Consider the following 114,568-nt stretch of genomic DNA (forward strand, 5'->3'; position numbering starts at 1 on the left):
ACCGGCCCCTCGATCAGCGGATGGTGCCCCGCGACGAAGATCAGGTGATCCCTGGGCGCCGCGGCGATGATCGCCAGCGCGCGGCGCAGCGATCCGCTGCTCACCTTCCCCTTCGACCAGTTCCAGCGCCACTGCGCGCGCGCGGTCGTCTTCAGCGGGACGACGGTGATTCCCGCCACGTCCAGCGGCCGCTCGATCATCCGCTCTACCGCGGCATAGCGCGAATAGGGCGAGAACAGGCGCCGGATCGGGTCCCAGTAATAGGGAATGTCGTGGTTCCCGACTTCCAGCGTCACCGGCACGCCGAGCGCCGAAAGCCACGCGCCGCCGTCCTCGAACTCCGATTTGGTGGCCCGCATCGTCAGGTCGCCGGTCATGATGACCGCATCGGGCTTTTCCGCCGCCACCCGCTCGCTGAACCATGCGATCGCGGCCGGATCTTCCGCCCCGAAATGGACGTCGCTTACGTGGAACAGCTTGGTCATGCGCCCTCCAGAGCGCAGGATCGCGCACGGTTCAACCGCCAACGCGCGCGCGGCCGGTCGGCTGCATCCCTTGACGCACAGGTCGAGGTTGCGCTTCTTGGCGCGCATGACGCTCACCGGCCCCACTTCGCACGCCTTCATCTCGCAGCGGCTGCGGCTGCACTACGCCGACTGGGGCAATGCGGGCGCGCCGCCGCTGCTGCTGGTACACGGCGGGCGCGATCATTGCCGCAGCTGGGACTGGGTGGCGGAGCGGCTGCGCGACCGCTTCCACGTCATCGCCCCCGATCTGCGCGGTCACGGCGACAGCCAATGGTCGCCCGACGGCACCTACGACACGCACGGCTTCGTCTACGACCTCGCGCAGCTGGTACATCAGCTGGACGCCGGGCCGGTCACGATCGTCGCCCATTCGCTCGGCGGCAACGTGTCGCTGCGCTATACCGGCCTCTTTCCCGAAACGGTGGCGAAGCTGGTCGCGATCGAGGGGCTCGGCCCCAGCCCCAGGGTGCTGGCCGAGCGCGCGCAGACGCCGTTCGCCGACCGCTGGCGCAAGTGGATCGCGGACAAGCGCGCCGCCGCCGGCCGCCTGCCCCGGCGCTACGCCACGTTCGAGGATGCGCTGACGCGGATGCAGGCGGAGAACGCCTATCTGACCGACGAGCAGGCACGCCACCTGACCATCCACGGCATGAACCGCAACGAGGACGGAACGTGGAGCTGGAAGTTCGACAATCACCTCAACGTCTGGCCCTTCACCGACATCCCGCAGGCGGACATCGAGCAATTGTGGCAGGCGATCACCTGCCCCACGCTGCTGCTGTACGGCGCCGACAGCTGGGCCTCCAATCCGGAGAAGGACGGCCGCATCGTCCACTTCTCCCATGCGCGCGTGGTGGAGTTCGAGAATGCGGGCCACTGGCTCCATCACGATCAGTTCGATCGCTTCATGACCGAACTCGACGCGTTTCTCTGAACGCCCGTCCGCGGCGGGAATGCGAAGCCGCCCCTATTTCCCACGGAGGCCGGACCGTTGCGAAATGTGCACCGTGCTCCTGCGTAGGCAGGAGCCCAGGGTTGCGCGTCCCACACAGCGTTGTTTTGCCTGGCCCTGGGCTCCTGCCTGCGCAATAGCACGGCGTGGATGCGGGGCCTGTTGCAGCGGTCCGCCTTCGCCGGCGAACAGCTAAAGCCTCCCGGCGCGCTCACTCCACCAGCCGCGCCTCAACCTTGCCGCGCCACGCATCGTCCGCGCCCAGCACGTCGCGCGCATAATCGGCCACGCTGCCGTGGCGCGCGCGGATCGCCGCCATGGCGGTGTTCAGATAGGCCGCCTCGACCGACATCAGCGTCACGATCGCCTCGTCGCTCATCGCCGCACCGTAGCGGTCGCGGATTCCCGCCGCCGCCGATTCGATGCGCGCCTCGCGGTTGCCCGCCGTGTTGGTCAGCAGATAGTCGGCCATGATGTCGTCCGGGTGGACGCCCAGCAGGTCGTGGACCAGCGCGACCGCCAGCCCGGTGCGATCCTTCCCCGCCAGACAATGGACCAGGCTCGCCCCCTCCCCGTCGGCCAGCGCGGCAATATAGAGGCGCAGGCTCTTCACCAGCACGGGGCGGAACGGCATGTTCTCGTACAGCCGCGTCATCGCCGCGCGCGCCTCCTCCCCGGTCGCGATGCCCGCGCCCGCCTCCTCGTGCGGAGCCAGTTCGATCCCCGCGGTCTCGCCGGGCGCGAACAGTACCTCGGCGCCGAACTCCGGATGCCGCGCGCAGGGCATCGCCGCGCGCTCCGCATCGCCGCGCAGATCGACGATCGTGCGCAGATTCAGCGCATGGATCCGGTCGAGATCCTGCGCCCCGGCGCCCGCATGCTGCCCGGATCGGAACAACAGCCCGCGCTTCAGCGTCCCGGCCGCGACGCGATAGCCGCCATAGTCGCGAAAATTGTGCACGCCCTCCAGCGGTTGCACCCGGCCCTCGTCCGCGCGATCGAGTACGGTCATCGCCATCTCCCTGGTTTCGCGCCGCGCCGTGCCACGCAATACGCGCACGAACCATGACTTTTTGCGCATCGCGGCGTGGCAGGCCCCTTCCGCCGGACCCATATCGCGTGCCATCCATTCATCGCAGCGCAGGGTTCGATACGCCAAGCGCAGGATCGAGTGGCACCAGAGGGAGCATGATCGCGTGATCGTTTCGGGGGTTAGGGCACGGAATCGCGGATGGCGCGCGGCCATCGTGGCCGGACTGGCGGCGACGTCCGCCGCCGTGGTGGCACAAACCCCGCCCCAGGGCATGCCGCAACCCGTCCCCACCGTCACCCCGCCGCCGCCACCGCTGGCGGTCGCGCCCCCCGCCACGCCGCTACCCACGCTTTCCGATGCGCAGGCGCGCCAACTCGCGAAGCTGATCGCCGCGGACGAGGTGAAGCAGGGGTTGCGCGTCGGCACCCCGCCCGACCTGTCGACCCGCGATCACGCGGCATTGGTGCGTACCGCGCTCGACCATGCCCGCGCGGTGCGCACGGGACGGCTGATGCCGGAGGATTTCCAGAAGGACTGGGGCATCCGGCCGCGCGCCTACGACCCGCTTCCCGCCTTTGCCGATGCGGTCGCGCGCGACCGGCTCGACGCCTGGATCGCCTCGCTCCCGCCGCCTTATGTCGGCTATGACACGCTGGTGGAGGGGCTGGAGCGCTATCGCGTCATCGCCGCCGCGGGTGGCTGGCCGATGCTGACCGGCACCGTCAACTACGGCGAGCGCGGTGCGGCCGTCGCGCGCCTGCGCGAGCGGCTGGCGGTCGAGGACCCGCAGGTCGCGCGCACCGGCGACCGCTTCGACGATGGCCTGCTGGAGGCGGTGCGCCGCGCGCAGCGCCGCTATGGCCTCAACCCCGCCGGGCAGGTCGGCGCGCAGACGCTCGCCGCGCTCAACGTGCCCGTCGAGCGCCGCATCCGTCAGATCATGGCCAATATGGAGCGCTGGCGCTGGCTGCCGCCGGAGCTCGATCCGCGCCGCGTTCAGGTCAATATCGCCGCGGCGGTGCTGACCGTGTTCGACGGCGACACCCCCACCATGTCGATGAAGTCGGTGACCGGGCGCCCCGGCAACGAGACCCCGATGCTCATCAGCCGCATCAACAGCATCGTCATCAACCCGCCGTGGAACGTGCCGACGTCGATCGCGACCAAGGAACTGTGGCCCAAGGAACGCGCCAGCCCGGGCTATCTGAAGCGCAACGGCTTTCGCGTGATCGACAATGGCGACGGCAGCAAGCGGCTCCAGCAATCCTCGGAGAAGAGCGCGCTGGGGCGGTTCAAGTTCGACTTCCCCAACGATTTCGCTGTCTATCTGCACGACACGCCCGCGCAGTCCGGCTTCTCGCGCTTCGACCGCCTGTCGAGCCACGGCTGCGTCCGGCTGGAAAAGCCCGCCGAACTGGCCAAGCTGCTGATGCGCACCACCCCCGACTGGCAGCCGCCGCAGATCGACGCCGCGGTCGATGCCGGCAAGACCGTGCGCGCGAAGATGGCCGATCCGGTCAGCGTCTATCTGCTTTACTGGACCGCGTTCGCGAACCAGAAGGGCGAGGTCGGCTTCCGCGAGGATCCCTATACCTGGGACGCGAGGCTGGCATCGTTGGTCGAACGGCGCTCCGCGACGCAGGCGCTGGCGGCGAAGTGAAAGGACGCAAGATCGTGAAGACGTTTCCCGCCCGCGGGCTGCTGCTGGCCGCCGCCATCGCCACGGCCACGCTGGCCGCCTGCTCGCGCTCGCAACCCGACGAGGCGGTCGAGACCAATGTCGAGATGCCGGCGGAAGCCGCCAACGCCCTTCCCGCCGAGCCCGCGCCGCTGCCCGAACCCTCGCCGGTCGAAAATGTGACGCAGAACGTCGTCGACCTCCCGCCCGAGGAAGCCCCCGCCCCCGACGAGCAGGTGCTCGACGACGCCTCGATCACCGGCATGACCGCCCGCGCGCAGCGCGACGGCGTGGATGACGAGGCGCCCGCGAAGCAGAAGTGATCTTACCCGTTGACGGCCACGGCCCCGCCATGGCAGGGCCGTGCCGCACGCGAGATGCGGGTGTAGCTCAATGGTAGAGCAGAAGCTTCCCAAGCTTACGACGAGGGTTCGATTCCCTTCACCCGCTCCATGGTTTTCCGCCATTTTCTGACCATTGCGGAAAATGGCTGCGGTGCGATTGCGGTGAGACTGCATGTTTCACGCCCCCTCGCCCCGCACGCACCACCATCAGCCGACCGGCGTGGTGCGGCTGTCGATCAAGGCGCGTGCCTCGGCCGATCCGGCCGCAACGGTCGTCTTGCCCGCCTGGATGGCGTCGGCGATCGCGAGCAGCCGACCGCTGATGACGGTGCCGGTCTCCGCCTCCTCCGGGATCGCGATGCCGCCCCTGGTGTCGGCGATGCGGGTCCAGTCCGCACGAACCGCGGCCCAATAGCCCTTGGTCTTCGCCCAGTAATCCTCGGCGGCCTTCACGTCATAGCCGTCGAACCGCTCATAGGTGTTGAGCACCGACTCCTGAACGATCGGCTCCGGTTTGCCGTCCTTCAGCGCCATCTTGGTATTGTCCTGCCAGTGGATCCAGCCGGTCGGCGTCGGCTGGTGTCGGTTGATAGACAAATAGCGGTCATAGACCGGGTGGCGCACCGCATCGCGGCGTGCCAGCGGGCGCCACGTCCAGTTCGACCGCCAGCGGCGGACGCCCGCCTGCGTCTCGAACTGGCCCCAGCCGGCATAGCGCGGGCTGTCGTCGACCTGATACACGGTCTGCGACCAGCGCCCGGCGCGCATCCGCTCGGGCACCGCCTCCCACACCCACTTGCCCTGTCCCGCATAGACCAGCACGCGCGCGGGCTGATAATCCCAGTCCTGACGCCAATGCTTGATGACATGGGTTTTGCCGTCATGCTCGACGACGAGCAGGTGCTGGAGCGCGATGTGATCGGGCGTGTCCTCAATCACTCGCACCACCTCGTTCCCGCCAGAGATCTTGCGCTCCAGCGGCGTATAGCCGGCCACCCAGGGCGTCGTCTCCTGCATGTCGAAGTGCACCTTATAGTTGCCTGCCATCGCCAGGATCTCGGCACGGTCAGCGGCTTTGGCCGCCAGCGCCTCGGCGGCGGTCTGCTTGACCGGACCGTCGGCCAGCGCGGGCACGGGCAGCAGCGCGAGCGCCGCGACGATCAGTATCGAAGAGTTCTTCATGATGTCTGTCCTGTCAGAAGCGAAAGGTGAGCGAGGCGCTGGCGTTGCGCCCCGGCTGGGTGAAGGCGACCGGGGGCACATCGGCCGCGCCGGCCGGCAAGGGTCGCGGCACCGACAGGCCGCGCACGTCGGACCACCAGGCATAGGTGGCGTTGGTCAGGTTGAAGACGCCTGCGCGCAACGTCAGCGCATCGGTCAGCCGGGCGAAGACGGTGGCGTCGAGGATGGTGAAGGCGTCGGGCCGGAAACAGGTGCTGGCACACAGGCCGTTCGTGTCCTGGGCCGCCTTGCGCGCGCTGTGCGTCATGATGAGCTGTCCACCGAAGCGGCCGGCGCCGGGCTCGCGCCAACCCACGCCCATCACCAGCTTGAGCGGATCGACCGTCGACAGCGGCTTGGCCGTGCCGTCGGGCGCGATCTGGTCGCCCTCGGCATAGGAAATGGCGAGCTGTCCGGTCAGGCCGTTTCCCGCGCGCGCATCCAGGCGCGCCTCGGCACCCTTCACCTTGGCGCGGTCCAGATTGATGAACTGGTACACGGCCGGATTGGTCGGGGTGAAGGCGCCGCTCACCACCTCCTGGCTGATGAAGTCGCGATAATCGGCGCGGAAGACGCTGGCCGACAGGTCGACCGCTTCGCTGTTCAGGCGCAGGCCCGCCTCGATCGCCTCGCTGGTTTCGGGCCGCAGGTTCGGGTTGGGGGCCGAGGTATAGCCGAAGGCGAGGTTCGAGAAGAACTGGTTGATCTGCCCCGGCTCCGGCGCGCGGAAGCCGCGGGCATAGCTGGCGAACAGCCGCACGGTCGGGGCGAGCGCGAGCACCGCGCCGACGCGCGGGCTGACCCGGTCGGCAGACTGGCTCGCCCCGGCGAACCCGGGGAGCAGCGGATCGCGCTCGGGTGACAGGCGGTACCAGTCGTAGCGCAGCGCCGGGTGAAGCGTCAGCGGACCGAGCCCGATCTCATCGCCTAGGAACCCGCCGGCCAGGGTGAAGTCGGTGCTGGGAAACGCGCGTGTCGGGAACGTCTCGCCCGCAGGCGGCACCGTGCCGTCGCGCAATCCCCGCTGGCGCAGGACGCTGACGTCCGCGCCCGTGACCAGCCGATGGGTGATCCCGCCGGTCGTGAAGCCCAGCCGCACCTCGCCCGAGCCGCCATAGACCCGGTTCTCCAGCGTGTTGAGCCGGGTGCGGTCGGCCAACGTGCGGCGATCCTCGGCGCTGAACTGGCGGTTCGCGGCGTCCTGAACATAGACCGCCGCCCGCGCAAACTGGACGATACCAATGCCGTCATAGGTCCAGTCGAGCGCGCCGCGCCAGCGCTTGCCGGTATCGCGCGCCTGCGATCCCGCCACGCTGGCGTTGATGCCGGTCAGCACGTCGGTTGCCAGCCGGTTGTCGAGATATTCGCCGGTGGCGCGCAGACGCTGGCCGGGCGCGACGTCCCAGACCAGCTTGCCCATCAACGCGTTGGCCTGTCCGTCCTGCGGATTGGGCGCGGTGCGGGTGACGCCGGTGCCCTCGACATCGCCCTTGTTCTTCAGCTCGGAAAAGTCACGGCGGGTATAGGCCAGCATCGCCGACACCGCGCCCGTTCGTCCCGCCACCACCGCCGACTGGGTGAACTCGTCGTCGGCCGAATTATACTGCGTCCGCAGCGACCCGCCGAAGGACTTCGCCCCGAGAATATCGGCCGGATCGCTGGTCGTGAAACTGACCGCGCCCGCCAGTCCGTCACTGCCGTACAGCGCCGAAGCGGGTCCGCGCAGGAATTCGACCGACCTGATGAGCCCGATGTCGACGTAATCACCGCGTCCGACATCCTGCGCTCCGAAACTAAAGCCGTAAGGCACGCGTACGCCGTCGACCTGGATCAGCACGCGGTTGCCGCCGATGCCCCGCACGACGAACCCCTCGTTGCCGGCGCGCCCCGTCACGCCCTGCGCCGCGCCGAAACGCGCCGGGGCACGACGAACGCTGATCCCCGGCTCGAAGCGGACCAGGTCCTTGATGTCGGTCGCCAGCTCCTCGGCGATCTCGTCCGCGTCCTTGACCGAGACGGTGACCGGCGCGTCCTGCGCCTCGATCGGCGCGCGTGTTGCGGTAACGACGATGTCCCGCGCCTCCGCCGGCGCGTCGCCCGGCGCGGCGGGCTCCGATAACGCGATCATCGCCGCGAGCGTCAGCAACATGCAACCCCCATTCATTAATGATTCGCAGTCGCATTAAGAGACAAAAGCCCGATCTGCAACGTCAAATGCTAGTGACTCGCATTAGTCTATGGAAATGTCGTGCGCCACCGTGCGCACATTCGACGGCGAGAGGCTCAATCGGAATTGGCAATTCTGCGACGCCGCGTTAAGGAACGGCTCGAAAGCCGTTGCGGCTTTCGATGATCGCGCCGGTGCCCCGCGAGGGGCTTGAATGGGAATGCGGTGCGGGGGACCTCCCCCAAATCCGCGGCTGTCCCTGCAACTGTGAGCGGTGAGCGAAGGCGTCATGCTCCGCATCGGAGCGGCCACTGGGAGAGCATCTGCGGATGCCCCCTGGGAAGGCGACACCCCAGCTTTGACCCGCAAGCCAGGAGACCTGCCGGCGATATGGTCGCTCTTGCTTCGGTCCAGGGGATGGCCGCGGCACGGTTCTCCGTCTGAGCGACGAACCTGTGTGGCGGGGGCCGCATCGGTGCGTGGTGCGGAGGGCTATCGGCGCCCCGCCGGGCTCGCGCCGTGCGACATGTCGGTCCCTGCCGGTCGTTGCACGCGCCGGGGGAAACGTATGTCCGATCTGTCCAAGGTGCCCGTCACCATCGTCACCGGCTTTCTGGGCGCGGGGAAGACGACGCTCATCAGCCATCTGATCCGCCAGGCCGGCGGCCGCCGGCTGGCGGTCGTCGTCAACGAATTCGGGACGCTGGGGGTCGATGGCGACATCCTGAAGGGCTGCGCGATCCCCGATTGCCCGGCGGAGAACATCGTCGAGCTCGCCAACGGCTGCATCTGCTGCACCGTCGCCGATGACTTCATTCCGACCGTGGAGACGCTGCTGGCGCTCGATCCGCGTCCCGACCACATCCTGATCGAAACGTCGGGGCTCGCGCTGCCCAAGCCGTTGCTGAAGGCGTTCGACTGGCCCGCGATCCGATCGCGCATCACCGTCGACGGCGTGATCGCGCTGGCCGATGCGGAGGCGGTGGCGGCGGGTCGCTTCGCCCCCGACGTGACCGCGCTGGACGCGCAGCGCGCGGCCGATCCCGGCATCGACCACGAAACCCCGCTGTCGGAGGTGTTCGAGGACCAGCTCGCCTGCGCGGACATGGTGCTGCTGACCAAATGCGACCTCGCCGGGACCGACGGCATCGCGGCTGCCCGGGGGGTGATCGCGGCGGAAACACCGCGCGCGCTGCCGGTGATCGAGCTGACCGATGGCGTGATCGACCCCAACGTCGTGCTCGGCATCGGCGCGGCGGCAGAGGACGACATCGCCGCGCGCCCCTCGCACCACGATGGCGAGGACGATCACGAACACGACGATTTCGACAGCATCGTCATCGACCTGGGCGAGATCGCGGTGCCCGACGACCTCGCCGCCCGGATCGAGGCACTGGGCCGAACCGGCGACGTCCTGCGCGTGAAGGGCTATGCCGCGGTCGCGGGCAAGCCGATGCGGTTGCTGGTGCAGGCGGTCGGCGCGCGCGTGCGCACCCATTACGACCGCGCCTGGAGGGCGGGGGAGCCGCGCGCCACCCGGCTGGTGGTGATCGCCGAGCGTGACCGGCTGAACGCCGCGGTGGTACGGACCGCGCTGCACGGCTGAGCGCGCGATGCACGTCGTATTCCGCGAGACCCGCGGGCTGGAGGAGAGCGCGTCGCCCCGGGACCTGGGGCAGGACGCCGCCGACCTGGTGGTTCTGTCGTTCTCCGACAGCGACCTGGCGGCGTTCGCCGCCGGGTGGCGCGAGGCCGTGCCGGGCGCGGACGCGGGGGCGCTGCCGAGCCTGCGAGTCGCCAACCTGTCCGACCTGACCCACCCCCTGTCGGTCGATACCTATGTCGAGCGCACCCTGTCGGGTGCGCGCGGCATCCTGATCCGGCTGATCGGCGGTGCGGGCTATTGGAGCTACGGGCTGCAACAGGTGGAGGCGCTCGCCCGTCGCCGGGGTATCGCGCTGGCGGTGATCCCGGCGGACGGACGCCCCGACGAGCGGCTCGACGCGGCGTCCACCGTGGCGGTGCATACGCTGCGGAGACTGGCCGAATGGTGCGACCTCGGCGGCGCGGCGGCGATGCGCGCGGCGCTGACCGGCGTCGCGAGGGCGGCGGGCTATGACGTGGCGCCGTTCGCCGCCACCCGCGCGCTCGCCCCGGTCGGCGGCTGGCAGGCGGAGGCGGGCATCGCCTGCCCGGCCGCCGTCGCGCTTGTGGCGGCGCGGCCGCTTGTCCTGATCGTCTTCTACCGTTCCTATGTGACCGCCGCGGATTGCCATCCGGTCGCGGCCCTGCAGCGCGGGTTCGAGGCGCGTGGTTATGACGTGCTGGCGCTGTTCGCCCCCTCGTTGAAGGACGCGCAGGCCGCGGGCTGGCTGCGGCGCTGGGTGACGGCGCTGGCCCCGGTGGCGATCGTCAACGCCACCGCCTTCTCGGCGCGCGACGCCGCCGACGACACCCCGCTCGACATCGCGGGCGTGCCGGTATTCCAGGTCGCGCTCGCCACCGCCGACCGGGCGGCATGGGCCGGTGCGCCGCGCGGCCTGTCACCCGCCGATCTCGCGATGCACGTCGTCCTGCCGGAGGTCGACGGGCGCGTCTTCGCCGGCGTGGTCAGTTTCAAGGACGCCGACGAGCGCGACCCCGCGCTGCAATTCTCCCCCCGCGTCCACCGCGCCGACCCGGCGCGCATCGCCGCGACCGTCGCCCGCATCGACGGGTGGATCGCGCTCGCCCGCACGCCGGCGCCGGCGAGACGACTGGCGATCGTCCTGTCCACCTATCCCTGCAAGACGCAGCAGATGGCGCATGCGGTCGGCCTCGACGCCTTCGCCTCGCTGGCGGCCATCGTCGACGATCTGCGCGCGGCGGGTTATGCGCTTCCCCCCTGCCCCGCCGATCTTCCGGCGTTGCTGGCCAGGCGGACGCTCGAATGGCCCGTCGCGAACTATCGCGCCGCCGTGCAGCGACTGCCCGCTGCGCTGCGGGCCGATCTGGCCGCCGCCTGGGGTGAGCCTGAGGACGATCCCGCCGTCGCCGACGGCCGCTTCCGCTTCACCGCGATCGCCCTCGGCGACGGCATCGTCGCGCTGCAACCCGAGCGGGGCCGCCCCGCCGCGCGTAGCGACGACTATCACGACCTCTCCCGCTGCCCCCGCCACGCCTATGTCGCCTTCTACCTGTGGCTGCGTGACGAGCGGGACGCCCACGCGCTGGTCCACATCGGCGCGCACGGCACGCTCGAATGGCTGCCGGGCAAGGCGGTGGCGCTGTCCGACGCCTGCTGGCCGGAGGCGCTGACCGGCGCGCTCCCGGTCGTCTACCCCTTCATCGTCAACGATCCGGGCGAGGCCGCGCAGGCGAAGCGCCGCATCGGTGCCGTCACGATCGGCCACGTTCCTCCGCCGCTGGAGCGGACGGGCGCCGGTGCCGGGCTGGGACGGCTGGAGGCGCTGCTCGACGAGTTTTCCAGCGCCGACGGGCTCGATCCTCCGCGGCGGCGGCGGCTTCGCGACGACATCCGCGACGAGGCCCGCGCGCTGGGGCTGGAGGCGGCGCTGAACCTCGATCGCGCGCCGTCCGATACGGAGGCGATCACCCGCATCGACACCTTCGTCTGCGACGTGAAGGACAGCCGCTTCGGCGACGGGCTGCACGTGTTCGGGCGGGGCGAGCACGGCGCCGCGGAGAGTGCGGGCCTGCTGGCCGCACTGGACGGGAGGCGCGTGCCCGCGGGCCCGTCCGGCTCGCCGTGGCGCGGACGGCGCGACGTGCTGCCGACCGGGCGCAACCTGTTCACGACCGACCCGCGCGCGGTGCCGTCCCGCTCGGCGCATCGGCAGGGCATGGCGCTCGCCGAGGAACTGATCCGCCGCCACTTGCAGGATCACGGCGACTATCCGCGCGGGCTGGTGGTCGACCTGTGGGGATCGGCGACGATGCGCACCGCGGGCGAGGAATTCGCGATGGCGCTCCACCTGCTCGGCGCGGAGCCGGTGTGGGACATGGGGTCGGAGCGCGTCACCGGGGTCGAGATCCTGCCGCTGATGCGGCTCGACCGCCCGCGCATCGACGTGACGCTGCGCGTATCCGGGCTGTTCCGCGACGCCTTTCCGCTGCTGGGCACGATGTTCGGACAGGCGATACGCGCACTCGCCGCGCGCGACGAGCCTGCCGATCTGAACCCGTTCGTCGGCCGGCCGGTCACGCCGCGCGTCTTCGGCCCCGCGCCGGGCCGCTACGGCGTCGGACTGGGCGATGCCGCCGACACCTATACCGCCGCGGCACGGCGCGCCGCGGGCGAGGCATGGCTCGCCGCCTCCGCCTATGTCCTCGACGCGCCGGTCGAACGGGCCGACCCGGCTGCCCTGCGTGCCCGCGTCGCGAGCGCCGACGCCTTCGTTCACGTGCAGGACCTGCCCGAGACCGACCTGCTGCTCGCCGCCGATTACGCCGCGCACGAGGGCGGATTCGCCGCAGCGCGCGCGCTGACCGGAGGCACCGCGAGCGCCTATCACCTCGACGCCGCCGACCCGGAGCGCCTGCGCGCGCGGACCTTGGGCGAGGAGATCGCGCGCGTGGTGCGGGCCCGCGCCGCGCACCCCGGCTGGATCGCGGGAATGATGCGGCACGGCTTTCGCGGCGCGGCGGAGATGGCGGCGACGCTCGACCATCTCGGCACGTTCGCGCACCTCGCCGATGCGGTGAGCCCGGAAACGTTCGACCTGTATTTCGACGCCACCTTGGGGTCCGAAGACGTTCGCGCCTTCCTCGCCGCCACCAATCCGCCGGCGCTGGCGGCGATGGAGGCGCGCTTCGCCGCCCTGCATGCCGCGGGGCTGTGGCGGACGCGGCGCAATTCGATCCTGTCGCGACTGGACGGTGCGGTATGAGCATTATCCGCGGCTGGTGCCCGACCGCATGGCGACCGATGACGGCGGACGACGGCCTGCTGGTGCGCGTGCGACCGCGGATGGGACGGCTCGACCGCGACGCGATGCTGGCGCTGTGCGAGCTGGCCATCGCGCAGGGCAACGGCCAGATCGACGTGACCAACCGCGCCAACCTGCAGATCCGGGGGGTGAGCGAGGGCGGCTGGCAGATGCTGATCGCCGCGCTGGTCGCGCTCGGCCTGGTCGATCCCGACCCGGCGCGCGAAGCCCGCCGCATGACCCTCGCTGCACCCTGCTGGAGGCCGGGCGACGACACGTACCGGATCGCGACGGAGCTCGACCGCCGCCTTGGCGAGCTGCCCGCGCTGCCCGGCAAGTTCGGGTTCGCGATCGATGCCGGCCCCGCGCCGATGCTCGCCGAGGCGCCCGGCGATCTTCGGGTCGAGCGGACCGCGGCGGGCCGGCTGCTGCTGCGCGCGGACGGACGCGCGACCGGGGTCCTGCTCACGCCCGGCCACGAGGTCGACGCGCTGATCGCGCTCGCAAAATGGTTCGTCGTAAGCGGCGGCAGCGCGGCGAAGCGGATGGCCCGCCACGCCGCGCCCCTACCGGATTGGGCAAAGGGGACCGAACGTCCCGCGCCGGCGGGGCCGCTAGCGGAGATGCCCGGTACATCATGGCCGCTCGCCTTCGGGCGGATCGACGCCCCCTCCTTCCACGCGATGCTGCGCCGCTCGACCCCCACCGGGGTCCGCACGACCCCGTGGCGGGCGCTGCTGATCGAGGGCGATCACGACCTCCCCGTGCCCGACGCGCCCGTTGCCGCCGACGCCTGCGTCGGCGCGCCCGCCTGCCCGCAAGCGAGCGTCGCGACGCGCGCGCTGGCGCTGCGGCTCGCGCCCTTCGTCGCTGGCCGGCTCCACGTCTCGGGCTGCGCCAAGGGCTGCGCACGCGCCGCACCGGCGGCGGTTGTGCTCACCGGGCGCGAGGGGCGCTACGACCTCGCCTTCGACGCATGCGCCGGGGCCACGCCCGCGCGCGCCGCGCTCGACCCCGCTGCCGTCCTCCAGCATTTCGGAGCCTCCTGATGCCTTATGTCTATGAGACGGACGGCGCCGCCATCTACCGCCAGTCCTTCGCCACCATCCGCGCCGAGGCCGATCTCGCCCGCTTCGACGCCGCTGAGGAAATCGTCGCGGTCCGCATGATCCACGCCGCGGGCCTCGTCGAGCTGGCTGCGCACATCCGCTTCTCGCCCGGCGTCGTCACCGTCGCGCGTGCCGCGCTGGAGGCGGGCGCGCCCATCCTGTGCGACGCGCGCATGGTGTCGGAGGGGATCACCCGCGCCCGCCTGCCCGCGGACAACCCGGTGATCTGCACCCTGGGCGCCCCGGAGACGCCGGCGCTGGCACGCGCGATCGGAACCACCCGCTCCGCCGCCGCGCTGGAGCTATGGCGTCCTCATCTGGCCGGCGCCCTGGTCGCGATCGGCAACGCGCCGACCGCGCTGTTCCACCTGCTCGACATGCTCGCCGATCCCGCCTGCCCGCGCCCGGCGGCGATCATCGGCTGCCCGGTCGGCTTCGTCGGGGCGATGGAATCGAAGGCGGCGTTGTGGGCCGAGCAGCCCGTCCCCTGCATCGTGGTCGCGGGTCGCCCGGGCGGCAGCGCGATCACCGTGGCCGCGATCAACGCGCTGGCGAGCCGCGCCGAATGACGACCGGCACCATCCACGGCGTCGGCCTGGGCCCGGGCGCGCAGGATCTGATGAGCGTGCGCGCGGACCGGCTGGTGCGCGGCGCGCGCCACATCGCCTTCTTCCGCAAGGCGGGGCGCGCCGGCCATGCGCGCCGCATCGTCGACGGGATGCTCCACCCCGACGCGACCGAGTTCGCGATGGAATATCCGGTCACCACCGAAATCCCCGTCGACGATCCGCGCTACAACGAGCGGCTCGGCGCCTTCTACGCCGATTGTGCGCATCACCTGCGCGCGCTGGCGCACCGCGGGGAGGACGTGGTCGTGCTCTGCGAGGGCGACCCCTTCTTCTACGGATCCTTCATGCACCTCCACAGCCGGTTGAGCGGGGACGTGCGCGTCGCGGTCGTGCCCGGCATCACCGGCATGTCGGGTGCATGGACCGCCAGCGGCAGCCCGATCACCTGGGGCGACGACGTGCTGACCGTCCTGACCGCCACCCTGCCCGAACGCGATCTCGCGCGGCGCATCGCCGATACCGACGCGCTGGTGGTGATGAAGATCGGGCGCCACCTGCCCAAGCTGCGCCGCGCGGTCGCGGCCGCCGGGCGTGTGGCGGATGCGTGGCTGATCGAACATGCCGCCATGCCGCAGCAGCGCGTCACCCGGCTGGCCGAGGCGGATGCGGTCGCTCCCTATTTCGCGATCCTGCTCATCTACGGCCAGGGGCGTCGCCCGTGAGCGGCTGGATCGCGATCGCCGGGCTCGGTCCGGGGGACGAGGCGCTGGTGACGCCGGAGGTCGGTGCCGCGCTGGCGGCGGCGACCGATGTCGTCGGCTACATCCCCTATGTCGCGCGCGTCGCGCCACGCGCGGGGCTGACGCTGCACCCCTCCGACAATCGTGTCGAGATGGACCGCGCCGCGCTGGCGCTCGAGCTCGCCGGTGCGGGGCACCGCGTGGTCGTCGTATCGTCGGGCGACCCCGGCGTGTTCGCGATGGCGGCGGCGGTGTTCGAGGCGATCGAACGCGGACCCGCGCGATGGGCGACGCTGGACGTCCGGGTGCTCCCCGGCATCACCGCGATGCTCGCCGCCGCCGCGCGGGCGGGCGCACCGCTGGGGCACGATTTCTGCGCCATCAACCTGTCCGACAATCTGAAGCCGCAGGCGATCATCGAGCGCCGCGTCCGGCTGGCGGCGGAGGCGGATTTCGCCATCGCCTTCTACAATCCGCGCTCTAGGGCGCGCCCCGACGGTCTGGCCGCCGCGCTGGCGATCCTGCGCGACACCTGCGCGGACCGGCGCCCGGTGCTGTTCGCCCGTGCCGTGTCGACGCCGGACGAGCGATTGCGCGTCGTGCCGCTGCCCGATGCGCGTGCGGACATGGCGGACATGCGGACGATCGTCATCGTCGGCTCCAGCCGCACCCGGACGATCCCGGGCACGCGCTTCCTCTACACGCCGCGGTCCGCGGCATGACCCAGCCAGCGCAGCACCGCCGCCACGTCATGCAGCTCGATCCGCTCGGGGACCGGCGGCCGGTCGATCATCAGCACCGGCACGCCCAGCGTGCGCGCCGCGACCAGCTTCGCCTGCGCACCGAGGCCCCCGGCATTCTTGCAGACCAGCAGGTCGCTGCGATGCGCGCGCATCAGCGCGATGTCGCCGTCCACCGTGAACGGTCCGCGATCGACGATCAGGTCGTGCGCGGGCAACGCCACCGCCGCGCGCGGGGGATCGACGAAGCGCAGGAGGTAATGGTGCTGCGGCTGCGCGGCGAAGGCATCGACATGCATCCGCCCCAGCGCCAGCATCACCCGGCGCGGCGCCCCGGTCAGCGCCGCCACCGCGGCAGGGATGTCGGCGGCGCGCGTCCATCGGTCGCCTGCCTCCGCGACCCAGCCGGGCCGGGTGAACGCGACATGCGGAACGCCCGCCGCCATCGCCGCCGCGACGGCGTGTGCGCTCATCTGCGCCGCGAAGGGATGCGTCGCATCGACCAGATGCGTCACCTTCGCTGCGCGCAGCCAGGCGACGAGGCCTTCCACGCCGCCGAAACCGCCCACCCGCACCGCCACGGGCTGCGGCTTCGGGGTCGCCACGCGCCCCGCATAGCTCAGCGTCGCCTCGACGCCCGCCTCCGCCAGCGCGGCCGCCAGCGCACTCGCCTCGGTCGTGCCACCCAGGATCAGGACATGGGTCATGGTTGAAGGCGGCACCCATCCGTGGCTGACGATCGTCGGGATCGGCGAGGATGGACCGGACGGCCTGTCCGCGGCAAGCCGCGTCGCGATCGCGCGCGCCGACTGGCTGACCGGCGCGGCGCGCCATCTGGCGTTGCTGCCCGATGGCGGCGGCGAGCGCGCGCCATGGCCGGTGCCCTTCGCCGATGGGATCGCCCCGCTGCTCGCGCGGCGCGGTCGCCGCGTGGTGATGCTGGTGTCGGGCGATCCGTTCTGGTTCGGCGCAGGATCGGTCGTCGCACGCCACCTGTCGCCGGACGAGTGGGTCGCGCATCCCGCCCCCTCCACCTTCGCGCTGGTGGCGGCCCGGCTCGGCTGGGCGATCGAGGAGACGCGCTGCCTCGGCCTGCACGCCGCCCCGCTCGCGCGGTTACGTCCGCATCTGGCCCCGGGCCGGCGCATCGTCGCGACCCTGCGCGACGGCGCGGCGGTGAAGGCGCTGGCGACCCATCTGACCGACGAGGGCTTCGGCGACAGCATGCTCCACGTCTGCGAGGCGATGGGCGGCCCGCGCGAACGCATACGCCACGTCCACGCCGGCGCTTATGCCGTCGACGATGCTCGGCATCCGGTCGCCGTCGCCATCGCCGTCGCGGGCGCCGGCCCCGTCCTTCCCGCCGCCGCAGGTCTCCCCGACGAATGGTTCGCGCACGATGGGCAGATCACCAGGCGGCCCGTGCGCGCCCTGACCCTGTCCTCGCTCGCGCCACGTCCGGGCGAGACGTTGTGGGACATCGGCGCGGGATCCGGGTCGATCGGCATCGAATGGCTGCTGGCCGACCCCGCCAACCGCGCGCTGGCGTTCGAGGCCGACCCCGTCCGCGCCGCGCGCGCGCGCGCCAACGCCGCCAGCCTCGGCGTCGAGCGTCTTCGGGTGATCGACGGCCGCGCGCCCGACGCGCTCGCCGGCCACCCGCCGCCGGACGCGATCTTCATCGGCGGGGGGCTGTCGGATGCGCTCCTGCGCTGGCTGTGGCAGCACCTTCCCGCCGGCACGCGACTGGTCGCCAACGCCGTCACGCTCGAATCCGAGGCGCTGGCGATGCAATGGCAGGCCGTGAAGGGCGGCGACCTGCTGCGGATCGATCTGTCGACCGTCACGCCGATCGGTACGCGTCGCGGCTGGCGCGCGCATTTCCCGGTGGTGCAGTGGAGCGTGACGCTGTGATCGTCGCCGGCTTCGGCTTTCGCAGCGGCGCGACCGCGGAGTCGCTCCAGGCCGCGCTGATCCTGGCGCAGGCCGGCCGACCGGACGTCGCCGCCCTCGCCGCCCCGGCCGACAAGATCGCCCCGCTCGGCATCCTGGGCGAGCGGCTCGGGCTCCCCGTCCTGCCGATCGCCCCCGCCGCGCTCCGCGACGCCACGACCGCGACCCGCTCCGCCGCCAGCCTCGCCGCGCGGGACACGGGCAGCGTGGCGGAGGCCGCCGCGCTCGCCGGCGCCGGCGCCGGCACAGGAGGGGGCGCACGCCTGATCGCCTACCGCCGCATCTCCCCCGACCGGATGGCGACCTGCGCCATCGCCGAAGGATCGACCCCATGACAATCCACTTCATCGGCGCCGGCCCCGGCGCACCCGACCTGCTGACGCTGCGCGGGCGCGACCGGATCGCCGCTTCGCCGGTATGCCTCTATGCCGGATCGCTGGTGCCGAGGGCGCTGCTCGACCATTGCCCGCCGGGCGCGCGGATCGTGAATACCGCGCCGATGGCGCTCGACGCGATCCTGGAGGAGATCGCGACCGCGCACGACGCCGGGCACGACGTGGCGCGGCTGCATTCGGGCGACCTGTCGATCTGGTCCGCGATGGGCGAGCAGATGCGGCGGCTGCGGGCGCTCGGCATCCCCTTCACCATCACCCCCGGCGTCCCCGCCTTCGCCGCCGCCGCCGCCGCGCTGGAGGCGGAGCTGACGCTGCCCGGCCTCACCCAGTCCGTCGTGCTGACCCGCACGCCGGGCCGCGCCAGCACGATGCCCGCCGCCGAACGGCTGACCACCTTCGCCGCCACCGGCGCGACGCTGGCGATCCACCTGTCGATCCACGTCCTCGACCGCGTCGTCGCCGACCTGACGCCGGCCTATGGCGCGGACTGCCCCGCCGCGATCGTGTGGCGCGCAAGCTGGCCCGACGAGCGTATCGTCCGCGCGACGCTGGGCACGATCGTCGACGCCGCCGCAGGGGGGCTGGAGCGGACCGCGCTGATCCTGGTCGGGCCGGTGCTGGGGGCGGACAACTTCGTCGAGAGCAGCCTCTACGCGCCCGGATACGACCGGCGGTTCCGCCCCCGCGACGCCGCGTCGCGCTTCGCGGAGCCGCAGGCATGACGCCCGGACTGATGATCGCCGCGCCGTCGTCGGGCACCGGCAAGACGACCGTCATGCTCGGCCTGCTGCGCGCGCTGCGCGACGAGGGGCTGGCCGTGCAGCCGTTCAAGAGCGGCCCCGACTATATCGATCCCGCCTTCCACCATGCCGCCAGCGGCCGCCGCTCGTTCAACCTCGACAGTTGGGCGATGCCCGCGACGATGCTCGACCGCCTCGCGGCTCACGCGCACGACGCCGACCTCGTCCTCACCGAGGGGTCGATGGGCCTCTTCGACGGGGTCGCCGCCGCCGGCGCCACGGGCAACGGCGCCAGCGCCGACATCGCGGGCCGGATGGGATGGGCGGTCGTGCTGGTCGTCGACGTATCGGGTCAGGCGCAGTCCGCCGCCGCCACCGCGCTCGGCTTCGCACGCTACGACGCCGCGCTGCCGGTCGCCGGCGTGATCCTCAATCGCGTCGCCAGTCCGCGGCACGAACGCCTCGCGCGCAGCGGCATGGCCGCGGTCGGGCTGCCCGTGTTCGGCGCCCTGCCACGCCGCGGCGACCTGACCCTGCCCGAACGGCATCTCGGCCTCGTCCAGGCCGGCGAGCACGCCGACCTCGACGCGCGGATCGCGTCCTATGCGACCTTCCTGCGCGCGCACGTCGATCTCGCCGCGCTCCGCGCCGCCGCCACCGCCACCGCCACCGCCACCGCTGCGCCACGCCCGCCGGCCGAGCGCCCGCAGCTCGCCCCTCCGGCACAGCGAATCGCGCTGGCGCAGGATGCCGCCTTCTCCTTCACCTACCCGCATATCGTGGATGCGTGGCGCCACGCCGGTGCCGAGATCCTGCCCTTTTCCCCGCTGGCGGACGAGGCGCCGGATGCGAGCGCCGACCTCGTCTGGCTGCCCGGCGGCTACCCCGAGCTGCACGCCGGTCGCCTCGCCGCGGCGACGACCTTCCACGCGGCGCTCGCCGAGCATGCGCGCACCCGGCCGGTCCACGGCGAGTGCGGCGGCTATATGGCGCTTGGCGAGGCGCTGATCGATGCGGAGGGGGTAGCCCACCGCATGGCCGGCCTGCTCGGCCTCGTCACCAGTTATGCGCGGCGCCGCATGCATCTGGGCTACCGCAAGGCGACGCTTCGTGCGGAGGTGGCCGGTTACTCCCCGGGCACAATGCTGCGCGGTCACGAATTCCATTATTCGACGATCCTGGAGCAGCCCGACACGCCGCTGGCGCAGGTCGTGGATGCGGAGGGGGCCGCGGTCGCCGAAACCGGATCGTATCGGGGCCGCGTCTCCGGCACCTTCTTCCACCTGATCGCGCCCGCGCGATGACCGGCTTCGTCTCCTTCGTCGGTTCGGGGCCGGGCGACCCGGAGCTGCTGACGCTGAAGGCGGTCGATCGGCTGCGCCGCGCCGACGTCGTGCTGTTCGACGATTTGTCCTCCGGCCCGCTGCTCGACCATATCCGCGCAGGCGCCACGCTGGTGCCGGTCGGGAAGCGCGCCGGGCGGCCGTCGCCCTCGCAGGCGCACGTCTCGCAACTGCTGGTCGACCACGCCGCCACGGGCGCGCACGTCGTCCGGCTGAAGTCGGGCGATCCGGCGATCTTCGGCCGGCTGGAGGAGGAGATCGTCGCGCTCCGCACGGCGGGCATCGCCTTCGAGATCGTCCCCGGCGTCACCTCAGCCTCCGCGGCCGCCGCCGCCGCCGCGATCCCGCTGACCCGCCGGCTGAGCGCGCGCCGGGTGCAGTTCGTGACCGGCCACGACGTCACCGGCCGCCTGCCCGGGGCGCTCAACATGGCGGCGCTCGCCGATGCGCAGGCGACGACCGTCGTCTTCATGCCGAAACGCACCTTCGCGGCGCTTTTCGCGCAACTATGCGCCCACGGCCTGCCACCGGACACGCCCGCGCTTCTGGCCGAGAATGTCGGCCACCCCGACCAGCGCCTGCACCGCTCGACCATCGCAGGGCTGGCACGGATGCTTGCGACCGAGCTGGGGAGTGCCCCCGCCCTGATCCTCTACGGCCCGCTGCGGGGTGAGGACGAGGCATGATCGACCTCCACCTGATCGGCATCGGCACCGGCAATCCGGACCATCTGACGCGCCAGGCGGAGGCGGCGATGAACGCCGCCGACCTCATCCTCCTGCCCCGCAAGGGCACAGCGCGTTCGGACCTGATCGACGTGCGCCGCATGCTGTGCGCCGTCGCGCTGACCTGCCCGGTCCGCATCGTCGAGTTCGACCTGCCCGTCCGCGATGCGCGGCGGGACTATCTGTCCGGGGTAGCCGAATGGCACGCCGCGGTCGCCGCCACCTGGGCCGCGCAGATCGCCCGGCATCTGCCCGGCGGCGGGCGTCTGGCGCTGCTGGTCTGGGGCGATCCGTCGCTCTACGACAGCACGCTACGCATCGCGGAGCGCCTGCGCGGCGACGGCATGGCGATGCGGATCCACGTCGTCCCCGGCATCACCAGCCTGCAGGCGCTCACCGCCGCGCACGCCACCCCGCTCAACGAACTCGGCGCGCCGGTCGTCATCACCACCGGACGGCGACTGCGCGACGGCTGGCCCGGGGGCGCGGACCGCGTCGCGGTGATGCTGGACGGCGACTGCACCTTCGCCACCCTGCCGCCCGCGGGCGTGCGCATCTGGTGGGGCGCTTATCTGGGCATGCCGAACCAGGCGCTGGCCAGCGGCCCGCTGGCGGATGTCGCGGCATCGATCGTGGAGCGCCGCGCCGCGCTGCGCCGCGAGCACGGCTGGATCATGGACACCTACCTGCTGAGCCGCGCCGCATGACCGCGCCGCTGTTCGATGCCGACTTCGTCGACCGGCTGGACGAGCTGTTCCGCTGGCGGCGCGACGTACGGCATTTCACCGCCGATCCGGTTCCGGATGCGGTCATGGAGACGCTGCTCGCCGCCGTCCGCTGGGCGCCGTCGGTCGGCAACGCGCAGCCGTGGCGCTTCGTCCGCCTCCGCTCGCCGGCCCTGCGCCACCGCTTGGCGGACCATGTCGATGCCGAAAGCCGCGCCGCCGCGGCGAACCTGAGCAATGAGGGGCGTCGCGACCGCTACGCGACGCTGAAGCTGCACGGACTGCGCGAGGCGCCCGAGGTGCTCGCGGTCTTCCACGACGTCGATCCCCTCGCCGGCCACGGCCTGGGCCGCGCCACCATGCCGGGGACGCTGCGCGATTCGACCGTCATCGCGATCCACACGCTGTGGCTGGCGGCCCATGCGCGCGGCTACGGCCTCGGCTGGGTATCGATCCTCGACCCCGACGCGGTCAGCGCGATGCTTCGGGTGCCCCCGCACTGGTCCTTCGTCGCCCTGCTCTGCCTCGGCAGGCCGGTCGCCCCCTCCGCCGTTCCCGAGCTCGAACGACGCGACTGGCAGGCCCGCGAGCCGATCGCCGACCGCCTGTTCGAACGATGACCCGACAATTCGAAAGGGATGACCCCGACCCATGCTGACTCCTGCCGATGACACGCTGGCGATCGTCGCCTGCACCACGTGCCGCTTCACGCCCGACCGCCGCGAGAATGACGATGGCGAACGCGGCGGCGCCGCCTTCGCCGCAGCGCTCACCGCCGTCAGGGACGGCGACCCGCGCTACGCCGGCGTCGCGATCCAGCGGATGCCGTGCCTGTTCTCCTGCACCGAACATTGCTCGGTACACCTGCGCGCGCCGGGGAAGGTCGGCTATCTGCTCGGCCGCTTCACCCCGGACGCGGATGCCGCCCGCGCGCTCCTCGACTATGCGGTGGCCTATGGCCGGAGCGAGCACGGCCGCGTGCCGTTCAGGCAATGGCCGCAGGGGGTGAAGGGGCATTTCATCGCGCGCGTGCCCCCCGCCGGCTACGTCACCGACAGCTGAGCCGCGTGCGCGATCGGATGGTTACCGGCGCGATAACCGTAAACCGGCGGTTTTGCTCACGTCTCGTTTACCCATGATCGCTACCAGGAGGGCATGCCCGTTTCCGCTCGACGCTCCGCCCCCGCTTCCTCCATCGACCAGCGTCGCGCGCCGCGACATCCGGTCGATTGCCGCGCCACCGCGAAGCTCGCGCTGTCGATCTCGATCCTGGACGCGTCGCTGCTGGGGCTGCGCGGGCGCGCCTCGCTGCCGCTGCCGTCGGGCACGTTGCTGAACCTCACCCTCCCCGGCCACGCCGCGCGCCACGCGCGCGTCACCTGGGCCGAGGGCGACACGTTCGGCTGCGAATTCCTCAAGCCGCTGTCGCACGACGAACTGCGCCGCCTGACCGACGCCACGAACAACGCGCCGCAACTGATGATCGGCTAGGCCGGAACGATCGCGACCGTACCGGCGGCGCGGTCGATCGTCACGCTGACCTCGGGCAGCCGCATCTCCACCGCATCCGCGCTCGCCCAATCCTCGGCGCGCATCGGTGCGCCGTCACGGCGGAACCAGCGCGCGTCGTGGCGTATCGCCGGATCGGCGAGCGCCGGACACGCGGCCCGCAGCGTCGCCAGCCCGGCGACATAGTCCTCCAGCGCGAGGTCGCGGCCGTCCCAGTCGAGCCAGACGGTTTCGTTATCCTGCGCATAGGCGTTGTTGTTGCCGCCCTGCGTCCGTCCGAACTCGTCGCCCGCGCACAGCATGATCGTCCCGCGCGTCGCGAACAGCGTCGCCAGCATCGCGCGAACGCCCTCCCCGCCGCGCGCCCACGCGATCTCGCCGTGATGGCCGTCGCGATTGTCCTCGCCATTGGCGTGATTGCGCCGCTCGGCATAGGTCGCCACGTCGCGCAGGGTGAAGCCGTCGTGCGCCGCGACGAAGCTCACGCCGCGCGTCCGCCCGGCGCCGAACACGTCGGCCGACCCGCATAACCGCGTCGCCAGCGCGCCGATGCCGCCGTCCCCGCGCCAGAACCGCCGCACGTCGTCGCGGTAGCGGTCGTTCCACTCCCACCAATCGGCCGGAAACTCGCCTAGGCGATAACCGCCGGGACCGGGATCCCACGGCTCCGCGATCATGATCCGCCGCGACAGCAGCGGATCGGCGGCGATCTCGGCGAAGATCGGCGCCTGCGCGTCGAACCCCGGCCCGCGCGCCATGATCGTCGCCAGGTCGAAGCGGAAGCCGTCGACCCCCGCCTGCGTCACGAAATGCCGCAACGTGCCCAGCACCAGCGCGCGCACCGCCGGGTTCGCGAAGTCCAGCGTGTTGCCGGTCCCGGTATCGTTGATGAGCGTCCCGTCCGGCGCGCGCGCATGGGCCGCATCGTCCAGCCCGCGCAGCGCGAGCGTCGGGCCGAGCAGGTCGCTCTCCCCGCTGTGGTTGAAGACGAGATCGAGGATCGTGCCGATACCCGCGCGCCGCAGCGCTTCCACCGTCTCGCGCAGTTCCGCCACCCCGCCCGGGACGAGGCGCGGGTCGAGCGCCATCGGCACGACGGGATTGTAGCCCCAGGCGTTGCGCAGCCCCAGCGGGGGCAGGTGCCGTTCGTCGATCCAGGCGACGATGGGCATCATCTCCACCGCGGACACCCCGATCCGCTTCAGGTGCGCGATCACCGCCGGATGCGCCAGCGCCGCCACCGTCCCGCGCTGCGCCACCGGCACGTCGGGGTGCAGCATCGTGAAGCCGCGGACGTTGACCTCGTAGATCAGCCCGCCGGCGCGCAGCACCGGCGGCAGGTCCAGCGCGGGCAGCGGCGCGGTGACGATCGCGCGCGGTACCCGATCGGCGGTATCCGCGCCGAACTCGGCCAGACGCGGATCCTGCACGAAGGGGCGGTCCAGCGTCACCGCGTGCGGGTCGACCAGCAGCTTGGCGGCATCGAACGGCACCGGCCCGTCCGCGCGAAAGCCGTAGCATGCACCCTCGCCCACGCCGCTCACCTCGGCGTGCCAGTCGTCGCCCTCGCGGGTCATCGCGATGCGGCGCTCGTCGGGGTCGAACAGGCACAGCCACACCGCCGCCGCGCGCGGGGCGCGGACCGAGAAGCGCGTGCCGCCCGCGACGACGACGGCGGTCACGTGATGACGTCGGGTTCGGTGCGGCCGGTATGCTGCGCGATGCCCGCGATCGCATCCGCCGCGGCGACGATCTCCGCCAGCATCACGCCGGTGTCGGCGTCGAGGTCGCCGCCCGCGGGCTCGTACCGCTCCAGATAGACGCGCAGCGTCGCGCCGCTGGTGCCCGTGCCCGACAGGCGGAAGACGACGCGGCTGCCGCCCGCGAACAGCACGCGCACGCCCTGGTGGCGGCTGACCGAACCGTCGGTCGGATCCTCATAGGCGAAGTCGTCCGCTGCGGCGACGGTCAGCGCGCCGAAGGAGCGGCCGGGCAGTTCCGCCAGCTGCCCGCGCAACCCCGCCATCAGCGTGTCGGCGGCGGCGCTGTCGACGCCCTCGTAATCGTGGCGCGCGTAATAGTTGCGGCCGAAACGCGCCCAATGCTCGCGCGCGATCGTGTCGACGCTCTTGCCGGTCGCCGCCAGGATATTGAGCCACAGCAGCACGGCCCACAGCCCGTCCTTCTCGCGGACATGGTCGCTGCCGGTCCCGGCGCTTTCCTCGCCGCAGATCGTCGCCATGCCGGCGTCGAGCAGGTTGCCGAAGAACTTCCACCCCGTCGGCGTCTCGAAGATCGGGATATTCATCGCCTCCGCCACGCGATCGGCGGCGGCGCTGGTGGGCATGGAGCGCGCGATCCCCTTCAGCCCGGCGGCATAGCCGGGCGCGAGATGCGCGTTGGCGGCGAGCATCGCCAGGCTGTCGGACGGGGTGACGAAGCGCCCGCGCCCGATGATGAGGTTGCGGTCGCCGTCGCCGTCCGAGGCCGCGCCGAAGTCGGGCGCGGCGTCCGACATCATAAGTTGGTGAAGTTGGCGCGCGTGGACCAGATTCGGGTCGGGGTGATGCCCGCCAAAGTCCTCCAAAGGCTCACCATTCATCACGCTGTCGGCGGCGAAACCCAGCCGGTTGACCAGAATCTCCCGCGCATAAGGTCCCGTAACGGCACTCATCGCGTCGAAGGCGATGGTCAGGCCGGCACCCCGGATCGCGTCGAAGTCGAACAGCGTCTCCATCAGCGCGGCGTAATCGGCGACGGGGTCGATGACCTCGACCGTCATTCCCTCCACCGTCACCTCGCCGAGCGTATCGAGGTCGATGTCCGCGCTGTCCGCCGCCTTCCACTCGGCGATCGACAGCGTCCGCGCATGGATCGCCTCGGTCACCTTCTCCGGCGCGGGGCCGCCGTTGGCGACATTGTACTTGATCCCGAAATCCTCGTCCGGCCCGCCCGGATTGTGGCTGGCCGACAGCACCAGCCCGCCCAGCGCGCCGCGCCGGCGGATCACGTTCGAGGCGGCGGGCGTCGACAGGATGCCGCCCTGTCCCACCACCACCCGCGCGAAGCCCGCCGCGGCGGCCATGCGGATCGCGGTCTGGATCACCTCGCGGTTGAGGTAGCGCCCGTCGCCGCCGATCACCAGCGTCGCGCCGTCCTTCCCCTCCACCACGTCGAACACCGACTGGATGAAGTTCTCCGCATAGTTGGGCCGCTGGAACACGCGCACCTTCTTGCGCAGCCCGGAGGTCCCCGGCTTCTGATCGTCGAAGGGCGTCGTCGGATGGGTACGGATCATGCGGACAGAAGCTCCCTGTAGAGCCGGGCATAGCGTTCGCCGCTCTTTGCCCAGGAGAAGTCGGATCGCATGCCGCGGCGCTGGAGCGTCGTCCAGCGATCGGGCGTGCGGTGAATCGCGACGGTGCGCGCGATAGCGGCGGTCAATGTCTCGCGCGTGACACCGTCGAACTGCACGCCGGTCGCCACCCCCGCATCCAGCGCCGCCTCGTTCGCGTCGATCACCGTATCCGCCAGCCCGCCGGTGCGCGCCACCACCGGCACGCAGCCGTAGGCGAGGCCGTAGAGCTGGGTCAGCCCGCACGGTTCGAACCGCGAGGGGATCAGGATCGCGTCGGACCCGCCCTGCAACAGGTGCGACAGCGGCTCGTCGTAACCGATCCGCACCCCGACGCGGCCCGGATACCGATCGGCGGCGAGGCGGAAGGCATGTTCCAGCGCCGCGTCGCCCGACCCCAGCATGGCGAGGCGCCCGCCCATCGCGACCAGCGCGTCGAGACATTCGGCGAGGACATCCATCCCCTTCTGCCACGTCAGCCGGCTGATGACGCAGAAGATCGGGGCATCGCCCTCCTCCAGCCCGAACGCGGCCTCCACCGCGCGCTTGTTGACGACGCGCTTCGCCAGGGTGCGATCGGTATAGCGCGCCGGCAGCGCGCGGTCGGTGGCAGGGTTCCACACCGCGGGATCGATCCCGTTGACGATGCCGTGGACACGCGCGCGCCGCGCCGCGATCAGCCCCTCCAGCCCCATGCCGAAGGCGGGCTCCAGGATTTCCTGCGCATAGGTCGGGCTGACGGTCGTGATCGCATCCGCCGCCTCCAGCCCGCCCTTCAGCAGGCCGACGCCGCCGTAATATTCGACGCCGTCGATCGCCCACGCCTCCGGCGGCAACCCCAGCGCGTCGAAGATCGCCGCGTCACAGCGCCCCTGGAACGCGATGTTGTGGACGGTCATCACGCTGCGCACGGGCGCCCCGGCATAGCGAAGATAGGCGGGCGCCAGTGCCGCCTGCCAGTCGTGCGCATGGAGCACGTCGAACCGCCGCCCCTTCACCGCACCCGTCGCGAGATCGGCCGCGGCGCGCGAGAGGGCGGCGAAGCGGCGCCAATTGTCCTCCCAGTCGCGCCCCAGCGCATCGGCGTAGAGCCCGCCCTCCCGCGCGAAGAGCGCGGGCGCGTCGAGCGCCAGCAGCGGCTGCGCGCCGTCGAGCGTCCCCGCGAGCAGCCGCGCGGGCGTGCCGAGCAGGTCGGCCCAGCGGTGCACCGCGCGCGGACGGTTCAGCGCGGCGAGCACCGCCGGGTAGCCGGGGAGAAGGGTGGTGGTGGCGACGTCGTGCGGCGCCAGCGCGGCCGGCAGCGCGCCGACCACGTCCGCCAGCCCGCCGGTCTTGACCAGCGGATAGGCTTCGGACGCGACGGAGAGGACGGAGATGGTCATGCAGATAGCCTCACGTGGTCACCCTCACCCCTCCCTTTCCCAGCGGGAGAGGGAGGGAGGCGCGAAGCGCCGGACGGGTGAGGGTGACGAAACTACCACCCCCCTCACCCCAGCGCGTCGATCATCGGCTGGGTGATGAGGCACACGCCCTTGTCGGTGCGGCGGAAGCGGCGGCCGTCGAGCTCGGGGTCCTGCCCCACGATCAGCCCGTCGGGGATCACCACGCCGCGGTCGATGACCACGCGCGACAGATGCGCGCCGCGCCCGATCTTGCAATAGGGCAGCACCACCGCCTCATCGAGCGCGGAATAGCTGTGCGCGCGCACGCCGGTCGACACCAGGCTGCGGTGGATGTCGGACCCGGAGATGATGCAGTCGCCCGCGATCAGACTCGACACCGCCTGCCCGCGGCGCCCGTCCAGGTCGTGGACGAACTTCGCCGGCGGGGTCAGCTCGGCATAGGTCCACAGCGGCCAGCTGCGGTCGTACAGGTCGAGCTGCGGCACCACGTCGGTGAGGTCGATATTGGCCTCCCAATAGGCATCGACCGTGCCGACGTCGCGCCAGTAGGCCGCAGGCTCGTCGGGCGAGCGGACGCAACTGGCGGAGAAGCGGTGCGCGATCGCCTTCCCGCCCTTCACCAGATACGGGATGATGTCCTTCCCGAAATCGCGGCTCGACCCCGCCGTCCCGGCATCGCGCTTCAGCTCATCGATCAGGACGCGCGTATGGAAGACGTAGATGCCCAGGCTGGCGAGCGCGACGTCGGGCTGGCCGGGGATCGACGGCGGATCGGCGGGCTTCTCGACGAAATCGACGATGCGGTCCTGCGCGTCGACGTGCATGACGCCGAACGCGCTCGCCTCCATCCGCGGCACCTCCATGCACGCGACGGTCACGTCGGCACCGCTGTCGCAATGCTGGCGCAACATGATCTCGTAATCCATCTTGTAGATATGGTCGCCGGCCAGGATGACCATATATTCGGGCGCGATATCCTCGATGATGTCGATGTTCTGATAGACGGCGTCCGCCGTGCCCTCATACCATTGAAATTCGCTGATACGCTGCGACGCGGGCAGGATATCGAAGCTTTCGTTGCGCTCGGGCCGAAGGAAGTTCCAGCCGCGCTGAAGATGGCGGATCAGCGAGTGCGCCTTGTACTGCGTCGCCACGCCGATGCGGCGGATACCCGAGTTGAGCGCGTTCGACAGCGCGAAGTCGATGATCCGGCTCTTGCCGCCGAAGTACACCGCGGGCTTCGCGCGGGTATCGGTCAATTCCTTCAAGCGGCTACCACGTCCGCCCGCCAGTACATAGGCCATGGCGTCACGAGCCAGCGGCTGACCTCTGCGTTCGTCCACGTCGCTCTCTCCCTGACACTCTTTACAATTATGAAATTACGGTTAACGTCGGAACTGCGCTGAGGGCATGACGTTCAAGAACCATGCCATAGGCCAAAAATAAAATGTGAGAGGATGTATGATGCAGGTCGCCCGCACCGCTTCCACCGACAACCTTTTCCGCGGGCTCACCGCGGCGGTGCTGCCGTCGATCATGGCCTGGGCGGTGATCGTGCTGCTGGCGCGCGCCTTGTTCTGAGGCGCCGATACGGGCGGGCCGACGCGCTCGGTTCGCCCACCGCCCGACTCCCGCCGTCACGCCTCCCACTCCAGCATCAGCGTCGCCAGTGGCGGCAAGGTCACTTCCGCCGCCCCGTTCGTCGCGACGACGCCGCCCAGATTGCCGAGCCCCGATCCCCAATAGTCCTGCGCGTCCGAATTGACGATCTCGCGCCAGCGCCCGTCATGCGGCAGCGGCACGCGGTACGGCATCCGCGCCACCGGGGTCATGTTGACGATCACCGCGATCGGCGCCGCCCCGGGCGCCTTGCGCAGCCAGACGAAGACCGAATGGTCGGCATCGTCGGACACCAGCCACTCGAACCCCTCGCCCTCGCAATCGCGGGCGTGGAGCGCGGGCTTCTCGCGGTACAGACGGTTGAGGTCGCGCACCAGCTTGCGCACGCCGTCGTGCGACGACGAATTGGTCAGCCCCCAGTCGAGCGCGAGCTCCTCGCTCCATTCGCGGCGCTGCGCGAACTCCTGCCCCATGAACAGCAGCTTCTTGCCGGGATAGCCCCACATCATCGCGTAATAGGCGCGCAGGTTGGCGAACTGCTGCCAGTCGTCGCCGGCCATCTTGGTCAGCAGCGATCCCTTGCCGTGGACCACCTCGTCATGACTGAGCGGCAGGACGAAATTCTCGTCGAAGGCGTAGACGAGGCCGAAGGTGATCGCGTCGTGATGATGCCGCCGGTGGACCGGCTCGCGCGCCATGTACTGGAGCGTATCGTGCATCCAGCCCATGTTCCACTTGAACCCGAAGCCCAGCGCGGTGCGCGGCCCCTCGTCGAACGCGGGCGCGCTGACGCCGGGCCAGCTGGTCGATTCCTCCGCGACCGTGAAGACGCCGGGATGCTCGGCATAGACCGCGCGGTTGGTCGCGCGCAGGAAGTCGACCGCCTCCCAATTCTCGCGCCCGCCCTCGGCATTGGGGATCCATTCGCCGGCCTTGCGCGAATAGTCGCGGTACAGCATCGACGCGACCGCATCGACGCGCAGCCCGTCGACATGATAGCGCTCGGCCCAGAACAGCGCGTTGTTGACCAGGAACGACGACACCTCGCGCCGCCCGAAATTGTAGATCGCGGTGTTCCAGTCGGGGTGGAAGCCGAGCCGCGGGTCCTGATGCTCGTAGAGCGCGGTGCCGTCGAAGCGCGACAGGCCGTGCGCGTCGACCGGGAAATGCGCGGGCACCCAGTCGAGCAGGACGCCCAGCCCCGCGCGGTGCGCCCCGTCGACGAAGCGCGCGAACCCCTCGACATCGCCGAACCGCGCGCTGGGTGCGTACAGGCCGGTCGTCTGATAGCCCCAGCTGGGGTCGTAGGGATGCTCGCTGATCGGCATGAACTCGATATGGGTGAACCCCATCTCGACCACATAGGGGATCAGGCGGTCGCCCAGCTGGTCCCAGCTGAGGAACCAGCCGTTTTCGTCGCGGTCCCACGACCCGGCATGCACCTCGTAGATGCTGATCGGCACGCGCCGCGGGTCGACCGCGGCCCAGGCGGCGCGGTGGTCGGCATCGCCCCATTCGTGCGCCGGCGGCGCGGTGGTGAGCGACGCGGTCTTGGGACGAAGCTCGGCTGCGAAGGCGAAGGGGTCGGCCTTGAGCGGCTGGAGCGCGCCGTCGGGACCCTGGATCGCGAACTTGTAGGCGCGGCCGGCGCCGATGTCGGGCAGGAAGATCTCCCACACGCCGGTGTCGCCGCGCCGCCGCATGCCGTAGCGGCGCGCGTCCCAGTCGTTGAAGTCGCCGACGACCGCGACGCGCGACGCGTTCGGCGCCCAGACCGCGAAATGGACGCCGCTCGCCCCCTCATGCTCGATCAGGTGCGCGCCCATCTTGTCGTACAGGCGGCGGTGCGTCCCCTCGTTCATCAGGAAATCGTCGGTCGGCCCCAGCACCGGCCCGAAGCTGTACGGATCGCCCGCCCACCATTCCACGCCGCCGCCCTGCGCCCGGTAGCGCAGCGGCTGTCGCTCGCCCGCGATCACCCCCTCGAACAGCCCGGCGTCGTCGACGCGTTCCAGCGTGCCGAGCGGCGCGCCCGCCAGCGTATGCGCCTCCACCACCTCCGCGCCCGGGACCCACGTCCGCGCGAACAGCCCCGCCGGACCCGGATGCGCGCCCAACAGCGCGAAGGGGTCGTCGCTGGTGCCGTCGAGCAGCGCGCGGATCGCGGACGCGGAGGGTGTCACATCACGCCCCAGATCTCGCGCGAATATTCCGCGATCGTGCGGTCGGAGGAGAACCAGCCCATGTTGGCGACGTTCAGCACCGTCGCGCGGCGCCATCCGGCGGTGTCGGACCAGCGCGCATCCACGTCGCGCTGCGCGGCGGCGTAGGAATCGAAGTCGGCGGCGACCATGAACCAGTCGTGGTCGTACAGCCCCGCCATCAGCCCGCGGTAGCGCGCGGGATCGTCGGGGGAGAACACGCCGGACGCGATCGCGTTGACCGCCTGCGACAGCTCGGCCGACCCCTCGATCACCGCGCGCGGGTCGTAGCCGCCGGCGCGCTTCGCCGCGACCTCGTCCGCGGTCAGGCCGAAGATGACGATATTCTCGTCCCCGACATGATCCTTGATCTCGATATTGGCGCCGTCGAGCGTGCCGATGGTCAGCGCGCCGTTCAGCGCGAACTTCATATTGCCCGTGCCCGACGCCTCCATGCCGGCGGTCGAGATCTGCTCCGACAGGTCCGCCGCGGGCACCATCTTCTCCGCCAGGCTGACGTTATAGTTGGGGACGAACGCGACCTTCAGCAGCCCGCCGATCGACGGGTCCGAATTGATGCGGCGCGCCACGTCGTTGGCCAGTTTGATGATGAGCTTGGCATTGTGGTAGCTCGACGCGGCCTTCCCCGCGAACAGCTTCACGCGCGGCGTCCATTCGCGCTCCGGATGGCTGCGGATCTGGTCGTAGAGCGCGACCGTCTCGATGATGTTGAGCAGCTGGCGCTTGTATTCGTGGATGCGCTTGATCTGGACGTCGAACAAGGCGTCGGGGTCGATCCGCAGACCCATCGCGTCCTTCAGATGTTCTGCCAGCGCCACCTTGTTCGAACGCTTGATCGCGGCGAAACGCTCCGTGAAGGCGGCGTCCTGCGCGAACGGCGCCAGCGCGGTCAGCGCGTCGGCCCCGTCGAGGAACGCATCGCCGATCGCCTCGCGGATCAGCGCGGTCAGCCCGGGGTTGCACTCCTGCAGCCAGCGGCGCGGCGTGATGCCGTTGGTCTTGTTGTTGATGCGGTCGGGAAAGACGCGGTGCAGGTCCGCGAAGACGGTCGACTTCATCAGCTGCGTATGCAGCGCCGCGACGCCGTTGACGCTGTGCGACCCGGCGAACGCCAGGTTGGCCATGCGCACGCGTCGCTCCCCGCCCTCGTCGATCAGGCTGACCGCGGCGATCGCACGGTCGTCGACGCCGGGCTGCCTGCGCAGGTCGCGCAGCAGCTTCGCGTTGATCGCATAGACCAATTGCATGTGGCGTGGCAGCAGCCGCTCGAACAGCGGCAGCGGCCAGCTTTCCAGCGCCTCGGGCAGCAGCGTGTGGTTGGTGTAGCCGAACGTCCGCTGCGTGATCCCCCACGCCTCGTCGAAGCCCAGGTCGTGATGGTCGATCAGCAGCCGCATCAGCTCCGCCACCGACACCGCCGGATGCGTGTCGTTCAGCTGGATCGCCGCCTTGTCCGGCAGCGTGCGGATATCGCCGAAATACTGGACGTGACGACGCACGATGTCCTGGATCGACGCGGAGGAGAAGAAATACTCCTGCCGCAGCCGCAGCTCCTGCCCCGCCGCGGTCGAATCGTTGGGATAGAGCACGCGGACCAGCGTCTCGGCGCGCAGCTGGTCCGCCAGCGCGGCCTGGAAATCGCCCCGGTTGAACGCGTCCAGCTTCAGCGGGTCGAGGCTGATCGCGGTCCACAGCCGCAGCGTGTTCACGCGCTTGCCGCGCCACCCGACGACGGGGGTGTCGACCGCGGTCGCCTCCACCGCCTCGGCAGGCTTCCAATGGACGTGACCCTGCTCGTTGCCCGTCACCTCGCCGCCGAAACCGACGAAATACGCGCTCTCGCGCCGCTCGAACTCCCACGGATTGCCGTGCGCCAGCCACGTCTCGGGCAGCTCGGTCTGCCAGCCGTCGTCGATCCGCTGGCGGAACATGCCGTTCACATAGCGGATGCCATAGCCGTAGGCGGGGACGTCGAGCGTCGCCAGGCTCTCCATGAAGCACGCCGCCAGCCGCCCCAGGCCGCCGTTGCCCAGCGCCGCATCGGGCTCGATCTCCTCCAGCTCGGGCAGGCTGACGCCCAGCTGCCCCAGTGCCTCCGCGATCGCCTCGCGCTTCTCCCAATTGGCGAGCGTGTCGCGCAGCAGGCGACCGATCAGGAATTCGAGGCTGAGGTAATAAACCCGTTTCGCGCCTGCGGCGTGCGTCGCCTTGGTCGTCTCCATCCACCGCTCGATAATCTCGTTGCGGACGGTGAAGATCGTCGCCGCCAGCCAGTCGTGCGGGCGCGCGGCCTGCTCGTCCTTGCCGATGCGGTGGACCAGCGTGTCGAGGATGGCGAGGGCGAGCGGGCTCCGCTCGCGGACGTCGGTCTGCGCGTTCACAAATGTCCCCCCGATGATGCAGCGCAACCTAGACGCGCCGCAGGTGCTTTGTCACCTGCCCTGACGACGTATACGGACCGTGAAGATCACGAGCCCGAGCGCACTCAGCAGCGCGCCGGCGACGACGCCTGCGCGCTCCGACGGCTGGTCGTCGTGCGCCGGATCGACGGCGAGCGGTGCCCCCACCGCGGCCCCGGCCGGCGCGCGCATCCGGTAAAGCTGCACGTCAAGCGTCGCGCCGAGCAGAAACGCATAGGCACTCAGCCACAGCCACGTCAGCAGCACGACGATCGCCCCCAGCGACCCGTAGGTGGCGCCGTAGTTGCCGAAATTGGCGACATAAATGCCGAACCCCGTCGTCGCGGCCAGCCACACGACGGTCGCCAGCACCGCCCCCGGCGTCCCCCAGCGCAATCGCGCGCGCGGGCGATAGGGCGCGAAGCGGAACAGCAGGGACGCGCCCGTCACCGCCACCGCCGTCATCAGCAGGTAGGTGAAGACCGCGATCCCCCCGCGCACCACCCCCGGCGCCCAGGGGATCAGGCTGCCGAGGAACGCGACCAGCGTGCTGGTGCTGAGCCCCAGCATCATCAGCACGACCCCGCCGGCCACGACGGCAAAGGCGGTCAGCATCCAGACGAGATAATTGCGCTTGTCCTTCACCTCATAGGCGACGTTGAGCGCGGTCATCATCGCGGTCGCCGCACGGCTGCCGCCATAGACCGCGATCGCCAGTGCGATGACAAGGCCCAGCCCCTTCTTCCCCTCGCTGCCGGAAACCACCATGTCGAGCTGCTGCCCGATCAGACTGGCGGCATCCGCGGGAAGCAGGTCGAAGAGCGAGCGGATATTGGCCTGCACCGTCGCGGCATCGGCGACGAGGCCATAGGTCAGCACGGTCGCGGCCAGCAGCGGCGCGATCGAGGAAAAGGCGTAGAAGGCCGCCCCCGCGGCGATCAGCCCCAGATTGTCGTCGTTCGAGGCGGCATAGGCTTTCTTCAGAGCCCCCCACCAGTCGGCGCGGAACGCGCGCCAGAAATCGGAGGAGGAGAGATTGGCCCGCATTACAACGCTCAACGCGGCAGGCGCGGGTGGGGTCCGTGCGGAGGTGCGGCTGCCGCGGACGCACCGTCACCCCGGACCTGTTCGAGACCTCTGCGAACGTCGTGGATCGCTCGACAATGTCGCCGTTCCCCGGCCTTCGCGGGGCCTTTGCAAAAGGCACCGTGCTCTGCGCCCGTTTTGCAAAGGTCCCGCCTTCGCCGGGGAACAGGGAACCGAGTGTTGCGGAGGTTTCGACCCGTTCCGGGGTCTGCGGTTCCACGCGACCCACCGAGATCGGGTGCGCGGGACCCCGGATGCCGGAACAGGTCCGGCATGACGGGTGGTGGCGGAAGGCGATCGCCTCACGCCCCCCCCTGCGTCGCCATCAGATGCCCGCCGCACCCGGCACGCACACCTCAGACGGTGAAGCTCTCCCCGCAGCCGCACGCGCCCTTGGCATTGGGATTGTCGAACACGAACCCGGCGGTGAAATCGTCCTCCACCCAGTTCATCGTCGAGCCGATCAGGTACAGGATCGACGCCCCGTCGACATACAGCACGCCGCCCGGCGTCTCGATCCTTTCGTCGAAGCCGTTCGCCTCCGTCACGTAATCGACCGAATAGGCGAGGCCGGAACAGCCGCGCCGCGGGGTCGACAGCTTGACGCCGATCGCATCCGCGGGCGCCTTCGCCATCAGAGCGGCGATGCGCGCCTCCGCGGTCGGGGTCAGGTTGAGCGCGGCGGGGCGCGCACGAAGCGTGGTCGCCATCACAGCATCCCCAGTTCGAGCTTGGCGTCGTCCGACATCTTCTGCGGGTCCCAGGGCGGATCCCAGACGAGGTTGACGTCGGCAAAGGCGATGCCGGGGACCGACGCGACGCGCATCTCCACCTCGCCGGGCATGGATTCCGCGACCGGGCAATGCGGCGTGGTGAGCGTCATGGTCACCGCGGCATGGCCGTCCTCGGTCACCTCGACGTTGTAGATCAGCCCCAGGTCGTAGATGTTGACCGGGATCTCGGGGTCGAAGATGTCCTTCAGCGCGTCGATCACCGCCTCGTAGAGCGCGCCGCCGGGCTCGTGGCCCTTCAGGTCGCCCGCGGGCTTCTGCGCCAGGAAACCGGACAGATAGTCGCGCTTGCGCTCGAAGCTCTCCCCCATGGTTTCCGGGGCGGTTTCCACCGCGTCCGCCACCTGCGCGCGCGCGGGCTTCGCCACCGCGTCGACTTCCTCGACCCTGATCGGCTCGCTCATCCGAAGATCCTCATCACCCGCTCCATTCCCGCCGCCAGCGCGGCCACGTCGTCCGGTCCGTTGTACACGCCGAAGCTCGCCCGCGCGGTCGCCGGCACGCCGAGCACGTCCATCAGCGGCTGCGCGCAATGGTGGCCGGCGCGGATCGCCACGCGGTGTTCGTCCAAGATGGTGCCGATGTCGTGCGGATGCACCCCCTCCACCGCGAAGGAGACGATGCCCGCGGAATCCGCCGGCCCGAACAGCCGCACCGAGTTGATCCGCGACAGGGCCGCGCGCGCCTCCGCGACCAGCGCGGTCTCATGCGCGTGGATGCGCTCCAGCCCGATGCCGGTCACGTAATCGATCGCCGCCGCCAGCCCCAGCGCGCCGACGATATGCGGCGTCCCCGCCTCGAACCGCGTCGGTGCGGGGGCGTAGGTGGTCCGCTCGAAGGTGACGCGGTCGATCATCGACCCGCCCCCCTGATAGGGCGGCATGGCATCCAGCAGTTCCGCGCGCGCCCACAGCACGCCCATCCCGGTCGGCCCGTACAGCTTATGCCCGGAGAAGACGTAGAAATCGCACCCCAGGGTGGCGACGTCGACCGGCAGCCGCGCGACCGCCTGGCACCCGTCGATCAGGATCTTCGCGCCCGCGGCGTGCGCGATCTCCACCGCTTTCGCCACGTCCAGCACCGACCCCAACACGTTGGAGACATGCGCCAGCGCGACCAGCCTGTGCGCGGGCGTCACCATCGCCGCCATCGCGTCCAGATCGATGCGGTGATCGGGGGTCAACGGCACGACGTCGATCGCGGCGCCGGTGCGCTCGGCCACCATCTGCCACGGCACGATGTTGCTGTGATGCTCCAGCTGCGACAGCAGGATGCGGTCGCCGGGCTTCAGCCGATGACCCGCGAAGCTGTGCGCGACGAGGTTGATCGCCTCCGTCGCCCCGCGCACGAAGACGATGTCGCCGGCCTGCGCGCCGATGAAGCGCGCGGTGGTGGCGCGCGCCGCCTCATAGGCCAGCGTCATGTCGGCCGAGCGCTGGTACACGCCGCGGTGCACGGTGGCGTAGGTCGTGTCGTAGCCGCGCGCGATCGCGTCGATCACCGGCTGCGGCTTCTGCGAGGTCGCCGCGGTGTCGAGATACGACCAGCCCGCCGGGATCGCGGGGAAATCGGCGACGAGGTCGAGTGGCTTATCCTCCCCGAGCTTGCCTCGGGGAGGTGGACCGCCCGGCGCAGCCGGGGGGTGGAGGGGCGGATACGGAGCATTCATTGCTTCTACCCCTCCACCATGCCTGCGGCATGGTCCCCCTCCCCGAGCGAGCTCGGGGAGGATAGCGCCGCCTCCAGCCAGGCATCCGCGTCCGCCATGAAGGCGTCGCGCACCGCCTCCTCGCCGATCCGCTCCAGCGCGTCCGCCACGAACGCGCGGGTCAGCAGCGCCTTGGCGCGCGCCGCCGGGATGCCGCGGCTGGCCATGTAGAACAGCGCGCGCGCGTCCAGCTCGCCCACGGTCGCGCCGTGCGCGCACTTCACGTCGTCGGCGAAGATTTCCAGCTCCGGCTTCAGGTTCACGGTCGCGGTGCGATCCAGCAGCAGCCCGCGCAGCGACTGCTCGCCATCGGTCTTCTGCGCATGGCGCGCCACCTCGACCGCCGCGGCCAGGCTCGCCTGCGAGCGATCCGCCGCCACCGCGCGCCACAGCTGGTGCGACTGCCCGTTGGGCTCGGCATGGCGGACGCGCACCGCGCATTCCTGCCTCACGGTGTCGCGGGTCAGCAGCGCACCGCCATATTCGGCATAGGCGCCCTCGCCCGCCAGCGTCAGCGCGGCGTCGATGCGTACGCCCTGCCCGCCCGCGGCCAGCACGGTCGAGACGACGCTCGCGCCCTCGCCCAACTCGATGTCGTCGCGCGTGGAGACGAAGCCCGCTCCCTGCGTCATCCGTACCGCGCGCATCAGCCGCGCCGAGCGGCCCAGCGTCACGCGGGTGGCGCGGTTGGACCACCCGGCGCCGACGAACGTCTCGACGACGCGCGCGGAGGCCTCGTCGGCGAGCTCGATCGCGGCGGCGACGTGGTTCTCCGCGCCGGTCGCGACATGCAGGACCTGCACCGGGTCGGCGACCGCCCGCGCGTCCAGCCGCAGCGTCCAGCCGCGCGTCGCCCGCCGGCCGAGCGGGTGGTCGCCCGCGGGCACCTCACCCACCGTCACCCGGTGGAGATCGCTCGCGCCCTCGTCCAGCACGCCGTCGACGAACAGCAGCTTCGCACCCGGCAGGTCGAGGAACGACGCCTCCGCGCGCGCGACCGGCGCCAGCGCGGCGGCGGCGGACAGCGCGCCGAGATCGGCCCAGCGCCACGCCTCCTCGCGGGCGGAGGGAAGGTCGAGGACGCTCATGCGCGGCTCCGTTCGATGGGTTCACGCGAAGACGCGAAGACGCGAAGAGGATGTTCGCGCAGAGCACGCGAAGGACGCTGAGATTCTGCGCCTGGCCGCGATCGCGGCCCGTCACACAGGCCGGCGTGACGATGCCGGCGCGCTGCCGCGCGCGATTCCTCTTTGCGTCCTCCGCGCGCTCTGCGCGAACTAAACGCCTTCGCGTCTTCGCGGCGTCGCGTGAACATCATCACGCCGCGACCTCGGCATAGCCCTGCTTTTCCAGCTCCAGCGCCAGCTCCGCGCCGCCCGAGCGCGTGATGCGCCCGTCCGCCAGCACGTGCACCCGGTCCGGCTTCACGTAATCGAGCAGCCGCTGGTAGTGGGTGATGAGCAGCACCGCCTTGTCGGGCCCACCCTCCTTCTGGCGCATGATACGGTTGATGCCGTCGCCGACGATGCGCAGCGCGTCGATGTCGAGCCCGCTGTCCGTCTCGTCCAGGATCGCGAAGGCGGGATCGATGATCCCCATCTGCACCATCTCGTTGCGCTTCTTCTCGCCGCCGGAGAAGCCGACGTTGACCGGGCGCTTGAGCATGTCCTGCGCCAGCCCCAGCCCGTCCGCCTGCGCGCGCGCCAGCTTCAGGAACTCCGCGCCCGACAGCGGCTTCTCAGCCCGGCTGGCGCGCTGCGCATTTAGGCTCTCGCGCAGGAACTGGACGTTCGACACGCCGGGAATCTCGACCGGATACTGGAAGCCGAGGAACACGCCGGCGGCGGCGCGCTCGTGCGGCTCCTTTTCCAGCAGATCCTCACCGTTGAAGGTGATGCTGCCGGCGGTCACCTCGTAACCGGGCCGCCCGCCCAGCACGTAGCCGAGCGTCGACTTGCCCGCGCCGTTGGGGCCCATGATCGCGTGGATCTCGCCCGCGTTCACCTCGAGCGAGAGGCCCTTGAGGATTTCCTTGCCGTCGATCTCGGCGTGGAGGTTTTCAATCTTGAGCATGTTCTCTTCAATATCCGTTCGTTTCGAGCAGCGTCGAGCGAAGCCGAGACGCGCCGGTCGAGAAACCACCAGCCGACATCCCGACTGCGTTCTCGGCTGCGCTCGAACTCCGCTCGATGCGAACGGGTGGGAGCGTCATCCCACCGACCCCTCTAGGCTGATTCCCAGCAGCTTCTGCGCCTCGACCGCAAACTCCATCGGCAGCTGCTGCAGCACCTCGCGCGCGAAGCCGTTGACGATCAGCGCGACCGCGGCCTCCGCATCCAGCCCGCGCGACATGGCGTAGAACAGCTGGTCCTCGCTGATCTTCGACGTCGTCGCCTCATGCTCGATCTGCGCGCTCGGATTGCGCACCTCGATATACGGCACCGTATGCGCGCCGCACTGATCGGAGAGCAGCAGCGAGTCGCACTGGGTGAAGTTGCGCACCCCCTCCGCGGTGGGCGCCACGCGCACCAGCCCGCGATAGGTGTTGTCCGAGCGGCCCGCCGAAATCCCCTTCGACACGATCGTCGAGCGCGATCCCTTGCCCAAGTGGATCATCTTCGTGCCGGTATCCGCCTGCTGGCGGTTGTTCGTGACCGCGACCGAATAGAATTCGCCCACGCTATTCTCGCCCGCCAGCACGCAGGAGGGATATTTCCACGTGATCGCGCTGCCGGTCTCGACCTGCGTCCAGCTGACCTTGCTGTTCCGGCCCTGACACAAAGCGCGCTTGGTGACGAAATTGTAGATGCCGCCGACGCCGTTCTCGTCGCCGGGATACCAGTTCTGGACGGTCGAATATTTTATCTCGGCATCGTCCAGCGCGACCAGCTCGACGACCGCGGCGTGGAGCTGGTTCTCGTCGCGCATCGGCGCAGTGCAGCCCTCCAGATAGGAGACGTACGCCCCCTCGTCCGCAACGATCAGCGTGCGCTCGAACTGGCCGGTATTCTCCGCATTGATGCGGAAATAGGTCGACAGCTCCATCGGGCAGCGCACACCCTTGGGCACGTAGACGAACGTCCCGTCGGAGAAGACCGCGCAGTTGAGCGTCGCGAAGTAGTTGTCGCGCTGCGGCACCACCTTGCCCAGCCACTTGCGGACCAGATCGGGGTACTCGCGGATCGCCTCGCTGATCGAGCGGAAGATGACGCCCGCTTCCTCCAGCTCCTTGCGGAAGGTCGTCGCCACCGAGACGCTGTCGAACACCGCATCGACCGCGACCTTGCGTGCGCCCTCGACGCCCGCGAGCACCTCCTGCTCGGCGATCGGAATGCCCAGTTTCTCATAGGTGCGGCGAATCTCGGGATCGAGTTCGTCGAGCGAGGCGATCGTCTTCTTCGCCTTGGGCTCGGCGTAATAATAGGCGTCCTGATAGTCGATCGGCGGCACGTTGAGCTTGGCCCAGTCGGGCGCCTCCATCGTCTGCCACAGCCGGAACGCCTTCAGCCGCCAGTCGAGCATCCACTCCGGCTCGTTCTTCTTGGCGGAGATGTAGCGGACGGTGTCCTCGTTCAGCCCCTTGGGCGCGAAGTCCTGCTCCACCTCGGTGGCGAAGCCCCATTCGTACTTCTTCGCGACGGCCGCATGAGCCTCTGCGTTCTTCGTGGCCATCTTATGCCTCAACCCTCATCGGTTCCATCGCGGGCGCTTCCGCCGCCAGCGACGCCAGCGTCACCCCGGCGAGCGCACCGCGCACCGCCTGGTTGACCGCATTCCAGTGCGGCTTCACGCGGCAATTGCCCGCGATGCCGCAATCGTGATCGCCCGCGTCGACGCACGACGTCATCGCGATCGGCCCCTCCACCGCCTCCACCACATCCGCCAGCGTGATCGTGGCGGGCGGGCGCGACAGGCGGATGCCGCCTCCCGTTCCCCGCGCGCTGTCGATCAGCCCCGCCGCGGCCAGTCGGCTGACCAGCTTCTGCGCGGTGGGCAGCGGCACGCCGGTCTCCTCCGCCAGCAGCGTCGCGTTCATCCGCGCCAGTCCGCCACAATGCCGCGCGGCGGCGACGAGCATCACCACGGCATAATCGGTCAGGCTGGATAGTCTCATGACGTCTGGCACACCCCGGCTTTGCGAACCACTCTCAAATCGGATCGGATCGTTCCGATTGGCAGATGGCGCTTCGCGCGCGCGAAATCAACCGCGCAGTGCCGATCGCGGCGATCGGGAGGGAAGGCAAAAAAAGGCCCGCCGATCGCTCGACGGGCCCTGGAAGTGTAAAGAACTTCCAAACGGAAGCCCTTCGGGTCGCGGAAACGTGCAAACAGCAATTGTTCCGTGGAATATTGGATGGATGTTTCGGCACGCGCACTTTTTCTTACAAAACATCGGCTCACGCCGCGAGCGGGATGCCGAAATGAGTATGGGGTTGATCTTCGCACGGGCGGGGGACAATCGCCTGCGGCCATGAGCTTCGCCTTGCGCCCCGCCCTCTTCGCGCTGGATCCCGAACGCGCGCATCATGTCACGCTCGGCGCGCTCGCCGCCTGGGCGCGCGCCGGCTGCCCGCTGGCGGGCGCGACGCCGCGGCTGGAGACGGTGGTCGCGGGGATCGCCTTCCCCAATCCGGTCGGGCTGGCCGCGGGGCTGGACAAGGATGCGACCGCGATCGCGGGGCTCGCCGCGCTCGGCTTCGGATCGGTCGAGGTGGGCACGCTCACCCCCCGCCCCCAGCCGGGCAACCCGACGCCGCGGCTGTTCCGGCTGACCGAGGATCGCGGGATCATCAACCGCATGGGGTTCAACAACGGCGGGCTGGCGGCGGGCGTCGCGCGCGCGGCGGCGGCGCGGCGGAACGGCGCGGTGCTGGGCATCAACGTCGGCGCGAACAAGGACGCCGCGGACCGGGTCGCGGACTATGTCGCGGGCGTCACCGCCGCCGCGCCGGTCGCGGACTATATCACGATCAACGTCAGCTCCCCCAACACGCCCGGCCTGCGCGACCTGCAACAGGGGGCGGCGCTGGCGGAACTGCTGGCGGCGTGCATGACGGCGCGGGGCACGACGCCGCTGTTCCTGAAGGTCGCGCCCGATCTGGACGCCGCGACGATCGACGGCGTCGCGCGCGCCGCGATCGATGCCGGGGTGCACGCGCTGGTGATGGGCAACACGACCATCTCGCGCCCGCCGCTCGCCAGCCGCCATGCCGGGGAGACGGGTGGGCTGTCGGGGGCGCCCCTGCGCGATCTGGCGCGCGCACGGCTCGCCGACCTGCACCGCGCGACCGGGGGACAGGTGCCGCTGATCGCCGCCGGCGGGATCGACAGCGGAGCGGAGGCCTATGCCCGCATCCGTGCGGGCGCCAGCCTCGTGCAGGTGTATTCGGCGCTGGTGTACGAAGGGCCCGGCCTGCCGCGGCGGATCGTGGCGGAGCTGGCGGCCTGCCTGGCGCGCGACGGCTTCGCGACGGTGGCGGAGGCGGTGGGGGTGTAAGCGTCAAAAGCCCCTCCCCTTCAGGGGAGGGGTTGGGGTGGGGCAGTCACGGGCGAAGGTCTCTGCGAGGCTCACCCCACCCCCGACCCCTCCCCTGAAGGGGAGGGGCTTTCGTCCACCGTCACCCCCGGTACAGCGCGTCCAGCCTCTCCCCGTACACCCGCCGCAGCATATGGCGGCGGATCTTCAGGCTGGGCGTCATCTGCTCGTTCTCGATCGTGAACGGCTCGTCCGCCGGGATCCAGCGGCGGATCCGCTCGATCACCGACAGGTCCTTGTTCGTACGGTCGACCGCCGCCTGCAGGGCGTGGCGATAATCGGCATCCTGCGCCAGCGTCGCGTCCTTCGCGCGGTCGTTGGCCTTCGCCCATTCGGCGGTCCATTCCGCGTCGGGGACGATCACCGCGACCATATGCGGCTTGCGATCGCCCGCGATCATCGCCTGCGCGATCTCGGGCTGGAGGGTCAGCATCCCCTCCACCTTCTGCGGCGCGATATTGTCGCCCTTGTCGTTGATGATGAGGTCCTTCTTGCGGTCGGTGATCCGCAGGCGCCCCTTCCCGTCGATCTCGCCGATGTCGCCGGTGTGGAGCCAGCCGTCCTTCAGGACGCGCGCGGTCTCCGCCTCGTTGCGCCAATAGCCGTGCATGACCAGCTCGCCGCGCACCAGGATCTCACCGTCCTCCGCGATCCGCACCTCGGTTTCGTCGAGCGGCGGGCCGACGCTGTCCATCCGGATACCGGCCCTGGGGCGGTTGCACGAGATGACCGGCGCGGCCTCGGTCTGGCCATAGCCCTGAAGGAACGTGACGCCCAGCGACTGGAAGAACAGCCCCACCTCCGGGGTCAGCGGCGCGCCGCCGGAGATCATCGCCTTCATCCGCCCGCCGAACTTCCTCGCGATCTTGGGCTTGAACAGCGTGTCGACCAGCAGCGCGGAGGGACGGTCGACCAGCCGCAGCGTGCCGGCGGCGCGCCTCCCGCCGATGTCCAGCGCCAGCGCCAGCAGCCTGGCGGGCATCCCGCCCTGCTTCTCGATCGCCTTGGTGATGCGCGTACGCAGCACCTCGAACAGGCGCGGCACGACGAACATGATCGTCGGGCGCACCTCCTCCATGTTCGCGGCCAGCTTCTCCAGCCCTTCCGCGTAATAGATCTGCGCGCCCATCCCGATCGGCACGAACTGCCCGCCGGTATGCTCGTACGCGTGGCTGAGCGGCAGGAAGGACAGGAACACCTCGTCGCCCCAGCCCAGATCCTCCGCGATCGCATGCGCGCAGCCGCGCACGTTGTGCAGGATCGCGCCGTGGTGCTGCATCACCCCGCGCGGCGCGCCGCCGGTGCCGCTGGTGTAGATGATGCAGGCCAGGTCGCTGCGCCCGAAGTCCGCCTGGAGCGCCAGCTGCTCGGCGGTCGCGTCGTTGCCGTCGATCAGCGCCTGCCAGTCGTGGACGTCGATCGCGGCCTGCCCCAGCCGCATCGGCTCGATCCCGATCAGCATCTGCGGCCGGATCGAACGCAGGATCGCGGGCATCAGCGCACGCGCCAGCTTCGCGGTCGAGACGATCACCGCCTTCGCGCCCGAATTTTCGATGATGTGCGCGTGATCGCGCTCGGTATTGGTGGTGTAGGTGGGGACCGTCACGCACCCCGCCGCCATGATCGCCAGGTCGGACAGGCACCATTCGGGCCGGTTCTCGCTCACCAGCATCACGCGGTCGCCGCGCTCCAGCCCGATGCCGCGCAACCCCGTCGCCAGCCGCGCCACCGTCCGCGCCGCCTCGCGCCAGCTGATCGCGCGCCACTCGCCGTCCTGCCGGCTCCACAGGAAGGGCGCGTCGCCCTTCTCCGCGGCGCGCACGAAGAACATCGTGACGAGATTGGGGAAATGTTCGAGCCTGCGCATTGCCTCTCCCGCGGCTTCTTCGTGAGCCGCCGTTACGTGCTTGGCGCATACCCTTCGAGACGAGGCTTCGACAAGCTCAGCCTCTTCTCAGGGCGGACGGGGGTGGCGTCGTATCTGCCCTCACTGCTGCAACGAATTGCCGGGGCTGCGCGGGTCGGCGGCGCCGGTCCAGCGGCCGTCGGGCAGCTTCTCCGCCGCATTCGCCTTCAGCCCCAGCTTCGCGACCGAGACGCGCTGCCCCAGCGCCTCCAGCGGCGCCTTCATCGCCTCCAGCGCGGTGCCCTGCTCTACCACCAGTCCCTGCTTGTCGAAGAACAGCTGCCCCAGCGCGATCGATTCCTGCGCCGACAGACCCCAGTCGAAATGCGCGATCAGCGCCTTGGCCACCTGCATGATGATCGTCCGCCCGCCGGCCGCGCCGACCGCGAACACCGGCTTGCCCGCCGCGTCGTAGACGATCGTCGGCGCCATCGACGACAGCGGGCGCTTGCCGGGCTGGAGGCGGTTGGCGACCAGATAGCCGTCCTCGACCGGCGCATGGCTGAAATCGGTGAGTTCGTTGTTGAGCGCATAGCCGTTCGCGGTCAGCTGGCTACCGAAGGCGCTTTCCACCGTATTGGTCCAGCTGACCACGTCGCCGTCGTCGTCCACCGCGACGAAATGCGTGGTCCCCGCCACCTCGCCGGGCGTCGCCGTGACGCGCGCGGGCGCCCCGGGCGGCGACCCGGCGTCGTAGCGGCCGAGCGTCTTCGCGGCCGAGATCATCGCGGAGCGGCGCTTCAGATATGCGCGGTCGATCAGCCCCGCGACCGGCACCTCGACGAAATCGCGGTCGCCCTGATAGCGGTCGCGGTCGGCATAGGCGAGCCGCATCGCCTCGCCGATCACCTGCCACGAGCGGGCGTCGTCCCTGCCCCAGGTCGCCAGCGGAAACCGCTCCACCATCCCCATCACCTGCAACACGGTGAGCGCCCCCGACGAGGGCGGGCCCATGCCGCAGATCGTCCACTGCCGGTACGGGCCGCAGATCGCGGGGCGATCCTTCGCGCGGTAGCCGGCGAGGTCCGCCTGCGTCAGCGGCACCGGGTTCCTCGGCGCGTTGGTCACCGCATCGCTGAGCGCGCGCGCATTGTCGCCGGCATAGAAGGCCTCCGGCCCCTCCGCGGCGATCCGCCGCAGGATCGCCGCCAGCGCGGGGTTCCGGAACGTGTCGCCTTCCGCCATCGGCCTGCCGCCCTTCCAGTAGAGCGCGCGCATCGCCGGGAAGTCCTTCCACACCGGCGCCACCTGCCGCAGCGAGGCGGCGAGCCGGGCATTCACGACGAAGCCCTGATCCGCCAGCCGGATCGCGGGCTCGAACAGCCGGGCCCAGGCCAGCTTGCCCCATCGGGCGTGTGCCCGCTCCGCCAGCCGCAGCGAGCCGGGGACGCCGACCGAATAGCCGCCGGGCCAGATCTCGACGAAGGGACGCGGCTTGCCATCGGTGCCCAGGAAACGGTCGGGCCGCGCCGCGGCAGGCGCCGTCTCGCGCCCGTCGATCGTGTCGAGCACCCCGGTCCCGCCGCCATGGTGGACGATGAAGCCGCCCCCGCCGATCCCGCTCGACTGCGGCTCGACGACGTTGAGCGCCAGCAGCATCGCGATCGCGGCGTCGGTCGCGCTGCCGCCCGCGCGCAGCATCTCCTGCCCCGCTGCGGTGGCGCGGGGATCGGCGGCGGACACCACCCCCTGCGCCAGCGCCGGGATCGGGATCGGGAGGAGGAACAGCAGGGCGGCGAACGCGATCAGTTTCTTCATCGCGCGCGAACCTATCGCCGCCGCGGGGCGGCGCAACCCGGAACCGCGTCAGAAGCCGAGCGACACCCGCGCCGCGATCCGGTCCCCGGCGTGCCGCCGCACCGCGAAGGGCGAGGCGGCGGGGCCGTCGTCGCCGATGTCGGTGCCGGTGTAGGTCACCCCCAGCGTCAGCGGCCCGGTGATCCGCTGCACCCCCAGCGACCAGTCGTGATACCGCCCCGCCGGCCGCAGCCGCGCCGCCCGCACCGGATCACGCACGTCGCCCGTCGACCGTCCCGCGCTGGCGGTCACCGTCCACGGCGTCGCGGGGATGCCGACGCGCGCGCGCATACCGAGGTACAGATCGTCCCCGCCGATCGCGTCCTGCGCCGGCGCATAGCGCGCCTCCGCCCCGACCTCCGCCGGCCCGAGCGTATAGCTCGCCCCCGCGCCACCCTCGACATAATTCAGACCGCCCACGCCGCCGGTGAAGACGTGCCCGGTCACGAACCCGTCGATGCGCAGCCCGCCGACGTCGCGCACATAGCCCAGCGTCGGCTCGATCACCGCCTCCGCGCCGCCGTGGCGGGCATCGCCGCGCGTGGTCGTCACCCGCGCGCCCAGATCGAACCCGGCGGGCAGGTCCAGCCGACCCCAGGCCGAGGCCGCCGCCCGCCCCTCGCTCCAGCTCAGGCCACGGCGGCGCTCGTCGGTGGTCAGGTCGATCCCGCCATGGGGCGTGACCTGCGCCGCCGCCGGAACGGCCGCCACGCCCGAGAGCGCGGCGACCCACATCATTCGTATCCGCACGTCAGCTGCGCGCGCGGTCGTGCGCGGCGTCGAGCTCGGCGAGGACCGCGTCCTGGTCGCGTGCCGCGACCGCCATCAGGTGATCGCGGACCTGTCCGCTGGCCGCCGCCACGTCGCGCGCGATCGCGTCGCGCTGGCCCGCGCACCAGCCGGGACGGCTGCCCGATACCGGCGCATCGGCGCTGATCCGTCGCGTGACGACATGGCCGGCGGCATGGCGTGCCTCGCGGTGGATGTCGACCGCGGCGTTCCAGCGGCAGCGCAGCGTCGTCGGGCGACCCGGCGCACCGGCTGCGCCGACCTGTTCGTGGCGGATATCGACCGAATGGCGGTACGTGACGTCGACGCGCTGGCCGCGATGGTCCAGCCGGACCTGATGGGTGTCGCTCGCACCCGCGGCGCCGAGCAGCAGTCCGGCAGCGATGATGAGGCTCATATCGTTTCTCCTTGCGTCGCCCCGGACCATCCTGCCCGGTGGCCATCCCGACATATGAACGGGTTAACGCGTGACAACGCTCCTTCCGGCAGCGCAACAATTCATTACGTTGGCGCGATCCGTCGGCCGCGCTAGGCTCGCGACATGCCCTTCCGTCACGCGCTCGCCGCCGCCGCCCTGCTGCTGTCCACCGCTGCCGTCTCGCCACCGGAAGAGCGGATGCGCGCCGCCGTCGCCGCGGGCACCGCGCGCGACGAAGCCTTGCTGGAGAAGCTGGTGCTCCAGAATTCGGGCACGCTCAATCTGCCCGGCGTGACGAAGGTCGGAGCGATGATGCGCGACGCGCTCGCCCCGCTCGGCTTCGACGTGCGCTGGGTCGACATGGCGGCGACCGGGCGCGCGGGGCATATCGTCGCCACCCACAAGGGCGACGGGCGCGGCAAGCGGATCCTTCTGATCGGGCACCTCGACACGGTGTTCGAACCCGACAGCCGCTACACCGGCTTCCGTCGCGAGGGGCAGCGCGCCTATGGCCCCGGGGTCGGCGACGACAAGGGCGGGCTGGTCGTGATCGTCGCCGCGTTGCGCGCGATGCAGGCCGCGGGCACGCTGGGGAAGACGGACATCATGGTCGTGCTGACCGGGGACGAGGAACGCTCGGGCAAGCCGCTGTCGCTCGCGCGCCGCGACCTGATCGATGCGGGAAAATGGGCCGATGTCGCGCTGGAATATGAGGGGCTGGCGCAGGACGACGGGCGCGACTTCGGCACGGTCGCGCGCCGCGGCGCGACCGACTGGGAACTCGTCGCCACCGGCACGCCGGGCCATTCGGGCGGCGTGTTCGGCGAGGCGCTGGGCTACGGCGCCAATTACGAGATGGCGCGCATCATCGACGCGTTCCGCCGCGACCTGCCCGAGACGAACCTGACCTACAACGTCGGCGTCATGGCGGGCGGGACCCCCGCGGCGTTCGACGCGGATGGCTTTCGCGCGACGGCGTCGGGCAAGACGAACATCGTCGCGGAGCGGGCGGTCGCGCGCGGCGACCTGCGCGGGCTGACCCCGGAGCAGGTCGCGCGGGTGCGCGCGAAGATGGAGGCGATCGTCGCGCAGCATCTGCCGAAGACCGGCGCCACGATCACCTTCAACGACGGCTATCCGCCGATGGCGCCCACCGCGGGCAATCGCGCGCTGCTGGCGCAGCTGAACGCGGTCAACCGCGACCTCGCGTTGCCCGAAATGCCCGAATACGACCCCGCCAAGCGCGGCGCGGCGGATTCCAGCTTCGTCGCGGCGGACGCGGACACGATGGGCGGCATGGGTGCGGCGGGCGGCGGCGCGCATGCCGACGGCGAGTGGCTCGACCTCGCCAGCATCCCGCGCCAGGCGCTGCGCAGCGCGCTGCTGATCTCCCGCCTGTCGGCCCAGAAACGCACCGACGCGGGCCGATAGCGCCCCGCCTACGTCAGCCGTTCCACCTTCCGCGCGGCGTTCACCGTGTATCTTTTACCATCTCACGCGGTCAGCACCATCTTCAGCGCCCCGTTCTCGCGGCGGTCGAACAGCGCATAGGCCTCCGCTCCCTGCGACAGGTCCATGCGGTGGCTGATGTAGCGTTCCGGGCGCAGCCGCCCCGACTGGATCAGCGGGATCAGCGCGGGCCATTCCTCCGGCACCGAACAGGTGCCGGTGCGGAACGTCAGGCCCGCCGCGAACGCGCGCTCCAGCGGGAAGGGAAAGCGCCGCGACTGCTGCACCCCGATCACCGACACCGTGCCCCGCCGCCCCACCAGCCGCAGCGCCAGGTCGACGGTCGCGTCCGCGCCCACCGCCTCGATCACGCAGGGCAGCTTCCGTCCGCCGGTCGCCTCGCGGATCGTCTCCAGCGCCGCCTCGGGATGGAGCGCCACCGCGCCGACCGCCTCCGCCAGCGCGCGCCGCTCGGGCACCGGGTCGATCGCATAGACCACCCCGGCCCCCATCACGAACGCGCTTTCGACCGCCATCAGCCCGATCGGCCCCAGCCCGATCACCGCCACGTCCGTGCCCGGACGGATGTCGGCGTTGCGTGCGCCGAACCACGCGGTCGCCATCGCGTCGGTCATCATCAGCGCCTGCTCGGTCGAGATGCCTTCCGGGATCAGCCAGGCGTTGCTGTCCGCCGCGGGCACGCGGAACGCCTCCGCCTGAACGCCCTGCAACGCCGCCGACAGGCCGTAGCAGCCGCCCGCATCGTTCGCGCAGTGGATGACGTCGCCCGCCAGGCACGACCGGCAGGCGCCGCAGCCGACCGCGGCGGGCACCATCACCTTGTCGCCCACCTTCAGCTGGCGCACGCCGCGGCCGATCTCCACCACCTCGCCCACCGCCTCATGCCCGACGCAGAAGCCGACATCTTCCGAAAAGCCGTGGCCGTGATAGATGTGCAGGTCGCTGCCGCAGATCGAGCAGGCGTCCATCCTGACGATCGCATCGCCCGCACCGAGCGGCGTGGGATCGTCCATCGCGTCGTAACGGATGTCGCGTTCGCCGAAGTAGCGCAGCGCCTTCATGGCCGATCCTCCCGCTCGTTAAGTCGTTCGCTTTGTCGCGGGACGCCGGGGGCGCGTCAACGCCTTGCGGGCGGGCGCGGATTCGCCGATGCTGGACGGCCATGAGCGCCCTTCCTCCCCCGGCCGCCGCCACGCGCGGCGGCACCACCCGCCACGAATTGAAGCGCGCCGCGCGTCGCCTGTTCGCCGAGCGCGGCATCGCGGCGGTGGGCATGCGCGAGGTGGTGGAGGCCGCCGGCCAACGCAACGCCGCTGCGGTCCATTACTATTTCGGCAGCAAGGACGACCTGCTGCGCGAGCTGCTGATCGACGGCGCGGACCAGATCGACGCCGGGCGTGCCACGCTGATCGACTCCGCCGAAAGCAAGGGCGCGGCGATGACGCTGCGCGACCTGGTCAGCGCCACGATCCTGCCGGGGCTGGAGCTGAGCGCGGCGACGGGCGAATCGGAGACCTATTTCCGCTTCATCGTCAACGTGCAGAACGAGCGCCGCGAGCTGTTCCGCGCCACGGTGCCCGAACATTCCGAAAGCTATCGCCGCTACATGGACCACGTCCACCGGCTGCTCGCCCCGCTACCGGCCGCGCTGGTGAAGCAGCGGATCCTGTTCGCCGGCCTCACCGCGCAGACCCTGCTCGCCGCGCGGGAGGCGGCGCTCGACCGCTCCGACACCGGCGACCATCATTTCTGGAGCCGCCCGGAGGCGCTGGCCGGCATGATCGACGCGGTCGAGGCGATCCTGGCCAGCCCGCCGCGTGGCTGATCCCATGGACTTCGGACCCGCGCTCCCGACCATCGTCGAGGCGATCCATGCCTCGGTCAGCCCCGTGTTCATGCTGACGGGCATCGGCGCGTTGCTCAACGTGCTGGCAGGCCGGCTGTCGCGCGTGGTCGACCGCGCGCGCGACCGCGAGGCGCTGCACGCGGCGATGGCGCCGGACCAGCGCGCGCAGATCGTGTGGGAATTGCGGCTGCTGTCGCGGCGCATGTCGATCATCAACGTCGCGCTGTTCCTGGCGGTCGCCAGCGCGGTCGCGACCTGTATCGTCGTCGCGCTGCTCTTCATCGGCGGGCTGACGCAGATCCGGGTGGGTCAGCCGATCGCGATCGGGTTCATCGCCGCCACGACGCTGCTGATCGCGGCCTTCACCGGCTTCCTGTTCGAGGTGCGCCTGTCGATCCGCGCGATCCGCATCCGCGACGAACTGCTGCGCTGAGCGTGTTCCGGCGCATGCCGGAACCCGGGGCCCCGCAGGACGACGCGCGTATGCGCGCGGAACCCTGGGCTCCTGCCTGCGCAGGAGCATTTGTTACAACACGAACCGGCTCAGGTCCGAATTGCGCGCGATCCCCGACAGCTGCTGCTCGACATAGGCCGCATCGACCACCAGCGCCTGCCCCTGCCGGTCCTCCGCGTCGAAGCTGACCTCCTCCAGCAGCTTCTCCATCACCGTCTGCAAGCGGCGCGCGCCGATGTTCTCGATCTCGCCGTTCACCTCCGCCGCGATCCTGGCCACCGCACGGATGCCGTCCTCGGTGAAGCTGACATCGACGCCCTCGGTCGCGATCAGCGCCTTGTACTGCGCGGGCAGCGACGCCTTCGTATCGCTCAGGATCGCGACGAAATCGTCCTCCGTCAGCCCCTTGAGCTCGACCCGGATCGGCAGGCGCCCCTGCAGCTCAGGCAGCAGGTCGCTCGGCTTGGCGACATGGAACGCGCCCGACGCGATGAACAGGATGTGGTCGGTCTTCATCGGCCCGTATTTGGTCGCGACCGTCGTCCCCTCGATCAGCGGCAGGAGATCGCGCTGCACGCCCTCGCGGCTGACCGATCCGCCGCGCACGTCGCTGACCGCGATCTTGTCGATCTCGTCCAGGAAGACGATGCCATTGGCCTCCGCATCGGCCAGCGCGATGCGGCTCACCTCGTCCTGGTCGAGCCTCTTGTCCGCCTCTTCCTCGACCAGCTTTTCCCAGGCCGACGGGACCAGCAGCTTGCGACGCTGCTTGGGCCCGCCGCCGAACGCCTTGCCCATCATCTCGGAGATGTTGATCATCCCCACGGACCCGCCGCCGGGCAGGTCGAAGGGCATCTGCGGCGCCTGTTGCAGCTCCAGCTCGACCTCCTTGTCGGCCAGATGCCCTTCGTGGAAGCGCTGGCGGAAGCTGTCGCGCGTCGCCTGGCTGGCATCCTTGCCGACCAGCGCGTCGAGCAGGCGGTCCATCGCCGCGGCCTCCGCCTTGTCCTTCACCGCGGCGCGGCGGCGCTCCTTCTCCAGCCGCACCGCTTCCTCGACCAGGTCGCGCGCGATCTGCTCCACGTCGCGCCCGACATAGCCGACCTCGGTGAACTTGGTCGCCTCCACCTTCACGAACGGCGCATCGGCCAGCTTCGCCAGGCGGCGGCTGATCTCGGTCTTTCCGCAGCCGGTCGGCCCGATCATCAGGATGTTCTTGGGCGTCACCTCGTCGCGCAGCTCGCCAGACAGCTTCTGCCGCCGCCAGCGGTTGCGCAGCGCCACGGCGACCGCGCGCTTGGCGTCCCGCTGCCCGATGATGTGCGCGTCTAGTGCGGCGACGATCGCCTTGGGGGTAAGATTGTCGTTCATCGTCTCTTCTTCCCCCCTCCCGGGAAGGGAGGGGAATGATTCAGGAGGCGCTATCCAGCGTCTCCACGGTCAGCCGGTCGTTGGTGTACACGCACACGTCCGCCGCGATCCCCATCGCCTTGCGGCAGATCGTCTCGGCATCCTGTTCGTAGTCGACCAGCGCGCGCGCCGCGGCGAGCGCGTAATTGCCGCCCGATCCGATCGCGGCGACTCCGGCCTCCGGCTCCAGCACGTCGCCGTTGCCGGTCAGGATCAGCGTCGTCTCCCTGTCGGCGACGATCATCATCGCCTCCAGGTTGCGCAGATACTTGTCCGTGCGCCAGTCCTTGGCCAGCTCGACCGCGGCGCGCATCAGATGCCCGCCATGCCGCTCCAGCTTCGCCTCCAGCCGCTCGAACAGCGTGAAGGCGTCCGCGGTCGCGCCCGCGAAGCCGCCGATCACCTTGCCCTCCGCGCCCAGCCGGCGCACCTTCTTCGCATTGGGCTTCATGACGGTCTGGCCCATGGAGACCTGGCCGTCGCCGACGACGACCACCCTGCCGCCGCGTCGTACCGAAAGGATGGTGGTGCCATGCCAGACCGGCATGGCATGTGGATCGTTATTCCCGCTCATGGCGCGCGATATGGGGCGTCCCCCCGTGGTCCGGCAAGCCCGTCCCATGACGCGCCGCACCCGATGCAAACTTCCCGATGCAGGTGATGGAACTCTTCACCCTTCCCGGTCATAGGGAAGGTCGGAGAGTGAGTGGCGTGCGATGATTACCGACAAGGACCGTCTGTATTTCCAGTTCCGCGCCGAGGCGGAGCTGAAGCTGGCCGCCGAGGCCGAGGATCCCGCGGTCTGCCGCGCCCATTACGAGATGGCGACGCAATATCTCGATGCCGCGCACGGGGCCGGAATGCGCATGCCCCCCGATCCCCAGCGGTTGATGCGGCGCGGGTAAGCAGGACGACCCGTCCCCCGGTGTTCGCGGGCCCCTTGCGAAAGGCGTCACCGTGCTCCTGCGCAGGCAGGAGCCCAGGGCCAGGCAGAACAACGCCTTTCGGGACGTGCAACTCTGGGCTCCTGCCTGCGCAGGAGCACAGCGTGGACGCGGTGCTGTTGCACCCGTTTCGCAAAGGTCCCGCCTCCGCCGGGGAACGGTGTCGGTCAACTACCGCGCCTTCGCCTTCCCCCATTCACGCGCGACCGTATACCCCAGATACCCCGTCCCGAAGAGCGCGTAGAGCGGCTCCGGTATTCCCGCCAGATACGCGTTCATCCCGCGCCCGATCGCCAGCGCCATCTCCGGCTGGACCGCCGCGATCAGCCCCATCGGGATACTCCACAACAGCAGCGCATACATGACGTAGAGGAAGCTCGGCCGTGCCCGGCTGGTCCAGGGATCGGCCGATCCGGCTTCCGCCAGCACCGCCGCCATCTGCGTGCGGACGCGCTCCATCTCCTGCGTTCCCTCCAGCCGCAGCAGCTCCAGCTTCGCCGCCTCGCGCGCCTTGGGGTCGGGGATGATCTTGTCGAGCAGCCCCGCGATCGGCCCGACGATGCCATCGATCAATGCCATGGTCCCGCCCCTCCTCAACCGATCCGCCCGGCAAGCCAGCCGTACAGGAACGCCTCGTTCGCCGGGCGCTGCTCGGCGAGCGTCAGATAGCGTTCGCCCTGAAGCGCCTCGACCGCCTTCAGCAGCACCTCCTCCGCCGCCTCGCCCCGAGTCGCCAGGAAGCGGTCGAGCGCGCGCAGCGTCTGCGGCCCGATCCGCCCGTCCAGCACGACGTCGGCATAGTCGCGCGCGCCCCGGTTCAGCGCATTGAGCGCACGTTGCAGGAACCCGGCCGCGACCGCCGGCCCCATGTTGACGCCGGTGTCGAACAGCTCCGCCGCCAGCGCCGGCGCGCGCTCCGCCACCTGGTCCCATCCCGGCCGCGTCCAATAGATGCGGCGGTAGATCGCCACCGCCGCCGGCCGCGCGAACAGCCGCATGTCGCCGTGATAGCCATTCGCGCGCGCCACCGCCTCGGTGATGCCGAACCGGGTCGCGCCCCCGCGGTCGGCCGGGTGGTTCACATAGCCGCCCTCGCGGTCGATCACCGCGTCGATCAGATCCTCGATCATGTTCCCTCCATTGCTCGAACGGGAACATAGGCAGAACATCAGCGTGTAGGACAGCGCTCCCGAACGATTTCGCATCCCACCCGCGCATCGGGGTAGATGTCGGGCTTGGCCGAGCGGACGCGCACGCGCCGGACCCGCGCATCGGCGAGGCACAAGGCCGCGACCGCCTCCACCAGCGTCTCCTGCAACGCGAATCCCCGCGCGGCGAGCGCCAGTATCCCCTCGCGGATCGCGTCGTAGTCGAGCACCTCGTCAATCGAGTCGGCGGACGGCGGATGCGCATAGTCGACCGTCATCCACACCGACACGAGCACGCGTTGCGGCGTCGCCTCGTGCGGGTGGATGCCCAGCCGCATCGCCACCGACAGATCGGTCAGGATGATCGTATAGTCAGCCATCGTCACGCCCATCGAACATCACGTCGCGATCGCTCTTCACGAAGCGCTGCCCGCAATCGACGAACAGATTCTGCCCCGTCATGCTCCGCGCCTCCAGCAGATAGACGACCGCCTGCGCCACCGCCTCGGCCCCGACGGGTCGCTCCAGCAGGTTCATGCTGGCGGTCCGGGCGAATTCCGCATCGCTCTGATCGCCGCTCGGCAGCGTCAGCCCCGGCGACACCGCATTCACCCGCACGCGCGGCGCGAACGCCTGTGCCATCAGCACCGTCGCCGTCTCCAGCGCCGCCTTGCTGAGCGTGTAGGAGAAGAAGTCCGGGTTGGGGTTCGCCAGTTTCTGGTCCAGCAGGTTCACCACCGCACCCGCCCCGCCCCGCGCCGCCGATGACGCCGCCAATGCCGCCGTCAGCAGCGCCGGGGCGACCGCGTTGACCGCGTGGAGCCGCGCCGCCAGCGCCGGATCGATCGCGCCCGGCCGGTCGTATTCGAACAGCGAGGCGCTGTTGACCAGCCCGTCGACCGCCCCGCCCCGAACGGCCGCGTCGAACAGCGTGCGGACCGCCGCCGCATCGCCCAGCTCGCCCTGCACCACCGTGCCGCCGACCTCGCGCGCCAGCGCCTCCGCCGCCGCGCGCGATCGGCCGTAGTGGATCACCGGCTCGTACCCCGCCGCCGCGACCGCGCGCACGATCGCCGCGCCCAGCCGCTTCGCGCCCCCCGTCACCAGCACGCGCATCCCGCGCTACCCCCTGCTTCCCAGCCCCATCAGCGACAGCACCTCCTTGCGGCTGCGCTCGTCGTCGCGGAACACGCCCATCATGCGGCTGGTCACCATGCCGACGCCCGGCGTGCGCACGCCGCGTGCGGTCATGCACGCGTGGCTCGCCTCGATCACCACCGCGACGCCCTGCGGCTTCAGCCCGTGCCAGATGCAGTCGGCCACCTCCGCGGTCAGCCGTTCCTGCACCTGCAACCGCCGCGCATAGGCGTGGAGCACGCGCGCCAGCTTCGAGATGCCGACGACATGGTTCTGCGGCAGATAGGCGATGTGCGCCTTGCCGATGATCGGCGCCATGTGATGCTCGCAATGCGACTGGAACGGAATGTCCTTCAGCAGCACGATCTCGTCATAGCCGCCCACTTCCTCGAACACGCGCGCGAGGTGATGCGCCGGATCGTCCGCATAACCCGCGCAATATTCGCGCCATGCGCGCGCCACCCGCTTCGGCGTGTCGAGCAGGCCCTCGCGACTCGGATCGTCGCCGGCCCAGCGGATCAGCGTGCGCACCGCCTCCGCCACGTCGTCGGGCACCGCCACCTTGCCATCGTCCGCCACCAGATCGCCGTCCGCGGGCGCATGTCCCATCAATTCGCTCATCTTGTTCTCATCCCGTGACCCTGCCGCAACGCAGCATGACCGATGTTCGATTCCGAAAGCGGTGCAATTGTGCCACTCCGCGCGGCCACCGCACAAATCCTGCGTAAAACCGTTTGACGAACGAAATTTTCGGTCGCTACCTTCCATACCGCATCATCAAACGCCGACAGACCGACGACAGATCGGATGCGGCTTCCGGAGGGGATGTCCATGAAGAAGTTCGACCTGCTGTGCGCGTCCGCCATCGGTCTGCTGGCGGCCGCGCCCGCCGCCGCTCAGACCGGAGCCACCACCAGCGCGCAGAACAGCGCGCCGACCAACGGCCCCGGGCAGGAGGTATCGAGCAATCAGTCCTCTGGCTATGCCCCCGACATCGTCGTCACCGCGCAGCGGCAGTCGCAGCGCCTGCAGGACGTGCCGATCGCGGTCACGGCGTTCACCGCGGACAACCTCGAGAAGCAGCAGGTCGTCAACTCTCTGGCGCTGCAACAGACCCTGCCCAACACCACGTTCACGCGCGGCAATTTCGGCGGCAACACCTTTACGATCCGCGGTGTCGGCGATCTGTGCGTCGGCGTGACCTGCGATTCCGCGACCGGCATCCACATCAACGATCAGCCGCTACTGGGCAGCCGCATCCTCGACTTCGAATTCTTCGATCTGGAGCGGATCGAGGTGCTGCGCGGACCGCAGGGCACGCTGTTCGGTCGCAATGCGACATCCGGCGTCGTCAACCTGATAACCGCCAAGCCCGACCTTTCAGGCATACGTGCGGCAGGCGAGTTCGAATACGGCAATTATGACAGCAAGCGCGTACGCGGCATGATCAACGTCCCGCTGACCGAGACGATCGGCGTCCGTGTTGCAGGCACCTATCTCAACCGCGACGGCTTCACCCGCAACACGTACACCGGGCGCCGCATCGACGGTCGCGACATGTACTCGCTGCGCGGCACCCTGTCATGGGAGCCCAGCCCGGACACGCGCATCGACCTCATCGCGAACTACAGCAAGGAAAACGACAACCGCTCGCGCATTCAAAAGCAGCTCTGCAATCGTGATTCCAGCGGCATATTGGGTTGCTCGCCCGACCGACTCGGCTTCGACACGGTAAACGGCAATGCCACCCTCGCCAGCACATTGGGCTCGCGCGAAGGTATCGGGCTTCTCACCGCACTGTCGGTGGTCCCCGCCGCGACCGCGGGCGGCCTGCCGGCCGCTCTGGCGCCTCAGCTGGTCGCTTATGCTCAAAATTTCGGGCTGGGCAGCATTTATGACACCAACGACGCGTTCAGCCGCTCGGTCGTGTCACCCAATGTGCGAGAGGTGTCGCTCGACTACGAGCCCTTCTACCGGGTCGAGGAGCAGATCTATACCGCCAAGCTGTTCCATGATTTCGGGCCGATGTCGGTCAGCCTGACCGCGGGGTATTTGCGCAACACGTTCGACTCGGGCGTCGATTACAATCTGGCCGTGCGCAATCCGATCGCCACCAACACAGGCCTTGCCTTCCTGGCACTCAATGCGGCGCGGCCCGGCAATCCCTACGCCGCGATCGCTCGCGCATTGATCCCCAATGGTCCGACCGGCGGCATCTGCCAATCGGCATTCGACGGGCCGACCGGCGTCGGCGTCTATGGCGGCAACACGGTGACCTGTTCCGCTCAGGGCGTCGACGCGGATCGCCAGACCGGCAACTCCCGGCAATATACGATCGAAGGCCACATCGACTCCAAGTTCGACGGACCGTTCAACTTCCTGCTGGGCGGCATCTACGTCAACAACAAGGTCCGCGATGTCGACTATTATGTCGGCAATTTCGAGGCATTCGACTATACGCTTGGCGGCATCGTCACCAACCTGGTGCCCGGTTTCCTCAATTTCGCAACCGGCGCTCCGGCGGCCACGACGACCTTCCAGGCAACGCCCTATTTCCGCAGCAACAGCGCGCTGTTCCGGCTGCGGTCGTACGGCGTTTTCGGTGAAGCGTACTTCGAACCCTCCGACAAGTTGAAGCTGACGGTCGGCCTTCGTTACAACAACGACAAGAAGTATGTCTCCGCTCGAACCACCACGGACAATGTGGCTGTCCCGATCGGCACCACCAATGCCACTTCTGCGCTGGATCGGTTCGACTTCGATGGCGTCACACCGGGGCAGCAGCCGTTCCAGATCGGAGAAGTTGCCTTCCAGCGCCTGACCGGCCGCGCGGTCATCGATTACAAGATCACGCCGGACAACCTTCTCTACGCATCCTATTCGCGAGGCTACAAGTCTGGCGGCGTCAACCCTCCGATCACGCCAGGCCTGGGAGTCGGACAGTTCTTTGCTCCGGAGAATGTCGACGCGATCGAGGTTGGATCGAAGAACACCTTCGGCAACGGCCAGTTTCGCTTCAATCTGACGGCATTCTACTACAAGTATAAAAATCTACAGCTGACGCGCATCGTCAATCGCACATCGGTCAACGATAATATCAACGCCAACATATATGGCGTCGAAGCCGAAGCGATCATCAGCCCCACGCCCGCCTTCGTCGTCAACGCCAACTTCAGCTACTCGCGCTCGAAGGTTGCCGGCGACCAATTCATCGTGAATCCACGCGACGTGTCGGGAGGCCGATCCGACGCGGTCATCATCAAGGATCTTCAAGCGCGAAATTGCGCCGTGATTCCGACCACCGCCGGACAATCGGCAGTGTCCAACGGCTTCGTCAACGGCGCCAACGCCGCGCTCAACGCCCAATTCCCCACCCTGGGCCTGCGCGGCACGGTGCCGGTGCCCGGCACCAACACAACCGGCGCATTCAGCAGTTGCGACTATCTGGCCGCCGTCGCCGCAGCAACCGGAGCGCCGGTCAGCGTGCTTCAAGGCGGCGTCGCGGTCAATCTACGCGACAACCAACTGCCCAACACCCCGACGTACAAGGCGTCGATCGGCGCGCAATATACGATCGATCTGGGCAATTTCACGCTCGTCCCACGCGCCGACCTCAACTATACCGGCAATTATTTCGGCACGATCTTCAACAAATCGCCGATCGACCGGATCCCGGGGTATGAGGTGGTGAACGCGCAGGTTCAGCTCAACGCACCGGATGACCGCTTCTACGTCCGCGCATTCGTGACGAACCTCACCAACAACAATGCGATCACCGGCATGTACGTGACGGATCAGTCTTCGGGCTTGTTCACCAACGTCTTCACCGTCGATCCGCGCCGCTACGGCATCGCCGCCGGCTTCAAGTTCTGATCGGACGAGGCAACCATTCGCCGCTCCATCCGCTTGATCGCACACGATCATTCGCGAAGGAGCGGCGACATGGCGAGCAATCTGAAGAAGGGCGACGAGGTCACGTGGAAGTCGCATGGCGGCACCGCGCACGGCACGGTCGAGAAGAAGCTGACGAGCGATACCACGATCAAGGGGCACAAGGTGCGTGCGTCGAGCGACGATCCGCAGTATCTGGTAGAGAGTGACAACGGCGGAAAGGCGGCGCACAAGCGCGAGGCGCTCAAGAAGGCGTGATTCCGCGAGGAGCCGGCCCGTCGGTCGGCGCAACAGGAAGGAATGCAATGGCTACCAAGACCAAGGCCGACGCGGCTGCCCCCAAGAAGGCGAAGGCCGATGCGGCCGCTGCGCCCAAGACCGGCGGCATCCACGCCCCCGTGCAGCCCTCGGCCGAACTGGGTGCGGTCGTCGGCAACGAGAAGCTGCCGCGCAGCCAGGTCATCAGCAAGGTGTGGGAATACATCAAGTCCAACAACCTGCAGAACCCGGAAAACAAGCGCGAAATCCTCGCCGACGACAAGCTGAAGAAGGTCTTCGGCAAGGACAAGGTGACGATGTTCGAGATGAACAAGTACATCTCGCAGCACGTCAAGGCCTGACCCTCATTCGCCGATCCGCCTCGCGACCTTGGCGGGCGCGGCGGATCGGCCGTCCGACGGCGCGCGCCCGACCGCGCGCGCCGCTCCCGCCGTGTGGCCAGCACGTTTCCGGCGGCGATTGATTCGCGCGTTCGGAGCCGTTACGCCCGCGCCGCGTGCCCCCGTAGCTCAGCAGGATAGAGCGACGGTTTCCTAAACCGCAGGTCGTGAGTTCGAATCTCGCCGGGGGCACCAGCTCTACCGCGGTTTTTGGCCAATTCTTCATCGTTAGAACGCGCAGAGCGCGCAACGAACCCCGGTTCGTGTCGGCACAGTTTGTTCGTGCGCCGTTCGGGCCTGCGCGCCCCCGTGATCCGCTGATCTGATCCTCACAGCCATTTCGCACGCCCAGCGGCGGCCGGCCCCGATTCGGTCGGCGCCTTCGTGCGCCCATCGACTTCCCGGCCGGGAGCCGACACGATGTCGCATACCCTCGACGCCAGCGCCGCCAGCGCGCCAGCTCGTCAATGGCTTCACCGCCCGCCTCACCGACCGCACCGGCCGCGGCCCCGACCGTAAGGTCCGTCGCCACAGAATCGACGTCGACGATCGTCGCGCGCAGGTCTTCCGCCGGATCGGTGACGGCACCGTCGCCGAACCGCGCCGACGCCGCTGCGCGGCACCACTTCACCGAGGCCCGCCGCCGCCGCCGCGATCCGGACGGACCCCGGCGCGACTCGCTTCGATGGCGACGTCAGGATCGCCGACGGCGTGCTGAATCGGTTCGTGGCGGACGCGCCGACGCTGATCGCGACGCCCGGCGGCCAAGCAGCACCCCGGCGCCGAGGACGAGCCCGGCCAGCGCGAGCGCCGCGACCGGCGGCACGCGCCGCCGTTGCGTCGTCGCGGGCGTCGGCACCGCCTCCCCCGGGGCATCGTAGCGCGACAGGTCCGGCTCCCCCGCATCGCCGCCGCCACCGAACACCCTTCCCGCGGTCTTCCTGATCGCGGGACGGCTCGCGGCAGCCATCACCGCGTGGAGGATGCGGATGCCGGTGCGGCTGTGCGGATTGGCGAGGCGCGAGGCGAAACGGGGCACGCCCTGCGCCTGCCCGACCATCGGCCGCATCGCCTGTTCGTAGGCGCCGAGGGCATCGAGCGGATCGGCGGCAAGCGCCAGTTCGCCCGCCAGCACCCGCGCGCCGGTCACCGCCAGCGTGGTGCCGACCCCGCCGATCGGCGTCACGCACCAGGCGGCGTCGCCGCACAGCACCACCCGGCCGGCGGACCAGCGCGGCATCCGGATCTGGCGCAGCACGTCCAGGTAGAAGTCGGGGGTCGTCGCCATGCCCTCGATCACGCGCGGCGCCTGCCAGCCGGCGTCGGCGAAGGTCGCGCGCAGCCACGCCTTCTGCCGCTCGGTCGGCCAGTCCTGCTCGCCCTCGGGCGGCTTCTGCACGCTCAGCATCGCGCGCGTCGTGCCGTGCCGGTCCGGCCGCAGCGACACGCTGCGCCCGCCCGGCGCATGATACCAGCGCCACAGCCGGTCGTCGTCGGCGCGGCGCGGGATGGTGAAATAGGCGATCGTCAGGTCCATCGGGCGCGGCCGGTTCTCGCCCGGGAACACCAGCGCGCGAGTCGCCGATCCCACGCCCTCCGCGACGATCACCAGATCGTAATCCTCGGTCGTGCCCCCGGCAAAGGTCACCGTCGCGGTGTCGACGGTCTGCCCGACCGCGACGACATGGTCGCCGAACCGATATCGCGCATGATCGCGCGCGCCGTCGAACAGCAGCTGCGCGAGGTCGCCGCGCAGGATCTCCATCTCCGCGGTCGGCCCATCCGCGCCGATCTCGTCGGTCAGGAACTGCGCCGCGACGCGCCCGTCTTCCTCGACCCAGGCGGTCCCCTCCTCCCCGGTGCCCAGCGCCAGCGCGGCTTGCTCCAGCCCCATGCACCGCAGCACCGCACGCCCGACGCCGCGCACGTCGACATTCTGCCCGCCGTAGCGGAACGCCGGCGCGCGCTCGACGACGGTGACGTCGAAGCCCGCGCGCCCCAGCCACCAGGCGCAGGTGTTGCCGGCGACGCTGGCGCCGGTGACCAGGACCCTCATCGACACGCGCGGACCTCCCTATTGCCTGCACAACGCCGCAGGCGCGGAAAGTTACCGCGTCACGTCCCCCGGCGCGCGAGGCCGATGTGCCGGGACCGCGACGGCGCGATGGGCGCCTCGTCCCGCGGTCAGGTCGCGCCGGTATCGGAGACCGTCACGACGACGCCGCCGACGCGCCATCCCGGATCCAGACCAGCGACTGCGGAGAATCGCGCCGGGTCGCCGCTTCCGCGGTCTGCTGCGCCACCACGGCGGTTCCCGGCGCGTAATCGACCGACACATCCCCGGTCGGCAGCTCGGCAAGCGGCCGCCCGGTGCGGTTCATGCGCGCGTAATTGGGGATGGCGGTCAGGCGCGAACCGTCGTTCCATTCGCCCACGATCGTCATCACGCCGCCCAGCAGATCGCCGCGCCACGCCGGCGACAGCCCGGCCGCGCCGATTGCGAGGTCGATGCGCGGCTGGTCGGCACGCTCGACATTGTAGACCAGCGGGCCGTAGCGCAGCGCCACCTTGCCGCGGGTCGCCTCGATCCGCTCGTCCCCGGTCACGCGCTGCACGCGCAACGGAAGCTCCAGCTCGACGCGGTCGCCCGCACGCCATTCGCGCGTGATGACGGCATAGCCTCGCTCGATCCGGGGGGTGACGGGGGTGCCGTTGACCGACAGGCTGACGAGCCCCGAGACGGCCGGTTCCGACTGGTAGAGCGCGCTCGTCTTCCGGTCGGGCACGCGCAGGCGCAGCGCGAAGCGGCGGCTCTGCTTCGGGTTGACGGTGATCGCCACCTTGCCATGCCAGGGATAGTCGGTTTCCTGCACCATCTCGACCGGGGTGCCCGCGACGTCGCCGACGTTGATCGTGCTGCCGACGAACATGTTGACGTACAGCCCGTCGTCGGACTTGGCATAGGCCCAGGTCGGCAGCATCAGCAGCGTGCGCGGGATGTTGCCGACGCAGCACGGGCAGACGTGCCACTTCGCCCGCTCGGTATCGATCAGCGGGTTGGTGTAGGTGAAAGATCGCCCCGCCAGATCGGTCGCGCCCAGGAGCGCGTTGTACATCGTCTCCTCGTACAGGTCGGCGTAGCTGGCGTCGTGATAGGCCAGGTTCATCTTGTACTGGAAGAAGATCAGCCCGCAGCTGGAACAACTCTCGCAATAGGCGTCGTTGCGCAGCGCGTAATCGACGCCGAACCCTTCGGAGGTGTCGCCGCTGCCCACCCCGCCGGTGACGTAATATTTGCGGTTCACCATATTGTCCCAGAGCGACAGCACGGCGCTCTGATAGTCCCGGTCCGCGGTCTCGGCGGCGATGTCCGCCATGCCGGAATAGAAATAGACCGCGCGCACGGCATGGCCCACCGCTTCATATTGCTGCTCGGGCGGGAGGTGGCTCTGGTCATACTCCGACCCGCCCTCGCGCGAATCGAGCAGGAAACGCGCGAGCCGGACATAGGCGTCGCCGCGCCCGCCGCCCTCGGTGTCGTTGACGAAGCGACCGAAGCGGACCAGCGCCTGCTCCATCTCCTGGTGCCCGTCGAACCACGCCTTCTTCCCCGGCCCGATGTTCGCGACCCAGCAGTCGGCGAGCTTCTTGGCCGCGTCGTAGAGCCGGAGGTCGCGACCGCCGGTCAGCGTATGGTGGTTGATCGCGGATTCGATGAAATAGCCGGCGACATAGCCCTCATGGTCGCCGCGATGCTCGGGCGACCACCGCTCGGCCCAGTTCTGCCGGCCCGCGAGCGTATAGGCGGTCTGCATGTACCCGTCGGGTTCCTGCGCGGCGAGGATGATCGGGATCCAGCGTTCGAGCGAGCGCCGCATATGATCCTGCGCCGCGACGATCTCGCGATCGCCCTGCGGATCGACCATCAGCGCGATGCACATCGATTCCACCGTCTGATGGACCCAGGCGTTGGAGAAGACATAGCCCTTGTGCTCGCCGTGCGGCTCCCCGCGCAGCGCCTTGGCGGCCTCGACGAAATTGTCGAGCCCGCCCTGCCCCGCCGTCAGGTCGGTCCGCTCGCAATAGGCGATGCAATGCGGGATCCAGTTGACGATCAGCGACTTGGCGCGGTCGCGCCACAGCGGGCTGCTGATCGAATAGGGGGTCGTATAGACCACGTCGAGGCGGCGCGGCGGCGGCGGCGCCTTCGCGCGCACCGCCACCAGCGAGCGCGCGGCCTTCCCCTGGCCGGCGGCGGCGAGTTGCAGGACATAGTCGCCCGGCGCGGTGACCGAGGCGCGCGTGACGAGCGCGCCGGCATCCTCGAAGCTGACCTGCCCCGGCCCGCTGACCTTGGTCCAGCGCACCATGTCGCTCGCGCTCGCGCTCAGCCGCTTGACCTTGCCCGACAGATAGGTCCGCCCACCCGCGACCACCGACCGATCGACACCGGCGGCGACGATCGGGGCGAAGGGCGGCACCGGCCCCGAACTCCACACCCGCCATTGCAGCAGACCCGCCGACCTGCCGCCGTCGCCCTCGAATTCGAGCCTCAGGCGCTGCGTCGTCACCGGACGGAAGCCGACGCGGTTGAATCGGTCGACCGAGGTGCCGAGACGATTCGCGCCCTTCACCGGCATGAAACGCGCGCCGTCCCAGTACACCAGCCGCGCCGATCGCGGCGCCGCGATGCCGCGCCCGTCCGACCACCAATAGACGTCGGCCGCCCCGATCGTCACCGGCCGGTCCCATGCATATTCCACCGCCTGCGGATCGGTCCGCGGCCAGGTGCCGTATGCGCCCCCCGACGCATCGCCGGAATGGGCGGGCTCGGCGCCGGAATTGAGCGCGGCGAAGCTGGTGTCCCCCGACACATACGCGCCGCTGGGCGTGGCGACGGTGGCGAGGTTCACAGGTCTCGTGGCGTCCGCGGGAAGCGCGACTGCCTGGTCCGCGATCGACACCGCCGCCGCCCCCAGCGCGACCTTGATCGCGCCACGTCGCGACGTTCCGGTCGCCGGCTCACCTGCCGCATGTCGATGACTGCACGTCATTCACCACTCCCGCCCTTATAGCCAATAGTCATATGGTATACGATTTTCCGGTAAGTGCAAAGTGACATCGTGCCTCCGGACGGTATCAGCCGCCGTCGGCCACTTTCCATCCCGTATCAGCAACGGTTCGACTTGACGGATATACGTCCGCTTCGTGACTTTTCAGTAGCTTGACGCCAGTCCGGGCCTCACGACCACCGTCGTTGCGCCCGACCTGGCTTGCCAGCGTATCTATCCTCCGACAGTATACGAAAATAACATATGGGTCGGGAGAGTTTTATGCAGCGCATGTTGATCGGCGGTGTCGGCCTCGTCGGAGCGGTTGGGGCGTCGGCGCTGACACTCCTGTCCCGGGATGCCGGCGGCGGTGCCGTGCGACGCGGGGATTCGGTCCAGGTCGTTCCCGCCGCAGCGCCGCAGGTCGAAACGTCGGGAATGACGTCAGGGTCGAACGACGCAGCCGCCACTTCATGCGTGTCGGGAAGCTGGGTCGCCGCTCCCGGCAAGCTTCCCGTCGCCCGCGAAACGGCACACATCGCGCTGCGGTGGTCGGGCGGCACGGTATCCGCAGCGCAATCCGACAAGGCGGCGGCGCTGTTCGAGCATCTGTACGACGTCTACGTCAACCAGGTCGGCTTCATCGCGCCGAGCTGCCAGTCCACGACGAAGTACAAGGTCAACGTGTACTTCTACCCCAACATCGGGCCGACCGGCAGCCTGGACGAACACGGCAATCCGTCGCTGTTCATCAGCCCGTCGGCACTGGACGATCTCAAGACGACGGCGCACGAGCTGGCGCACGCGTTCCAGGGAGGATCGGGCGGCTTGCGGGACTCGCCGTATATCGGCTGGTTCTGGGAGAGCCATGCCGAGTTCATGACGGCGCAGGTGCCGGAGCTTCGCTCGACGTTCACGGGCTGTTCGTTGAACTCCGTGCTTTACCCGCATTTCTACTACGGCTACACCCCGAACCGCTACTGCAACTGGCAGTTCATCGAATATCTCAAGGACCGCTACGGCTATGCCGCGGTCAACGACCTGTGGAGCAAGTCGCCGCGGGTCGGCACGGCCGGATACAACCAGGTCGACATCCTGTCCGTCCTGATGAAGAACATGGGCTGGACGCTGGCGCAGCTCAACACCTTCTTCGGCGAATGGGCGATGCACAACGTCAATTGGGACTATACCAACCCGGACGGCAGCGATCAGGGTGCGATGCTCCGCGCGGCCTATGGGTCGAACGGCGACAATGCGAGCTACAAGCGCCTGCGCACCGCGACGCTCGATCCCGTCAACCTGGGCGCGCGGACCTTCTCGATCCCCGAGCGGCAGGCGCCGCAACGGCTCGGCTACAACCTGGTCCGGCTGTACCCGGATGCGGGCGCGACCAGCATCACCGTCGCCTTCAAGGGCGTCCGGCAGACGAGCCCCGCCACCTCGAGCTTCCCGGGCCTCGCCAACGAACCGCCGTCGGTGGACCAGCCGAACCCCGGCTGGCGCTGGGGGGTGGTCGCGGTCGGCAGCGACGGCCGCTCGCGCTACAGTGCGGTGAACGCCAGCAGCAACGGCAGCGTCAGCTTCCCCGTCCGCTCCGGCGACAAGTCCGTGTGGCTGGTGGTGGTCGGCGCACCGACGCAGCTCCAGAAGTTCGTCTGGGACCAGGCCTATTACTCGCTCTACCGCTACCCCTGGATGGTGAAGCTGACCAACGCGATGCCGTCCGGCTACCAGCCCAACGCGCCGACCCCGGTGCCGGGCGGGCACAAGCATTCCAACGGCGGCGGCTGGGTCGCGGCCGGTGCCAACGTCGCCGCCTCCGCCTATGTCGGCCCCTATGCCAGGGTTCTCGGCGGCACCGTGTCGGGCAATGCGCGGATCGAGGATCATGCGATCGTCGCCAGCGGCACGGTGCGGGATCGCGCCGTGGTGGGCGCGTTGTCGCTGATCGACGAGGATTCCACGATCGCCGACGACGCCCAGGTCCGCACCGTGTTCGAGGGTATCCGTGCGTCCAACGTCACCGGAACGGCGAAGAACCTGGGCGACACCAATTACTACGGCTATTCGATGAACGCCGGCACCCAATACGGCCCGTACGAAAATCCGTCGCAGCTGACCGATCCGGCCCGCGGCGCGAACCGCACCACGGCGGTTCCCGAGGTGACGGCGGCACCCGCCTACGTCTGGTAAACGGGGCCGGCGGGAGGCGGCGCCGCGCCGCCTCCCGCCGGCGATGAACGAGGCGATGGGCGAGGCAGGAGGATGGGCGGCGATGGCGATCGCCGGGGCGGCACGGGCCGGGCCGCGTGCCGCGACGCCGCCGATGGGGCGGAACCCCTACAACGCCTTCGACCTCGATTACGGTGAGGGCGAGATGATGGCGCAGGCCGGGCTGCTCGTCAGCCTCGGCCTCGCCGATCTCGGCTATCATCGGCGACCGCGCGGTGATCGCGGTCAATCAGGACCCGGCCGGCAACCAGGGCGTGATCGTCTCGCGCGACGGCGCCGGCGAGGTCCTGTTCAAGGCGCTGACCGGATCGGGACGCAAGGCGGTCGCGTTCGGCAATCGCGGGCGCCGGCGCCTGGATCTGTCGGCGCGGGTGGCGGACCTCGGCCTGTTCCCTCACCGCGCGCCTGACCGCGTGCGAACTGTGGAGCGGCGGCGTCAGCCGGCCCGCCGACGTGCCCGCCAGTTTCGAGGTCGCCGACACGGGATACAAGTCGCCCGAGCGGATGGTGGTGCGCCAATGAGTATTGGCGCCGATCGGCTTCCTGCCCCTCGGCGAGCCGCTGATGCTGGACGGCAGGAAGGACCACGCCGGGATCGGCGTCGCGGCAGGGACGCGGGTCGGCATCCGGCTGGCCGGACGATACGACCGCATGACGCTCGATCCCCGCACGCCGGGCTCGCAGACCGGGCGGTACGCGATGGTAGGCGACGGCAAGGTCCTGCGACGGGGGATCGCCGCGACGGCGGCGCGGCGGGTGACGATCGACGTACGCGGGGTCCAATGCATCGAACTGGTCGCTCCGCCCGCGACCAGGGAGCTGACCACGATCGCATGGCATTCGATGCGGCTCGAGATGCGCGCCGCGTCGGAGCACCGGCGCGGCGACGCCGGCCGGGCGACGCGCCCGGCCGGCCGACGACGATCAGAAGCGGAAGCGCGCGCCGCCGGTGATCGTCCGCCCCATCGCCCGAAGGCCGACGGGCAGTTCGGGGTAGGTGTAGTAGAAGCTCTTGTCGATATTCCCGAGGAGGTTCGACCCCTCGATGCTGAGCGTCAGGAACTTGAACGGCGTGTAGGTGATTGCGGCGTCGAGCCGCTGCGTCGGCCGCGACGAGATGGTCCAGATCTGGTCGATCGACGGCTCGCCGGTCTGGAACTTCGATCGCCAGTTATAGGCGACCCGGACGCCGAACATCGGCGTTTCGTAATAGCCGATCAAATTGTACGACCATCGCGAGGTGAAAGGCGCATCGCGCCGGACGAACTCATAGACGATCGGATCGTTCTCGTTCTGCTGCGGCAGCGGATTGGGAAGCGAGATATCGGCGACCGGGATGAAGGTCGCGTTCACCGTGGCGCCGAGATTGCGCAGCAGTCCGGGCAGGAAAGAGAAGAAGCCGGTCGCCTGCGCCTCGAACCCCTGCGTCTTGCCCGGACCCGAGTTGCGCGGCTTCTCGACGAAGCGCGCCTGCCCGCCGAGTTGCGGCACGTTTTCCCGCTGGCGGGTATAGAAGATGAAGCCGTTCTGGATCTTCGAGAAGGCACCGAAGGAAATGATGCCGCCGCGGCCGAAATACCATTCCAGCGACAGGTTGTAGTCGTCCGTGGTCGCCGGCCTCAATTGCGGGTTCCCTGCATAGACCGTCGCCAGGGGATTGCGATAATCCGTCGCGAAGAAGTTACGAAGGGCAAACAGACTCGGCCTCTGGACGTTATAGCTGTAGCTACCGCGCAATTGAAGCTTGTCGGTAAAGTGCACCGTCGCAAAGGCACTGGGAAGAATATCGACGTAATTGCCGCGAAGATTTTGGGTTTCGAACGTATCGGGGCCATATTCGTTAGGAATGGGCAGCCGTGTCACCGGATCGATCGCCTGCGGGCCGGGAACCAGGTTCCGGCCGTTGATCGAATTGTAGGTGTTCACGTAACGGACACCGACATTGCCGTCGATCGGGAAGCCGGCCTTGAAGGCGTAATCCAGGATCGCATAGGCGGCGAAGCTGTTTTCCCTGTTATCGCTCGTATTGCCCGTGTTGGCGGCCGACGGACGGACGGTGCCGAACAGCGATTCCACCCCCGCGTCCCTGCCGGGGCCATCCAGCCCCTGCGGATTGTTCGCGATGATGAACTGCCGCAGCGCCGGGAAGGCATTGAAGAGCTGCCCGCTGTCGAGCTGGACCCACGACACCGGGGAGCCGCCCGGAAGCTGGGGCGTGATGACGACGGTGTCGACGCCCGGAATGTTCGACAGCGGGATCTGCCGATCGGTGTCGAACCATCCGGCGTAGCGGTAGCTGTCCTTGAATGAATTCGTGTTCTTCGCGAAGCGCGCACCGAATTTCGCGGCCCGGAGCAGGCCGGACGGATCAAGTTCCTTCCAGATATCCACCTGGGCCGAGAATTGCGAGTTCCGCCCCTCGCCCAGATTGTCGTACAGCGCCTGCACGCGGGCCTGTTCGGGGTTCACCGGGTCGACGTTGTAGAAGTCGAAATACGGCCCGTTGTTCTGCGTCTTGGGCGAATCGAAATCGACCCGGAACCGATTGAGTCCGACGTAATTGCCGTTCTGCCCGTTCGAGTAATATTGGCTGTTGCTCCACTGATATTGCGCGCTGGCGTCGATCCTGACGCCGGGCGATTCGAAGTGGGTTTCGAAATTCGTGCGATAGGTGTTGCTGCTGCCCTGGCTTTGTCCGGCGTTGAAGCCCGCATCGACCCGCCCGCCGTTCACGACGCTGACGGTGCCGTCCGGGTTGCGCACCCCCAGGTTGACGACATCATATCCCAGCAGCACGCCGCTGGGCGCGATGCGCGGGTTCTGGATCGTGTAATAATCCTGCCGCGTAAGGGCGTAGATGGAATTGAACTGATCGGTGTAGGTCTCCCCGAAATACGATCCTTCGAGGACGAAGTTCAGCTTCGGACTGACGCGCCACTGCATCGCACCGCTGAGCGATTTCTGCTCGCGTCGTCCGTTGTTGGTGCCGTAGGCGGCGCGGAACGGCGCGACCAGCCGGTCGCGCTGATCCTCGGGCAGGCTCAGCCGGATCGTGCAGGTATCGCAGCCGAGCAGGAAGGGCGACTCGCTGTTGTTCGCCGCTTCGGCGTAATTCTGCTTCGCGTAGGCACCGTTCAGCAGGAACCCGATCTCGCCGATGCCGGTATCCATGCGGTTCGCCACCAGCAGGCTGGCCGAGGGGCTCCACAATTTGCCCTGTTCCGCATATTGGTCGCGCACGCTGCCGGCGATCGTCCATCCCTTGCGCAGTTCGAGCGGCCGGCGCAGTTCGACGTTCACCGAGCCGCCGACGCCGCCCTCGATCTGGTCGGCGGTCCGGGTCTTGTACACCTCGATCGACTTCACGAGTTCGGCGGGAACGCTCTCCAGGGCGAGCGTGCGTCCCTCGCCGCCGGGCAGCGGCGCGGTCGCGCCCTCGACCCCGTTGACGGTCGTCTGAACCCCGGCGAGGCCCCGGATGGTGAACCCGTTGCCGCGCCCCTGGCTGCGGGTCACGGCGACGCCGGTCACGCGCGCCATCGCGTCGACGACGTTGTTGTCGGGCAGCTTGCCCGCATCCTCGGCGGTTACGACATCGACGATCTGACGCGCCCGGCGCTTGCGGTCGATCGAGTCCTTCACGCTCTGGCGCAGCCCGGTGACGATGATGTCGCCGCCGGCGACGGTCGGCGACCCTTCGATCCGGGTGTCGCGCGTGCCCGCGGCCTTGGCGGCGCGAAGGCGGCGCCGCTCGGCCCGGCGCGCCTCGCGCGCAGCCTTGCGGATCGCGGCCCGTTCCGCCCGGGTGGGTTTCGCCGGCGCCTGCGCGGCCGCTTCCTGAGGTGCGGCGAAGCTCGTCGTGGGCACCGTCGCCATCACCAGAGCGGCCATCGCCGTTCCGAGCATCATCTTCCCGTGATCGGTGGTCGCGCCCATCTTCACCCCTCCCTATGGACTGTTCTTATATCGTATACTATAAGACTTTCGCCTCGCTGTCAACCGGAGGCAGGGTGAAATTGCGGAATGCGGCAGGAGGCCATTGTTTGGGGATCGTCATGACGCCCGACCGACCCTTACCTTCGGCGCCGGAACAGCCGCCCCGGCACCGTGGGACCCTCGCAAAAGTCTCCACCGTGCTCCTGCCTGCGCAGGAGCACGGCGTGGGCGCGGCGCTGCTGCATCCACTTTGCAAAGGTCCTGCTCAAGGGCGGGGAACAGAAAGAGGCTTTCACATAGGTCCCGCACCGTCGGGAAACCATCGAGCGACGCAACGAAGCCGGTCGTCGCTCGCGGCGTTCGGGCACCGCAATCCGTTTCCTGCGACCGCAACGGCGCAGGGCGGCTCCGCCGATCGCGCGCGTCGCCGCGACTGCGTCAGGAATCGAGTAGCGAGACTTCGGTGTCGACCAGCGCCAGTGCGATCAGGTCGACCATCGCCGCCTCAGCACCCTGCGGGTCGGCGCGCTCGATGGCGTCGAACAGCGTGCGGTGGTCCGGCACGGGATCGCGCGGCAGCGCGCGCTTGCGCTGCTTGTAGATCGTGGTCCAGGCGATCGCGGCCATGATCGAGCTGGCGAGCGCGATGATGAGGTCGTTGCGCGTCGCCTCCAGCATCGTCATGTGGAACTGCTGGTCCGCCATCCGGCCGCGTCCGTCGGCCAGCCCGTGCTCCGCCATCGTGGCCAGCGCCGCCCGCATCGCCTCGACATCCACCGCAGATCGCCGCGATGCCGCCAGCCGCGCCGCCGCGGGCTCGACCATCATCCGCATCTCGAACAGGTCGTGGATGAACTTGGCGCTGGGCTCGGCCTGGAACTGCCACGCCAGCAGGTCCGGATCGAGCAGGCTTCAGTGACGCCGCGCGCACACCCGGGTTCCCGTCTTCGGCCTGCTCTCGACCAGGCCCTTGGCGATCAGTACGCGGAATGCCTCGCGCAGGACCGATCGGGAAATGCCGATGCTCGCGGCGAAGTCGATCTCACTCGGGAAGACGTAGCCGGGGGCGAGTTCGCCCGACAGGATCTGCACCCCGATCTGCTGCGCCAGCGAGCCTTCGTCCCGCGCCCGTTCGCCCGGTCGAATGAGCGTACCCAGCCGTGTGAAGCCGCGCGCGTCGAAGCCTGTCCCCATCGCGCGGATCATACAAAATCCCAAATCGAAAGTCCAATGTCCATATATCGTATAAGGTATGTTGTTACTGTTTATTCTTTGTCGTAGCTTCCGGGCAACGATATCGTTCCGGAGTTGCCTATATGCGTCGTCCTTTGTTGCTGGGAGTGTTGCTGGCCGGCGTAACGCTGGCGGGCGCCGCCCCGATGGCACCGATATCGGCGGCACGCGTCGCACCCACCCCGACAACGATCTTCGCGCTGGGCGGCGTCACGGTGGCGCTTCGCCCCGACACGCAGACGCTCGCGCGTCTCTCCCCCAAGGCCGAACCCGCGTTCAGCTTCGTGCCGACCACGCGGGAGACGGAGCGCTCCGGCGACGGCTACAACCATATCGGCGACCTGAACGTGCGCCTGCGCACGCCCGGCGGCGCGTGGCGGGATTTCGCGTCCGCGCACCGGCGCGCGCCGATCCGCCCGCTCGCCGCGACCCGCGGCACGCTCGCCGCCGCCGACATGACCGCGACGATGGGCGCGGGCTTCCCGCTGACGGTCGTGCGGCGCTGGACCGACGAGCGCGGCGCGCTGGGGCTGCGCTTCACGCTCACCAACCGCGGCACGGCGCCGGTCGAGATCGGCGCGCTCGGGATGCCGATGGTGTTCGACAACATCATCACCGACCGCAGCCTGGACGAGGCTCATGCCCAGGCGAGCTTCGTCGATCCGTATATCGGCCGCGACGCCGGCTATCTCCAGGTCACGCGGCTGAACGGGCGCGGCCCCGCGCTGCTGGTCCTGCCCGCACGCGGCACCCCGCTGGAAGCCTATGTCCCCCTCAAGAACCCGGGCGAGGCGGGCGACGGCGCGATCTTCACCGACCGCAGCCCGCGCGGGCAGACGTCCGAGGGCTTCTACGACTGGACCGTCCACTCCGCGGGCTATGTCGAGCGCGAGTGGAAGAACGCGGGCACGCAGTGGAACACGCCCACGAGCCGGACGATCGCACCGGGACAGACGGTCGAGATCGGGGTCCGTCTGGTCCTTTCCCCCTCGATCCGCGCGATCGAGCCGACGCTGATCGCCAATGCGCGCCCGGTCGCGGTCGGCATCCCGGGCTATGTCGTGCCCACCGACCAGGTGGCGCAGCTCTTCCTCAAGGCACCGAGCGCGCTCGCCGGGGTCGAGAGCGAGCCCGCCGGCGCGCTGACCGCCACCCGTGCGGGCGACACGAAGGGCTGGACGCGGCTGAACGTCGCGGCGCGCGGCTTCGGCCCGGCGCGGCTGACGCTGCGCTATGCCGACGGCGAACGGCAGACGGTGAGCTATTACATCACCAAGCCGCTGGACCGCACCATGGCCGACCTCGGCCGCTTCTCCACGACGCGTCAATGGTACGAGGGCAAGGGCGACCGGTTCGGCCGCACGCCCTCCATCCTGACCTGGGACAATGAGGCGAAGAAGATCGTCGACGTCGAACCGCGCGTCTGGATCGCGGGGATGAGCGACGAGGGCGGCGGCGGGAGCTGGGTCGCGGCGACGATGAAGCAGCTCGACAACCCCGCGCCGGACGAGATCGCGAAGCTGGAACGGCTGATCGACGGCACGGTGGTCGGCAACCTCCAGGTGAAGGACGGCCCCCACGCCGGCGCCGTCAAGAAGAGCCTGTTCTATTACGCCCCCGCCAAATTCCCCGATGCGTACAAGGGCTTCCCCGCCGATGCGTGGAAATCCTGGACCTCGTGGAACGAGAAGGACGCCGGCGATCTCGGCCGTGCGTACAATTATCCACACGTCGCGATCGGCCACTGGGTGCTGTACCGCACCGCGCGCAACCATCCGGGGCTCGTCACCCGGCACGACTGGCGCTGGTATCTCGACCATGCCTATCGGACGACGGTCGCGATGATGCGCGACGCGCCGCATTATACCGAGTTCGGCTTGATGGAGGGCGACGTCTTCCTCGACATCCTGAAGGACCTGCAGCGCGAGGGGCTGACCGCCGAGGCGACCGAGATGGAGCGCCTGATGAAGAAGCGCGCCGACCATTGGCGCACGCTCAAATACCCCTTCGGGTCGGAGATGGCGTGGGATTCGACCGGCCAGCCGGAGGTCTACGCCTGGATGCGCTATTTCGATTACGCGCCCCAGGCCGACGTCACCCGCGAGGTGATCCTGGGCTACGATCCGACCATCCCCTCCTGGGGCTATAACGGCAATGCGCGCCGCTACTGGGACTTCCTCTACGGCGGCAAATATCCGCGGATCGAGCGGCAGATCCACCATTACGGGTCGGCGCTGAACGCGGTGCCGCTGTTCGACAGCTTCCGCCGCGATCCCAACGACCTCCACCTGCTCCGCGTCGCTTATGGCGGGATGATGGGCGGGATCACCAACATCGCCGAGGACGGCGCCTCGTCGGCTGCCTTCCATGCCTGGCCCGACATGATGAAGTGGGACCCGTACAGCGGCGACTACGGCATGGGGTTCTACGGCCATGCCATCGCGGCGGGGAGCTATTTGGTCGACGATCCGACCTTCGGCTGGATCGGTTTCGGCGGCGCGGTGACGCGGGCGCGCGATGCGGTGACGATCACGCCCGCGGACGGTGCGCGCGCACGGCTGTTCGTCGCGCCGGTTGGGCAATGGATCACGCTGGAGGCAGGCAAGATCCGCAGCGCGACCTATACCCCCGCGACCCGGCGGATCACGCTCGCGCTCGATCCGGCGACCGCGACGACCCCGGCGGCGCGGCTGTTCGTAGAGGCGACGACCGGGGGCGCGGCGTATCAGCCGGGCACGGGCCGGGCGGAGCGCGGCGGCTGGACCATCCCGCTGCCCGGCACGGCGACCGAGGTGGTGCTGGCGCCGCGTTGACGGCGGCGGAAGGCAATATCTGAGCCGTCGAAGGCGTAGACGCCCGCGCCGTGCGGCGCGGGCCTGCTCAGGTCGATCAGCGCTTCGCCCCCTCCTGATCGGTCGTACCGGGCGCGACCACCCGCAACAGCACCGTCCCGTGCGCGGGCACGCGCAGCCGAGTCTCGTCCGCCGCCAGAGCACGCCCGCGCCACACGTCGATGATACGCCCGCCCTGCGCGGCCAGCCCCGGCGGGACGTCGGCGTCGCGATCGGCGGTGGTGCGGTTGAAGATGGCGATCGCGACATCCCCGCCGGCGAGTGGCTTGCGCCAGGTCTCGATCCCGTCGACGCTGGTTTCGCGGCGTCCCTGCACGCCGAGCGAATCCTGGTCGATCGCGATCGCGCCCCCGTTCTCCAGGATCGCGGCGTCGCTCGCGCCCGTGAGGCGCAGGTCGTGGCCCATCAACAGCGGGGCGGCCTGGATCGCCCACAAGGTGAAGTGGGTGCGATATTCGTCCGCGCTCATCCCGCCGTTGCCGACCTCCAGCATATCGGGATCGTTCCACCCGCCCGGCCCCGCGTGCGGAAACTGGGGGTTCCGGACGAAGCCGATATCGGACATGGTCTTGTAATCGTCGGTGATGTCGCCCGTCGTGCGCCACAGGTGCCCGCCGACCGAACGTCCCCAGTCGGCGACGTCGAACCGGCCATATTGGCACAGCGAATAGACGATCGGCCGCCCCGTCGCGCGCAGCGCCGCGCCCATCTGATAATAGGTGCGCTTCACGCTGTCGGCGTCGGCGTAGAACCATTCGCCCGAGCACAGGTCGTATTTGAGGAAATCCACGCCCCAGCGCGCGAAGGTGCGCGCGTCCTGCTCGACATGGCCGTAGCTCCCCTCATAGCCGGCGCAGGTCTTCGGCCCCGGCGAGGAATAGATGCCGAGCTTCAACCCGCGGGCGTGGACGTAGTCGGCCAGCGCCTTCATGTCCGGGAACTTGGCGTTGGGCCGAAGCTCCCCGTCGGAGCCGCGGGTCCCCTGCCAGCCGTCGTCGATGTTGACGTAGACGTAGCCCGCGTCGCGCAGCCCGCTCGACACCATCGCGTCCGCCATCGCGCGCACCGTCGCGTCGTCGATCTTCTCCGCGAACCTGTTCCAGCTCGACCAGCCCATCGGCGGCGTCCGCGCGAGGCCGTCGTCGGGGAGCGAGCCGAGCGCGGGGAGCGGCGGTGCGGGGCGGAAGGTGCGCGCGGCGACCTCCGCCGGGGTGCCGCGGCGGCCGTCCTGCACCACGTGCGCATACCACATATCGCCGGTCAGGCGGACGCCGCGCGGCGTGAAGCGCGCGGTCCAGCGGCGCGTCGGATGCGCATTGTCGTTCAGGTTGCGCGTGTCGAAGGTCAGCGTGTCGCCGCGCAGCCGCGGGTTCTGCATCGCGATCGGGCCGTACCAGCGCGTCGTGATCTCCCCGCGCACACCGGCACCGTCGCGCTCGACGCGCATCATCGTGACCCCGGGGTAGGACGGCGCGCCATCGAACACCCAGCTTCCCGTGCGCGCCGGCGGCGCGGCGGCGGCGGGAAGCGCGAACAGCAACAGGCACAGCGCGGCCCATGCGCGACGGATCATGTCGGCCCTTTCGATTGGCAGTGGCGAAGGAAAAGAGGTCAGGCGTTGGCGGGTGCCTCGCGTTCGACGCTGCCGCGGCGACCGTAGAGGGCGTAGAGCGCCAGCCCGATGACGTTCCAGATCAGGAAGCGGGCGATCGTGGACGAGGGCAGGCTGAAGAGGAGGTAGAGGCAGCCCAGGATCGCGAGCGTCCCCACCACATAGGGCGCGGGACAGCGGAACAGCCGCGGCGCGTGGGGCGCGCGCCGGCGCAGCACCATCAGGCAGCCGCCGACCGCGATGAAGGCGAGCAACGTGCCCGCATTGGCGAGCTCGGCGATCTCGTCCAGCCGGAAGAAGCCGGCGACCGCTGCGATGGAGATGCCGGTCAGCACCGTGATGAGCGTCGGCGCGCCCGTCCGCGCGCTCACCTTCGCGAGGCGGCGCGGGAGCAGGCCGTCGCGCGCCATGACGAAGAAGATGCGGCTCTGGCCGTACATCATGACCAGGATGACGGACGGAAGCGCCACCACCGCAGCGAGCGCGATGAGGTGCCCCGCCTGCGGCTGGCCCAGGGTGCGCAGGACGAGCGCGAGCGGCTCGGCCGAATCGGCGAGCTGGGTGAAGGGCAGCGCGCCGACCGCCGCCACCGCCACCGCCATGTAGATCGCGGTGCAGACCACCATCGAGCCCACGATCCCGATCGTCAGGTCGCGGCCCGGGTTCTTCGCCTCTTCCGCCGAGGTCGCGACCGCGTCGAAGCCGTAGAAGGCGAAGAACACGATCGCCGCCGCGGCCATTACGCCCCTTTTCTCCCCGCCGATCTCGGTCGAGGCGAAGCCGTAGGGCATGAACGGGTGGAGGTTGTCGGCGGTGAAGGCGGGCAGCGCGAAGGCGATGAAGATCGCGAGCGCGGCGAGCTTCACGACGACGAGGACGATGTTGAGGGTCGCGCTCTCGCGCGTGCCGGCGACCAGCAGCCCCATCACCGCCAGCGCGACCAGCACCGCTGGCAGGTTGACGATCCCGCCGCCGTGCGGCCCGGACAGCAGTGCCGCGGGAAGGTGGATGCCGGCGGACTGGATCCAGCCGACGAGATAGCCGGACCAGCCGACCGCCACGGTCGAGCAGGCGAGCGAATATTCGAGGATCAGCGACCAGCCGACGATCCAGGCGATCGTCTCCCCCAGCGCCGCGTAGCTGAAGGTATAGGCGCTGCCCGCCGCGGGGATCATCGTCGCAAGTTCGGCATAGGCGAGCGCGGCGCAGGCGCAGACCGCACCGGCGATCGCGAAGGCGAGGATTACCGCCGGCCCCGCGCGCTCCGCCCCGACGCCGGTCAGCGTGTAGATGCCGGTGCCGACGATCGCACCGACCCCCAAAGCGATCAGGTGCGGCCAGGACAGCGTCTTCGCCAATGCTGCGCCCGACGGGCGATGCAGCAGCGTATCGAGCGACTTGCGCGGTCCGAACATGGCTCCCCTTCCCCCTCGGCGCCCCCGGTTCATCCGGTGGCGAATTGTACCCTGAGATCGTCCAGCGTCGCGCCGATGTGCGCGGCCAGCAGCGCCTCCAGCGCCGCGCCGTCGCGCGCCAGGAACGCGTCGAGCAGCGCCCGATGCTCGCGATGCGCGCGCGATTCGCGCCCCGCCGGCTCCAGATGCGCGATGACGTAGCGTTCGGCGAGGATCGACAGCCGCTCCACCATCTGCGTCGTCAGCAGCCGGCCGCCCGGGCGTACCAGCGCGACGTGGAACTCACGGTTGCGCACCGCCACCTGCGGCAGGTCGGTGCTCGCGGCGCGGTCGAGCCGCTCGAACGCGTCGGTCGCGGCGGCGCGCGCGCCCTCGTCCGCCTGCGTCGCCGCATCGGCCGCCGCGCGCGGCTCGATCGCAAGGCGGAGCGCGTAGATCTCCTCCACCTGCGATGCCGACATCGGCTGGACGAAGAAGCCGCGGTTGGCGTGGCTGGTCAGGAGCCCCTCCTGCTCCAGCCGCGCCAACGCCTCGCGCAACGGGATCTTGCTGACCCCGAGTTCCGCGGCCAGCGCATCCTGGCGGATGGGGGAGTCGGTCCCCAGCTTGCCCATGACGATCTGCTCGCGAACGATCTCGAACACGCGCTCGGAAAGCGTCCTCACGACAATGCTCATGCTGGGTTCCTCGTTGCGGTCACTTGACCTGGAACCCTTCCCAGAAGCGATCGCTGCGGTCGATCCAAATCGTATTGAACCCGGTCGCCACCGCCGACCCCTCGATCGAGGGCACGATGCCGACCTTGTCGCCGACGCGGGTCGCGCTTTCGACCCGGCCGGTGAACCGGCTGCCGATGTAGCTTTCGTGGACGAACCGCTCGCCGACGTTGAGCTTTCCCTGCGCCGCGAGATGCGCGAGGCGCGCCGAGGTCCCGGTCCCGCACGGGCTGCGATCGATCGCCTTGTCGCCGTAGAAGACCGCGTTGCGGCCGTCGGCATCGTCGGCGCGGGGCCGGTCGGCCCACAGCACGTGGCTGACCCCGCGGATCGTGGGGTCGAGCGGATGGACCGGCTCGAACGCCGCGCGCACCTTCTCGCGGATGATGCCGCTGAAGCCGACCAGCGCAGCAGCGCCAAGGTCGTCCAGACCGGCATAGGCGCCCTGCGGCTCGACGATGGCGTAATAGTTGCCGCCATAAGCAACATCGACCGTCATCGGTCCGAAGCCGGGCACTTCGATCGCGATCCCGGTCGCGGCGACATAGGCGGGGACGTTGGTGATCTTCACCGCGGTCACCCGGTCGCGCTCGGCCTCATAGGCGATGTCGATCGTGCCGGCGGGCACCTCCACCTTCAGGCGACCGGGGGTGGCGGGCTGGATCAGCCCGTGTTCCAGCCCGAAGGTGACCATCCCGATCGTGCCGTGCCCGCACATCGGGAGGCATCCCGACGTCTCGATGAACAGGATGCCGACATCGGCGTCGGAGGTCGTCGGCGGATAGAGGAAGCCGCCCGACATCATGTCGTGCCCGCGCGGTTCGAAGCACAGGCCGGTGCGGATCCAGTCGAAGCGCGCCAGGAAATCCTGGCGCCGCTCCGACATGGACGCCCCCTTCAACAGCGGCGCGCCCCCGGCCACCAGGCGGACCGGATTGCCCGCCGTGTGGCCGTCGATGCAGAAGAAGGTGTGCCGCATCGGGTCCGCGTCAGGCCGCGAGCGCGACGCCGAGCGACGGGCGCGTCGCCGCGGCCTGCTCGACCATCGCGATCACCTCGGCGCGGCGCGCGCCCTGAAGGACGTAGCGCGGCGGGAGGACGCGCTCCGATCCGCGGCCCATCACCTGCTCGGCGAGCTTGATCGACTGGACCAGGTCGTGCTCGGCATCGAGGTGGAGCAGCGGCATGAACCAGCGATAGATCTCCATCGCCTTCGCATGGTCGCCGCGCTCGAACGCGGCGACGAGTTCCACCGACTCCTTCGGGAAAGCGTTGGTCAGCCCCGACACCCAGCCGCGCGCACCGAGGTACAGCCCCTCCAGCGCGACGTCGTCGAGCCCCGCGAACAGCACGTAGCGATCGCCGAAGGCGTTGCGGAAGTCGGTGAAGCGGCGCGTGTCGGGCGCCGATTCCTTGACCGCCACGATGTTCGCGACGTCGACCAGCGCCTCCAGCACCGCACGGTCGATGACGGTGCGATAGGCGGGCGGGTTGTTGTAGAGCATGATCGGGAGCGCGGTCTGTTCCGCGACGCCCTTGAAATGGTTCACCAGCTCGTGCGTCGCGGGCACATAGACCATCGGCGGGAGGAGCATGAGGCCGTCCGCCCCCGCCTTCTCCGCCGCCCGGGCGTAGCGCACCGCGCGGCGGGTGTCGTATTCGGACACGCCGGTGACGACCGGCACGCGGCCGTCCACCGCTTCGACGATCGCGGTCAGGACCGACACCTTCTCGTCGAATTCGAGCGAATTGTTTTCGCCGACCGTCCCCAGCGCGATGACGCCGGTCACGCCATCGTTGACGAGGTCGTCCACCACGCGCTGGGTATCCGCGAGATCCAGCGACAGATCCTCGCGCACCTGTGTAGTCACCGCAGGAAATACGCCCTTCCAACCGATCGTCATCGTCTCGCTCCCAATGCGTTGGATACGGTATACGATACTACCTCCAATAGCGCAATCGCCATTTCCACCGCTCAGCAAGTCTCCGCGGTGGAGGCCGGCGGGCCTCCCGTCGGCACGCGCGCGGGGTGCCGCCAGAAGACGTCGGCGCTGAGGTGGTGGCGGTCGCCGTAGACGCGGCGAAGGAGCGTCGCGAGCGCGGGATCATAGGCCGCGAGATCGGCGGCGGACAGGATGCGACGCCCGTCGATCACCGCCAGCCGGTTCGATTCGAACCAGAATTGCGTTCCCTCCGCCCAATATTCGTCGACGGTGGTGGCGCCATATTCGCCCTTCCATAGTCCGCGCTTCATGGCCTCGTCATAGGCGGCCGCGACCGCGCGGTAGAAGGCGGGGTCGGCCGTCTCGGCGGCACCCAGGATCGCGTGCGAGAATTCGTGAACGAAGATGTTCTCGCCGTAATAGCGCGTCCCCGGCTGCCCCAGCAGGTTCTCGGTCGCGCCGCTGGTGAGCAGCCCCCCCATGCCGCGCGCGCGCGAATTCCAGTATTCGCGGTCCGTCATGCGGCCGATCTGTTCGTCGTACAGCTTGCGCTCGCACGTGGTCAGCCGCGGATCGTCGCGCGTCGGCTTCTTCCAGTCGCGCTGTTCTGGCAGGTCGAGCGTCTGCTCCTCTACCCCCATCACCGCGACCCGCTGCCCGCCGGCCACCAGCGCGCGGCGCAGGTCGGGCCGCCGCGCCAGCATCTCCACCACGATCGACCGCGCGGCGCGTAGCGCCTCGTCCGGGACCGCGGCGGAGCTGCTGATCGGGATGCCTCCGGCGTCGAGCGACCGGGTGTAGAAGGGGTCGAGCCCCGCAGGCGGCGCGGTGACGCGCGGCCCGGCACAGCCGGCCAGCAGCGCGATCGCGGCGACGAAGGGAAGCACCCTCACGCGAAGGGCCGGTCGATCGCGGGCTGCGGTTGGGTGAACCAGGCCGCGCCGTCCCCGGTGACGTGAAAATGGTCCTCCAGCCGGATTCCGAAACGGTCGGGGACGACGATCATCGGCTCGTTCGAGAAGCACATGCCGGGTTCCAATGCGCTCGCGTCGCCGCGGACGAGATAGGGCGGCTCGTGAATCGCGAGCCCGATCCCGTGCCCGGTGCGATGCGGCAGGCCGGGAAGGCGATAGTCGGGGCCGAGCCCGGCGCGTTCCAGCACCCTGCGGGCGGCGTCGTCGATGGCGGCGCACGGCACGCCGGGTCGCACCGCGGCGAAGGCGGCGGCCTGCGCCTCCTTCTCGACATCCCACAGCGCGCGCACCTCGTCCTCCACGCGGCCGAAGGCGTAGGTCCGTGTGATGTCCGAATGATAGCCCTCGACCGTGCAGCCGGTGTCGATCAGCACGAGCTGATCCTGCTCCAGCGCCTGGTCCCCGGGAAGGCCGTGGGGAAAGGCGGTCGCGCGGCCGAACTGCACCGCGCAGAAGGTGGAGCCCGCGGCGCCCAGCGCCCGGTGCGCCGCGTCGATGAAGCGCGCGACTTCGCTGGCGCGGATGCCGGGCGCGAGGATGCGCGCGGCGCGCCGCTGCACCTCCAGCGTCATCGCCTTCGCCTGCGCCATCAGCGCGAGCTCGGCGGGCGACTTCACCGCACGCAGTGGGTCGATCGCCGGCGCGCCGTCCACGACCCGCAGCCGTGCGCCGAGCCGCGCGCCGGTGGAGAAGGGCAGCAGCGGATCGAGCGCGAGCGTCGCGCCCGCCGCTAGCTGATCGCACACCAGCGCGACGGGATCCTCGTCCTCCTCCCACGCCAGAACCTCGGCGTCGATCGCCAGCGAGGCGGCGAGCGAACCCAGCTCGAAGCGCGGGCAGATCAGCCGCGGCGCTCCGTTCGCGGGAAGCAACAGCGCCACCAGCCGCTCCGTCGCGTTCCACGGGACGCCGGCGAAATAGCGCAGGCTGGGGCCGGCATTCACCAACAGCGCATCGGCACCCGTGCCGGCGAGCCGCGCCTGCGCCCGCGCCATCCGCGCGAGCCGCTCGTCGCGCGTAATCGCCGGCGCCCGGTCGGCCCAGGGGGCGAGCGCGGCGAGCTGGGTGGCGGCGTCGGAGCCTCCGATCGTCATGGGCGGGCCTTTCGGGGAGCGAAGCGGGCGAGGTCGAACGGGGAAAGGTCGACCGCGGAAGCGGCACCGTCGACCAGCGCGGCGACCGCCTCCGCGGTGACCGCGGCGAGGGTGAGGCCGAGATGCTGATGGCCGAAGGCGTAGAACAGGTTGGGCATCGATGTCGCGCGCCCGATCGCGGGGAGATAGTCCGGAAAGGTCGGGCGCGCGCCCATCCAGCGGGTGAAAGGCGCCTCCATCGGCAGGCCGAGTTCGCGCACGTGCCGCTCCAGCCGCTCCCATTTGCGCGGATCGGGCGGTGCGTCGGGCGCGGCGACCTCGACGAAGCTCGCCGCCTGCACGGTGTCGCGATAGCGGGTGACGATCATCGACCGATCCTCGAACACGACCGGCGGGGCGTCGGCGGGCCAGCGGTCGGCCGCGGCGCGAAGGTGGTAGCCGCGTTCCGCGACGATCGGCGCGCGGATGCCAAGCCCCTGCATCACCGTGCCGCTCCCGACCCCGGCGGCGACCAGCACGGCATCGGCCTCGTGCCCCGCAATGCCCGCGCGCCCGTCGGCCCGCACGACCGACGCCCGTTCCGCGACGATCGTGCCCCCCGCCGCCGCCAGCGCCCGCCGCAACGCCCGGTGCAACGCCCCGAGATCCGCGATCGCCCCCGTCCCGTCGAAGCGCGCGCAGCCCGCCGCCTCGTTCCCCAGCACCTGCCTCAGCAGCGCGAGATCCTCGTCCCGGCACGGCACCAGCGACGCCCCGCCCGTCTCCGCGCGCATCCACGCCGCCCGCCCTGTCGCCGCCGCGGCCGGCGAGCCCCAGACCATCAGGTGCCCGTCCTCGCGCAGCAGTCCCGCTTCGCCGATCGAGCCCGTCAGGCGTCGCCACGCCGGCAGCGCCTCGGTCAGCAGCCCGCCCAGCGCGGCGGTGCCGGCGCGGAAGCGGGCGGGCCGCGCCGCCGCGACGAGCCGCGTCGCGAACGGCACCCAGGTGCGGGCGTGCGCCAGCGGCAGGTCGAGCGCGCCGCCGCGACGGAACTGCCGGCGCCCGACCGAGCGAATCGACGCGATCGAGGCGAGCGGCGCGCGCTGTTCGACCGCCAGGTGCCCGGCGTTGTTCCAGGACGGCGCGGACAGGCCGGCATCGGGTTCGAACACCGTCGCGGCGTGGCCGGCGCGTGCGAGCAGCAGGGCGCTGGACAACCCGATCACCCCGCCACCGACCACCGCGACCTTCACGTTCCAACCCCCTCAGCTTGTTTCAGAATCGTATAATATAGCTCGTGGAGCGGCGCAGTCAGTCACCGCATGGCGGCACCGGACCCTCCGGCCGCGCGCGCGGGGGCGCCGCCTCGGGGGCAAGCGCTTCCCATTCCTGCACCCCGACCCCCGCGACGCTGCCCTTCGCCTGCGAGGCGTCGAACACCGCGCGAAGGCAGCGCGTGGTGACCGCCGGGAAGCGGACCTCCTGCCACGCGCCCGCCGCCGTGCCGTAGCCGCCCGCACCCGGCACGGGCTTCCATCCGCGGTCGAAATATTCGAGGTGCCACGCCGCCGGCGGTGCGATGCCCTCGCCCGATCCGGCAGGCTGGTCGGCGAAGAGGTAAAGGCGGCTGCCGGTCAGCGTCACCGGCGCCGGCCAGCGATATTCGATCCACGGCCGCGGCGGGTTGGTGCCGGTCCACGTGCCCCACATATCGGGCGGCAGCGGCGCGGCGCGGACGCGGCCGTCGTTGAGCGCGCGGATCCAATATTGCGTCGGGATCGGCTCGTTCGATGCCGAGGCCACGGCGCCGAGCGCGACGTTGCGCGTCGGCGCCGGCGGCGGACCGGGAGCGCGGGTCGGCGTGACCATCCGGATCATCGGCGGCGAGACGCTGTCGTCCCACTCCATCCGGTCGATCGCGACCGACCGGCGGAAGTGCCCGCCCCCGGCCGCGTCGGCGGTGTGATAGGCGAGCCACCACTGCCCCTTGAACTCGACCGCGCCGGCATGGCTGGTTGTCGAGCTGACCGGCTTCAGCAGCACGCCGCGATAGGTCCACGGGCCCAGCGGCGACCTGGCGGTGCCATAGGCCTGGCAGGCGTGGTAATGCGCCGGGGTGCACGGGCTGTCCGGGCCGGCGTTGTTGCCGGCGTAGAGCATGTAATAGACGCCCTTGCGCTTCATCAGCCACGGCGCCTCGAAGAAGCCGGTGAGGCCGTCGATCGTCCGCTCCTTGCCCTTGGGCGTCACCATGTCGGCAGACAGCTCCATGCCGCGCAACTGCCCGAACGTGCCCCAGTAGATGTAGACGCGTCCGTCGTCGTCCACGAGGACGGTGGGGTCGATGTTCTGGATGTCGTTGGCGACCGGCACGTCCTGCGAGATGATCGGGCCGGACGGATGCGCGTCGCGCCACGGCCCGGTCGGCCGGTCCGCCACCGCGACGCCGATCGCGAACCGATCCTTGGCCTTGCCGTCGCGCTGCAACACCGGGGCGTACAGGTAGAAGCGGCCGTTGCGCGCCTTGACGATCTGCCCGGCATAGGCGCGCCCAGGCTCGGCCCAGGCGAACACCGCCTCGGGCCGCGCGACCGCGGGATAGTGGCGCCACGTCCCCTTCGCCGGATCGGTGGTGGAAAGGAGCTGCCACTCGTTCATGATGAAGTCGTTGACGTCCGCTGGCGCCTCGTCGCGGCCGGCGAGAATCCACAACGTATCGCCGTCCACCAGCGGTGCGGGGTCGGTCGAGTAATAGCGGCCGTCCGACAGGACCGGGTTGCCGCGCGTCTCGATCGTCTCGGGCGTCTCGGGCGCGGTCTGCGCCAGAAGCGCGGATGGCAGCAGCACCGCCAGCAAAGGCAGATATCGCATCATGGTTCCTCGTCGGGATAGGGGCCCTTGCCGCCATCGGCGATCAGGCGGTCGATCCGCCGGTCGATCTCGGGCACCGGCACCGATCCCAGCGCCAGCACCGCATCGTGGAAGGCGCGGATGTCGAACTTCGCACCCAGCGCCTTTTCGGCGCGCGCGCGGGCGCGCTGGATCGCAAGCGCGCCCATGTAATAGCTCAGCGCCTGGCCCGGCCAGGCGATGTAGCGGTCGACCTCGGTCTCGATCTCGTGATCCGCCAGCGCGGTATTGTCGTGCAGGTAGCGTTGCGCCTGCTCCCTGCTCCACCCCCTGGCGTGAATGCCGGTATCCACCACCAGCCGCGAGGCGCGCCAGGCCTGGTAGGACAGCATCCCGAACACCTCGTAGGGCGTCTGGTACATCCCCATTTCCTCGCCCAGCGCCTCGCAATACAGCGCCCAGCCCTCGCCGTAGACGGAGAGGTAGGTGTCGCGGCGGAATGCCGGCAGGTCCTTGTTCTCCGCCGCAAGCGGCATCTGGAAGGCATGGCCCGGCGCGCTTTCGTGCAGCGTCAGCGCGGCCAGCGAATAGAGCGGGCGCGACGGAAGGTTGTAGGTATTGACGAGGTAGATGCCCGGCCCGCCGCGCCCCCCGGTGTAGAAGGGGGCGAGGTCCGCAGGGACCGGCCGGATCGCGAAGCGGCTGCGCGGCAGGCGGCCGAACCACTGGCTCGCCTTTCCGTCGAAGGTCTTGGCGATCCACGCCGCGCGGTCGAGCAGGTCCTGCGGCGTCCTGGCGTAGAATTGCGGATCGGTGCGCAGGAACGTCAGGAACGCGGGCAGGTCGCCCTTGAACCCCGCCGCCGTCATCACCGCCTGCATCCGCGTGCGGATGCGCGCCATCTCGGCAAGGCCGATCGCGTGGACCTCTTCGGCGGTCCTGGCCTCGGTCGTGAACTCGTCGATCTTCGACTGGTAATAGGCGTGCCCGTCGGGGAGGTCGTAGGCGGCCAGCGTCGTGCGGGCGCCGGGGATATAGTCATCCCGCAGGAAGGCGAGCAGCGCGCGATGCGCGGGCACCACCTGGTCGCGGATCGCCGCGATCGCCTCGCCGCGCAGCAGCGCCTGCGTCGCGGCGGGGATGGCGGAGGGCATGGTCCTGAACGGCGCGTAGAACGGCGACGCCTCCCCGCTCCCCGCCTCCACCACCTGCGCGACGCCGATGTCCCGCCCCTTCAGGGTGATGCGCGACGGGGTGAAGCCGCGCTTCAGCCCGGCGCGCATATTGACGACGTTCTGGTCGAAGAAGCGCGGCACGCTGCGCAGCATCGCGAGATAGTTGCGATAATCCTGCTCGCGCACGAAGTCGCCCCGCGCCGCCTCCGCCACATTGCCCCAGAAGCTGCTGTCCGAGTTGAGCGGCTTCTCGTAGTCGCGAAACTTCTGCTCGTTGAGCAGCGCCACGATCTGCTGGCGATAGACGGCGTAATTGACCCGCCCCGCCGGGGAGAGATCGGCGGTCCTGATGGCGTCGAGCGCGGCGAGGGTCCGGGTCCAGCGCGCCAGCTTCGCCGCCTGCATCGCCGGGCCGACGTCGGGAAGGACGGGCGGCGCATCCTTGTTGTCCTCGTCCGGCCCCTCGATCGTCCGGCGCCACGCATATTCCGACGTGTAGAGCGCCTTCAGCCGCGCGTCGGCGGACGGGGCCGGCGCGGCGTGGAGCGGCGCGGCCGCGGCCAGCATCGTCAGTGCGAGCCCGAGCGGCAGGAACCTCGTCATTCGCATCCGATCTTCAGGATGTCGGCATGGAGCGCGGCGGGGATCTGCACCCCGTCCGCCAGCGAGCGCGAGCGCGCGGCGTAGCGGCGCGCGGAAGGGAGGCGCGCGCCCTGCGCCTCGATCGCCGCGAACAACGCCTCGGCGCGGGCGAGATGCGCCGCGACAGCGTCGCCCAGGAACCCCGCGGGGTCGATCGCGACGATCAGCTCGCCCCCGATCGGCGATCCGCCCCGCCCGGCGTCGGCGGCGAGCGATTCGCGGCTGGTCATGTCGCCGATCAGCGGCCCGGCGAGCAGCTCGACCATCGTCGCCAGCGACGACCCCTTGTGCCCGCCGAAGGTGCGCATCGCGCCGGCGAGCACCGCTTCGGCATCGGTGGTCGCGCGGCCGTCGGCGTCATAGCCCCAATCGTCGGGAACCGGCCGCCCGGCGCGGCGGTGCAGCTCGATCTCGCCGCGCGCGACCGCGCTGGTGGCGAAGTCGAACACGAACGGCGGCTTGCCGGGGCGCGGCCAGCCGAAGGCGATCGGATTGGTCCCGAACACGGGGCGCGTGCCGCCGGCCGGCGCGACCCAGGCGTGGCTGGGCGTCGTCGCCAGTGCGACGAGGCCGGCGTCCGCGATCGCCTCGACCTCCGGCCACAGGGCGGCGAAATGGACCACGTCGTTCAGCGCCATCGCCGCGATGCCGCACGCGCGCGCCTTGTCGATCAGCACGGGGAGGCCGCGCGCGAAGGCGAGTTGCGCGAAGCCGCCCTTCCCGTCGACGCGCACCAGGGCGCGCGCCGGCTCGCTCACCACCGGCACCGCATCGGGCACGACCACGCCCGCGCGCACGCTGCTGGCGGCGACGAGCAGGCGGTAGATGCCGTGGCTGGCGCAGCCGTCGCGCTCGCCCGCGACCATCGTCTCCGCCACCGCATCGGCATGGTCGTCGGCCAGCCCCGCCGCGCGCAGCTTCTCGCGCGCCAGCCCCCGCAGCGCGTCCAGCGTCATCGCGATCGGCGGCGCCTCGCTCACGCGGCGGCGCCCGCCTTCGCGGTGTAGAGCCGCACGCCGAAGACCGGCCCGGCGGTGTTGCGGTCGTGCGGCACGAAGCGGACCTTCACCGACGACTTGCCCCGGGTCAGCGCCTCGGGAAGGGGATAGTCGACGTCGAAGAACTTGCCGGGCCTGTCCTCGTCAAGATGCTGGGTCGCGACCTTCACGTTGTCGACCAGGATGTCGAAGTCGCGGCCCCGCTCCCCGCCCCAATAGGTCGCCTGCAGGATCAGCGGGCCGGGGCGCGTCTTCATGCTGAACTCCATGAACCCGCCCGAGCGCACGTCGCGGCCCTGACGCCCGCGATAGGTGACGGGGTAGGATTCGGCGGAGGTCAGATTGTGATCGCGCTCGGGCTGCATCTCGCCCAGGAACATCGTGTCGACCGATCGTGCCGCGATGTCGCGGCGACGCGCCTGCTCGGCATTGTAGGCCGCTTCCTCGCTCGCCCAGGCGGCATCGGAGAAATGCTTGAAATAGACCGCGCTGCGCCGCTGCGACTGGCGGTAGAAGGGCACGAACGTCATGTCCTGCGGCCTCACCACGCCGCGCGTCGCATAGGTCGCCGGCGCGGCCGCGGGGGTGAAGCCGGCGAGGAGGTTCGCGCCGACCAGCGCGGGATCGGGGCTGTCCCATTTGTTCTCCACCGGCCCCAGGTCCGCGGCGAGGACTATCGGGCCGTGGAGCAGCGCGATCGTATCGGCGTCGCCGGGCGTGCTCTCGGTCCGCAATTCCATCGGCAGCGTGATCGCGACCGCGTCCCCCGCCTTCCACCTGCGCGTGACGATCGCATAGCCGCGCGAGAAGACGGGCGTCGTCGCCTCCCCGTTGACCGTCACGCGCGCCTTGCCCGCGGCCCATCCGGGCACGCGCAGCGCGACCGGGAAGCGCCCCGACGCCACCTTGTCGAACGTCAGCGTCGCGGTGTCGCCATAGGGATAGGGCGTCTCCAGCCGCACCTTCGCCCGCCGGGCGGCCCAGTCGGCATCGGCGGGGATGTAGAGGTTGACGAAGAACGTCCCGTCCTTCCCCTGCCAGAAGATGCTCTCGCCATGCTTGGCGTGCGCCTCCATCCCCGAACCGACGCAGCACCAGAAGGCGTCGTCGTCCGTGGTCGAATAGCCGCGCTCCGCGCCCGACAGCAGCGGCGTCATATAGGTGAAGCCGCCGGTCCTGGAGTCGTGCGCCGCCATCGTGTGGTTGAGGTGCGCCCGTTCGTAGAAGTCGAACAGCGCGCCGTCCGGCTGCCACGACCACAGGTGCCGCGTCAGCTTGAGCATATTGTAGGTGTTGCAATGCTCGCACGTCTGCTCGGTGATGTGATCGGCGATCGTGTCGGGCGCGCTGAAATATTCGCGGTCCGCGTTGCCGCCGATGACGTAGCTGTGATGCTGCGTCACCGTGTCCCAGAAGAAGCGCGCCGCGGTCGCCTTCGCCGGGTCGCCGTTCGTCACCTCGTGAATGCGGGCGAGGCCGATCAGCTTGGGGACCTGGGTGTTGGCGTGGAAATTGGCGAGCTTGTCCTCCTTGCGCGCGAGCGGATCGAGCACGCGGTTGTCGTAGATGAGCTCCGCCATCTTCAGCCAGCGCCGGTCCTTCGTCTGCGCGTACATCTCGGCGTAGCTTTCGTTCAGCCCGCCATATTCGCAGCCCAGCACCTCCTGCACCTGCGCCGGCGTCAGCGCCGCGAACACGCGCTCGAAATAGCCGCCCAGCCCCTCGACGACCGCGAGCGCCTTGCGGTTGCCCCACGCCATGTGGACGTCGAGCAGCCCGGCGAAGAGCTTGTGGACGGTGTAGAGCGGCGACCACGCGCCGTTGAGGTCGAACCCGCCGGAGCGGATCTCGCCCTTCATGATCTCGGGGAAGATCTCCTCGCCATCGACGATCGTGCCGTCCTTGCGCTTGCGCCCCAGCCCGCCGACGTAGCCGTTGCCGCGCTTCGCCTGCGCCTCCGCCAGTTCGTCGACGATATAGTTGGCGCGCCGCTTCATCTCCGGATCGCCGGTCTGCTGCCAGGTCAGCACCAGCGCGGTCATGTAATGGCCGAGGGTATGGCCCGCGATGGTGTCGCTCTCCCATCCGCCGTAGATCGGCGCCCTGGGCTCCAGCCCGGCATATTTGCGGAAGTTGTGCAGCAGGCGGTCGGGGCTCAGCCGGTGGAGGTAGGCGCGGTTCACCTCCACCGCGGTCGCGAACTCGGACGGACGCAGCCGCACCGCCGACAGCGGCAGCGGCGTCGCCGACGCGGGAAACGCCGCGGCGGCGGCTCGCGCGGCGGACGCCGTCACGGCCGTCAGCGCGACCGCGCCCGCACCGGCCATGAGCTCACGACGATTGGCCCGCATCATCCACCTCGATCTTATTTATATCGTATACGGTAGGCGTATTACGCGCGGCGTCAATCCTCGAACGCCTCCACCGCGACCTGCCGGCAGCGCAGAAAGGCATCGGCGACAGGCGGAGCGGGGCGATCAGTCAGGCGAAGCGGGCGTGGAGCTCGCGATATTCGCGCTCCGGCCCGACGTCGCGCTTGACGCCGTCGATCGACAGCCGCGCGTCGCTGTACTTCGCCTATGTCCATATCTGGACGGGGTTAGTTACTCACGTCGCGGAAACCAGACAGCTGTATACCGTTCCCGGTCAGACATTCAGGCTCTCGATCACCCGTGCGGCGAATCCCCGCCGGCTTGCCTGGTCATTGCGCTCGGTAGGCGATGCTGCACGAAGTTCCGGCATCGCACACGTGCGACGGAAGTGCAGGATGACCGACCTGCCCCGCATCCCCGACGCAGGCGGGAACGACTGCCTTACCCCGGACGGCATTCCGCTCCTCCGCCTTCGGCATTCGGGGCCAAGCACGCAGATATTCACCGCTGTCCGCCTGTCGAGAACGCCGCAGCCGCTCGGCTGGATCTTGCTGCCAGAGACGTTGAGCAAGCCGGCCACCTGGGCTTCGCGATAGGGTCAATTTTGGACGGTGGGAGCGCGCGAAGGGATGTCGTCGACGCGCAGGAAGCGCGCGAATGTGGGCCGATCTCAGAATGCGGTCTGCCCCACGACATTGCCCGCCGGCGAGTAGCGGCACACCAGATAGTCGTCGCTGCGCCCGCTGGCGACGGCGCAGCCGACACGCTTCGTGTCGCGCCATACGATCTGGACGTAATGCGCCACCCCGCCCCAATCGCCCGTCCGGCTCGCTCCCGGCACCGGGCGGTTGACGAAGTCGCGCCGCTCGTCGACCCACAGCCGCACCATCTCGTCATAGCGATAGGCGCCGCGCGTGCCGGTGAAGAGGTTCTCGCCCTCGCGCGCGGGTCCCTGCGGCTGCTCGGCATGGGCGAAGCGGCCGGTCTGCGCCATCTCGCGCGCATAGGCCGCAGCGGACGCGGCCAGCGTGTCATCCCACACCAACGGCGGGACGCCGACATCGGCGCGGGCGCGATTATGCCCCGCCATCATCGCCTGGCGCAGCAGCGCCTCGCCGCGCGCGGCCGGGGCGGTATCGACGCGCGGCTCGATCACGCGCGGCGGCCCCGCATCGGCGGAGCATCCCCCGAGCAGGAGCATCAGGGTGGCGATGGCGGCATGGCGTTTCGGGCGCATCGCCGCCATATCGGCGCGGCCATGCCCGCCGACAATATCCCCGCCGCCGCCAGCGACGAGCCTCTGGCGCTCTACGTCCACTGGCCGTTCTGCGTATCGAAATGCCCCTATTGCGACTTCAACAGCCATGTGCGCGAACAGGTCGACCAACAGCGCTGGCGTGACGCGCTGCTGGCGGATCTGGCGCACGAGGCCGCGTTGCTGCCGGGGCGTCGGCTCGGCTCGATCTTCTTCGGCGGGGGTACGCCGTCGCTGATGCCGCCGTCGACGGTCGCCGCGATCATCGATGCCGCCACGACGGCCTGGACGCCGGGCGGCGATGTCGAGATCACGCTGGAGGCCAATCCCTCCTCGGTGGAGGCGGCACGCTTCGCCGACCTCGCCGCCGCCGGGGTCAACCGCGTGTCGCTGGGGCTCCAGGCGCTGGACGACACCGCGCTCGCCTTCCTGGGGCGGGCGCATGACGTGCGCGAGGGGCTGGGCGCGCTGGATGTCGCGCAGGCGGCGTTCGCGCGGGTCAGCATCGATCTGATCTACGCGCGTCCCGACCAGCCGCTTGCGGCGTGGGAAGCGGAACTGACGCGGGCGCTGGCGTTCGGCACCGAGCATCTGTCACTGTACCAGCTGACGATCGAGCCGGGCACCCGCTTCGCGACCGAGGCGGCGGCGGGGCGGCTGACCATTCCGGACGGCGATGCCGCCGCCGATCTGTTCGACCTGACCCGCGCGATGACCGCGGCGGCGGGCCGGCCGGCCTATGAGATTTCGAACCATGCCCGCCCGGGCGCGGAGAGCCGCCACAACCTCGCTTACTGGCGCTACCGCGATTATGCCGGCATCGGTCCCGGTGCGCACGGCCGCCGCCACCGGCTGGCCAGCGTGCGTCGGCGCAAGCCCGAAAACTGGCTCGCCGCGGTCGATCGCAACGCGCACGGTATCGAAAGCGAGGAGCCGCTTGCGCCCGAAACCCGCGCGGCGGAGGCGCTGCTGATGGGGCTGCGGCTGGCGGAAGGGGTCGATCTGGCGCGCGTCGCGGCGCGCACCGGGCTGACGATCGACGCGCTGATCGATGCGGACGCGGTCGCCGCGCTCCCCGGGCTGATCGCGCGCGAGGGCGACCGGCTGACGGTCAGCGAGGCGGGCATGATCCTGCTCGACGCGATCCTGCCGAGAGTCGTGAAGGTGGGGTAGGCCGTTACCCCGACCCTCGGCAGTGCGACGATCGATCCTATCGCCGGAACTCGGTCGGCGCGGGCGACACCGTCACCGTGGTCGCGCCGCGCACCTCCTGCACCTCCAGCATCCGCTCCGCCACCCCGTCGCGACCGAAGCGGAACGCCCCGTCGATCCCGGCGAACCCGTCGCCATCGCGCAGCCGGCTTTCGGGGAAGACGCTGCCCGGCTTCCAGTCGCGCGCGATGCGCACCACCAGCAGCACGGAGTCATAGCCCAGGCTGGACAGTCGGTAGGGCGACGCGCCGAAGCGCGTGCGATAGTTGCGCGCATATTGGCGGTAGAGCGTGTTGGGCACGCTGGCGAACCACGCCCCGTTCAGCGACGCGGCACCCGCGACGTTATTGTCCGAATTCCACAATTCGGTGCCCAGGATCTGCGTCGAGGGGGAGCTGCGCCGCAGCAGCGGGACCGCGGCATTCGCCTGCGTCGCGCCGTCAGCGATCAGCACCGCGCCGAACGGCGCGTCCTTCGCCATCCGCTGCACCGCGCCCGCGATCGCGCCCGAGCCGCGGTCGTAGGTCTGGAGCGAGACGACACGCCCCCCGGCCTGCTCGACCGCGCGCAGGAAGGCGGTCGACGCGCGGCTGCCGTAGAGCGCGTTGGGCACCAGTCCGCCGAAGTTGCTGATCCCCTTGCCCGCGGCATAGCTCACCACCCGCTCGATCGCCTGCGCCGGGGCGTAACCCAGGACATAGGCGCCGTTTCCGGCCACGCTGACGTCGTTGGAGAAGGACAGCACCGGCACGTTCGCGGCCCGCGCGATCGGCGCCACCGCGCGGACGTCGTCCGCCAGCAGCGGCCCCAGGATCAGCTGCGCGCCCTCCGCCAGCGCGCGGCGCGCCGCCGCCGCGGCACCGGGCGCGGTGTCGTAATTGGTGATGCGGACCTGCTGGTTCTTCGTATCCAGCAGCGCCAGCTGGGTCGCGTTGGCCAGGCTGCGCCCGACGCCCGCATTGCTGCCCGACAGCGGCACCAGCAGCGCGACGCGGTTGCGCGCGACGTCGCGCGGCAGCCCCTGCGCCACGTCCGGCGTCGTCACCCGCGGCGGCGGCGGCGCGGTGTCGACGCTCTGCTGCACCGGCCCGCGCGGCACGACCGTCGAACACGCCGCCAGCAACAACGCCCCCGCCAGCGTGACCAGCCGGGAAACGACCCGTTGCGGCCGTGCGTTCGCCTCTGCCATGACACCTCCCGTGAACTCTCTCGACCCCGGCCTCTATATCGTCGCCACCCCGATCGGCAATCTCGGCGACCTGTCGCCGCGCGCCGCCGAGATCCTGCGCCAAGCCGATGTTATCGCGGTGGAAGATACCCGCGTCACCGCCGGGTTGCTACGCCATATCGGCGCCAGGCGGCCGATGACGCCTTATCACGACCACAATGCCGCGCACGTCCGGCCGCAGCTGATCGCGCGCATGGCGGGCGAGGCGGTGGCGCTGGTCAGCGATGCGGGCACTCCGCTCATTTCCGATCCGGGGTTCAAGCTGGTGCGCGAGGCACGCGCGGCGGGCCATGCCGTGGTGACGATCCCCGGCCCCTGCGCCGCCGTCGCCGCGCTGACGCTAGCGGGGCTGCCGACGGACCGCTTCCTGTTCATGGGGTTCCTGCCGTCGAAGGAACACGCCCGTGCCGAGGCGATCGCGGAGGTGGCGGCGGTGCGCGCCACGTTGGTCTTCTACGAATCCGGCCCCCGCCTCGCCGCCTGCCTGTCGGCGCTCGCCGCCGGCCTCGGCGACCGCGAGGCGGCGGTCACGCGCGAGATCACGAAGAAGTTCGAGGAAGCCGTCACCGGCACACTCAGCGCGCTGGCCGCGCGCTATGCGGAGGCGGCACCCAAGGGCGAGATCGTCGTGGTCGTGGCCCCCCCCGACCCCCCGGCCCCCGCGAGCGAGGCGGATGCCGACGCGGCGCTGGCGGATGCGCTCACCCGCCTGCCCGCCTCCAAGGCGGCGGGCGAGGTCGCCAAGGCGCTCGGGCTCGACCGCAAGGTGCTCTACTCCCGCGCGATCGAGCTGAAGGGCGAGCCGAAGGACTGACCGTCCGCCGAAGCGAAACGGCAACAAAAGCTCAGCCGGGCTGACACAGAACATCGCCATGGCGATCCCGACGCCACCGGGAAGGCCAGATGATGTTCGTCCGATCGCTTCGTCCTGCCCTGATCGCGCTGCTGGCGATGCTGCCGGCGTTCTCGACCGCCGCCTCGCCCGAGCGCACCGACGGGATCGAGCGCGCGCGCCTCCTCGATACGCTGCAACTCGATGGCGAGCTGTTCCATGTCCAGGGGCTGGAGATGACCCCGCAGCGCATCTGGGTCACGTCGGTCGATCGGCGGCATCACCGCGGGTATATCCACGAATTCGATCGCGCGACCGGCCGCTTCGTGCGCCGGGTCGATCTGACCGACGGACCGCGCTACCATCCCGGCGGCATGTCGATCGCGCGCGGTTCGATCTGGGTCCCGGTCGCGGAGAACCGCCCCGACAGCACGTCGCAGCTGGTGGAGATCGACGCGGCGACACTGACCGTCCGCCGCCGCGTTTCCTTTCCCGATCATCTCGGCTGCGTCGCGATCCTCGGGCATCAGCTGGTCGCGGGCAATTGGGACAGCCGGTTGCTCTATGTGTTCGACCTGACCGGGCAGGCCCGCACGCGCGTCCTCTCCAATCCGTCCGACACCCATTATCAGGACATGAAATTCGTCGGCCGCGCGCTCGTCGCCGGGGGCAGTCGCGGACTGTTCAGCGGGACGGTCGACTGGATCGACTGGTCGACGATGACCGTGGCGCGAACGCTGCGAGCGGGCGCGGTCGGTCCCGTGCGACCGTTCGGGCGCGGCGGGCCGCTGACCGGCGAAGGCATGACGATCGAGGGGCGCGACCTGTTCGTCGTGCCGGAGGACGGCCCCAGCCGCGTGTTCCACTTCCGCCTCGACGCCTGACCCCGCCGCTTGCGCCAGGGGCATGCGCGCGCCATCGTGCCGCGATGCGCCGTCCCGCTCCCCGTCCCACCGCGACCCGGATCGCCGCCGAGGCCGCCGGGCGCCGCGGCGAGCGGATCGCCGCGTGGTGGTTGCGGCTGAAGGGTTGGCGCATTCTGGACCGGCGCGTGCGCACGCCCGCGGGCGAGGTCGATCTGATCGCGCAGCGCGGCGCGCTGATCGCATTCGTCGAGGTGAAGGCGCGCCGCACCGCGGCCGAGCTGGACCATGCGATCGACCAGCGCCGCCTCGCCCGCGTCGCCGCCGCCGCGGAGGTGCTGATGCCGCGCTACGCCACCGCCGGCGAGGACATCCGCGTCGACGTGCTGCTGCTCGCGCCCGGCACGCGCCCGCGCCATATCGAGAATGCGTGGATCGGCTACTGACACGCCGCATACGGCCGCCTACATCGCTGCGCATGAACCCGTCGCTCACCGTCGCCGTCCAGATGGACCCGCTCGCCTCGATCAATATCGCGGGCGACAGCACCTTCGCGCTGATGCTGTCGGCGCAGTCACGCGGCCACCGGCTGTTCCACTATGCGCCCGAAGACCTGAACTGGTCCGAGGGACGGCTGTGGACGAAGGCGCATCCGGTCACCGTCCAGCGCGTCGCCGGCGATCACTTCCGGTTCGGCGAGCCCGTCAGCCTCGATCTGGGCGCGGAGGCCGATGTCGTGCTGATGCGGCAGGACCCGCCGTTCGATCTGGGTTACATCACCGCCACGCACCTGCTGGAGCGCGTCGCCGATCGTACCCTGGTCGTGAACGACCCCGCCAGCGTCCGCAACGCGCCGGAAAAGGTCTTCGTGCTCGACTATGCGCATTACATGCCGCCCACGCTCGTCACGCGCTCGCTGGACGAGGCGCGCGCCTTCCTGAAGCAGCACGGCGCGATCGTGGTAAAGCCGCTTCACGGCAACGGCGGCAAGGCGATCTTCCGCGTCGGCCCGGAGGGCGAGAACCTGTCCGCGCTGATCGAGGTCTTCAACCAGACCTGGCGCGAGCCGCACATGGTGCAGGCGTTCCTGCCCGGCGTGGCGAAGGGCGACAAGCGCATCGTCCTGGTGGACGGCGAGGTCGCCGGGGCGATCAACCGCCTGCCGGGCGAGGGCGAGATCCGCAGCAACCTGGCGGTCGGCGGCTCCGCGCAGAAGACCGGGCTGACCGAGCGCGAGCGTCGGATCTGCGCCGAACTCGGCCCGGAGCTCAGGCGACGCGGGCTGATCTTCGTCGGCATCGACGTGATCGGCGGCGAGTGGCTGACCGAGATCAACGTCACCTCCCCCACCGGCATCGTCGCGATCGAGAAGTTCGACGGCACGGATGTCGCCGGGCTGATCTGGGACGCGATCGGCCGCAGGCTGGCGGAACGAGTGGGCTGAACGGCGGGTTACCGTCCACACCCGTTCGTGCTGAGGAGGCATCGAGCTTGTCGAAATGCCGCCTCCAAGCACATGCATGTCGCGTGCCCTTCGGGACGGGCGCGCGACAGGCTCGGCCCCTCCTCAGGGCAGACGGTGGTGGTGCCGTCGCGGCTCCCACGGCAGCATGACCGACTTCATCGTCAACTGGATCGTCTGGGGCGGCTATTTCGGCATCTTCCTGCTAATGGCGCTGGAGAATGTCGTGCCGCCCATCCCGTCCGAGGTCATCATGGGGCTGGGCGGGATCGCGGTCGCGCGCGGGCAGATGGAGATGATCCCGCTGCTGCTGTGGGGCACCGCCGGGACCACCGCCGGCAATGTCTTCTGGTACGAGATCGGGCGGCGGCTCGGCTATGCGCGCTTCCGCCCCTTCGTCGAGCGGCATGGCCGCTGGCTGACGATGGAATGGGAGGATGTCGAGCGTCTGCGAACCTTCTTCCACCGTCACGGCGGCTGGGTGATCTTCGTGTTCCGCTTCATGCCCACCTTCCGCACGCTGATCTCGCTGCCCGCGGGCATGGCGCGGATGCCGGTGTGGCGGTTCCTGCTGATGACGTTCGTGGGCAGCGTCATCTGGAACGGCGTGCTGGCGGGGGCGGGTTTCTACCTCGGCAGCCGCTATGCCGATCTCGACAGGTACGTCGGCCCGGCGGGGATCGCGCTGACGGTGCTGGCACTCGGCTATTACGGCTACCGCGTCATCACCTGGACACCGCGCGGCTGACCGTCATCCGTGCGGATGCGCGGCGCGGTAGACGTCGAGCAGATGCGCTGCATCCACCGCGGTATAGACCTGGGTCGAGCTCAGGCTGGCGTGCCCCAGCAGCTCCTGCAACGCGCGCAGATCAGCGCCGCGCCCCAATAGATGCGTCGCGAAACTGTGGCGCAGCGCGTGCGGCGTCGCCCGCTCAGACAGGCCCAGCCGGGTCCGCGCCGCGCGCACCTTCACCCGCACCACCCCGGCGGACAAGGCGCCGCCCTTCATCCCGCGAAACAGGATCGCATCGCGCGCGGCCGGCCAGGGGGCGAGCCGGACGTACTCCTCCACCGCCGCACGCACCGCGGGCAGCAGGGGTACGACCCGCGTCTTGTCGCGCTTGCCCCGGACGCTGATCGTCTCGCCCAGCGGCAGCACCGCGCCGGTCAGCCCCAGCGCCTCGCCGATGCGCAGCCCCGCGCCGTACAGCAGCAGCAGGATCGCCCAGTCGCGCGCCGCGATCCACGGCTCGTCGCTCTCCTGCGCCACCGCACCCGCCAGCGCCACCGCCTCGTCGGGAGAGACCGGGCGCGGGACGCCCTTCTTGACGCGCGGCCCCTTCAGGCGTGGCGCGGTGCCGTCGCCATTCGCCCAATCGAGGAAGCCGCGCACCGCGGACAATTCCCGCGCTGCCGACGCATTGGTCAGCCCGCCGCCCCGCCGCTGCGCCAGATAGGCGCGCAGGTCCGCCGCTTCCACACCCGCGACCGCCCGCCGGTCGACCGCTTGCCCCCAATGCGCGGTGAGAAACGCGACCAGCCGTTGCGCGGTGGCACGATAGGCACGGACGGTATGCTCCGAGCGTCGACGATCGCGCGCCAGATGCACCGACCATTGCACGGCGAGCGGAAGCGGCTCGGTGGAATCCATCCCGCCTTTTCGATCAATTCGCCGCACCGGCAAAGCAATTTTAAGCCTCGTCCGCTACTTAACGGGCATGCACCAGCCTGCGCCCACCGATCGCCTGGATGACGAGTCCGCCCGGATCGCCGCGTTGCGCGTGCTGGCGCTGATGGATGCCGAGCCGCAGCAGGAATTCACGGCGCTGACGACGCTCGCCTCGCGCCTGATCGGTTGCCCCACCGCGCTCATCAACATGGTGGATCGCGACCGGGTCTGGATCACCGCGGGTGACGTGCCCGGCCCGCGCGAGCTGCGCCGCGACGTCGCCTTCTGCGATCGAACGATCCGCACCGACTCGACCGTCATCATCGACGATCTCGCGCAGGATACCGAATATGCCACCAACCCGCTGGTGACGGAGGGCGGGATGCGCTTCTACGCCGGCGCGCCGCTGCATGTGGAGGGTGACGACGGCGAGCGCCATGCCGTGGGGACGATCTGCGTCATCGATCGGACGCCGCGCACCCTCGACCCCGCCGAGCGCGAGGCGCTGCTCCACCTCGCCACGCTGGCGGAAACGCTGCTCGCGTCGCGCCGCGCGGCGGTGCGCGCGGTCGCCATCGCCACGCGGACCGAGGAATTGCTGGCGGAGGTGGCGCGTCGCGACAGCATCTTCCGCCAGGCGGAGCGGATCGCGATGATCGGATCGTGGCGGCTGTCGGTGCTGGACCATACGCTGACGTGGTCGGACAACGTCTTTCGCATCTACGGCCTGCCGCACGGCGAGCAACCGCCGCCGTCCGACAGGGCGATCGATTTCTACCCCGCTGCGATGCGGCCGCGGATCGGCCGGATGCTCGACGAATCGATCCGTCGCCGGCGCCCCTTCGATTTCGAGAGCGACTTCCACGCGGCCGATGGCACCCTGCGCCGCGTACGCTCGATCGGCGAGCCGGAGATCGTCGACGACCGCGTCGTGGCGCTGGTCGGCGTTTTCATGGACATGACGGAGCGATACGCGCTGGAGCAGCAGTTGCGCCGCTCCGCCGACACCGATGCGCTGACCGGGCTGGCCAACCGCGCCGCGTTCGACCGCACGCTGGAGGCGGCGATGGCGCGCGCCCGGCAGGACGGCGGACCGCTGATGCTGGCGCTCGTCGACCTCGACGGGTTCAAGGCGATCAACGACACGCTGGGACACGATGCGGGCGACGAGGTACTGCGCCTCACCGGCGCGGCGTTGACCGAGCCGTGGCTGAACGGCGTCTTCGCCGCACGCATCGGCGGCGACGAGTTCGCGCTGGTGATCGAGGATCCCGTGCTCGTCGCCGATGTCGACAGCCTGCGCGACCGCGTCGAGGCCGCACTCCGCGTGACGGTCGAATCGGGCGGTATCACGATGGCCAGCGGCGGGTCGGTCGGGATCGCACCGTTCGATGCGAACTGTGCGTCGCTTCGCGAATTCGCGCGCCGGGCGGATACGGTGCTGTACGCGATGAAGCGGTCGCGCATCGGTCGCCAATCGGCTCGCCGCGCCGCCTGACCCGACGTCACCTTCCGACTTCCCGCCGACTCGGCTTGCCCCCATATGGGCGGCGATGTCTTCCCGCGCCCGCGTCCTCGTCCTGAATTCTGCGCTCGGCCCGCTCGACTACCGGGTGCCGCACGGCATGGCGGTCGAACCGGGATCGATCGTCGTCGCACCGCTGGGGCCGCGACAACTGACCGGCGTCGTCTGGGAGGCCGAGCGGATGCCGTCCGAGGCGGAGGTCGGTGACAATCGCCTGCGCAACCTGCTGGCCGTCGCCGACGCGCCGCCCCTGCGCGCGCCGCTGCGCCGGCTGGTGGAATGGACCGCCGATTATTATCTCGCCCCGCCCGCCGCGGTCGTGCGGATGGCGCTGTCGTCCAGCGCCGCGCTGGAGGGATCGCGCACCGCGATCGAATATCGCGCCACCGGCCACGTCCCCGATCGCCTCACCCCGCAGCGTGCCCAGGCGCTCGAGCGGATCGGCGACCGGCAGGGGTTGATCCGCGAGCTCGCCGCGCTGGCCGACGTCAGCGACGGCGTGATCCGCGGACTGGTGAAGGCGGGGGCGATCGAGGCGACCGAGGTCGCGATCGACACGCCCTACCCCGCGCCCGACCCGGATCACGCGCCCCCCGTCCTGTCCGACGACCAGCGCGCCGCCGCGACGACGCTGTGCGAGGCGGTGGCGGCGGAGAGCTTCCGCACCATCCTGCTCGACGGCGTCACCGGATCGGGCAAGACCGAGGTCTATTTCGAGGCGGTGGCAGCGGCGATCCGCGCCGGGCGGCAGGTGCTCGTCCTCCTGCCCGAGATCGCGCTGACGGAGCCGTTCCTGAAGCGCTTCCACGACCGCTTCGGCTGCGAGCCGGTGGCCTGGCACTCCGGGCTGCGCGCCGCCCAGCGCCGCCGGGCATGGCGCGCCATCGCCAGCGGAGAGGCGCGGGTCACCGTCGGCGCGCGCTCCGCGCTGTTCCTCCCCTACGCCCAACTGGGCCTGATCGTCGTCGACGAGGCGCACGAAACCAGCTTCAAGCAGGAGGACGGCGTCCATTATCATGCCCGCGACGTCGCGGTGATGCGCGGATTGTTCGAGGGGTGTCCGACGATCCTCGCCTCCGCCACCCCGGCGATCGAGACGCGGCACCAGGTCGCGCTCGGGAATTATGCCGAGGTGCGACTGCCCGGCCGGTTCGGGCCCGCGGAACTGCCGACGATCGAGGCGATCGACCTGATCGCCGAACCGCCCGAGCGCGGCCGCTGGCTCAGCCCGCGGCTGGTCGCCGCGCTGGGCGAAACGCTGGCGCGCGGCGAACAGTCGCTGCTGTTCCTCAACCGCCGTGGCTATGCCCCGCTGACGCTGTGCCGTACCTGCGGGCATCGCTTCCAATGCCCCCATTGCACCGCGTGGATGGTCGAGCACCGCCTCACCCGCCGCCTCGCCTGCCACCATTGCGGCCATGTCGAGCCGGTGCCGCGACTGTGCCCGGAGTGCCGGAACGAGGATACGCTGGTCGCCTGCGGTCCCGGCGTGGAGCGGATCGCGGACGAGGTCGCCGCCCTCTTCCCGGAGGCTCGCATTGCGGTCGTCACCTCCGACACGATCTGGTCGCCGGCCCGGGCGGCGGAGTTCGTCGCCCGGATGGAGGCGGGGGCGATCGACATCGTCGTCGGTACGCAGCTGGTGACGAAGGGGTATCATTTTCCCAATCTGACGCTGGTCGGCGTCGTCGATGCCGATCTGGGGCTGGACGGCGGCGACCTGCGCGCCGCCGAGCGGACTTTCCAGCAGATCCGCCAGGTGTCGGGGCGTGCGGGGCGCGGCGAGAAACCCGGCCATGTCTTCATCCAGACCCACAGCCCCGGGGCGCAGGTGATGCAGGCGCTCGTCACCGGGGACGCGGAGGCCTTCTACGCCGCCGAGACGGAGGCGCGGCAGGATGCGGGCGCTCCGCCGTTCGGCCGCTATGCCGCGATCATCGTCTCATCGGAAGACCAGCCGAGCGCGCTGGAGACGGCGCGACAGATCGGTCGCGCCGCGCCGAGGGTCGACGGAATGGAGGTCTATGGCCCCGCCCCCGCCCCGCTGGCGATGCTGCGCGGCCGTCATCGCTACCGCCTGCTGGTCCACGCCCGGCGTGCGCTCGACGTACAGGACGTCATCCGCGACTGGCTCGGCGCGCTGGAATGGTCCGCCAAGGTTCGCGTCGCCGTAGACGTCGACCCCTACAGCTTCCTGTAGGTGTGGCCGGATCATCGGCTCCGAAATATCGTCAACGACAAAGCCGCCCCGGTTTCCCGGAGCGGCTTTATCCCATTACCGATCGGGTCGCTAGACGACAATCAGATGTTGTCGCCCAGCGCGCCCTTGACCTTGCCCTTGAACTGCTCGCCCTTGCCCTGCGCCTGCTGCGCCTGACCTTCGGCCTTCATGCTCTCGTCATTGTTGTGATCGCCCAAGGCTTCCTTCGCCTTGCCGACCATTTCGTTGACGTTACCCTTGATCTTGTCGACCAGCTCGCCCATGAAATATCTCCCTTGCGATGGACCGATAAACGGTCGCGTTCCAGGTACGTCATGAACGTGGCGACTTCGCAGAGGTTCCGCTTTTCTTTATTCAGATCAGGCCGGCGAGCGGGCTGGACGGATCGGCGTAGCGGCGCTGCCCCATGCGCCCGGCGCGGTAGCTCATCCGCCCCGCCTCGACCGCGCGCCTCATCGCTGCGGCCATCAGCACGGGGTCCTTCGCCTCGGCGATCGCGGTGTTCATCAGCACGCCGTCGCAGCCAAGCTCCATCGCCACCGCCGCATCGGATGCGCAGCCGACGCCGGCATCGACCAGAACCGGGACGCCCGCCCCCTCGACGATGAGCCGCACCGTGACGCGGTTCTGGATTCCCAGACCGCTGCCGATCGGCGCGCCCAGCGGCATGATCGCCACCGCGCCGGCTTCCTCCAGCTGCTTCGCGGCGATCGGATCGTCGACGCAATAGACCATCGGCTTGAAACCCTCGCGCACCAGCACCTCGGTCGCCTTCAGCGTCTCGCGCATGTCGGGGTAGAGCGTGCGCGCCTCGCCCAGCACCTCCAGCTTGACCAGGTCCCAGCCGCCGGCCTCACGAGCCAGTCGCAGCGTGCGGATCGCCTCGTCGGCGGTGAAGCAACCCGCCGTGTTGGGCAGATAGGTGATCTTCTTCGGATCGATGAAGTCGGTCAGCATCGGCGCCTTGGGATCGCTGACGTTCACGCGCCGCACCGCCACCGTCACGATCTCCGCGCCCGACGCCTCCACGGCGGCGGCGTTCTGTGCGAAGTCCCTGTACTTGCCGGTGCCGACGATCAGCCGCGATCGGAACGTCCGCCCCGCCACCGTCCATGTGTCGTCGTCATGGTCCCCACCGCCGACGAAGTGGACGATCTCCAGCTCGTCGCCATCCTCCACCGTTACCTGCGCCAGCGTCGAGCGCGGCACCACTTCGAGATTGCGTTCCACCGCCACCTTTTGGGGCACCAGCCCGAGCTGCTCGGCCAGCTGCGCGATGGAAAGGCCCGCGGAGACGCGCTTGTGCTCGCCGTTCACGGTGATGGTGATGGTGCCGTCGGTATGTGCCATGCCCGCCATCTAGGGGGCTGCACCGACAGGGGCAACGTTGCACCGCGCCGCCGCCGGTGCGATGAGGCGCGGATGAGCGATGCCGTCCCAGCAACCGTCTACGTCCTGAACGGTCCGAACCTGAACCTGCTCGGCACCCGCGAGCCGGAGATCTACGGCCACGACACGCTGGACGACATCGCCGGCAACCTGGAGGACCGCGCCCGCGAACTGGGGCTGTCGATCGACATGCGCCAGTCCAACCACGAGGGGCATCTGGTCGACTGGCTGCACGAGGCGCAGGCGCACGATGCCCGCGCCGTCATCCTGAACGCGGGTGCCTTCACCCACACCTCGATCGCGGTGCACGACGCGATCAAGTCGATCCGGACGCCGGTGATCGAAGTCCATCTGTCCAACCCGCACCGGCGCGAGGACTTCCGCCACGTCTCCTTCGTCGGGCAGGCGGCGAAGGGCACTATCGCCGGGTTCGGTGCATTGTCCTATATGCTCGCGCTTGAAGCGGCGGCGCGCTTCTGACAGGAGGCGCGCCCTAATCAGGGAAATGGGGTCGCATGACCGACAACAACGATAACAACGGCGCGATGCAGGTCGACGTGGAGCTGGTGCGCCAGCTCGCCCAGCTGCTGGACGCTACCCAGCTGACCGAAATCGAGGTGGAGGACGGCGATCGCAAGATCCGTGTGGCGCGCAAGGCCGCCGCCGCCGCCGCCCCCGCGGTCCATTACGCACCGGCCCCCGCAGCGCCGGCCGCCACCGCCGCCGTGCCGCCGCAGGTCGATACCGCGGGGCCCTCCGCGCCGTCGAACGCGAATGCGGTGCGCTCGCCGATGGTGGGCACGGTCTATCTGGCCGCGGAGCCGGGGGCCAAGCCGTTCGCCGCGGTCGGCCAGACCGTCGCTGCCGGCGACACGCTGGTGATCGTCGAGGCGATGAAGGTAATGAACCCGATCACCGCGCCCAGCGCCGGCGTGGTGAAGGCGGTGCTGGTCGAGAACGGCCAGCCGGTCGAGTTCGACCAGCCGCTGGTGGTCGTCGAGTAACATGGCCCAGATCAAGAAGCTGCTGATCGCCAATCGCGGCGAGATCGCGCTGCGCATCCACCGCGCCTGTCGCGAGATGGGGATCAAGACCGTCGCGGTGCATTCCACCGCCGATGCGGACGCGATGCACGTGCGCCTCGCCGACGAGGCGATCTGCATCGGGCCGCCGGCGGCGACCGACAGCTACCTGAACATCCCCAACATCATCTCCGCCGCGGAGATCAGCGGCGCGGATGCGATCCATCCGGGCTACGGCTTCCTGTCCGAGAACGCGAAGTTCGCGGAGATCGTCGAGCTGCACAACCTCATCTTCGTCGGTCCCAAGCCGGAGCATATCCGCACCATGGGCGACAAGGTGGAGGCCAAGCGCACCGCCGGCGCGCTCGGCCTGCCGCTCGTCCCCGGCTCGGACGGCGCGATCGGCGACGTGGAGGAAGCCAGGGCGCTGGCGGAGCGGATCGGCTATCCCGTCATCATCAAGGCCGCCAGCGGCGGCGGCGGGCGCGGCATGAAGGTGTGCGCCTCCGCCGACCAGCTCGAAACGCTGATGCAGCAGGCCGGGACCGAGGCGAAGGCGGCGTTCGGCGACGCCACCGTCTACATGGAAAAGTACCTCGGCAATCCGCGGCACATCGAGTTCCAGGTGTTCGGCGACGGCAACGGCAACGCCATCCATCTGGGCGAGCGCGACTGCTCGCTCCAGCGCCGCCACCAGAAGGTGCTGGAGGAGGCCCCCTCCCCCGTCATCTCGGCGGCCGAGCGCGAGCGGATGGGCGGGATCGTCGCGAAGGCGATGGCCGACATGGGCTATCGCGGCGCGGGAACGATCGAGTTCCTGTGGGAAGACGGCGAATTCTACTTCATCGAGATGAACACCCGGCTGCAGGTGGAACATCCGGTGACCGAGGCGATCACCGGGCTGGACCTGGTGCGCGAGCAGATCCGCGTGGCGGAGGGGCATCCGCTGACGCTGCGGCAGGAGGACGTGACCTTCCGCGGCCATGCGATCGAATGCCGCATCAACGCCGAGGACCCGCGCACCTTCGCGCCGTCGCCCGGCCTCGTGAAGCAATATCACGCGCCCGGCGGGATGCACGTCCGCGTCGATAGCGGGCTGTATGCGGGCTACAAGGTGCCGCCCTATTACGACAGCATGATCGCCAAGCTGATCGTCTACGGCACCACCCGCGAAGGCGCGCTGCGCCGGCTGCGCCGCGCGCTGGAGGAATTCGTGATCGAGGGGATGAAGACGACCATCCCGCTCCACCAGGCGCTGCTCGACGATCCCGAATTCCGCGAGGGCCAGTATACGATCAAGTGGCTGGAGGAGTGGCTGGCGAAGCAGGGGTGATGGCCATGTCCTCAGCCTAAGGGCGATCGTCGCCCCGGACGTGTTCGAAGCTTCTGCGAAGGTCGTGGGACGCTCGGCGATTTCGTCGTTCCCCGGCGCAGGTGGGGCCTTTGCAAAACAGGTGCAACGGCATCGAGCCACGCCGTGCTCCTGCGCAGGGAGGAGCCCAGGGCCAGGCAGAGCAACGCCTTACGGGACCTGCAACCCTGGGCTCCTGCCTGCGCAGGAGCACGGTGAAGCCATTTGCAAAGGTCCCGCCTGCGCCGGGGAACAGGGAACCGACTTTCGCGGAGGTTTCGACTCGATCCGGGGTCTGGCCGGGGTTCGGCGGTTCGGGCGGGCGCCGCTGCGGTGATTCGCACGCGGAAGTTGACAAAGTTGACGCCACGTCGGGGCGGGAATTCCTTCCCGGCGACACGCGACCCCGGTCGCCGGCGGTATGGGCTGTCGACATTGAGAAGGAACGTCGCGGGCATGACAGATGACCGGCGTGTAGGACAGCGGCGTTTGTCGTAGGGCCGTCGATTCCCCGTGTCGCTGACATCATGCTTTCATTGACCTACCTGCGCGTTAGGATCCCCGCCTTCGCGGGGATGACGGATGGGTGAGAGGACGACAATCGCGGACTGGACCCGACCCGCGCATGCTGTAGGACACGCCCCCATGAAGGCGACCATCTGGCACAACCCGCGCTGCTCCAAGTCGCGACAGGCCCTCGACCTGTTGCGCGAGGGCGGGGCCGAGGTCACGGTGGTCGAATATCTGAAGACGCCGCCGACGCGCGACGAGCTGGCGCGCCTCTATGCCCGCGCCGGGATCGCGCCGCGCGAGGGGTTGCGCAAGGATGCGCCCAGGGTGGCGGACGACGACGCGGCGCTCGACCTGATGGCGCGCGACCCCGCCACGATCGAACGCCCGCTGGTGGAGACCGGGAAGGGCGTCCGCCTCGCCCGCCCGCCCGAGCTGGTGCGCGACCTGCTGTGACGCTGCCGGACCGCGCCTATTGGCGGATCGCGCGCGCCACGCGCGCCAGCGTCATCGTCGATGCCGACGCCTATTTCCGCCGCGCGCGCGAGGCGATGATGAACGCGCGACACCAGATACTGCTCGTCGGCTGGGACTTCGACGCGCGCATCACGCTCGCGTTCGACGACGACCATCCCGAGGCGCCGACGACGGTGGGCGACTTCATCGGCTGGCTGGTGAAGCGCACGCCGGGGTTGCAGGTCTATATCCTGCGCTGGGACAAGGGGGCGCTGAAGACGCTGGTGCGCGGCAAGACGCTGTGGACCCTGTTCAAGTGGCGCTTCTTCCAGAAGCGCATCCACCTGCTGCTCGACGGGCACCATCCGGTCGCCGCCTCGCACCACCAGAAGATCGTGGTGATCGACGACGATCTCGCCTTCTGCGGCGGGATCGACATGACCGACGAGCGCTGGGACACGCGCGAGCATCGCGACGGCGACCCGCGGCGCACCTCGCCCTCGGGCACGCCGTACAAGCCGTGGCATGACGCCACGACCGCGCTGGAGGGGCAGGCGGCAGTGGCGCTGGGCGAATTGTGTCGCACCCGCTGGCAGATCGCGGGCGGCGATGCGATCGCCCCGCCCCCGCCGCGGCTGGGGGCCTGCTGGCCCGCGAGCCTCGCGCCCGACTTCACCGATGTCGACGTCGCGCTGTCGCGCTCGCAGCCCGAGCATGGCGGGCTGGCGGCGATCCGCGAGATCGAGGAATTGTACCTGGCGCTGATCGCGGGCGCGAAGCGGTGCCTCTATGCCGAGAGCCAGTATTTCGCGTCGCGCCGCATCGCCGAGGCGATCGCGACGCGCGTGATGGAGGACGATCCGCCCGAGATCGTCATCGTCAACCCCACGACCGCGCAGGGGTGGCTGGAGCCGCTGGCGATGGACACCGCGCGCTCGCGGCTGGTGGCGGAGATCGAGCACCGCGACCACCGCGACCGCTTCCGCCTCTACCACCCCGTCACGAAAGCCGGCGAGCCGATCTATTGCCATGCCAAGGTGCTCGTGGTGGACGATGTCGCGATCCGCGTCGGCTCGTCGAACTTCAACAATCGCTCGCTGCGGCTCGACACCGAATGCGACGTGACGATCATGCAGGAGCCCGAGACGATCGTGCGGCTGCGCGACGACCTGATCGCGGAGCATCTGGGTGTCGACGTGTCGACCGTGGCGCAGGGTGTCGCCGCGGACGGGCTGATCGCGACGATCGAGCGGCTGCGCGGGGACGGCCGCACGCTGATCCCGTACGAGCACAAGGACCTGAACGAGGTCGAGGCGTGGCTGGCCGACAACGAGGTGCTCGATCCCGAAGGGCCGGCGGCGATGTTCGAGGCGTTCTCGAAGCGTCCGGGGCTGCTGCGGCGGTTCCGGCGGCGAAGGTAAAGGGGCGCGCGTCACCCCGGGCCTGACCCGGGGTTCCGCTTATTCCATCGCCGGCCCGCAAAAGCGGGACCCCGGATCAAGTCCGGGGTGACGGACAGCCCCCATCCCGCTATGCGCGCGCCCATGAGCCAGATCACCCCCGAGATCGTCGCCGACCACGGCCTGTCCCCCGAGGAATATGACCGCGTGCTCCACGCGCTGGGCCGCGAGCCCAATCTGGTCGAGCTGGGCATCTTCTCGGTCATGTGGTCCGAGCATTGCAGCTACAAGTCGAGCCGCATCCACCTGAAGAAGCTGCCCACCACCGGCCCGCAGGTCATCTGCGGCCCCGGCGAGAATGCGGGCGTGGTCGACATCGGCGACGGGCAGGCCGCGATCTTCAAGATGGAGAGCCACAACCACCCGAGCTACATCGAGCCCTATCAGGGCGCGGCGACGGGCGTGGGCGGCATCCTGCGCGACGTGTTCACGATGGGCGCCCGGCCGATCGCGAACATGAACGCGCTGCGCTTTGGGCGGCCCGATCATCCCAAGATGCGCCACCTCATCAGCGGGGTGGTCCACGGCATCGGCGGCTACGGCAATTGCGTCGGCGTGCCGACCGTGGGGGGCGAGGTGAACTTCCACCCCGCCTATGACGGCAACATCCTGGTCAATGCGATGACGGTCGGCGTCGCACAGACCGACCGGATCTTCTATTCCGCCGCCAGCGGCATCGGCAACCCGATCGTCTATGTCGGCAGCAAGACCGGGCGCGACGGCATCCACGGCGCGACCATGGCCTCGGCCGATTTCGGGGAGGATGCCGATGCCAAGCGCCCGACGGTGCAGGTCGGCGACCCCTTTACCGAAAAGCTGCTGATCGAGGCGTGCCTGGAGCTGATGGCGTCCGATGCGATCGTCGCGATCCAGGACATGGGTGCGGCCGGGCTCACCTCCTCCTCGGTCGAGATGGCGAGCAAGGGCGGGGTCGGCATCGAGCTGGTCATGGACGACGTGCCGCAGCGCGAGGAGGGCATGACGCCCTATGAGATGATGCTCTCCGAATCGCAGGAGCGCATGCTGATGGTGCTGAAGCCCGGGCGCGAGGCGTTCGCGCAAGGCATCTTCGAGAAGTGGGAGCTGGACTTCGCGGTCATCGGCCATGTCACCGATACCGGGCGCATGGTGCTCAAGTGGCGGGGCGACGTCGTATGCGACATCCCGCTCGCCCCGCTGGCGGACGAGGCGCCGCTGTACGACCGCCCGCACGTCCCCACCCCGCCGGCGAAGGCGCTGGTCAACGTGCCGGAGAGCAAGGACCCCGCCGCCGACCTGCTCGCGCTGATGGGCTCGCCCGACATCGCCAGCCGCCGCTGGATCTGGGAGCAGTACGACCACATGGTCGGTGCCGACACCGTGCAGCGCCCCGGCGGCGACGCCGCGGTGGTGCGCGTCCACGGCACGGACAAGGCGCTGGCGATCACCACCGATTGCACCCCGCGCTATTGCTTCGCGGACCCGGTTGAGGGCGGCAAGCAGGCGATCGCGGAGGCGTGGCGCAATCTGACCGCGGTGGGCGCCAGCCCGCTGGCCGTCACCAACTGCCTCAACTTCGCCAACCCGCAGCGCCCCGAGATCATGGGGCAGATCGTCGGCTGTCTGGAGGGGATGAGCGAGGCGTGCCGCGCGCTCGACTTCCCGATCGTGTCGGGCAACGTGTCGCTCTACAACGAATCGAAGGCGACCGGCGGCGGCTCGGCGATCCTGCCCACTCCCGCGATCGGCGCGATCGGGCTGCTGGCGGACTGGCAGAAGAACATGACGATCGCGTTCAAGCAGCCCGGCGACATCATCGTCGCGGTCGGCACGCGGCGCGGCGACCTGGGCCAGTCGCTGTGGCTGCGCGAGCTGCACGGGCGCGAGGAAGGCCCGCCGCCGCGCGTCGACCTGGCCGCGGAGCGCGCCACCGGCGACTTCGTCCGCGCTGAGATCGAGGCGGGGCATCTGGGCGCGGTCCACGACGTGTCCGACGGCGGCATCGCGGTGACGCTGGCGGAGATGGCGCTGGCGGGCAATATCGGCGCGATGATCGACCGCGCGCTGCCGTTCGACACCGCCGCCTCGCTCTTCGCGGAGGATCAGGGCGTCTATATCGTGACGGTCCACGACCATGCGCTGCTCGACTTCCTGCAGGCGGCGCTGGATGCGGGCGTCGACGCCGATCCGCTGGGGCGCACGGTCGGCACGCGGCTGATCTTCGAGCTGCGCGACGGCGACTTCTGCGTGCCGCTGGCGGACCTGCGCGCGGCGCACGAGGGGTTCTTCCCCCGGCTGATGGGCGCGGCGGTCTGATCTTCCCGTCACCCCGGGCCTGACCCGGGGTCCCGCTTTTTCTCGCGACGTAGGTAAGAAGCGGGACCCCGGATCAAGTCCGGGGTGACGGGGTGCTAGTGGCAAGTACCTGACACTACGGCCAGCTTCCCCCCGCCCCCTGCGCGTGCCACGCTCCACCGAAAGGAGAGGCACATGCACGACGACATCCGCTACGAGGTCAGCGACCATATCGCGACGCTGACGCTGGACCGCCCGGAGCGGATGAACACCATCTCCGGTCCGATGCTCGACCTGATGGGCGCGCTGCTGGTGCGCGCCAATGCCGACCCGGAGGTGCGCGTCGTCATCCTGACGGGTACGGGCCGCGCCTTCTGCGCCGGGCTCGACCTCAACAGCGCGACGAAGGGCGACGGCATCGGATCGTCGGGCGCCGCACACCCCGCCACGATCGACCTGCGCACCGCGCCGCCTACCGTCCTGTTCGCGATGGACAAGCCCGTCATCGCCGCGCTCAACGGCTCGGCCGCGGGGTACGGGATGGACATCGCGATCGGCTGCGACATCCGCGTGATGGCGCAGGAGGCGAAGCTCGCCGCCGCCTTCGTCAAGCGCGGGGTGGTGCCCGAATCCGGCGGTACGTGGCTGCTGCCGCGGATGATCGGCTGGGCCAGGGCGGCGGAGCTAATCTTCACCGGGCGCACGCTGACCGCGGCGGAGGCGCTGGAGCTGGGCCTTGCCAATCACGTCGTCCCCGCCGCCGAGGTCGCGACGACGGCGCGCGCACTGGCGCAGGAGATCGCGGCCAACGCCCCGCTGGCGGTTCAGGCGTCGAAGCGGATGATGCGCATGGGGCTGGACGAGACGTTCGAGACGCATGTGCAGCACGTGTACCTCCAGCTGCTGCCGCTGTTCCGCTCGCAGGATTTCCAGGAGGGGATGCGCTCGTTCCTGGAGAAGCGCCCGGCATCGTTCGCGGGGCGGTGAGCGACGGGCGCATCCCCATCGTCATTCCCGCGAAGCCGCGGCCCTTGCGAAACTCCCCTTTCGTTGCCCGGCGAAGCTGGGACCTTCGCGAAAGTCGCTGCGTCAGCATAGCTCGCAACATCACCCCGGACTTGTTCCGGGGTCCACGGTTCCGCAAAATTGATAGCCTGTGGATACGCGGCACAGTGGATGCCGGAACAAGTCCGGCATGACGGCATAGGTTGGGGCGCCTCGATCAATGGGGCCGTCGTTTCTGGGTCCCCACCTGCGCGGGGATAACGGAAAGGGGCGCGACGCCCCGCCCCGCCTATTGCAGCGGGACGATCACCTCGTCCGGGTGCGCGACGTTCAGTTCCTTGCGCACCAGTTCGTCGACCATGTCGGGGTTGGC

98 protein-coding genes, 2 tRNA genes and 1 riboswitch (2 of these 101 only partly in view) are annotated in these 114,568 nt (G+C 69.8%); of the genes, 45 read left to right on the plus strand and 55 right to left on the minus strand.

Annotation, left to right across the window (positions count from 1 at the left end):
* Positions 1-485, minus strand: partial view of a metallophosphoesterase family protein gene (locus PGN23_RS14180; RefSeq protein WP_335303619.1) — the 5' portion only. The gene continues 307 nt to the left of window position 1, outside the view; only the first 485 of its 792 coding nucleotides appear in the window; the start codon lies at positions 483-485; its stop codon lies off the left edge, out of view.
* A gap of 106 nt (positions 486-591) precedes the next feature.
* Between PGN23_RS14180 and PGN23_RS14185 the strand changes: the two genes are divergently transcribed.
* On the plus strand, positions 592-1,461 hold the full coding sequence (locus PGN23_RS14185) for an alpha/beta fold hydrolase (protein WP_335304609.1): 870 nt from the start codon (positions 592-594) through the stop codon (positions 1,459-1,461).
* A gap of 229 nt (positions 1,462-1,690) precedes the next feature.
* On the opposite strand, the gene PGN23_RS14190 is transcribed toward PGN23_RS14185, so the two are convergent.
* On the minus strand, positions 1,691-2,491 hold the full coding sequence (locus tag PGN23_RS14190) for a tyrosine-protein phosphatase (RefSeq protein ID WP_335303620.1): 801 nt from the start codon (positions 2,489-2,491) through the stop codon (positions 1,691-1,693).
* A 292-nt stretch (positions 2,492-2,783) separates the two neighbouring features.
* Between PGN23_RS14190 and PGN23_RS14195 the strand changes: the two genes are divergently transcribed.
* The 3 genes from PGN23_RS14195 (at position 2,784) to PGN23_RS14205 (ending at position 4,643) form a co-directional block, all read left to right on the plus strand.
* Positions 2,784-4,172, plus strand: a complete 1,389-nt coding sequence (locus PGN23_RS14195; protein ID WP_335304610.1) for a L,D-transpeptidase family protein — start codon at positions 2,784-2,786, stop codon at positions 4,170-4,172.
* Between the two features lie 14 nt (positions 4,173-4,186).
* A complete protein-coding gene (locus PGN23_RS14200) occupies positions 4,187-4,513 on the plus strand; it encodes a hypothetical protein (RefSeq protein ID WP_335303621.1) in 327 nt (108 codons plus the stop codon).
* A 56-nt stretch (positions 4,514-4,569) separates the two neighbouring features.
* Positions 4,570-4,643: transfer RNA gene (locus PGN23_RS14205), tRNA-Gly, on the plus strand.
* 98 nt (positions 4,644-4,741) lie between these two features.
* Here PGN23_RS14205 and PGN23_RS14210 read toward each other — a convergent pair.
* Together PGN23_RS14210 and PGN23_RS14215 are read right to left on the minus strand one after the other, a co-directional pair.
* Positions 4,742-5,716 (minus strand): DUF6607 family protein, encoded by a 975-nt coding sequence (locus PGN23_RS14210; RefSeq protein ID WP_335303623.1) that lies wholly within the window; start codon positions 5,714-5,716, stop codon positions 4,742-4,744.
* A gap of 13 nt (positions 5,717-5,729) precedes the next feature.
* Positions 5,730-7,904 (minus strand): TonB-dependent hemoglobin/transferrin/lactoferrin family receptor, encoded by a 2,175-nt coding sequence (locus tag PGN23_RS14215; protein WP_335303625.1) that lies wholly within the window; start codon positions 7,902-7,904, stop codon positions 5,730-5,732.
* Between the two features lie 193 nt (positions 7,905-8,097).
* A riboswitch (cobalamin riboswitch) is annotated at positions 8,098-8,323 on the plus strand.
* Positions 8,324-8,490: 167 nt separating this feature from the next.
* Between PGN23_RS14215 and cobW the strand changes: the two genes are divergently transcribed.
* The 6 genes from cobW to cobJ are packed head-to-tail and all read left to right on the plus strand — an operon-like array spanning position 8,491 to position 15,990.
* Entirely contained in the window at positions 8,491-9,528 is a 1,038-nt protein-coding gene (gene cobW, locus PGN23_RS14220) for a cobalamin biosynthesis protein CobW (protein ID WP_335303626.1), read from the plus strand.
* Between the two features lie 7 nt (positions 9,529-9,535).
* A complete protein-coding gene (gene cobN / locus PGN23_RS14225) occupies positions 9,536-12,811 on the plus strand; it encodes a cobaltochelatase subunit CobN (RefSeq protein WP_335303627.1) in 3,276 nt (1,091 codons plus the stop codon).
* A gap of 38 nt (positions 12,812-12,849) precedes the next feature.
* Entirely contained in the window at positions 12,850-13,899 is a 1,050-nt protein-coding gene (locus PGN23_RS14230; protein ID WP_335303628.1) for a cobalamin biosynthesis protein CobG, read from the plus strand.
* On the plus strand, positions 13,899-14,528 hold the full coding sequence (locus tag PGN23_RS14235) for a precorrin-8X methylmutase (RefSeq protein ID WP_335303629.1): 630 nt from the start codon (positions 13,899-13,901) through the stop codon (positions 14,526-14,528). The genes PGN23_RS14230 and PGN23_RS14235 overlap by 1 nt, the downstream gene beginning before the upstream one ends.
* Positions 14,525-15,250: a precorrin-2 C(20)-methyltransferase gene (cobI, locus tag PGN23_RS14240; protein ID WP_335303630.1), complete on the plus strand. Its 726-nt coding sequence runs from the start codon at positions 14,525-14,527 to the stop codon at positions 15,248-15,250. Before PGN23_RS14235 ends, cobI begins: the two co-directional genes overlap by 4 nt.
* Entirely contained in the window at positions 15,247-15,990 is a 744-nt protein-coding gene (cobJ, locus tag PGN23_RS14245) for a precorrin-3B C(17)-methyltransferase (protein WP_335303632.1), read from the plus strand. The genes cobI and cobJ overlap by 4 nt, the downstream gene beginning before the upstream one ends.
* Here the strand turns inward: cobJ and PGN23_RS14250 are convergent.
* A complete protein-coding gene (locus PGN23_RS14250) occupies positions 15,966-16,715 on the minus strand; it encodes a cobalt-precorrin-6A reductase (RefSeq protein ID WP_335303633.1) in 750 nt (249 codons plus the stop codon). The two genes, cobJ and PGN23_RS14250, sit on opposite strands and share 25 nt — an antisense overlap.
* Here PGN23_RS14250 and cbiE point away from each other — a divergent pair.
* The 9 genes from cbiE (at position 16,714) to PGN23_RS14295 (ending at position 23,380) form a co-directional block, all read left to right on the plus strand.
* The gene (cbiE, locus tag PGN23_RS14255) at positions 16,714-17,922 is read left to right on the plus strand and encodes a precorrin-6y C5,15-methyltransferase (decarboxylating) subunit CbiE (protein ID WP_335303634.1); all 1,209 of its coding nucleotides are present in this window, start codon (positions 16,714-16,716) and stop codon (positions 17,920-17,922) included. The two genes, PGN23_RS14250 and cbiE, sit on opposite strands and share 2 nt — an antisense overlap.
* Positions 17,919-18,296: a cobalamin biosynthesis protein gene (locus PGN23_RS14260; protein WP_335303635.1), complete on the plus strand. Its 378-nt coding sequence runs from the start codon at positions 17,919-17,921 to the stop codon at positions 18,294-18,296. Before cbiE ends, PGN23_RS14260 begins: the two co-directional genes overlap by 4 nt.
* Complete coding sequence (gene cobM, locus PGN23_RS14265; protein WP_335303636.1) at positions 18,293-19,078, plus strand: precorrin-4 C(11)-methyltransferase; 786 nt, start codon at positions 18,293-18,295, stop codon at positions 19,076-19,078. Before PGN23_RS14260 ends, cobM begins: the two co-directional genes overlap by 4 nt.
* Positions 19,075-20,400, plus strand: coding sequence for a cobyrinate a,c-diamide synthase (locus tag PGN23_RS14270; protein ID WP_335303638.1), 1,326 nt, complete (start codon positions 19,075-19,077; stop codon positions 20,398-20,400). The genes cobM and PGN23_RS14270 overlap by 4 nt, the downstream gene beginning before the upstream one ends.
* Positions 20,397-21,125, plus strand: a complete 729-nt coding sequence (cobA, locus tag PGN23_RS14275) for a uroporphyrinogen-III C-methyltransferase (protein WP_335303640.1) — start codon at positions 20,397-20,399, stop codon at positions 21,123-21,125. Before PGN23_RS14270 ends, cobA begins: the two co-directional genes overlap by 4 nt.
* The gene (gene cobF / locus PGN23_RS14280) at positions 21,122-21,871 is read left to right on the plus strand and encodes a precorrin-6A synthase (deacetylating) (protein ID WP_335303641.1); all 750 of its coding nucleotides are present in this window, start codon (positions 21,122-21,124) and stop codon (positions 21,869-21,871) included. Before cobA ends, cobF begins: the two co-directional genes overlap by 4 nt.
* The gene (bluB, locus tag PGN23_RS14285) at positions 21,868-22,509 is read left to right on the plus strand and encodes a 5,6-dimethylbenzimidazole synthase (RefSeq protein ID WP_335303643.1); all 642 of its coding nucleotides are present in this window, start codon (positions 21,868-21,870) and stop codon (positions 22,507-22,509) included. Before cobF ends, bluB begins: the two co-directional genes overlap by 4 nt.
* A 31-nt stretch (positions 22,510-22,540) precedes the next feature.
* Complete coding sequence (locus PGN23_RS14290; protein ID WP_335303644.1) at positions 22,541-22,951, plus strand: DUF1636 domain-containing protein; 411 nt, start codon at positions 22,541-22,543, stop codon at positions 22,949-22,951.
* A gap of 93 nt (positions 22,952-23,044) precedes the next feature.
* Positions 23,045-23,380 (plus strand): PilZ domain-containing protein, encoded by a 336-nt coding sequence (locus PGN23_RS14295; protein ID WP_335303645.1) that lies wholly within the window; start codon positions 23,045-23,047, stop codon positions 23,378-23,380.
* Here PGN23_RS14295 and PGN23_RS14300 read toward each other — a convergent pair.
* From PGN23_RS14300 to PGN23_RS14365, 14 genes are all read right to left on the minus strand, one after another.
* Complete coding sequence (locus tag PGN23_RS14300) at positions 23,377-25,080, minus strand: glycogen debranching protein (protein ID WP_335303647.1); 1,704 nt, start codon at positions 25,078-25,080, stop codon at positions 23,377-23,379. The two genes, PGN23_RS14295 and PGN23_RS14300, sit on opposite strands and share 4 nt — an antisense overlap.
* Entirely contained in the window at positions 25,077-26,696 is a 1,620-nt protein-coding gene (locus tag PGN23_RS14305; protein ID WP_335303648.1) for an alpha-D-glucose phosphate-specific phosphoglucomutase, read from the minus strand. Before PGN23_RS14305 ends, PGN23_RS14300 begins: the two co-directional genes overlap by 4 nt.
* Positions 26,693-28,135 carry a glycogen synthase GlgA gene (gene glgA, locus PGN23_RS14310; protein WP_335303649.1) on the minus strand — a complete coding sequence of 481 codons (1,443 nt, stop codon included), beginning with the start codon at positions 28,133-28,135 and terminating at the stop codon, positions 26,693-26,695. The genes PGN23_RS14305 and glgA overlap by 4 nt, the downstream gene beginning before the upstream one ends.
* A 104-nt stretch (positions 28,136-28,239) precedes the next feature.
* Entirely contained in the window at positions 28,240-29,499 is a 1,260-nt protein-coding gene (gene glgC, locus PGN23_RS14315; protein ID WP_335303650.1) for a glucose-1-phosphate adenylyltransferase, read from the minus strand.
* Positions 29,500-29,793: 294 nt separating this feature from the next.
* The gene (glgB, locus tag PGN23_RS14320; protein WP_335303651.1) at positions 29,794-31,959 is read right to left on the minus strand and encodes a 1,4-alpha-glucan branching protein GlgB; all 2,166 of its coding nucleotides are present in this window, start codon (positions 31,957-31,959) and stop codon (positions 29,794-29,796) included.
* Positions 31,956-34,379 carry a glycogen/starch/alpha-glucan phosphorylase gene (locus PGN23_RS14325; RefSeq protein WP_335303652.1) on the minus strand — a complete coding sequence of 808 codons (2,424 nt, stop codon included), beginning with the start codon at positions 34,377-34,379 and terminating at the stop codon, positions 31,956-31,958. Before PGN23_RS14325 ends, glgB begins: the two co-directional genes overlap by 4 nt.
* 51 nt (positions 34,380-34,430) lie before the next feature.
* On the minus strand, positions 34,431-35,444 hold the full coding sequence (locus PGN23_RS14330; RefSeq protein ID WP_335303654.1) for a YihY/virulence factor BrkB family protein: 1,014 nt from the start codon (positions 35,442-35,444) through the stop codon (positions 34,431-34,433).
* Positions 35,445-35,839: 395 nt separating this feature from the next.
* Positions 35,840-36,193 (minus strand): HesB/IscA family protein, encoded by a 354-nt coding sequence (locus PGN23_RS14335; RefSeq protein WP_335303655.1) that lies wholly within the window; start codon positions 36,191-36,193, stop codon positions 35,840-35,842.
* Entirely contained in the window at positions 36,193-36,678 is a 486-nt protein-coding gene (locus PGN23_RS14340) for an SUF system Fe-S cluster assembly protein (protein WP_335303656.1), read from the minus strand. Before PGN23_RS14340 ends, PGN23_RS14335 begins: the two co-directional genes overlap by 1 nt.
* A complete protein-coding gene (locus PGN23_RS14345) occupies positions 36,675-37,943 on the minus strand; it encodes an aminotransferase class V-fold PLP-dependent enzyme (protein ID WP_335303658.1) in 1,269 nt (422 codons plus the stop codon). Before PGN23_RS14345 ends, PGN23_RS14340 begins: the two co-directional genes overlap by 4 nt.
* Before the next feature lie 5 nt (positions 37,944-37,948).
* Positions 37,949-39,070, minus strand: coding sequence for a SufD family Fe-S cluster assembly protein (locus tag PGN23_RS14350; RefSeq protein ID WP_335303659.1), 1,122 nt, complete (start codon positions 39,068-39,070; stop codon positions 37,949-37,951).
* 229 nt (positions 39,071-39,299) lie between these two features.
* Positions 39,300-40,055, minus strand: coding sequence for a Fe-S cluster assembly ATPase SufC (gene sufC / locus PGN23_RS14355; protein ID WP_335303660.1), 756 nt, complete (start codon positions 40,053-40,055; stop codon positions 39,300-39,302).
* Between the two features lie 135 nt (positions 40,056-40,190).
* Positions 40,191-41,654 carry a Fe-S cluster assembly protein SufB gene (sufB, locus tag PGN23_RS14360; RefSeq protein ID WP_335299170.1) on the minus strand — a complete coding sequence of 488 codons (1,464 nt, stop codon included), beginning with the start codon at positions 41,652-41,654 and terminating at the stop codon, positions 40,191-40,193.
* 1 nt (position 41,655) lies between these two features.
* Positions 41,656-42,096, minus strand: coding sequence for an RrF2 family transcriptional regulator (locus PGN23_RS14365; RefSeq protein ID WP_335303661.1), 441 nt, complete (start codon positions 42,094-42,096; stop codon positions 41,656-41,658).
* 357 nt (positions 42,097-42,453) lie between these two features.
* Between PGN23_RS14365 and PGN23_RS14370 the strand changes: the two genes are divergently transcribed.
* Positions 42,454-43,479: a quinone-dependent dihydroorotate dehydrogenase gene (locus tag PGN23_RS14370; RefSeq protein WP_335303662.1), complete on the plus strand. Its 1,026-nt coding sequence runs from the start codon at positions 42,454-42,456 to the stop codon at positions 43,477-43,479.
* Positions 43,480-43,600: 121 nt separating this feature from the next.
* Here the strand turns inward: PGN23_RS14370 and PGN23_RS14375 are convergent, their stop codons facing one another.
* The 4 genes from PGN23_RS14375 to PGN23_RS14390 form a co-directional block, all read right to left on the minus strand.
* Complete coding sequence (locus PGN23_RS14375) at positions 43,601-45,385, minus strand: AMP-dependent synthetase/ligase (protein WP_335303664.1); 1,785 nt, start codon at positions 45,383-45,385, stop codon at positions 43,601-43,603.
* Between the two features lie 120 nt (positions 45,386-45,505).
* On the minus strand, positions 45,506-47,182 hold the full coding sequence (gene ggt, locus PGN23_RS14380) for a gamma-glutamyltransferase (RefSeq protein WP_335303665.1): 1,677 nt from the start codon (positions 47,180-47,182) through the stop codon (positions 45,506-45,508).
* 48 nt (positions 47,183-47,230) lie between these two features.
* Positions 47,231-47,959: a TorF family putative porin gene (locus tag PGN23_RS14385; protein WP_335303666.1), complete on the minus strand. Its 729-nt coding sequence runs from the start codon at positions 47,957-47,959 to the stop codon at positions 47,231-47,233.
* Between the two features lie 13 nt (positions 47,960-47,972).
* Positions 47,973-48,407 carry a hypothetical protein gene (locus PGN23_RS14390; protein WP_335303668.1) on the minus strand — a complete coding sequence of 145 codons (435 nt, stop codon included), beginning with the start codon at positions 48,405-48,407 and terminating at the stop codon, positions 47,973-47,975.
* A 144-nt stretch (positions 48,408-48,551) separates the two neighbouring features.
* Here PGN23_RS14390 and PGN23_RS14395 point away from each other — a divergent pair, with 144 nt between their 5' ends.
* A complete protein-coding gene (locus PGN23_RS14395) occupies positions 48,552-49,859 on the plus strand; it encodes a M20/M25/M40 family metallo-hydrolase (RefSeq protein ID WP_335303669.1) in 1,308 nt (435 codons plus the stop codon).
* Between the two features lie 62 nt (positions 49,860-49,921).
* Here PGN23_RS14395 and PGN23_RS14400 read toward each other — a convergent pair whose 3' ends face one another.
* Complete coding sequence (locus tag PGN23_RS14400; protein ID WP_335303671.1) at positions 49,922-50,959, minus strand: alcohol dehydrogenase family protein; 1,038 nt, start codon at positions 50,957-50,959, stop codon at positions 49,922-49,924.
* 101 nt (positions 50,960-51,060) lie between these two features.
* On the opposite strand from PGN23_RS14400, the gene PGN23_RS14405 reads away from it, so the two are divergent.
* Positions 51,061-51,723 (plus strand): TetR/AcrR family transcriptional regulator, encoded by a 663-nt coding sequence (locus PGN23_RS14405; protein WP_335303672.1) that lies wholly within the window; start codon positions 51,061-51,063, stop codon positions 51,721-51,723.
* A 4-nt stretch (positions 51,724-51,727) separates the two neighbouring features.
* Positions 51,728-52,177, plus strand: coding sequence for a DUF2721 domain-containing protein (locus PGN23_RS14410; RefSeq protein WP_335303673.1), 450 nt, complete (start codon positions 51,728-51,730; stop codon positions 52,175-52,177).
* A gap of 93 nt (positions 52,178-52,270) precedes the next feature.
* Here the strand turns inward: PGN23_RS14410 and hslU are convergent, their stop codons facing one another.
* Entirely contained in the window at positions 52,271-53,569 is a 1,299-nt protein-coding gene (gene hslU, locus PGN23_RS14415) for an ATP-dependent protease ATPase subunit HslU (protein WP_335303675.1), read from the minus strand.
* A gap of 40 nt (positions 53,570-53,609) precedes the next feature.
* Entirely contained in the window at positions 53,610-54,155 is a 546-nt protein-coding gene (gene hslV, locus PGN23_RS14420; protein WP_335303676.1) for an ATP-dependent protease subunit HslV, read from the minus strand.
* 169 nt (positions 54,156-54,324) lie between these two features.
* On the opposite strand from hslV, the gene PGN23_RS14425 reads away from it, so the two are divergent.
* Positions 54,325-54,513: a hypothetical protein gene (locus PGN23_RS14425; RefSeq protein WP_335303677.1), complete on the plus strand. Its 189-nt coding sequence runs from the start codon at positions 54,325-54,327 to the stop codon at positions 54,511-54,513.
* 210 nt (positions 54,514-54,723) lie between these two features.
* Here the strand turns inward: PGN23_RS14425 and PGN23_RS14430 are convergent, their stop codons facing one another.
* Genes PGN23_RS14430 through folE form a run of 5 tightly spaced genes read right to left on the minus strand, consistent with a single transcriptional unit; the run spans position 54,724 to position 57,458 of the window.
* Positions 54,724-55,131: a holin family protein gene (locus tag PGN23_RS14430; protein ID WP_335303678.1), complete on the minus strand. Its 408-nt coding sequence runs from the start codon at positions 55,129-55,131 to the stop codon at positions 54,724-54,726.
* 14 nt (positions 55,132-55,145) lie between these two features.
* The gene (locus PGN23_RS14435) at positions 55,146-55,682 is read right to left on the minus strand and encodes a glycoside hydrolase family 108 protein (protein ID WP_335303680.1); all 537 of its coding nucleotides are present in this window, start codon (positions 55,680-55,682) and stop codon (positions 55,146-55,148) included.
* Between the two features lie 38 nt (positions 55,683-55,720).
* Positions 55,721-56,080: a dihydroneopterin aldolase gene (locus PGN23_RS14440; protein WP_335303681.1), complete on the minus strand. Its 360-nt coding sequence runs from the start codon at positions 56,078-56,080 to the stop codon at positions 55,721-55,723.
* Entirely contained in the window at positions 56,073-56,816 is a 744-nt protein-coding gene (locus PGN23_RS14445) for an SDR family oxidoreductase (RefSeq protein ID WP_335303682.1), read from the minus strand. The genes PGN23_RS14440 and PGN23_RS14445 overlap by 8 nt, the downstream gene beginning before the upstream one ends.
* A gap of 6 nt (positions 56,817-56,822) precedes the next feature.
* Positions 56,823-57,458 (minus strand): GTP cyclohydrolase I FolE, encoded by a 636-nt coding sequence (gene folE / locus PGN23_RS14450; protein WP_335303684.1) that lies wholly within the window; start codon positions 57,456-57,458, stop codon positions 56,823-56,825.
* Between the two features lie 210 nt (positions 57,459-57,668).
* Here folE and PGN23_RS14455 point away from each other — a divergent pair, with 210 nt between their 5' ends.
* The 4 genes from PGN23_RS14455 (at position 57,669) to PGN23_RS14470 (ending at position 61,582) form a co-directional block, all read left to right on the plus strand.
* Complete coding sequence (locus PGN23_RS14455) at positions 57,669-60,710, plus strand: TonB-dependent receptor (protein ID WP_335303685.1); 3,042 nt, start codon at positions 57,669-57,671, stop codon at positions 60,708-60,710.
* A 69-nt stretch (positions 60,711-60,779) separates the two neighbouring features.
* Positions 60,780-60,986: a DUF2945 domain-containing protein gene (locus tag PGN23_RS14460; protein WP_335303686.1), complete on the plus strand. Its 207-nt coding sequence runs from the start codon at positions 60,780-60,782 to the stop codon at positions 60,984-60,986.
* Positions 60,987-61,033: 47 nt separating this feature from the next.
* On the plus strand, positions 61,034-61,348 hold the full coding sequence (locus PGN23_RS14465; RefSeq protein WP_335303688.1) for an SWIB/MDM2 domain-containing protein: 315 nt from the start codon (positions 61,034-61,036) through the stop codon (positions 61,346-61,348).
* Between the two features lie 157 nt (positions 61,349-61,505).
* Positions 61,506-61,582 (plus strand) — tRNA-Arg (locus PGN23_RS14470).
* Between the two features lie 499 nt (positions 61,583-62,081).
* On the opposite strand, the gene PGN23_RS14475 is transcribed toward PGN23_RS14470, so the two are convergent.
* Together PGN23_RS14475 and PGN23_RS14480 are read right to left on the minus strand one after the other, a co-directional pair.
* Positions 62,082-63,443, minus strand: coding sequence for an FAD-dependent monooxygenase (locus PGN23_RS14475; protein WP_335304611.1), 1,362 nt, complete (start codon positions 63,441-63,443; stop codon positions 62,082-62,084).
* Between the two features lie 154 nt (positions 63,444-63,597).
* Positions 63,598-66,441 carry a glycoside hydrolase family 127 protein gene (locus PGN23_RS14480; RefSeq protein WP_335303690.1) on the minus strand — a complete coding sequence of 948 codons (2,844 nt, stop codon included), beginning with the start codon at positions 66,439-66,441 and terminating at the stop codon, positions 63,598-63,600.
* A 435-nt stretch (positions 66,442-66,876) separates the two neighbouring features.
* On the opposite strand from PGN23_RS14480, the gene PGN23_RS14485 reads away from it, so the two are divergent.
* Complete coding sequence (locus PGN23_RS14485; RefSeq protein ID WP_335303692.1) at positions 66,877-68,631, plus strand: Svx/AvrXca family virulence/avirulence protein; 1,755 nt, start codon at positions 66,877-66,879, stop codon at positions 68,629-68,631.
* Between the two features lie 209 nt (positions 68,632-68,840).
* On the opposite strand, the gene PGN23_RS14490 is transcribed toward PGN23_RS14485, so the two are convergent.
* The 4 genes from PGN23_RS14490 to PGN23_RS14505 form a co-directional block, all read right to left on the minus strand.
* Positions 68,841-69,497 (minus strand): hypothetical protein, encoded by a 657-nt coding sequence (locus PGN23_RS14490; protein ID WP_335303693.1) that lies wholly within the window; start codon positions 69,495-69,497, stop codon positions 68,841-68,843.
* Between the two features lie 97 nt (positions 69,498-69,594).
* Positions 69,595-72,606: a TonB-dependent receptor gene (locus PGN23_RS14495; RefSeq protein ID WP_335303694.1), complete on the minus strand. Its 3,012-nt coding sequence runs from the start codon at positions 72,604-72,606 to the stop codon at positions 69,595-69,597.
* Positions 72,607-73,044: 438 nt separating this feature from the next.
* Entirely contained in the window at positions 73,045-73,440 is a 396-nt protein-coding gene (locus tag PGN23_RS14500) for a FadR/GntR family transcriptional regulator (protein WP_335303695.1), read from the minus strand.
* Positions 73,441-73,518: 78 nt separating this feature from the next.
* Positions 73,519-73,812, minus strand: a complete 294-nt coding sequence (locus tag PGN23_RS14505; RefSeq protein WP_335303696.1) for a FadR/GntR family transcriptional regulator — start codon at positions 73,810-73,812, stop codon at positions 73,519-73,521.
* A gap of 110 nt (positions 73,813-73,922) precedes the next feature.
* On the opposite strand from PGN23_RS14505, the gene PGN23_RS14510 reads away from it, so the two are divergent.
* Positions 73,923-76,652, plus strand: a complete 2,730-nt coding sequence (locus tag PGN23_RS14510; protein ID WP_335303697.1) for a DUF5695 domain-containing protein — start codon at positions 73,923-73,925, stop codon at positions 76,650-76,652.
* A gap of 76 nt (positions 76,653-76,728) precedes the next feature.
* Here the strand turns inward: PGN23_RS14510 and PGN23_RS14515 are convergent, their stop codons facing one another.
* The 13 genes from PGN23_RS14515 to PGN23_RS14575 form a co-directional block, all read right to left on the minus strand.
* The gene (locus tag PGN23_RS14515) at positions 76,729-78,264 is read right to left on the minus strand and encodes a glycoside hydrolase family 27 protein (RefSeq protein WP_335303698.1); all 1,536 of its coding nucleotides are present in this window, start codon (positions 78,262-78,264) and stop codon (positions 76,729-76,731) included.
* A 38-nt stretch (positions 78,265-78,302) separates the two neighbouring features.
* On the minus strand, positions 78,303-79,718 hold the full coding sequence (locus PGN23_RS14520; RefSeq protein WP_335303700.1) for an amino acid permease: 1,416 nt from the start codon (positions 79,716-79,718) through the stop codon (positions 78,303-78,305).
* 29 nt (positions 79,719-79,747) lie between these two features.
* Complete coding sequence (locus PGN23_RS14525) at positions 79,748-80,395, minus strand: GntR family transcriptional regulator (RefSeq protein ID WP_335303702.1); 648 nt, start codon at positions 80,393-80,395, stop codon at positions 79,748-79,750.
* A gap of 19 nt (positions 80,396-80,414) precedes the next feature.
* Positions 80,415-81,413 carry a 4-hydroxyproline epimerase gene (locus PGN23_RS14530; RefSeq protein WP_335303704.1) on the minus strand — a complete coding sequence of 333 codons (999 nt, stop codon included), beginning with the start codon at positions 81,411-81,413 and terminating at the stop codon, positions 80,415-80,417.
* 10 nt (positions 81,414-81,423) lie between these two features.
* On the minus strand, positions 81,424-82,338 hold the full coding sequence (locus tag PGN23_RS14535; RefSeq protein WP_335303706.1) for a dihydrodipicolinate synthase family protein: 915 nt from the start codon (positions 82,336-82,338) through the stop codon (positions 81,424-81,426).
* 71 nt (positions 82,339-82,409) lie between these two features.
* Positions 82,410-83,270 carry a glycoside hydrolase gene (locus PGN23_RS14540; RefSeq protein WP_335303708.1) on the minus strand — a complete coding sequence of 287 codons (861 nt, stop codon included), beginning with the start codon at positions 83,268-83,270 and terminating at the stop codon, positions 82,410-82,412.
* Entirely contained in the window at positions 83,267-84,445 is a 1,179-nt protein-coding gene (locus PGN23_RS14545) for a M24 family metallopeptidase (RefSeq protein WP_335303709.1), read from the minus strand. The genes PGN23_RS14540 and PGN23_RS14545 overlap by 4 nt, the downstream gene beginning before the upstream one ends.
* Positions 84,442-85,677: an NAD(P)/FAD-dependent oxidoreductase gene (locus tag PGN23_RS14550; RefSeq protein ID WP_335303710.1), complete on the minus strand. Its 1,236-nt coding sequence runs from the start codon at positions 85,675-85,677 to the stop codon at positions 84,442-84,444. The genes PGN23_RS14545 and PGN23_RS14550 overlap by 4 nt, the downstream gene beginning before the upstream one ends.
* A gap of 58 nt (positions 85,678-85,735) precedes the next feature.
* Entirely contained in the window at positions 85,736-87,298 is a 1,563-nt protein-coding gene (locus tag PGN23_RS14555; RefSeq protein WP_335303712.1) for a family 43 glycosylhydrolase, read from the minus strand.
* Positions 87,295-89,052, minus strand: a complete 1,758-nt coding sequence (locus PGN23_RS14560) for a DUF885 domain-containing protein (protein WP_335303714.1) — start codon at positions 89,050-89,052, stop codon at positions 87,295-87,297. The genes PGN23_RS14555 and PGN23_RS14560 overlap by 4 nt, the downstream gene beginning before the upstream one ends.
* Positions 89,049-90,047 (minus strand): Ldh family oxidoreductase, encoded by a 999-nt coding sequence (locus tag PGN23_RS14565; RefSeq protein WP_335304612.1) that lies wholly within the window; start codon positions 90,045-90,047, stop codon positions 89,049-89,051. The genes PGN23_RS14560 and PGN23_RS14565 overlap by 4 nt, the downstream gene beginning before the upstream one ends.
* A 20-nt stretch (positions 90,048-90,067) precedes the next feature.
* The gene (locus PGN23_RS14570) at positions 90,068-92,443 is read right to left on the minus strand and encodes a glycoside hydrolase family 127 protein (protein WP_335303716.1); all 2,376 of its coding nucleotides are present in this window, start codon (positions 92,441-92,443) and stop codon (positions 90,068-90,070) included.
* Positions 92,444-93,131: 688 nt separating this feature from the next.
* On the minus strand, positions 93,132-93,698 hold the full coding sequence (locus PGN23_RS14575) for a CAP domain-containing protein (RefSeq protein WP_335303718.1): 567 nt from the start codon (positions 93,696-93,698) through the stop codon (positions 93,132-93,134).
* A 21-nt stretch (positions 93,699-93,719) separates the two neighbouring features.
* Between PGN23_RS14575 and hemW the strand changes: the two genes are divergently transcribed.
* Positions 93,720-94,889: a radical SAM family heme chaperone HemW gene (gene hemW / locus PGN23_RS14580; RefSeq protein ID WP_335304613.1), complete on the plus strand. Its 1,170-nt coding sequence runs from the start codon at positions 93,720-93,722 to the stop codon at positions 94,887-94,889.
* Positions 94,890-94,926: 37 nt separating this feature from the next.
* Here hemW and PGN23_RS14585 read toward each other — a convergent pair whose 3' ends face one another.
* A complete protein-coding gene (locus PGN23_RS14585) occupies positions 94,927-96,117 on the minus strand; it encodes a penicillin-binding protein activator (RefSeq protein WP_335303720.1) in 1,191 nt (396 codons plus the stop codon).
* On the opposite strand from PGN23_RS14585, the gene rsmI reads away from it, so the two are divergent.
* The 5 genes from rsmI to PGN23_RS14610 all read left to right on the plus strand — a co-directional run bounded on the left by rsmI (position 96,116) and on the right by PGN23_RS14610 (position 100,061).
* Positions 96,116-96,970: a 16S rRNA (cytidine(1402)-2'-O)-methyltransferase gene (gene rsmI / locus PGN23_RS14590; RefSeq protein ID WP_335303722.1), complete on the plus strand. Its 855-nt coding sequence runs from the start codon at positions 96,116-96,118 to the stop codon at positions 96,968-96,970. The genes PGN23_RS14585 and rsmI overlap by 2 nt on opposite strands.
* Before the next feature lie 89 nt (positions 96,971-97,059).
* Entirely contained in the window at positions 97,060-97,872 is an 813-nt protein-coding gene (locus tag PGN23_RS14595) for a DUF6454 family protein (RefSeq protein WP_335303724.1), read from the plus strand.
* Positions 97,873-97,916: 44 nt separating this feature from the next.
* Entirely contained in the window at positions 97,917-98,297 is a 381-nt protein-coding gene (locus PGN23_RS14600) for a YraN family protein (RefSeq protein WP_335303726.1), read from the plus strand.
* A 32-nt stretch (positions 98,298-98,329) separates the two neighbouring features.
* Positions 98,330-99,295 carry a glutathione synthase gene (gshB, locus tag PGN23_RS14605; protein WP_335303727.1) on the plus strand — a complete coding sequence of 322 codons (966 nt, stop codon included), beginning with the start codon at positions 98,330-98,332 and terminating at the stop codon, positions 99,293-99,295.
* 166 nt (positions 99,296-99,461) lie between these two features.
* The gene (locus PGN23_RS14610; protein ID WP_335303728.1) at positions 99,462-100,061 is read left to right on the plus strand and encodes a DedA family protein; all 600 of its coding nucleotides are present in this window, start codon (positions 99,462-99,464) and stop codon (positions 100,059-100,061) included.
* A gap of 3 nt (positions 100,062-100,064) precedes the next feature.
* Here PGN23_RS14610 and PGN23_RS14615 read toward each other — a convergent pair whose 3' ends face one another.
* Entirely contained in the window at positions 100,065-100,964 is a 900-nt protein-coding gene (locus tag PGN23_RS14615; protein ID WP_335303729.1) for a tyrosine recombinase XerC, read from the minus strand.
* A 67-nt stretch (positions 100,965-101,031) separates the two neighbouring features.
* On the opposite strand from PGN23_RS14615, the gene PGN23_RS14620 reads away from it, so the two are divergent.
* Both PGN23_RS14620 and PGN23_RS14625 read left to right on the plus strand, forming a co-directional pair.
* Complete coding sequence (locus PGN23_RS14620; protein WP_335303730.1) at positions 101,032-102,480, plus strand: diguanylate cyclase domain-containing protein; 1,449 nt, start codon at positions 101,032-101,034, stop codon at positions 102,478-102,480.
* 55 nt (positions 102,481-102,535) lie between these two features.
* Positions 102,536-104,707 (plus strand): primosomal protein N', encoded by a 2,172-nt coding sequence (locus PGN23_RS14625; protein WP_335303731.1) that lies wholly within the window; start codon positions 102,536-102,538, stop codon positions 104,705-104,707.
* Between the two features lie 101 nt (positions 104,708-104,808).
* Here PGN23_RS14625 and PGN23_RS14630 read toward each other — a convergent pair whose 3' ends face one another.
* Positions 104,809-104,991, minus strand: coding sequence for a CsbD family protein (locus PGN23_RS14630; protein WP_335303732.1), 183 nt, complete (start codon positions 104,989-104,991; stop codon positions 104,809-104,811).
* 91 nt (positions 104,992-105,082) lie between these two features.
* Positions 105,083-106,078 (minus strand): sulfur carrier protein ThiS, encoded by a 996-nt coding sequence (gene thiS / locus PGN23_RS14635; protein ID WP_335303733.1) that lies wholly within the window; start codon positions 106,076-106,078, stop codon positions 105,083-105,085.
* 72 nt (positions 106,079-106,150) lie between these two features.
* Between thiS and aroQ the strand changes: the two genes are divergently transcribed.
* From aroQ to PGN23_RS14670, 7 genes are all read left to right on the plus strand, one after another.
* On the plus strand, positions 106,151-106,597 hold the full coding sequence (gene aroQ / locus PGN23_RS14640) for a type II 3-dehydroquinate dehydratase (RefSeq protein WP_335303734.1): 447 nt from the start codon (positions 106,151-106,153) through the stop codon (positions 106,595-106,597).
* 35 nt (positions 106,598-106,632) lie between these two features.
* The gene (accB, locus tag PGN23_RS14645) at positions 106,633-107,121 is read left to right on the plus strand and encodes an acetyl-CoA carboxylase biotin carboxyl carrier protein (protein WP_335303736.1); all 489 of its coding nucleotides are present in this window, start codon (positions 106,633-106,635) and stop codon (positions 107,119-107,121) included.
* Position 107,122: 1 nt separating this feature from the next.
* A complete protein-coding gene (gene accC / locus PGN23_RS14650; RefSeq protein WP_335303737.1) occupies positions 107,123-108,472 on the plus strand; it encodes an acetyl-CoA carboxylase biotin carboxylase subunit in 1,350 nt (449 codons plus the stop codon).
* 663 nt (positions 108,473-109,135) lie between these two features.
* Entirely contained in the window at positions 109,136-109,456 is a 321-nt protein-coding gene (locus PGN23_RS14655; protein WP_335303739.1) for an arsenate reductase family protein, read from the plus strand.
* Complete coding sequence (locus tag PGN23_RS14660) at positions 109,453-110,877, plus strand: phospholipase D-like domain-containing protein (protein ID WP_335303741.1); 1,425 nt, start codon at positions 109,453-109,455, stop codon at positions 110,875-110,877. Before PGN23_RS14655 ends, PGN23_RS14660 begins: the two co-directional genes overlap by 4 nt.
* Positions 110,878-111,000: 123 nt before the next feature.
* The gene (gene purL, locus PGN23_RS14665; protein WP_335303743.1) at positions 111,001-113,211 is read left to right on the plus strand and encodes a phosphoribosylformylglycinamidine synthase subunit PurL; all 2,211 of its coding nucleotides are present in this window, start codon (positions 111,001-111,003) and stop codon (positions 113,209-113,211) included.
* Positions 113,212-113,385: 174 nt separating this feature from the next.
* Positions 113,386-114,177 carry an enoyl-CoA hydratase/isomerase family protein gene (locus PGN23_RS14670; RefSeq protein WP_335303744.1) on the plus strand — a complete coding sequence of 264 codons (792 nt, stop codon included), beginning with the start codon at positions 113,386-113,388 and terminating at the stop codon, positions 114,175-114,177.
* Positions 114,178-114,484: 307 nt separating this feature from the next.
* Here the strand turns inward: PGN23_RS14670 and PGN23_RS14675 are convergent, their stop codons facing one another.
* On the minus strand, positions 114,485-114,568 hold the 3' end of the coding sequence (locus tag PGN23_RS14675; RefSeq protein ID WP_335303745.1) for an FtsB family cell division protein. Its footprint extends 231 nt past the window's final position; only the last 84 of its 315 coding nucleotides appear in the window; its start codon lies off the right edge, out of view; it ends in the stop codon at positions 114,485-114,487.

Origin of the sequence: Sphingomonas adhaesiva (assembly GCF_036946125.1) — a bacterium.
GTDB classification, from domain to species: Bacteria; Pseudomonadota; Alphaproteobacteria; order Sphingomonadales; family Sphingomonadaceae; genus Sphingomonas; species Sphingomonas adhaesiva_A.

Bases quoted from the DNA above. Each gene is read 5' to 3' on its own strand.
- PGN23_RS14185 (WP_335304609.1), top strand. From the start codon at position 592: ATGACGCTCACCGGCCCCACTTCGCACGCCTTCATCTCGCAGCGGCTG.
- PGN23_RS14190 (WP_335303620.1), bottom strand. From the start codon at position 2,491: ATGACCGTACTCGATCGCGCGGACGAGGGCCGGGTGCAACCGCTGGAG.
- PGN23_RS14195 (WP_335304610.1), top strand. From the start codon at position 2,784: ATGCCGCAACCCGTCCCCACCGTCACCCCGCCGCCGCCACCGCTGGCG.
- PGN23_RS14210 (WP_335303623.1), bottom strand. From the start codon at position 5,716: ATGAAGAACTCTTCGATACTGATCGTCGCGGCGCTCGCGCTGCTGCCC.
- PGN23_RS14215 (WP_335303625.1), bottom strand. From the start codon at position 7,904: ATGTTGCTGACGCTCGCGGCGATGATCGCGTTATCGGAGCCCGCCGCG.
- cobW (WP_335303626.1), top strand. From the start codon at position 8,491: ATGTCCGATCTGTCCAAGGTGCCCGTCACCATCGTCACCGGCTTTCTG.
- cobN (WP_335303627.1), top strand. From the start codon at position 9,536: ATGCACGTCGTATTCCGCGAGACCCGCGGGCTGGAGGAGAGCGCGTCG.
- PGN23_RS14230 (WP_335303628.1), top strand. From the start codon at position 12,850: ATGACGGCGGACGACGGCCTGCTGGTGCGCGTGCGACCGCGGATGGGA.
- PGN23_RS14235 (WP_335303629.1), top strand. From the start codon at position 13,899: ATGCCTTATGTCTATGAGACGGACGGCGCCGCCATCTACCGCCAGTCC.
- cobI (WP_335303630.1), top strand. From the start codon at position 14,525: ATGACGACCGGCACCATCCACGGCGTCGGCCTGGGCCCGGGCGCGCAG.
- cbiE (WP_335303634.1), top strand. From the start codon at position 16,714: ATGGTTGAAGGCGGCACCCATCCGTGGCTGACGATCGTCGGGATCGGC.
- PGN23_RS14250 (WP_335303633.1), bottom strand. From the start codon at position 16,715: ATGACCCATGTCCTGATCCTGGGTGGCACGACCGAGGCGAGTGCGCTG.
- cobM (WP_335303636.1), top strand. From the start codon at position 18,293: ATGACAATCCACTTCATCGGCGCCGGCCCCGGCGCACCCGACCTGCTG.
- PGN23_RS14270 (WP_335303638.1), top strand. From the start codon at position 19,075: ATGACGCCCGGACTGATGATCGCCGCGCCGTCGTCGGGCACCGGCAAG.
- cobA (WP_335303640.1), top strand. From the start codon at position 20,397: ATGACCGGCTTCGTCTCCTTCGTCGGTTCGGGGCCGGGCGACCCGGAG.
- cobF (WP_335303641.1), top strand. From the start codon at position 21,122: ATGATCGACCTCCACCTGATCGGCATCGGCACCGGCAATCCGGACCAT.
- bluB (WP_335303643.1), top strand. From the start codon at position 21,868: ATGACCGCGCCGCTGTTCGATGCCGACTTCGTCGACCGGCTGGACGAG.
- PGN23_RS14290 (WP_335303644.1), top strand. From the start codon at position 22,541: ATGCTGACTCCTGCCGATGACACGCTGGCGATCGTCGCCTGCACCACG.
- PGN23_RS14295 (WP_335303645.1), top strand. From the start codon at position 23,045: ATGCCCGTTTCCGCTCGACGCTCCGCCCCCGCTTCCTCCATCGACCAG.
- PGN23_RS14305 (WP_335303648.1), bottom strand. From the start codon at position 26,696: ATGATCCGTACCCATCCGACGACGCCCTTCGACGATCAGAAGCCGGGG.
- glgA (WP_335303649.1), bottom strand. From the start codon at position 28,135: ATGACCATCTCCGTCCTCTCCGTCGCGTCCGAAGCCTATCCGCTGGTC.
- PGN23_RS14330 (WP_335303654.1), bottom strand. From the start codon at position 35,444: ATGCGGGCCAATCTCTCCTCCTCCGATTTCTGGCGCGCGTTCCGCGCC.
- PGN23_RS14335 (WP_335303655.1), bottom strand. From the start codon at position 36,193: ATGGCGACCACGCTTCGTGCGCGCCCCGCCGCGCTCAACCTGACCCCG.
- PGN23_RS14340 (WP_335303656.1), bottom strand. From the start codon at position 36,678: ATGAGCGAGCCGATCAGGGTCGAGGAAGTCGACGCGGTGGCGAAGCCC.
- PGN23_RS14345 (WP_335303658.1), bottom strand. From the start codon at position 37,943: ATGAATGCTCCGTATCCGCCCCTCCACCCCCCGGCTGCGCCGGGCGGT.
- PGN23_RS14350 (WP_335303659.1), bottom strand. From the start codon at position 39,070: ATGAGCGTCCTCGACCTTCCCTCCGCCCGCGAGGAGGCGTGGCGCTGG.
- sufC (WP_335303660.1), bottom strand. From the start codon at position 40,055: ATGCTCAAGATTGAAAACCTCCACGCCGAGATCGACGGCAAGGAAATC.
- sufB (WP_335299170.1), bottom strand. From the start codon at position 41,654: ATGGCCACGAAGAACGCAGAGGCTCATGCGGCCGTCGCGAAGAAGTAC.
- PGN23_RS14365 (WP_335303661.1), bottom strand. From the start codon at position 42,096: ATGAGACTATCCAGCCTGACCGATTATGCCGTGGTGATGCTCGTCGCC.
- PGN23_RS14370 (WP_335303662.1), top strand. From the start codon at position 42,454: ATGAGCTTCGCCTTGCGCCCCGCCCTCTTCGCGCTGGATCCCGAACGC.
- PGN23_RS14375 (WP_335303664.1), bottom strand. From the start codon at position 45,385: ATGCGCAGGCTCGAACATTTCCCCAATCTCGTCACGATGTTCTTCGTG.
- ggt (WP_335303665.1), bottom strand. From the start codon at position 47,182: ATGAAGAAACTGATCGCGTTCGCCGCCCTGCTGTTCCTCCTCCCGATC.
- PGN23_RS14385 (WP_335303666.1), bottom strand. From the start codon at position 47,959: ATGATGTGGGTCGCCGCGCTCTCGGGCGTGGCGGCCGTTCCGGCGGCG.
- PGN23_RS14390 (WP_335303668.1), bottom strand. From the start codon at position 48,407: ATGAGCCTCATCATCGCTGCCGGACTGCTGCTCGGCGCCGCGGGTGCG.
- PGN23_RS14395 (WP_335303669.1), top strand. From the start codon at position 48,552: ATGCCCTTCCGTCACGCGCTCGCCGCCGCCGCCCTGCTGCTGTCCACC.
- PGN23_RS14400 (WP_335303671.1), bottom strand. From the start codon at position 50,959: ATGAAGGCGCTGCGCTACTTCGGCGAACGCGACATCCGTTACGACGCG.
- PGN23_RS14405 (WP_335303672.1), top strand. From the start codon at position 51,061: ATGAGCGCCCTTCCTCCCCCGGCCGCCGCCACGCGCGGCGGCACCACC.
- PGN23_RS14410 (WP_335303673.1), top strand. From the start codon at position 51,728: ATGGACTTCGGACCCGCGCTCCCGACCATCGTCGAGGCGATCCATGCC.
- hslU (WP_335303675.1), bottom strand. From the start codon at position 53,569: ATGAACGACAATCTTACCCCCAAGGCGATCGTCGCCGCACTAGACGCG.
- hslV (WP_335303676.1), bottom strand. From the start codon at position 54,155: ATGCCGGTCTGGCATGGCACCACCATCCTTTCGGTACGACGCGGCGGC.
- PGN23_RS14425 (WP_335303677.1), top strand. From the start codon at position 54,325: ATGATTACCGACAAGGACCGTCTGTATTTCCAGTTCCGCGCCGAGGCG.
- PGN23_RS14430 (WP_335303678.1), bottom strand. From the start codon at position 55,131: ATGGCATTGATCGATGGCATCGTCGGGCCGATCGCGGGGCTGCTCGAC.
- PGN23_RS14435 (WP_335303680.1), bottom strand. From the start codon at position 55,682: ATGATCGAGGATCTGATCGACGCGGTGATCGACCGCGAGGGCGGCTAT.
- PGN23_RS14440 (WP_335303681.1), bottom strand. From the start codon at position 56,080: ATGGCTGACTATACGATCATCCTGACCGATCTGTCGGTGGCGATGCGG.
- PGN23_RS14445 (WP_335303682.1), bottom strand. From the start codon at position 56,816: ATGCGCGTGCTGGTGACGGGGGGCGCGAAGCGGCTGGGCGCGGCGATC.
- folE (WP_335303684.1), bottom strand. From the start codon at position 57,458: ATGAGCGAATTGATGGGACATGCGCCCGCGGACGGCGATCTGGTGGCG.
- PGN23_RS14455 (WP_335303685.1), top strand. From the start codon at position 57,669: ATGAAGAAGTTCGACCTGCTGTGCGCGTCCGCCATCGGTCTGCTGGCG.
- PGN23_RS14460 (WP_335303686.1), top strand. From the start codon at position 60,780: ATGGCGAGCAATCTGAAGAAGGGCGACGAGGTCACGTGGAAGTCGCAT.
- PGN23_RS14465 (WP_335303688.1), top strand. From the start codon at position 61,034: ATGGCTACCAAGACCAAGGCCGACGCGGCTGCCCCCAAGAAGGCGAAG.
- PGN23_RS14475 (WP_335304611.1), bottom strand. From the start codon at position 63,443: ATGAGGGTCCTGGTCACCGGCGCCAGCGTCGCCGGCAACACCTGCGCC.
- PGN23_RS14480 (WP_335303690.1), bottom strand. From the start codon at position 66,441: ATGACGTGCAGTCATCGACATGCGGCAGGTGAGCCGGCGACCGGAACG.
- PGN23_RS14485 (WP_335303692.1), top strand. From the start codon at position 66,877: ATGACGTCAGGGTCGAACGACGCAGCCGCCACTTCATGCGTGTCGGGA.
- PGN23_RS14495 (WP_335303694.1), bottom strand. From the start codon at position 72,606: ATGGGCGCGACCACCGATCACGGGAAGATGATGCTCGGAACGGCGATG.
- PGN23_RS14500 (WP_335303695.1), bottom strand. From the start codon at position 73,440: ATGCGGATGATGGTCGAGCCCGCGGCGGCGCGGCTGGCGGCATCGCGG.
- PGN23_RS14505 (WP_335303696.1), bottom strand. From the start codon at position 73,812: ATGATCCGCGCGATGGGGACAGGCTTCGACGCGCGCGGCTTCACACGG.
- PGN23_RS14510 (WP_335303697.1), top strand. From the start codon at position 73,923: ATGCGTCGTCCTTTGTTGCTGGGAGTGTTGCTGGCCGGCGTAACGCTG.
- PGN23_RS14515 (WP_335303698.1), bottom strand. From the start codon at position 78,264: ATGATCCGTCGCGCATGGGCCGCGCTGTGCCTGTTGCTGTTCGCGCTT.
- PGN23_RS14520 (WP_335303700.1), bottom strand. From the start codon at position 79,718: ATGTTCGGACCGCGCAAGTCGCTCGATACGCTGCTGCATCGCCCGTCG.
- PGN23_RS14525 (WP_335303702.1), bottom strand. From the start codon at position 80,395: ATGAGCATTGTCGTGAGGACGCTTTCCGAGCGCGTGTTCGAGATCGTT.
- PGN23_RS14530 (WP_335303704.1), bottom strand. From the start codon at position 81,413: ATGCGGCACACCTTCTTCTGCATCGACGGCCACACGGCGGGCAATCCG.
- PGN23_RS14535 (WP_335303706.1), bottom strand. From the start codon at position 82,338: ATGACGATCGGTTGGAAGGGCGTATTTCCTGCGGTGACTACACAGGTG.
- PGN23_RS14545 (WP_335303709.1), bottom strand. From the start codon at position 84,445: ATGACGATCGGAGGCTCCGACGCCGCCACCCAGCTCGCCGCGCTCGCC.
- PGN23_RS14555 (WP_335303712.1), bottom strand. From the start codon at position 87,298: ATGATGCGATATCTGCCTTTGCTGGCGGTGCTGCTGCCATCCGCGCTT.
- PGN23_RS14560 (WP_335303714.1), bottom strand. From the start codon at position 89,052: ATGACGAGGTTCCTGCCGCTCGGGCTCGCACTGACGATGCTGGCCGCG.
- PGN23_RS14565 (WP_335304612.1), bottom strand. From the start codon at position 90,047: ATGACGCTGGACGCGCTGCGGGGGCTGGCGCGCGAGAAGCTGCGCGCG.
- PGN23_RS14570 (WP_335303716.1), bottom strand. From the start codon at position 92,443: ATGATGCGGGCCAATCGTCGTGAGCTCATGGCCGGTGCGGGCGCGGTC.
- PGN23_RS14575 (WP_335303718.1), bottom strand. From the start codon at position 93,698: ATGCGCCCGAAACGCCATGCCGCCATCGCCACCCTGATGCTCCTGCTC.
- hemW (WP_335304613.1), top strand. From the start codon at position 93,720: ATGCCCGCCGACAATATCCCCGCCGCCGCCAGCGACGAGCCTCTGGCG.
- rsmI (WP_335303722.1), top strand. From the start codon at position 96,116: ATGACACCTCCCGTGAACTCTCTCGACCCCGGCCTCTATATCGTCGCC.
- PGN23_RS14585 (WP_335303720.1), bottom strand. From the start codon at position 96,117: ATGGCAGAGGCGAACGCACGGCCGCAACGGGTCGTTTCCCGGCTGGTC.
- PGN23_RS14595 (WP_335303724.1), top strand. From the start codon at position 97,060: ATGATGTTCGTCCGATCGCTTCGTCCTGCCCTGATCGCGCTGCTGGCG.
- PGN23_RS14600 (WP_335303726.1), top strand. From the start codon at position 97,917: ATGCGCCGTCCCGCTCCCCGTCCCACCGCGACCCGGATCGCCGCCGAG.
- gshB (WP_335303727.1), top strand. From the start codon at position 98,330: ATGAACCCGTCGCTCACCGTCGCCGTCCAGATGGACCCGCTCGCCTCG.
- PGN23_RS14610 (WP_335303728.1), top strand. From the start codon at position 99,462: ATGACCGACTTCATCGTCAACTGGATCGTCTGGGGCGGCTATTTCGGC.
- PGN23_RS14615 (WP_335303729.1), bottom strand. From the start codon at position 100,964: ATGGATTCCACCGAGCCGCTTCCGCTCGCCGTGCAATGGTCGGTGCAT.
- PGN23_RS14620 (WP_335303730.1), top strand. From the start codon at position 101,032: ATGCACCAGCCTGCGCCCACCGATCGCCTGGATGACGAGTCCGCCCGG.
- PGN23_RS14625 (WP_335303731.1), top strand. From the start codon at position 102,536: ATGTCTTCCCGCGCCCGCGTCCTCGTCCTGAATTCTGCGCTCGGCCCG.
- PGN23_RS14630 (WP_335303732.1), bottom strand. From the start codon at position 104,991: ATGGGCGAGCTGGTCGACAAGATCAAGGGTAACGTCAACGAAATGGTC.
- thiS (WP_335303733.1), bottom strand. From the start codon at position 106,078: ATGGCACATACCGACGGCACCATCACCATCACCGTGAACGGCGAGCAC.
- aroQ (WP_335303734.1), top strand. From the start codon at position 106,151: ATGAGCGATGCCGTCCCAGCAACCGTCTACGTCCTGAACGGTCCGAAC.
- accB (WP_335303736.1), top strand. From the start codon at position 106,633: ATGACCGACAACAACGATAACAACGGCGCGATGCAGGTCGACGTGGAG.
- accC (WP_335303737.1), top strand. From the start codon at position 107,123: ATGGCCCAGATCAAGAAGCTGCTGATCGCCAATCGCGGCGAGATCGCG.
- PGN23_RS14655 (WP_335303739.1), top strand. From the start codon at position 109,136: ATGAAGGCGACCATCTGGCACAACCCGCGCTGCTCCAAGTCGCGACAG.
- purL (WP_335303743.1), top strand. From the start codon at position 111,001: ATGAGCCAGATCACCCCCGAGATCGTCGCCGACCACGGCCTGTCCCCC.
- PGN23_RS14670 (WP_335303744.1), top strand. From the start codon at position 113,386: ATGCACGACGACATCCGCTACGAGGTCAGCGACCATATCGCGACGCTG.